At 62.9% G+C, this 114,296-nt stretch carries 103 protein-coding genes, 4 tRNA genes and 4 pseudogenes (1 of these 111 cut by a window edge); 62 read left to right on the top strand and 49 right to left on the bottom strand.

Annotated elements, in window-relative coordinates; translation table 11 throughout:
* Positions 1-159 precede the first annotated feature (159 nt).
* Positions 160-1,299, bottom strand: a complete 1,140-nt coding sequence (locus tag FOC67_RS01995; protein ID WP_009316312.1) for a M10 family metallopeptidase C-terminal domain-containing protein — start codon at positions 1,297-1,299, stop codon at positions 160-162.
* 61 nt (positions 1,300-1,360) lie between these two features.
* Positions 1,361-2,839 carry a serralysin family metalloprotease gene (locus tag FOC67_RS01990; protein WP_009316311.1) on the bottom strand — a complete coding sequence of 493 codons (1,479 nt, stop codon included), beginning with the start codon at positions 2,837-2,839 and terminating at the stop codon, positions 1,361-1,363.
* Positions 2,840-3,409: 570 nt separating this feature from the next.
* Between FOC67_RS01990 and FOC67_RS01985 the strand changes: the two are divergent.
* Positions 3,410-4,517 (top strand): annotated as a pseudogene (locus FOC67_RS01985) (IS3 family transposase).
* Between the two features lie 105 nt (positions 4,518-4,622).
* Here FOC67_RS01985 and vapC read toward each other — a convergent pair.
* Both vapC and vapB read right to left on the bottom strand, forming a co-directional pair.
* Positions 4,623-5,033, bottom strand: a pseudogene (gene vapC / locus FOC67_RS01980) (tRNA(fMet)-specific endonuclease VapC).
* The gene (vapB, locus tag FOC67_RS01975) at positions 5,033-5,263 is read right to left on the bottom strand and encodes a type II toxin-antitoxin system VapB family antitoxin (protein WP_031627788.1); all 231 of its coding nucleotides are present in this window, start codon (positions 5,261-5,263) and stop codon (positions 5,033-5,035) included. Before vapB ends, vapC begins: the two are co-directional and overlap by 1 nt.
* 195 nt (positions 5,264-5,458) lie before the next feature.
* On the opposite strand from vapB, the gene FOC67_RS01970 reads away from it, so the two are divergent.
* The 20 genes from FOC67_RS01970 to FOC67_RS01875 all read left to right on the top strand — a co-directional run bounded on the left by FOC67_RS01970 (position 5,459) and on the right by FOC67_RS01875 (position 21,910).
* A complete protein-coding gene (locus FOC67_RS01970; RefSeq protein ID WP_009316306.1) occupies positions 5,459-6,151 on the top strand; it encodes a hypothetical protein in 693 nt (230 codons plus the stop codon).
* Between the two features lie 10 nt (positions 6,152-6,161).
* Positions 6,162-6,917: a TIGR03759 family integrating conjugative element protein gene (locus FOC67_RS01965; protein ID WP_009316305.1), complete on the top strand. Its 756-nt coding sequence runs from the start codon at positions 6,162-6,164 to the stop codon at positions 6,915-6,917.
* Positions 6,902-7,483 carry a hypothetical protein gene (locus tag FOC67_RS01960; RefSeq protein WP_003121011.1) on the top strand — a complete coding sequence of 194 codons (582 nt, stop codon included), beginning with the start codon at positions 6,902-6,904 and terminating at the stop codon, positions 7,481-7,483. The genes FOC67_RS01965 and FOC67_RS01960 overlap by 16 nt, the downstream gene beginning before the upstream one ends.
* Positions 7,480-7,980 (top strand): integrating conjugative element protein, encoded by a 501-nt coding sequence (locus tag FOC67_RS01955; protein WP_009316304.1) that lies wholly within the window; start codon positions 7,480-7,482, stop codon positions 7,978-7,980. The genes FOC67_RS01960 and FOC67_RS01955 overlap by 4 nt, the downstream gene beginning before the upstream one ends.
* A gap of 8 nt (positions 7,981-7,988) precedes the next feature.
* A complete protein-coding gene (locus FOC67_RS01950) occupies positions 7,989-8,258 on the top strand; it encodes a hypothetical protein (RefSeq protein WP_009316303.1) in 270 nt (89 codons plus the stop codon).
* A 3-nt stretch (positions 8,259-8,261) separates the two neighbouring features.
* Positions 8,262-10,493 (top strand): type IV conjugative transfer system coupling protein TraD, encoded by a 2,232-nt coding sequence (gene traD, locus FOC67_RS01945; protein WP_009316302.1) that lies wholly within the window; start codon positions 8,262-8,264, stop codon positions 10,491-10,493.
* On the top strand, positions 10,493-11,239 hold the full coding sequence (locus FOC67_RS01940; protein WP_009316301.1) for a TIGR03747 family integrating conjugative element membrane protein: 747 nt from the start codon (positions 10,493-10,495) through the stop codon (positions 11,237-11,239). Before traD ends, FOC67_RS01940 begins: the two co-directional genes overlap by 1 nt.
* A gap of 10 nt (positions 11,240-11,249) precedes the next feature.
* A complete protein-coding gene (locus FOC67_RS01935; protein WP_009316300.1) occupies positions 11,250-12,731 on the top strand; it encodes a UvrD-helicase domain-containing protein in 1,482 nt (493 codons plus the stop codon).
* A 108-nt stretch (positions 12,732-12,839) separates the two neighbouring features.
* Positions 12,840-13,145 (top strand): hypothetical protein, encoded by a 306-nt coding sequence (locus tag FOC67_RS01930; protein WP_009316299.1) that lies wholly within the window; start codon positions 12,840-12,842, stop codon positions 13,143-13,145.
* Positions 13,146-13,238: 93 nt separating this feature from the next.
* Positions 13,239-13,577, top strand: coding sequence for an RAQPRD family integrative conjugative element protein (locus FOC67_RS01925; RefSeq protein ID WP_020750393.1), 339 nt, complete (start codon positions 13,239-13,241; stop codon positions 13,575-13,577).
* On the top strand, positions 13,574-13,813 hold the full coding sequence (locus FOC67_RS01920) for a TIGR03758 family integrating conjugative element protein (protein WP_003099839.1): 240 nt from the start codon (positions 13,574-13,576) through the stop codon (positions 13,811-13,813). The genes FOC67_RS01925 and FOC67_RS01920 overlap by 4 nt, the downstream gene beginning before the upstream one ends.
* 17 nt (positions 13,814-13,830) lie before the next feature.
* Positions 13,831-14,187: a TIGR03745 family integrating conjugative element membrane protein gene (locus FOC67_RS01915; RefSeq protein WP_009316297.1), complete on the top strand. Its 357-nt coding sequence runs from the start codon at positions 13,831-13,833 to the stop codon at positions 14,185-14,187.
* A gap of 10 nt (positions 14,188-14,197) precedes the next feature.
* Positions 14,198-14,584, top strand: coding sequence for a TIGR03750 family conjugal transfer protein (locus FOC67_RS01910; protein WP_009316296.1), 387 nt, complete (start codon positions 14,198-14,200; stop codon positions 14,582-14,584).
* Positions 14,581-15,240 carry a PFL_4703 family integrating conjugative element protein gene (locus tag FOC67_RS01905; protein ID WP_003086164.1) on the top strand — a complete coding sequence of 220 codons (660 nt, stop codon included), beginning with the start codon at positions 14,581-14,583 and terminating at the stop codon, positions 15,238-15,240. Before FOC67_RS01910 ends, FOC67_RS01905 begins: the two co-directional genes overlap by 4 nt.
* A complete protein-coding gene (locus tag FOC67_RS01900; RefSeq protein ID WP_009316295.1) occupies positions 15,237-16,121 on the top strand; it encodes a TIGR03749 family integrating conjugative element protein in 885 nt (294 codons plus the stop codon). Before FOC67_RS01905 ends, FOC67_RS01900 begins: the two co-directional genes overlap by 4 nt.
* Positions 16,105-17,610, top strand: coding sequence for a TIGR03752 family integrating conjugative element protein (locus tag FOC67_RS01895; protein ID WP_009316294.1), 1,506 nt, complete (start codon positions 16,105-16,107; stop codon positions 17,608-17,610). The genes FOC67_RS01900 and FOC67_RS01895 overlap by 17 nt, the downstream gene beginning before the upstream one ends.
* On the top strand, positions 17,588-18,031 hold the full coding sequence (locus FOC67_RS01890) for a TIGR03751 family conjugal transfer lipoprotein (RefSeq protein WP_009316293.1): 444 nt from the start codon (positions 17,588-17,590) through the stop codon (positions 18,029-18,031). The genes FOC67_RS01895 and FOC67_RS01890 overlap by 23 nt, the downstream gene beginning before the upstream one ends.
* Positions 18,031-20,973, top strand: a complete 2,943-nt coding sequence (locus FOC67_RS01885) for a conjugative transfer ATPase (RefSeq protein ID WP_009316292.1) — start codon at positions 18,031-18,033, stop codon at positions 20,971-20,973. Before FOC67_RS01890 ends, FOC67_RS01885 begins: the two co-directional genes overlap by 1 nt.
* A complete protein-coding gene (locus FOC67_RS01880) occupies positions 20,970-21,254 on the top strand; it encodes a hypothetical protein (RefSeq protein ID WP_009316291.1) in 285 nt (94 codons plus the stop codon). The genes FOC67_RS01885 and FOC67_RS01880 overlap by 4 nt, the downstream gene beginning before the upstream one ends.
* Positions 21,251-21,910 (top strand): DsbA family protein, encoded by a 660-nt coding sequence (locus tag FOC67_RS01875; RefSeq protein WP_009316290.1) that lies wholly within the window; start codon positions 21,251-21,253, stop codon positions 21,908-21,910. The genes FOC67_RS01880 and FOC67_RS01875 overlap by 4 nt, the downstream gene beginning before the upstream one ends.
* On the opposite strand, the gene FOC67_RS01870 is transcribed toward FOC67_RS01875, so the two are convergent.
* Positions 21,907-22,125 (bottom strand): hypothetical protein, encoded by a 219-nt coding sequence (locus FOC67_RS01870; protein WP_009316289.1) that lies wholly within the window; start codon positions 22,123-22,125, stop codon positions 21,907-21,909. The genes FOC67_RS01875 and FOC67_RS01870 overlap by 4 nt on opposite strands.
* Positions 22,126-24,242: 2,117 nt before the next feature.
* Between FOC67_RS01870 and FOC67_RS01865 the strand changes: the two genes are divergently transcribed.
* Genes FOC67_RS01865 through FOC67_RS01845 form a run of 5 tightly spaced genes read left to right on the top strand, consistent with a single transcriptional unit; the run spans position 24,243 to position 28,891 of the window.
* Positions 24,243-24,674 (top strand): TIGR03757 family integrating conjugative element protein, encoded by a 432-nt coding sequence (locus FOC67_RS01865; RefSeq protein WP_083842360.1) that lies wholly within the window; start codon positions 24,243-24,245, stop codon positions 24,672-24,674.
* Complete coding sequence (locus tag FOC67_RS01860; protein WP_009316287.1) at positions 24,674-25,612, top strand: TIGR03756 family integrating conjugative element protein; 939 nt, start codon at positions 24,674-24,676, stop codon at positions 25,610-25,612. Before FOC67_RS01865 ends, FOC67_RS01860 begins: the two co-directional genes overlap by 1 nt.
* A gap of 17 nt (positions 25,613-25,629) precedes the next feature.
* Positions 25,630-27,012 carry an integrating conjugative element protein gene (locus tag FOC67_RS01855; RefSeq protein ID WP_003159687.1) on the top strand — a complete coding sequence of 461 codons (1,383 nt, stop codon included), beginning with the start codon at positions 25,630-25,632 and terminating at the stop codon, positions 27,010-27,012.
* On the top strand, positions 27,012-27,383 hold the full coding sequence (locus FOC67_RS01850) for a hypothetical protein (protein WP_009316286.1): 372 nt from the start codon (positions 27,012-27,014) through the stop codon (positions 27,381-27,383). Before FOC67_RS01855 ends, FOC67_RS01850 begins: the two co-directional genes overlap by 1 nt.
* Positions 27,380-28,891, top strand: a complete 1,512-nt coding sequence (locus FOC67_RS01845; RefSeq protein WP_009316285.1) for a conjugal transfer protein TraG N-terminal domain-containing protein — start codon at positions 27,380-27,382, stop codon at positions 28,889-28,891. Before FOC67_RS01850 ends, FOC67_RS01845 begins: the two co-directional genes overlap by 4 nt.
* A gap of 36 nt (positions 28,892-28,927) precedes the next feature.
* Here FOC67_RS01845 and FOC67_RS01840 read toward each other — a convergent pair whose 3' ends face one another.
* Positions 28,928-29,278 (bottom strand): hypothetical protein, encoded by a 351-nt coding sequence (locus FOC67_RS01840; RefSeq protein WP_124136381.1) that lies wholly within the window; start codon positions 29,276-29,278, stop codon positions 28,928-28,930.
* Positions 29,279-29,396: 118 nt separating this feature from the next.
* Here FOC67_RS01840 and FOC67_RS01835 point away from each other — a divergent pair, with 118 nt between their 5' ends.
* Together FOC67_RS01835 and FOC67_RS01830 are read left to right on the top strand one after the other, a co-directional pair.
* Positions 29,397-29,669 (top strand): type II toxin-antitoxin system ParD family antitoxin, encoded by a 273-nt coding sequence (locus FOC67_RS01835; RefSeq protein ID WP_003086148.1) that lies wholly within the window; start codon positions 29,397-29,399, stop codon positions 29,667-29,669.
* A 3-nt stretch (positions 29,670-29,672) separates the two neighbouring features.
* Positions 29,673-30,023 carry a type II toxin-antitoxin system RelE/ParE family toxin gene (locus tag FOC67_RS01830; protein ID WP_009316284.1) on the top strand — a complete coding sequence of 117 codons (351 nt, stop codon included), beginning with the start codon at positions 29,673-29,675 and terminating at the stop codon, positions 30,021-30,023.
* A gap of 418 nt (positions 30,024-30,441) precedes the next feature.
* On the opposite strand, the pseudogene FOC67_RS01825 reads toward FOC67_RS01830, so the two are convergent.
* Positions 30,442-31,587, bottom strand: a pseudogene (locus FOC67_RS01825) (serine hydrolase domain-containing protein).
* A 451-nt stretch (positions 31,588-32,038) separates the two neighbouring features.
* On the opposite strand from FOC67_RS01825, the gene FOC67_RS01820 reads away from it, so the two are divergent.
* Together FOC67_RS01820 and FOC67_RS01815 are read left to right on the top strand one after the other, a co-directional pair.
* Entirely contained in the window at positions 32,039-32,677 is a 639-nt protein-coding gene (locus FOC67_RS01820; RefSeq protein WP_256679268.1) for a DNA adenine methylase, read from the top strand.
* A complete protein-coding gene (locus tag FOC67_RS01815; RefSeq protein ID WP_009316280.1) occupies positions 32,677-33,510 on the top strand; it encodes a hypothetical protein in 834 nt (277 codons plus the stop codon). Before FOC67_RS01820 ends, FOC67_RS01815 begins: the two co-directional genes overlap by 1 nt.
* Here FOC67_RS01815 and FOC67_RS29860 read toward each other — a convergent pair.
* From FOC67_RS29860 to FOC67_RS01795, 4 genes are all read right to left on the bottom strand, one after another.
* Complete coding sequence (locus FOC67_RS29860; protein ID WP_372242498.1) at positions 33,445-33,921, bottom strand: nitroreductase family protein; 477 nt, start codon at positions 33,919-33,921, stop codon at positions 33,445-33,447. The two genes, FOC67_RS01815 and FOC67_RS29860, sit on opposite strands and share 66 nt — an antisense overlap.
* 181 nt (positions 33,922-34,102) lie before the next feature.
* Positions 34,103-34,678 carry a 7-cyano-7-deazaguanine synthase gene (locus FOC67_RS01805; protein ID WP_234306258.1) on the bottom strand — a complete coding sequence of 192 codons (576 nt, stop codon included), beginning with the start codon at positions 34,676-34,678 and terminating at the stop codon, positions 34,103-34,105.
* Between the two features lie 26 nt (positions 34,679-34,704).
* Positions 34,705-35,916 carry a PfkB family carbohydrate kinase gene (locus tag FOC67_RS01800; RefSeq protein ID WP_009316278.1) on the bottom strand — a complete coding sequence of 404 codons (1,212 nt, stop codon included), beginning with the start codon at positions 35,914-35,916 and terminating at the stop codon, positions 34,705-34,707.
* Positions 35,917-35,937: 21 nt separating this feature from the next.
* The gene (locus FOC67_RS01795) at positions 35,938-36,255 is read right to left on the bottom strand and encodes a hypothetical protein (protein ID WP_159068409.1); all 318 of its coding nucleotides are present in this window, start codon (positions 36,253-36,255) and stop codon (positions 35,938-35,940) included.
* 237 nt (positions 36,256-36,492) lie between these two features.
* On the opposite strand from FOC67_RS01795, the pseudogene FOC67_RS01790 reads away from it, so the two are divergent.
* Positions 36,493-37,927: pseudogene (locus tag FOC67_RS01790) on the top strand (IS1182 family transposase).
* A 295-nt stretch (positions 37,928-38,222) separates the two neighbouring features.
* Positions 38,223-40,868 (top strand): ATP-binding protein, encoded by a 2,646-nt coding sequence (locus tag FOC67_RS01785; protein WP_009316274.1) that lies wholly within the window; start codon positions 38,223-38,225, stop codon positions 40,866-40,868.
* A gap of 168 nt (positions 40,869-41,036) precedes the next feature.
* Here FOC67_RS01785 and FOC67_RS01780 read toward each other — a convergent pair whose 3' ends face one another.
* Positions 41,037-41,498 carry a GNAT family N-acetyltransferase gene (locus FOC67_RS01780; protein ID WP_083842358.1) on the bottom strand — a complete coding sequence of 154 codons (462 nt, stop codon included), beginning with the start codon at positions 41,496-41,498 and terminating at the stop codon, positions 41,037-41,039.
* A gap of 391 nt (positions 41,499-41,889) precedes the next feature.
* On the opposite strand from FOC67_RS01780, the gene mobH reads away from it, so the two are divergent.
* Both mobH and xerC read left to right on the top strand, forming a co-directional pair.
* A complete protein-coding gene (gene mobH, locus FOC67_RS01775; RefSeq protein ID WP_009316272.1) occupies positions 41,890-43,809 on the top strand; it encodes a MobH family relaxase in 1,920 nt (639 codons plus the stop codon).
* Positions 43,806-45,089, top strand: a complete 1,284-nt coding sequence (xerC, locus tag FOC67_RS01770) for a tyrosine recombinase XerC (protein WP_009316271.1) — start codon at positions 43,806-43,808, stop codon at positions 45,087-45,089. Before mobH ends, xerC begins: the two co-directional genes overlap by 4 nt.
* A 369-nt stretch (positions 45,090-45,458) precedes the next feature.
* On the opposite strand, the gene FOC67_RS01765 is transcribed toward xerC, so the two are convergent.
* The 6 genes from FOC67_RS01765 to rluD form a co-directional block, all read right to left on the bottom strand.
* Positions 45,459-45,534, bottom strand: a tRNA-Lys gene (locus tag FOC67_RS01765).
* 10 nt (positions 45,535-45,544) lie between these two features.
* A tRNA-Pro gene (locus FOC67_RS01760) sits at positions 45,545-45,621 on the bottom strand.
* A gap of 9 nt (positions 45,622-45,630) precedes the next feature.
* Positions 45,631-45,706, bottom strand: a tRNA-Asn gene (locus FOC67_RS01755).
* Positions 45,707-45,940: 234 nt separating this feature from the next.
* Positions 45,941-48,505, bottom strand: a complete 2,565-nt coding sequence (gene clpB, locus FOC67_RS01750; RefSeq protein ID WP_003094682.1) for an ATP-dependent chaperone ClpB — start codon at positions 48,503-48,505, stop codon at positions 45,941-45,943.
* 155 nt (positions 48,506-48,660) lie between these two features.
* Complete coding sequence (gene pgeF / locus FOC67_RS01745; protein ID WP_009316270.1) at positions 48,661-49,389, bottom strand: peptidoglycan editing factor PgeF; 729 nt, start codon at positions 49,387-49,389, stop codon at positions 48,661-48,663.
* A complete protein-coding gene (gene rluD / locus FOC67_RS01740; protein WP_003094686.1) occupies positions 49,386-50,348 on the bottom strand; it encodes a 23S rRNA pseudouridine(1911/1915/1917) synthase RluD in 963 nt (320 codons plus the stop codon). The genes pgeF and rluD overlap by 4 nt, the downstream gene beginning before the upstream one ends.
* A 145-nt stretch (positions 50,349-50,493) precedes the next feature.
* Between rluD and FOC67_RS01735 the strand changes: the two genes are divergently transcribed.
* The 4 genes from FOC67_RS01735 (at position 50,494) to pilR (ending at position 54,855) form a co-directional block, all read left to right on the top strand.
* A complete protein-coding gene (locus tag FOC67_RS01735) occupies positions 50,494-51,519 on the top strand; it encodes an outer membrane protein assembly factor BamD (protein ID WP_003102590.1) in 1,026 nt (341 codons plus the stop codon).
* A 156-nt stretch (positions 51,520-51,675) separates the two neighbouring features.
* Positions 51,676-51,921 (top strand): PP0621 family protein, encoded by a 246-nt coding sequence (locus tag FOC67_RS01730; RefSeq protein WP_009316269.1) that lies wholly within the window; start codon positions 51,676-51,678, stop codon positions 51,919-51,921.
* The gene (gene pilS, locus FOC67_RS01725) at positions 51,911-53,503 is read left to right on the top strand and encodes a two-component system sensor histidine kinase PilS (protein WP_009316268.1); all 1,593 of its coding nucleotides are present in this window, start codon (positions 51,911-51,913) and stop codon (positions 53,501-53,503) included. The genes FOC67_RS01730 and pilS overlap by 11 nt, the downstream gene beginning before the upstream one ends.
* Positions 53,504-53,517: 14 nt before the next feature.
* On the top strand, positions 53,518-54,855 hold the full coding sequence (gene pilR, locus FOC67_RS01720) for a two-component system response regulator PilR (protein ID WP_003094694.1): 1,338 nt from the start codon (positions 53,518-53,520) through the stop codon (positions 54,853-54,855).
* 45 nt (positions 54,856-54,900) lie between these two features.
* Here pilR and thiO read toward each other — a convergent pair whose 3' ends face one another.
* A complete protein-coding gene (thiO, locus tag FOC67_RS01715; RefSeq protein ID WP_009316267.1) occupies positions 54,901-55,995 on the bottom strand; it encodes a glycine oxidase ThiO in 1,095 nt (364 codons plus the stop codon).
* A gap of 134 nt (positions 55,996-56,129) precedes the next feature.
* Between thiO and FOC67_RS01710 the strand changes: the two genes are divergently transcribed.
* The 8 genes from FOC67_RS01710 to pilE all read left to right on the top strand — a co-directional run bounded on the left by FOC67_RS01710 (position 56,130) and on the right by pilE (position 63,472).
* Positions 56,130-56,639 carry a Tfp pilus assembly protein FimT/FimU gene (locus FOC67_RS01710; protein WP_009316266.1) on the top strand — a complete coding sequence of 170 codons (510 nt, stop codon included), beginning with the start codon at positions 56,130-56,132 and terminating at the stop codon, positions 56,637-56,639.
* A 105-nt stretch (positions 56,640-56,744) separates the two neighbouring features.
* Positions 56,745-57,251 (top strand): Tfp pilus assembly protein FimT/FimU, encoded by a 507-nt coding sequence (locus FOC67_RS01705; protein WP_003094696.1) that lies wholly within the window; start codon positions 56,745-56,747, stop codon positions 57,249-57,251.
* A complete protein-coding gene (gene pilV, locus FOC67_RS01700; RefSeq protein ID WP_003094697.1) occupies positions 57,242-57,799 on the top strand; it encodes a type 4a pilus minor pilin PilV in 558 nt (185 codons plus the stop codon). Before FOC67_RS01705 ends, pilV begins: the two co-directional genes overlap by 10 nt.
* Entirely contained in the window at positions 57,796-58,620 is an 825-nt protein-coding gene (gene pilW / locus FOC67_RS01695) for a type 4a pilus minor pilin PilW (protein ID WP_003119422.1), read from the top strand. The genes pilV and pilW overlap by 4 nt, the downstream gene beginning before the upstream one ends.
* A complete protein-coding gene (gene pilX / locus FOC67_RS01690; RefSeq protein WP_009316265.1) occupies positions 58,617-59,204 on the top strand; it encodes a type 4a pilus minor pilin PilX in 588 nt (195 codons plus the stop codon). The genes pilW and pilX overlap by 4 nt, the downstream gene beginning before the upstream one ends.
* A gap of 11 nt (positions 59,205-59,215) precedes the next feature.
* The gene (gene pilY1 / locus FOC67_RS01685; RefSeq protein WP_009316264.1) at positions 59,216-62,701 is read left to right on the top strand and encodes a type 4a pilus biogenesis protein PilY1; all 3,486 of its coding nucleotides are present in this window, start codon (positions 59,216-59,218) and stop codon (positions 62,699-62,701) included.
* A gap of 1 nt (position 62,702) precedes the next feature.
* Complete coding sequence (gene pilY2, locus FOC67_RS01680) at positions 62,703-63,050, top strand: type 4a fimbrial biogenesis protein PilY2 (protein ID WP_003102609.1); 348 nt, start codon at positions 62,703-62,705, stop codon at positions 63,048-63,050.
* Positions 63,047-63,472, top strand: coding sequence for a type 4a pilus minor pilin PilE (gene pilE, locus FOC67_RS01675; protein ID WP_003094721.1), 426 nt, complete (start codon positions 63,047-63,049; stop codon positions 63,470-63,472). Before pilY2 ends, pilE begins: the two co-directional genes overlap by 4 nt.
* Positions 63,473-63,518: 46 nt before the next feature.
* Here the strand turns inward: pilE and ispH are convergent, their stop codons facing one another.
* The 6 genes from ispH to murJ all read right to left on the bottom strand — a co-directional run bounded on the left by ispH (position 63,519) and on the right by murJ (position 70,912).
* On the bottom strand, positions 63,519-64,463 hold the full coding sequence (gene ispH / locus FOC67_RS01670; protein WP_003134939.1) for a 4-hydroxy-3-methylbut-2-enyl diphosphate reductase: 945 nt from the start codon (positions 64,461-64,463) through the stop codon (positions 63,519-63,521).
* A gap of 85 nt (positions 64,464-64,548) precedes the next feature.
* A complete protein-coding gene (fkpB, locus tag FOC67_RS01665; protein WP_003102613.1) occupies positions 64,549-64,989 on the bottom strand; it encodes an FKBP-type peptidyl-prolyl cis-trans isomerase in 441 nt (146 codons plus the stop codon).
* A complete protein-coding gene (gene lspA / locus FOC67_RS01660; protein WP_003094728.1) occupies positions 64,982-65,491 on the bottom strand; it encodes a signal peptidase II in 510 nt (169 codons plus the stop codon). The genes fkpB and lspA overlap by 8 nt, the downstream gene beginning before the upstream one ends.
* Entirely contained in the window at positions 65,484-68,315 is a 2,832-nt protein-coding gene (gene ileS / locus FOC67_RS01655) for an isoleucine--tRNA ligase (protein ID WP_003094730.1), read from the bottom strand. Before ileS ends, lspA begins: the two co-directional genes overlap by 8 nt.
* Before the next feature lie 23 nt (positions 68,316-68,338).
* Complete coding sequence (gene ribF / locus FOC67_RS01650; protein ID WP_003110419.1) at positions 68,339-69,277, bottom strand: bifunctional riboflavin kinase/FAD synthetase; 939 nt, start codon at positions 69,275-69,277, stop codon at positions 68,339-68,341.
* A 96-nt stretch (positions 69,278-69,373) separates the two neighbouring features.
* Positions 69,374-70,912, bottom strand: coding sequence for a murein biosynthesis integral membrane protein MurJ (gene murJ, locus FOC67_RS01645; protein WP_023435611.1), 1,539 nt, complete (start codon positions 70,910-70,912; stop codon positions 69,374-69,376).
* 283 nt (positions 70,913-71,195) lie between these two features.
* Here murJ and rpsT point away from each other — a divergent pair, with 283 nt between their 5' ends.
* Complete coding sequence (rpsT, locus tag FOC67_RS01640) at positions 71,196-71,471, top strand: 30S ribosomal protein S20 (RefSeq protein WP_003094744.1); 276 nt, start codon at positions 71,196-71,198, stop codon at positions 71,469-71,471.
* Between the two features lie 66 nt (positions 71,472-71,537).
* Here rpsT and FOC67_RS01635 read toward each other — a convergent pair whose 3' ends face one another.
* The 5 genes from FOC67_RS01635 to rplU all read right to left on the bottom strand — a co-directional run bounded on the left by FOC67_RS01635 (position 71,538) and on the right by rplU (position 75,157).
* A complete protein-coding gene (locus tag FOC67_RS01635) occupies positions 71,538-72,002 on the bottom strand; it encodes a CreA family protein (RefSeq protein WP_003094746.1) in 465 nt (154 codons plus the stop codon).
* Positions 72,003-72,013: 11 nt separating this feature from the next.
* Positions 72,014-73,132: a glutamate 5-kinase gene (gene proB, locus FOC67_RS01630; RefSeq protein WP_003094756.1), complete on the bottom strand. Its 1,119-nt coding sequence runs from the start codon at positions 73,130-73,132 to the stop codon at positions 72,014-72,016.
* A gap of 70 nt (positions 73,133-73,202) precedes the next feature.
* Positions 73,203-74,423, bottom strand: coding sequence for an Obg family GTPase CgtA (cgtA, locus tag FOC67_RS01625; RefSeq protein WP_009316261.1), 1,221 nt, complete (start codon positions 74,421-74,423; stop codon positions 73,203-73,205).
* Positions 74,424-74,564: 141 nt separating this feature from the next.
* The gene (gene rpmA, locus FOC67_RS01620; RefSeq protein WP_003094760.1) at positions 74,565-74,822 is read right to left on the bottom strand and encodes a 50S ribosomal protein L27; all 258 of its coding nucleotides are present in this window, start codon (positions 74,820-74,822) and stop codon (positions 74,565-74,567) included.
* 23 nt (positions 74,823-74,845) lie between these two features.
* The gene (gene rplU, locus FOC67_RS01615) at positions 74,846-75,157 is read right to left on the bottom strand and encodes a 50S ribosomal protein L21 (protein ID WP_003094761.1); all 312 of its coding nucleotides are present in this window, start codon (positions 75,155-75,157) and stop codon (positions 74,846-74,848) included.
* A 240-nt stretch (positions 75,158-75,397) separates the two neighbouring features.
* Between rplU and FOC67_RS01610 the strand changes: the two genes are divergently transcribed.
* The 3 genes from FOC67_RS01610 (at position 75,398) to FOC67_RS01600 (ending at position 79,098) form a co-directional block, all read left to right on the top strand.
* Positions 75,398-76,366: a polyprenyl synthetase family protein gene (locus FOC67_RS01610; protein ID WP_003094763.1), complete on the top strand. Its 969-nt coding sequence runs from the start codon at positions 75,398-75,400 to the stop codon at positions 76,364-76,366.
* Between the two features lie 137 nt (positions 76,367-76,503).
* Positions 76,504-76,728: a hypothetical protein gene (locus FOC67_RS01605; RefSeq protein ID WP_003094765.1), complete on the top strand. Its 225-nt coding sequence runs from the start codon at positions 76,504-76,506 to the stop codon at positions 76,726-76,728.
* Positions 76,729-77,070: 342 nt separating this feature from the next.
* The gene (locus tag FOC67_RS01600) at positions 77,071-79,098 is read left to right on the top strand and encodes a c-type cytochrome (RefSeq protein WP_009316260.1); all 2,028 of its coding nucleotides are present in this window, start codon (positions 77,071-77,073) and stop codon (positions 79,096-79,098) included.
* Positions 79,099-79,167: 69 nt separating this feature from the next.
* On the opposite strand, the gene FOC67_RS01595 is transcribed toward FOC67_RS01600, so the two are convergent.
* From FOC67_RS01595 to FOC67_RS01570, 6 genes are all read right to left on the bottom strand, one after another.
* Positions 79,168-79,785 carry an FKBP-type peptidyl-prolyl cis-trans isomerase gene (locus tag FOC67_RS01595; RefSeq protein WP_003094769.1) on the bottom strand — a complete coding sequence of 206 codons (618 nt, stop codon included), beginning with the start codon at positions 79,783-79,785 and terminating at the stop codon, positions 79,168-79,170.
* An 84-nt stretch (positions 79,786-79,869) separates the two neighbouring features.
* Positions 79,870-80,175, bottom strand: a complete 306-nt coding sequence (locus FOC67_RS01590; protein WP_003094771.1) for a DUF6482 family protein — start codon at positions 80,173-80,175, stop codon at positions 79,870-79,872.
* A gap of 256 nt (positions 80,176-80,431) precedes the next feature.
* Positions 80,432-80,920 carry a TIGR00645 family protein gene (locus FOC67_RS01585; RefSeq protein ID WP_003111135.1) on the bottom strand — a complete coding sequence of 163 codons (489 nt, stop codon included), beginning with the start codon at positions 80,918-80,920 and terminating at the stop codon, positions 80,432-80,434.
* Positions 80,921-81,093: 173 nt separating this feature from the next.
* Positions 81,094-81,435, bottom strand: a complete 342-nt coding sequence (locus FOC67_RS01580) for a hypothetical protein (RefSeq protein ID WP_003094775.1) — start codon at positions 81,433-81,435, stop codon at positions 81,094-81,096.
* Between the two features lie 150 nt (positions 81,436-81,585).
* Positions 81,586-84,039, bottom strand: coding sequence for a Lon protease family protein (locus FOC67_RS01575; RefSeq protein ID WP_003094777.1), 2,454 nt, complete (start codon positions 84,037-84,039; stop codon positions 81,586-81,588).
* Positions 84,040-84,137: 98 nt separating this feature from the next.
* Positions 84,138-84,464, bottom strand: coding sequence for a TraR/DksA family transcriptional regulator (locus FOC67_RS01570; protein ID WP_003116271.1), 327 nt, complete (start codon positions 84,462-84,464; stop codon positions 84,138-84,140).
* Positions 84,465-84,698: 234 nt separating this feature from the next.
* On the opposite strand from FOC67_RS01570, the gene FOC67_RS01565 reads away from it, so the two are divergent.
* Entirely contained in the window at positions 84,699-85,187 is a 489-nt protein-coding gene (locus FOC67_RS01565) for a DUF3015 domain-containing protein (RefSeq protein WP_003094783.1), read from the top strand.
* A 58-nt stretch (positions 85,188-85,245) separates the two neighbouring features.
* Entirely contained in the window at positions 85,246-87,102 is a 1,857-nt protein-coding gene (locus tag FOC67_RS01560) for a DUF4105 domain-containing protein (RefSeq protein ID WP_003094784.1), read from the top strand.
* Here the strand turns inward: FOC67_RS01560 and FOC67_RS01555 are convergent.
* Positions 87,096-87,650: an NADAR domain-containing protein gene (locus FOC67_RS01555; protein WP_003134970.1), complete on the bottom strand. Its 555-nt coding sequence runs from the start codon at positions 87,648-87,650 to the stop codon at positions 87,096-87,098. The genes FOC67_RS01560 and FOC67_RS01555 overlap by 7 nt on opposite strands.
* A gap of 55 nt (positions 87,651-87,705) precedes the next feature.
* Positions 87,706-89,301: an RNA repair transcriptional activator RtcR gene (gene rtcR, locus FOC67_RS01550; RefSeq protein WP_003094789.1), complete on the bottom strand. Its 1,596-nt coding sequence runs from the start codon at positions 89,299-89,301 to the stop codon at positions 87,706-87,708.
* A gap of 314 nt (positions 89,302-89,615) precedes the next feature.
* Between rtcR and FOC67_RS01545 the strand changes: the two genes are divergently transcribed.
* From FOC67_RS01545 to ccpA, 7 genes are all read left to right on the top strand, one after another.
* Positions 89,616-89,689 (top strand) — tRNA-Arg (locus tag FOC67_RS01545).
* Positions 89,690-89,960: 271 nt separating this feature from the next.
* Positions 89,961-91,106 carry a slipin family protein gene (locus tag FOC67_RS01540; RefSeq protein WP_003094795.1) on the top strand — a complete coding sequence of 382 codons (1,146 nt, stop codon included), beginning with the start codon at positions 89,961-89,963 and terminating at the stop codon, positions 91,104-91,106.
* Positions 91,107-91,161: 55 nt separating this feature from the next.
* Positions 91,162-92,376 carry an RtcB family protein gene (locus FOC67_RS01535; RefSeq protein ID WP_003111139.1) on the top strand — a complete coding sequence of 405 codons (1,215 nt, stop codon included), beginning with the start codon at positions 91,162-91,164 and terminating at the stop codon, positions 92,374-92,376.
* Positions 92,377-92,412: 36 nt separating this feature from the next.
* On the top strand, positions 92,413-93,225 hold the full coding sequence (locus tag FOC67_RS01530; protein WP_003111140.1) for a DNA polymerase beta superfamily protein: 813 nt from the start codon (positions 92,413-92,415) through the stop codon (positions 93,223-93,225).
* On the top strand, positions 93,222-94,247 hold the full coding sequence (rtcA, locus tag FOC67_RS01525; RefSeq protein WP_003111141.1) for an RNA 3'-terminal phosphate cyclase: 1,026 nt from the start codon (positions 93,222-93,224) through the stop codon (positions 94,245-94,247). Before FOC67_RS01530 ends, rtcA begins: the two co-directional genes overlap by 4 nt.
* Before the next feature lie 101 nt (positions 94,248-94,348).
* On the top strand, positions 94,349-94,726 hold the full coding sequence (locus FOC67_RS01520; protein ID WP_003094811.1) for a hypothetical protein: 378 nt from the start codon (positions 94,349-94,351) through the stop codon (positions 94,724-94,726).
* 123 nt (positions 94,727-94,849) lie between these two features.
* The gene (gene ccpA, locus FOC67_RS01515) at positions 94,850-95,890 is read left to right on the top strand and encodes a cytochrome-c peroxidase CcpA (RefSeq protein ID WP_004364346.1); all 1,041 of its coding nucleotides are present in this window, start codon (positions 94,850-94,852) and stop codon (positions 95,888-95,890) included.
* Between the two features lie 60 nt (positions 95,891-95,950).
* On the opposite strand, the gene gdhA is transcribed toward ccpA, so the two are convergent.
* From gdhA to ettA, 8 genes are all read right to left on the bottom strand, one after another.
* Positions 95,951-97,288 carry an NADP-specific glutamate dehydrogenase gene (gdhA, locus tag FOC67_RS01510; RefSeq protein ID WP_003094817.1) on the bottom strand — a complete coding sequence of 446 codons (1,338 nt, stop codon included), beginning with the start codon at positions 97,286-97,288 and terminating at the stop codon, positions 95,951-95,953.
* Positions 97,289-97,583: 295 nt separating this feature from the next.
* Positions 97,584-98,975 carry an outer membrane protein transport protein gene (locus FOC67_RS01505; protein WP_023435601.1) on the bottom strand — a complete coding sequence of 464 codons (1,392 nt, stop codon included), beginning with the start codon at positions 98,973-98,975 and terminating at the stop codon, positions 97,584-97,586.
* A 259-nt stretch (positions 98,976-99,234) separates the two neighbouring features.
* Positions 99,235-99,723 carry an alkane oxidation protein activator PraA gene (praA, locus tag FOC67_RS01500; RefSeq protein ID WP_003119407.1) on the bottom strand — a complete coding sequence of 163 codons (489 nt, stop codon included), beginning with the start codon at positions 99,721-99,723 and terminating at the stop codon, positions 99,235-99,237.
* Between the two features lie 597 nt (positions 99,724-100,320).
* Positions 100,321-101,598: an efflux RND transporter periplasmic adaptor subunit gene (locus FOC67_RS01495; protein WP_009316258.1), complete on the bottom strand. Its 1,278-nt coding sequence runs from the start codon at positions 101,596-101,598 to the stop codon at positions 100,321-100,323.
* A complete protein-coding gene (locus FOC67_RS01490; protein WP_009316257.1) occupies positions 101,588-103,069 on the bottom strand; it encodes a TolC family protein in 1,482 nt (493 codons plus the stop codon). Before FOC67_RS01490 ends, FOC67_RS01495 begins: the two co-directional genes overlap by 11 nt.
* Complete coding sequence (locus FOC67_RS01485; RefSeq protein ID WP_003116279.1) at positions 103,062-104,255, bottom strand: ABC transporter permease; 1,194 nt, start codon at positions 104,253-104,255, stop codon at positions 103,062-103,064. The genes FOC67_RS01490 and FOC67_RS01485 overlap by 8 nt, the downstream gene beginning before the upstream one ends.
* On the bottom strand, positions 104,252-104,938 hold the full coding sequence (locus FOC67_RS01480; RefSeq protein ID WP_003141570.1) for an ABC transporter ATP-binding protein: 687 nt from the start codon (positions 104,936-104,938) through the stop codon (positions 104,252-104,254). The genes FOC67_RS01485 and FOC67_RS01480 overlap by 4 nt, the downstream gene beginning before the upstream one ends.
* A 506-nt stretch (positions 104,939-105,444) precedes the next feature.
* A complete protein-coding gene (gene ettA / locus FOC67_RS01475) occupies positions 105,445-107,109 on the bottom strand; it encodes an energy-dependent translational throttle protein EttA (protein WP_003094829.1) in 1,665 nt (554 codons plus the stop codon).
* Positions 107,110-107,219: 110 nt separating this feature from the next.
* Between ettA and FOC67_RS01470 the strand changes: the two genes are divergently transcribed.
* Complete coding sequence (locus tag FOC67_RS01470; protein ID WP_003161789.1) at positions 107,220-107,405, top strand: hypothetical protein; 186 nt, start codon at positions 107,220-107,222, stop codon at positions 107,403-107,405.
* 196 nt (positions 107,406-107,601) lie between these two features.
* The gene (gene escR / locus FOC67_RS01465; RefSeq protein ID WP_003094834.1) at positions 107,602-108,120 is read left to right on the top strand and encodes a TetR/AcrR family transcriptional regulator EscR; all 519 of its coding nucleotides are present in this window, start codon (positions 107,602-107,604) and stop codon (positions 108,118-108,120) included.
* Between the two features lie 50 nt (positions 108,121-108,170).
* Here escR and oprJ read toward each other — a convergent pair whose 3' ends face one another.
* From oprJ to mexC, 3 genes are read right to left on the bottom strand one after another with little or no spacing between them, the layout of a single operon-like run.
* Entirely contained in the window at positions 108,171-109,610 is a 1,440-nt protein-coding gene (gene oprJ, locus FOC67_RS01460; protein WP_004352729.1) for a multidrug efflux transporter outer membrane subunit OprJ, read from the bottom strand.
* Between the two features lie 5 nt (positions 109,611-109,615).
* Positions 109,616-112,747 carry a multidrug efflux RND transporter permease subunit MexD gene (mexD, locus tag FOC67_RS01455; RefSeq protein ID WP_009316253.1) on the bottom strand — a complete coding sequence of 1,044 codons (3,132 nt, stop codon included), beginning with the start codon at positions 112,745-112,747 and terminating at the stop codon, positions 109,616-109,618.
* A 27-nt stretch (positions 112,748-112,774) separates the two neighbouring features.
* Entirely contained in the window at positions 112,775-113,938 is a 1,164-nt protein-coding gene (gene mexC / locus FOC67_RS01450) for a multidrug efflux RND transporter periplasmic adaptor subunit MexC (protein WP_031627782.1), read from the bottom strand.
* A gap of 160 nt (positions 113,939-114,098) precedes the next feature.
* Between mexC and nfxB the strand changes: the two genes are divergently transcribed.
* Positions 114,099-114,296: the 5' portion of an efflux pump transcriptional repressor NfxB gene (gene nfxB / locus FOC67_RS01445; RefSeq protein ID WP_009316251.1), read on the top strand. 366 nt of this gene lie beyond the right edge of the window; only the first 198 of its 564 coding nucleotides appear in the window; it begins with the start codon at positions 114,099-114,101; its stop codon lies off the right edge, out of view.

Below are 114,296 nucleotides of genomic sequence, written 5' to 3'. Positions count from 1 at the left end.
AAGGGAAACGGTAACATTCGGCATCAGAACAGCGGTTTCGGTTTAAGAGCTTGGTCACACAAACATCTTTAACCAAATCGCCGTTCTTTTTTAGAGCCCCGAAATCTATGAAGAACCAAAAACAAGCATGAAGAGGTTTACCTCTCCATGCTTTAGAGATCATGCTATAATATCTGTGACTTCGACCTGCCCGATCAACTGAACTATGAAATCAGATGAACTATCTCCAGTGAAATCAATAGACAGACTTCCAGAATTGCTGGTTTGATCGTAGCTCAATATTGCCTGCCCCGATACATTACTGAAAGCATCGACATATAAAATTCCAAAGCCCCCACCAAAGAGAGTTGAAATATCAATCTTATCCTGCCCGCTTGCAAAGTCCCGGATGATATCAATACTGTTCACTGATGAGTCAGACAACTGGGTGTAGGTAAATACATCAGCACCCTCTCCTCCCCATAGATTGTCTGCTCCCGCTGCTCCGACCAACACATCGTCTCCCTGGTTGCCATAAATACTGTTTCTCGCAGAATTTCCTTGAAGAATAGTTCCTGCTGAGCCACCTCGGATCTCTAATGCAAGATTATCATATGCTTCAATAGAATTTGGATTAGCAATATCTAGAAAAATCTGAGTATGTGAGTTATTACCACCCGCATCATCCCATTTCGGCAGTACATATTGATCTGTAAAACTCTCGCCTGAAAGGTTAGTATCTAAGAAAGAACGCAGAGGAAAAGCCCCAGACTCGCTGAAAAAATAATCATTCTCTGCTACAAAATTACTGGTATAACCTGCTAAAGAAGCACTATTTCCAAAATCAGCATCTATTGCCGCCTTAGCATTCTGAGCTGCAAATGTATAGGTTTCTGGAATGACTCCCCCCTCTGCAATGACCTTAGCCAAAGTATAATTTGCCAATGCCCCCCCCATAGAATGCCCTGAGAGTTTTAATGCAAAATCCGTATAGATACTAGCGGCCTCGTGATAGTAATTCGCAGCCAGTTCAGGCTGGCTCCCAGCGCCACTATTGATACTGAGCACTTCAAATATATCCACTCCACTGGCCCCCTGGTTCAGGAAAACCGCGTCAGTTACATTACCATTAATGTCAAGCTTCTCCACCACAGCGGCATCATAGTTGCTCTGAGAAATAACCCTAGCCAATCTGAATAATCCAGATCCCTCAATGGAAAAAAGTTCTCCTTCGGAAAAGCTTCCCCACGCCAGGTTTAAGAAGCTCAATTCCTGAATGGCAAATTTGGAACTACTTACATCAAAATTTGGCTTATTCATAAACAACCTCGCATGCTATTAAAATTAAAAGATCCGCCAACCACTGATTTCTTGAAATCATTCAAACCACCAAGTCGGACGCAAATGCTTGACCGATTATCTGCAAAGCAAAATCTGCCTGACTATCGCCGGTGAAATCGACTGTCAGATCGCTCGTATTAATCATTTCATCAAAGCTCAGGATAATCTGACCTACTGCATTGGTGAATGAGTCGACAAATGCTAAATTTACTCCACCTTCACCAAACCCAAGCATACCTGACAGATCAATTTTGTCCTGTCCGCTGGTAAAATCTAGAACTTTATCAAGCTGAGAGGCCGTCGACTCAATAATACTAGTAAAAATAAATGTGTCGTCGCCTTCGCCACCTACAAGTAGATCAGCCCCCAAGCCTCCCCAAAGTACATCATTACCAGCGCCACCCACCAAGTTATTAGCTACATCATTGCCAACCAAGATATCATCACCTCTACCGCCGATTGCATTCTCCAGCGTCACTCCCTGTGCTATAGACACATTTCCTAGCAGCCCTCCAACATTGGAAAAGGAAGCCTCGTTCAGGTTGATTTTCTGATCTTCGCTAAACCCTGAAAAATCAAAAGTATCAACTCCACCAGCATCCCATACCGAAAAAATCGGACTACTATCATCAGAAGAAACACTATAAAAGTCCCGAGTCGTATTGGAGTTGAATCCATAGACCGTGTCTCCAATTCGAGTCGTCATATTGGCTCCATATAGCAATTGAATAGCTGCAATATCATCCATCTGAGGGGCAGACCCATAATTTTGAACCTGTATACCCACAGTCCAGAAAAGAATCTGAATTTCTTGTAAACTAGTATAGTTCTGCCCTGTTTCTGATTCGCTCCAGTAACTCATGACTGAGTTGGCCCTCGTGTCTTGAGCATATGAAGCATCTGCATAGGTAGGATTACCTGCGCCTGCATTATAATCCCCTGGATGACTCAGCCCTAACTGGTGACCGATCTCATGGGTCAATGTAGTACGCCCATAATTATTCAACCCAGGATCGAGATTTATATCACTATTTAAGAACCAGGCTTGCCCTTCATAAATCCCTCCTGTTACTGGCAGAAAAGCAAACGCAGTCCCCATACCAGAGTTAGTGAACCCACCCAATGTTAGGTCACCTGTCACGCCTTCAGCGGCCTCGCTAAGCTCAACATTAGCAATGTCAGCCCATGACTGCATAGACAGTCGAGCCTGAGCCTTTTGCTGCTCCGTAAATCCGACAAAGTCCCCCATATTGACCTGAGGATCTTCAAACAAGCTTGAAGCTTCCGTGCGGAAAGAATAGGTAAGCCGAACAACACCATCATCACCTGCCACTCCAGCAGCATTTCCAGCCCGCGCAACCTGCTCAGCCGCCTGAGCAACGGTATAAGAAGGCTTACCATTCAGTAGACTATCTCCAGTGCGAGAGAACTGATTGAGAAATGTACTAATCAGGTTGTAATCATTACTTTTACCACCAGACACCAAACCCTGGCCAACAGAATCATATACCTTTGCCATGCTTTTTCTCCTAGTGAACTTTTAAAACATCCGAGGTAGCGAGAAACCTCATTCGAAAAAATCTCAGCACCCAAGCAACCATAGCGGTATCGCAATGAGAATTCTAGATCACAGAGAGAAACTATTCGTTCTATATTTTAGAACTAACAGAACATAAACAGTGAACAGAACATCAATATAAATATCAACAAGAAACCCCACAATTTAAATTAATGCACTTGCAACGGCCAGTAATCTACGCTCATAGACGTATAATTTAAAAGTCCTCACCCAAACATCTTGAAACCCCTATCAGATACATGAATATAATATAACCAGAAGTCAGATGAATTCCTCAGAAACGTCACAAAGAGCGTGAGCCCATGGCGGTGAATTGCAAGCCCGCCACATGAATTACAAGCTCGTTCGCAATTAATGTGAGCCTGCCCCTACCGTCAGTCGCAGATGATCTGAGACCCAAATCGCGCTGATTGTGACCTGCCCCCCCCCGATTTCAGTACCACGTCAAACTTAGTAGAGTCCGTTTTCCGAGCAGAAGACGGCAGTGAAAAAGCGTTTGCCGAAGAGCAGATTCTCGACTTCCTCAAGCAGGCGGAGGCCGGTGTGCCGGTGAAGGAACTGTGTCGCCGACACGGCTTCAGTGATGCCTCGTTCTACACCTGGCGGGCCAAGTTTGGCGGTATGACCGTGGCGGCCGCCAAACGGTTGAAGGATCTTGAACTGGAAAACAGCCGATTGAAGAAGTTGCTCGCCGAGGCCCACCTCGACATCGAGTCGCTGAAAGTGGTCGCCCGGGGAAAAGGGTAAGCCCGACAGCACGGCGGGAGGCGGTGCAGGAGATGCAGGCGCGAACCTGCATCTCCGAGCGTCGTGCCTGTCAGTTGATCGGGCTGTCCCGCTCGGTGTTGCGCTACCAGCCGCGAGCCAGTGTGCAAAACACCGAGCTGCAAGCCCAACTGGTGGAACTGGCCCAAGAGCGCCGGCGCTTTGGCTATCGCCGCCTGCACATCCTGCTGCGGCGTGCGGGCGTGCAGGTCAACCACAAGCGGATCTATCGCCTGTACCGCGCTGCCGGCTTGATGGTGAAACGGCGCCGCCGCCATGGCGTCGCGGTGGAGCGCGAACGTCTGAGTTTGCCGAGCGCATCAAACCAGGTCTGGTCGATGGACTTCGTCTTCGATGCACTGAGCACCGGGCGGCGGATCAAATGCCTGACGGTGGTCGATTACTTCACCAAGGAGTCGGTCGGCATCCTGGTGGAGCACGGTATCAGCGGCTTTCGCGTCACACGGCTCTGGACGAGATGGCGCGGTTTCGCGGCTACCCGAAAGCGATCCGCACCGACCAGGGGCCCGAGTTCACCGGCAAGGCACTCGATCAATGGGCCTATCAGCGCGACATCAAGCTGAAGCTGATTCAACCTGGTAAGCCCACGCAGAATGCCTTCATCGAGTCGTTCAACGGTAAGTTCCGGGACGAATGCCTCAATGAGCACTGGTTCTGTTCGCTGGCCGAAGCGAGAATCCGCATCGCGGCCTGGCGGCGGGATTACAACGAACACCGACCGCACAGCGCGATTGGCAATCTCACCCCGGCAGAATTTGCTGCAAGTTGGCGAACTCGCCAGCAGCAGCTGAAGCAGGAAAAATTAATATCAACTCCAGGGCCTACTAACTAGGCAGCGGTACTAAAACTGGGGGCAGGTCAGTAGGCCGGCACACACCGGCTATTGGGTGAGCGTCCCCTGAAGTTGGAGGGACGAGTTCCTTCGTGATCTCCTCAGTTACACGACTGGGGCGACCCAGTCTTCAACTCTCAAGCCAGGCACACGGTCGAACTCGCGACGATTGTTAGTAACGACAATCAGCCCCTGAGAGCGGGCATGCCCAACGATCATCTGATCATAGGGACCAATTTGCTTACCAAGGCGGGCCAACTCGGCCCGAAGCTGCCCAGTGTGAACTGCGGCATCCTTGTCATATTTGATCACCTCCAGACGGGCTGCAAACCCTTCCACATCCAACAAGTTACGCTCGGGGTTAGAGGACTTCTCCGCATCGTAGATCAGTTCCATCAATGTCACGGTGCTGATGCACATCTGGCCGTGGTGCCGCTTGAAGACCTCCCGTACCTCCTACGGTCGTTTTTTGATGGTGAAGATGCAGATATTGGTGTCAAGCAGGTATTTGAGCATCAGAAAGCCCCACGCTCCTGATCGGCTGGCTGCTCCCGCTCCGCCATGAAGTCGGCTGTTACTCCCTCACCATCGAACCAGCTCTCCCAAGATTCGCCGGCAGGGGTAATGATCCGAGCTCGACCGACCGCGACCACATCGATGCGCTTCACGTCATCAGGAAGCGCCACAGCCTTGGGTAACCTTACCGCCTGGCTGCGATTGCTCTGAAAAACAGCGCCTTGTTCCACAGCACACCTCCAAGGATATATCGAACGTATATCCCACTGTAGCCCGGCACAGGGATATGTCAACGGGATATATAAAGCCTGGCTCCCCCCATAGACTCTGCCCCCGAAAATACCCGCCACTCCAACCGAGTATTTCCTACTGCATCAGATACGGTCTGTTTGAGAGGTTGTCCCCAGCTTCGCACGAGGACACCCATGAAACGCCCATCCCCTGCATCCATGATTCTTGGCCTCTGCTTGACGGCAACGACCGGCCTGCTGGGCTACCAGCAGTACCAACTCGTCCAGCTCAGGTCTGGCGTCAACAGCGCCGCCGAGAAGTCTTCCATCGAGGCGATCCTGGCCCGGCTGAATCGCGTCGACGAACGCCTGGACGCCGTGGATGGACAGCGCCTGGTCAGCAACGAGGACTTCCGCTCAGGCCAGCAGGCGCTGTCCAACCGCATTGACGCCGCGCAGGCCTTCGCCAAGCAGGCCTCCGACGCCGTCGAGAACCTGGCTCAAACCATCGCCTCGGCCGGCGATCTCCTGGTGCTCAAGGCAACAGTGGAGACGCTGGACGGTTCTGTCCGCACGCTGCAAGAGAAGCAAGCCAAGGCTCTGCCGCTGATCGTGCCTCCACCGAAGCGCGGCGCCTTCCCTGTCAAGCCCAAGCCGAAACCCAAACCGATAGAGCCCCCGCCCTTCTCGATCCTCGGCGTGGAGTATCGCGGGGGCGAACGGTTTCTGTCGGTTGCACCTCCGGGATCCACCCAGCTCAGCCAGATCTACCTCATTCGCCAGGGCGATGCCGTCGCCGGCACCATCTGGCGACTGACCGACCTTGACGATCGTACCGCGCACTTCGACGTCGCCGGCGCCTCGCGCAGCGTTCGCATCCAACCATAGGACCCCACACATGAATAGAACCGTATCGCTCCTGTCCGGCCTGGTGCTGCTGCTGAGCTATCCAGCAGTCGGCCAGGAGGCTGCTGCAAGCCGAGAGGCCAGCAGCCAGCTGTCCGGTAGCCAACTCGGCACGCTGAAACAGCAGACATCTCAGAGCGACCTGGCCCAGGAGTGGGGACTGAATCAACAGGAATGGACCCGCTACCAGACGCTCATGCAAGGCCCCCGGGGCGTGTACTCGCCTGGCATTGACCCGCTGACCGCGCTGGGCATCGAGGCGCGATCAGCAGAGGAACGGCGGCGGTATGCCGATCTACAGGTCCAGGCCGAACGGCGCCGGGTCGAGAAGGAACTCGCCTACCAGCGCGCATACGACGAAGCCTTCGCCCGCGCCTATCCAGGCGAGGGGGTGATCCGCCTCACCGAAAGCAGCACGGCCAACCCGTCGGGCGCCCCGAATATGAGCCCAGCGTTGCAGAGCAGCGGGCGCCTGGCCCTGTTCGTCCAGGACGACTGCACCGCCTGCATCCAGTGGGTCCGCGACCTGCAACAGCAGAACAAGGAGTTCGATCTCTACTTCGTCGGTAGCCAGAACGACGCAGAGCGAGTGCGGCACTGGGCAATCCTCGCCGGCGTCGACCCGAAGAAGGTTCGCAGCAAGCAGATCACGCTCAATCATGACGAGGGCCGCTGGATGGCCCTGGGACTGGGCGGGGTCCTTCCCGCCCTGGTACAGGAGGTGAACGGCCGATGGCAACGTCTGTAATTCGCGCCCTCCAGCTGGCCGCTCTGCTGGTCCTGGCCAACATCGCTCAGGCCGCCGTGGATCCACCGCCGGCGTACAAGCAGATCGCCCTGCCCAAAGGGGTTCCGGCCGAGGTGCTCTACTCGGTCGCGCTGACCGAGAGCAAGGTCCTGCTGCGCGGCGAATACGTTCCCTGGCCCTGGACATTGAACGTCGCCGGGAAATCCTACTACTACGCGACCCGCACCGCCGCCTGCACAGCGCTACTCGCGGCAATCAACCTCTACGGGGCCAAGAGCGTCGATTCCGGCCTCGGCCAGGTCAATATCGGCTGGAACGGACATCGTTTCTCCAGCCCCTGCGAGTCCCTGGATCCGTACAAGAACCTGGACGCCACCTCCGACATCCTGATCGAGCAGCGGGACGCCCTGTATGCATCCGCCCCGGGAAGACCGGTGGACTGGATCCAAGTTGCCGGCCGCTACCACCGCCCCGCCGGCGGCGCGCCTGCCGCCAAATACCGTAGGACGGTATCCCGCCACCTTAGCCAAGTCCTCGGCGTCAACCTACTGGTGACCAATCCATGAAGAAGATCCTTGCCACGCTGGCATTTTGCACGGCGTTCGCGACTCAAGCCTGGGCCGCCGGGCTGATCGTTGTCGAAGACCTCGGCGGCGCCTCGGCGCTCCCCTACTACCAGGGCCTGGATCCGCAGCCATCCGCTGCCACACCAGGACCTGGCGACCTGGGTGTCCGTGGCTCAGGTGCGTTTCCAGTTCGCTCGGTACGCCTTTCGCCAGGCCAGGTTCAGGGGCGCGCCATCAACGCCCCAGGCCTGCAACCGCTGTTCCTGGTCGGCGACGACACGCTGTCTCGAACCTGGCTGAAAGAGCGAGGCGACGAGCTCCGAGGCCTCCACGCTGTGGGCCTGGCAGTGAACGTGGCCAGCGAAGCGCGTCTGACGGAAATCCGTGCTTGGGGGAAAGGACTTCAGATATTGCCGGCGCCGGCGGACGACCTGGTCGACCGGCTCGGACTGCGGCACTACCCCGCCCTCATCACACCCACCGCCATCCAGCAGTAGGAGTCCTCATGACTACTCACCTGATCACCCTAGTCATCAAGCAGCCGAGCGACGCTCAGGCACGCCAACTCATGTACCAGGGGTTGCTCGACCTGATCTCACGCTACGGCGGTGAGGTGGCGTCCAAGGCCTTAGAGGACGAGTCGACCCTCTGCGAGCTGCTGGAGCAGATGCTGCCTGATCATGAGGTAGAGCAAGCCAGGAAACAGGTGCTCGAACTTCATGCCAAGGGCCGCCGACCGGGCCGCCTGCAGCCGGCGGCAAGCCTGAAGGTGTAACCCATGGCTGGCCAGTACCCGCTGGAAGCGCTCTTGCGGCCTGCCGTGGAGCTCTACACCACCACCGTGTGCTTCACCGCGGCCGCGCTCTGCATCGTCGCGCCATGGACGTTCGCCCTCACTCCGCTGTTCGGCATCGTGGCCGCACTGGGCTTCGCCTGGCTGGGTATCGTGCGGCTGAAGCAGGCCGGCGTGGTGCTCCGCTACCGGCGGAACATTCGCCGACTGCCGAAGTACACGATGACCAGCGCCGAAATGCCGGTGAGCAACGAACACCTGTTCATCGGTAGAGGCTTTCCGTGGACGCAGAAGCATACGCAGCGCCTGGCAGATACCTACCTGCCCCAGTTCGCCTCCTACGTCGAGCCCTCGCCGCTCTACGAGCGCGCGCGCCGGTTGGAGAAGCAGCTTGAGTTCGCCCCCTTCCCTCTGAAGCTGGTCGCCAAAGCCACTGCCTGGGACGTGGCCTGGAACCCCGCACGGCCGCTGCCGCCCGTGGGCGGTTTGCCTCGGCTCCATGGCATCGAGCCGCGCGAACAGGATGTAGGCCTGCAACTGGGCGAGCGCGTCGGCCACACACTGGTACTCGGCACTACGAGGGTGGGTAAGACGCGACTCGCGGAGCTGTTCATCACCCAGGATATTCGCCGCACCCACTGCCGGGGCCGACGCCGGCGGGCGAAGATGGGCCGGCGAACCCAGACGGTTCACCACGGCCACCGGCGCCGGCGCGCAGAGGAGCAGCCGGACTACGAAGTAGTGATCGTCTTCGACCCGAAAGGCGATGCAGACCTGCTCAAGCGTATGTACGTGGAGTGCGAGCGTGCCGGCCGCCTGGATGAGTTCTACGTGTTCCACCTCGGCCACCCTGACCTATCGGCACGCTACAACGCCGTCGGCCGGTTCGGCCGGATCTCCGAGGTCGCCACCCGCGTCGCCGGCCAGCTCTCCGGCGAAGGCAACAGCGCGGCGTTCCGCGAGTTTGCCTGGCGGTTCGTCAACATCATCGCCCGCGCACTGCACGCGCTGGGCATCCGCCCGGACTACCAGCAGATCCTACGGCACGTCGTGAACATCGATGCGTTGTTCGTCGAGTACGCCCAGAAGTACATCAGCGAGCACGACCCGAGGGCCTGGGACACGATCATCCATATCGAGGGCAAGCTCAACGACAAGAACGTGCCATTCAACATGAAAGGGCGGCCCTTCCGTGTCGTGGCCATCTACCAGTACCTGACACAGAAACGCATCGCCGACCCGGTCATGGAAGGCCTGAAGAGCGCCGTGCGCTACGACAAGACCTACTTCGACAAGATCGTGGCCTCGCTGCTGCCGCTGCTGGAGAAACTCACCACCGGGCGGATCTCGGAGCTGCTTTCGCCCAACTACGCGGACCTCAACGATCCGCGGCCGATCTTCGACTGGATGCAGGTCATCCGCAAACGCGCCGTGGTCTACGTCGGCCTCGACGCACTATCGGATACCGAGGTCGCCGCCGCGGTGGGCAACTCCATGTTCAGCGACCTGGTCTCGGTCGCGGGTCACATCTACAAGCATGGAGTCGATGACGGCCTGCCCGGCTCACTCGCCGGCGGCAAGGTCCGCATCAACCTGCATGCCGACGAGTTCAACGAGCTGATTGGCGACGAGTTCATCCCCATGGTCAACAAAGCGGGCGGCGCCGGTGTGCAGGTGACGGCCTACACCCAGACCATGAGCGACATCGAGGCCAAGATCGGCTCCCGTGCGAAGGCTGGTCAGATCATCGGCAACTTCAACAACCTGTTCATGCTGCGGGTGCGCGAGACCGCCACGGCCGAACTCTTGACCAACCAGCTCCCCAAGGTCCAGATCTACACCAGCACGCCGGCGAGCGGCGCCAACGACGCAATCAACAACAAGAAGGCAGCCTTCACCTCCAGCTCGCACGACCAGGTGCAGATGACCAGCGTGCCGATGCTCGAGCCGGCCCACATCGTTGGTCTGCCCAAAGGACAGGCGTTCGCGCTCCTCGAGGGCGGCAATCTTTGGAAGATCCGAATGCCGCTGCCGGCGGTCGATCCCGACGAGGTGATGCCGAAAAGCCTGCAGGAGCTGGCTGCCGGTATGCGCAAGGGCCAGGCCGCTAACAGCGAGTGGTGGGAGGCGCCGGGATACTCCGCCCTGCAGGATGGTCTGCCCCAGGACCTGGTCGACGATTTCCGTCACCTCGGCGCCGGTGAGGATGCCGCCTGATGGCTGAAGTCACTCAACGTGCAGAGCAGCAACAAGAGAGCCAGAAGACCCTTGTCGGCACCATCATCAGTACGCCCTTCCAATTTCTCGGCGTGATGTTCGGTTCGCTGGTCGGCGCAATCATCGTGGAGTGGGTTTGCCTGTATTTCTTCTGGCCTGACGCGGGCTGGAAGCATGCCCAGGCCATGTTCGAGTACGAACTCAGTTGGCTGTCGCAAGGGCTGCTACACAGCGTCGTCGTGCAGGAGCCAGGTCGAACCGCCACCTGGCTGGCCCAGTTGGCCTATGACTGGTTGTTCGTGAAGACCGGGATAGTCGACTGGATGACCAACATGACCACCATCGCGCAGGCAGGGCCACGGAGCCCTCTGGACGTTCGCTATCTCACCGCCCAGGGTGTCTCCACGCTGCAGAACTACGGCCTGGCCGCGCTGTACACGGTGCTGACATTCGTCGTGCGCCTGGTGATTCTGGTCATGACGATCCCGTTGTTCCTGATGGCCGCGTTCACCGGCCTGGTGGACGGCCTGGTGCGCCGGGACCTGCGCAAGTTCGGCGCCGGCCGGGAGTCCAGCTACCTCTACCACAAGGCGCGCGGCAGCATCATTCCGCTAGCGGTCGTCCCTTGGACGCTCTACCTGGCAATCCCCATCAGCATCAACCCCTTGCTCATCCTGCTGCCCTGCGCCGCGCTGCTCGGCGTAGCGGTATGCATCACAGCATCCACCTTCAAAAAGTACCTGTAGGAGACCCGCCGTGCAGTGGACTCACGAACAGTCACCGATCATCCAGTCGAAGGCATCGAAGATCCTGGTGCGAGCCTTCGCCGGCACTGGCAAGACCACCACCCTGGTGGGCTTTGCCAAGGCGAACCCTACCCTGAGAATCCTCTACCTCTGCTACAACAGCTCGGTGGAAAAGGCCGCGAAGGGCAAGTTCCCCCGCAACGTAGTGTGCAAGACCGCCCACAGCCTGGCTCATGCGGTGTACGGCATCCAGTACGCCCACAAGAAGACGAAGAACCTGCGTCTGACTGATATCGCCCGCGGACTCGATACCCAAGACTGGGAGTTGGTACGTGACGTGCTGGCCACGCTGAACAACTACATGGCCAGCGCCGACGCGGAACTCGGCCGACCGCACTTCCCGCGCTTCCGCGACAAGGCGTTCCTCACCAGTGCCCAGGAACGCTTCCTCAAGCAGGGCCTGGACATGGCGCGAGTAGTCTGGAGGCGCATGGTAGATCTCCAGGACACCGGCATGCTGATGCCCCATGACGGCTACCTGAAGCTGTATCAACTGAGCAAGCCCGATTTGAGCCAGCGCTTCGACTGCATGCTCCTGGACGAGGGACAGGACATCAACCCAGTGATCGCGGACATTGCCCACTGGCAGCGCATCAAAATGGCTATCGTCGGCGATCCCCACCAGCAGCTCTACCGGTTCAGAGGCGCGGAAGATGCCCTGAACAGCGACTGGATGGTCGGCGCCGAGGAGCACTACCTGACCCAGAGCTGGCGGTTCGGCCCCGCGATTGCGCACGTGGCCAACATCATCCTCTCCTACAAGGGCGAGACACGGAAACTTCAAGGACTGGGCCCGCAGACGCTGGTGAAAAAGTCCCTCCCGGCGGACCTTCCTCACCGCACTTTCATTCACCGCACCGTTATCGGCGTCATCGAAAATGCCCTGCAGCGTGTGCGCAATAATCCGGCGCCCAAGTTCTACTGGGTAGGCGGTATCGACAGTTACTCGCTGCGCGACCTGGAGGATCTGTACGCATTCAGCCGAGGCCTGCGCCAAAACGTCCAGAACAAAAAGCTGCTCCGGGACTACCGCGACTACACCCAGTACGTGGAGATCGCCGAGATCAGCCAGGACAGTGAAATGCTGCGCTCGATCAAGATCATCTCGACCTACCCTGATCTACCGGCGCGGATCCTCGAGCTTCGCTCACTGACCCTTGACGATGAGCTGGACGCAACGATCACCCTGACCACCGCACACAAGGCCAAGGGGCTGGAATGGGATTTCGTTTGCCTGTACGACGACTTCAACGCGGACCCGCTGGCCCCCGACACCGACCCAGGCAAGCGCGACGATGAGTTGAACCTGATCTACGTCGCAGTGACCCGCGCGATGAAGGTCCTCGCCATCAACAGCCTGGTGCTGTCGATCATGCAGCGGTACGTGGACGAGAGAAAGCTGAAGGAGCTGGTGGTCAGTAATAGGGAGTAAAGCGAAACTGCAGAAATCCACGGTACCCAGTAAGGGTATTTTCGATTGAAGCCCTCCCCCTGCCCCTGAAACGGTGCGGTTTTCCCCGAACCGATCCAGGAGCACACCATGAGCATAAAACAGTCCTTCGAATACCATGTCGAGAACATCGACATTCCCTACAAAACCCTCACCAAGGGGGTCGCGATGTTCAAACACAAAGAAGACACCTTGGAACCCGACGACCACGCCTTGCTCAACCCTCTGCGCTGGGCCGAGGTCGTGCGTCTGGGCCAGGAAGGCTGGGAGCTGGTGAGCGTTCAGCCACTCATGCGGGGCGTAACCGAGATCGGCAATCAAAACGCCCAAGGCTGGGCTTGGGGCGTCGCTCTGCCCGTCAGCTACCTGCTGTTTTTCAAGCGCGCAACCTCATAAAAAAATACCCCGAACCCGCGCCGAGTATTTCTTGCGGAATGGAATCAGGGCGATCGGCAAGCTGATCGCACCCTGATCTGCAAGAGATTCGCCGTGAACACTCCACATCCATCCCTTCGCCGAAGCTGCCTGGCCGTCTTGGCCTGCAGTGCGCTGGTCGCACAGGGAGCTTTCGCAGCGAGCGCCTCCGAGCAGGCGAACCTGGAGGTGATGATCCGGCAGCTCAACGCCCTCGAGGACACCGCCCGCCGCAGTGCCCAGAGCGCCGATGAGCCCGGACAGCGCTTCTACTTCGACTACTCACGCCTGGCCGCTGACCTGCAGCGCATCCGCCAAGGCCTGCAGGACTACATGACCCCCAGCCGCGCGCAGCCGCGTGACCCTTCCGACTTATCCGGGAATTACACCCTGCGCGGAGGGCCGATGCCGTGAGCATGAGCGGAGCCCAGACATCAGCGTTCCAGGCCGCCGCTGGCTTTCCCCCATCGGCCGGCGAGGGGCTGTTCATTGGAGCAGCGATGACCTTTCTCCTGCTGTGGTCCGCCTGGGCGATGTACAGCACCTGGCGCGGCTGGGCCACCAACAACCTCGACAGCGCCACTGCCGGCGTTTCCGCGATACGGATCGTGGTCCTCCTCGGCATCACCTCTTTCTTCCTCCTCAGCTGACCCATACGGAGACACTCATGCTGAAATTCACCCTCCAGAAACTGTCCACCCTCTGCCGGCGCCTGGCAGCCATCTCTTTGGCACTCCCAGGTGTCGCCTTGGCTGCACTCCCCAAACCCGAGGCCCCTAGCCGTGGGGAAGGGTCGGGAATCATGCAAACCATCCAGAACTTCGGCTATGACGGAGCGATGCTCCTCGCGCTGCTCATCTGCGCGGCTGTCTTTCTGGGGGTCGCTTGGCATACCTACGGCACCTATCACGCCATCCATGACGGGAAGAAGAAGTGGTCGGATCTCGGAGCGGGCGTAGCCGTAGGTGTCGGCCTGCTGATCTTGATCATTTATCTCGTCACCAAAGCCACCACCATCATGTAAGGGCCTTCCCATGCCCGAAGAACATCTGTTTCAGGATGGAACCCTCAGCTTCCTGCCGACCCGTTTGAACCGGCAACCGGTGGTCATCGGCGGCCTGACCGCAGACGAAATGTGGATCACGGTCTTCACCTGCGGAGCAGTCGGGTTCGTTCTTGGCATCCCGGCTGCCTTGGTCGCAGGTAACGCTGCCTGCATTCCACTGGGCGCGCTGCTGGTAGGCGCCCTCGGCCTGGGTATCGGCAGCCGCGTCCTGCGGCGGATGAAGCGGGGGCGGCCTGACACCTGGTTCTACCGCCAGGTGGAGCTGGCCCTCTCGCTGCGCTTTCCCGTCTTCGGCAACCGTCGCCTGGTGACGCGCTCCGGCGCCTGGACCAGTCGACGCACGGAGTCCCCATGAGTTTCAGAAAACACACCGCGCAACAGCAGGCTCACATCAACACGTTCCGGTTCATCACCGGCTTCTTGTGCATGGTCATCGTGGTGCTGGCCTACTGCGTCTGGGAAGCCCGCAAGGACCTCTGGATCCACATTCCGCCCGACTTGCGTTCAGGGAGCACCCGGTTGTGGTGGGACATTCCGCCAGAGAGTGTCTATGCATTCGGCCTCTACATCTTCCAGCAGGTGCAACGTTGGCCCAAGGACGGCGAGGTGGACTACAAGGGAAACCTGTTCCGCTACGCCGCCTACCTCACTCCCTCCTGCAAAGTCTTCCTGGAGAAAGACTTCGAGTTTCGTCGTAACGCCGGCGAGCTCAGGGGACGCGAGCGCACCACCTCGGAAATCCCCGGTCGAGGCATTGGCGAGAGCAATGGCCGCGTGATCCAGCACTCGATCAATGACTGGACCGTCAACCTGGACATGGACAGCACGGAGTATTACGCCGGCGAGAAAATCAAGCGCGCGCTGGCCCGCTACCCGTTGCACGTCATCCGCGCCGACGTCGACCCAGAGACCAATCCCTTCGGCCTGCAGTGGGACTGCTACTCCGATACGCCTCAACGTATCGAGCTTGAGGAGCCGGCCGCCCCCACCAAGCGGGAGGGAGGTCTATGATCCGGAAGTCGACAGGCTCGCTCTTGCTAATGCTTGCCCTACCCACACTGGCCCACGCGGTGGAGATTCTGCGCTGGGAGCGCATTCCGTTGGCCATTCCATTGACGGTCGGCCAGGAACGCATTGTCTTTGTCGACAGAAACGTGCGAGTTGGCGTTCCTCGGGATCTGCAGGGCAAGCTGCGCGTCCAGAGTACCGGCGGCGCACTCTACCTGCTCGCCAACGAACCGATTCCTCCAGCGCGCCTGCGCCTGCAGGACGCGACCAATGGCGAGCAGATGCTCATCGATATCGCCGCCACCGAAGCCGCGGCCGATCAACAACCGCGCGAGCCGGTCAGGATCGTCGCCGGCGAGCCCGTGGCTCCGCACTATGGCCAGCCCCGGGAAGCCCAGCCATCGGCAGCAGCGAAACAGACCGAGCAGGCAGAAGCACCGAAGGCCGTGCCGCGCGAAACGCCCGTCCCCGTGGTTCTGACGCGCTATGCGGCGCAGATGCTCTATGCCCCGCTTCGCACGGTGGAACCGGTGGATGGCGTCGGTCAGGTGCGCGTCAAGCGAAAGCTCGACCTGAATACCCTGCTCCCCAGTCTGCCCATCACGGCTACCGCCTTGGGCGCCTGGCGGCTGGACGACTACTACGTCACGGCGGTGAAGCTGCAGAACGCCAGCGCCCAGCACCTGGTCCTGGATCCCAGGGACCTGATGGGCAATTTCGTCGCCGCGACCTTCCAGCACCCGTACTTGGGGGCCCGGGGCGACGCTTCCGACACCACCACCGTGTATCTGGTGACGCGCGGCCGCGGCCTTGCCGACGCGCTCCTGCCCTCCTCCATCAGCCAGATCGATCCCAAAGGAGGCCGTCGTGGCGCTGACCGGTAATCCCCTCCTGAAATTGCTGGTCATCCCCGTCGTCATCGGCGCCATCCTGATCGGCGTGAGCATGATGGGCAAGAAGGAAAGCGCGCAATCACAAGGCGCCGCAACCCCGACGGTAACGTCGGAAGAAGCGGCAACCCTGGGCATCGACGGCGACACGCCCGCCGACACACTACGCACCATCGTGGCGGAAAGCCGACAGCTCAAGGACCAGATCAGCAAGGTCATCCAGGAGAATGACTCGCTCAAAGCCGCCAATGAGAACCTGCAGGGCCGCCTGCGCAACATCGATCAGAACATAGAGCAGAAGCTCAACAATACCGCCCAGGAACTGCAGCAACAGCAGGAAAACCGTAGCCAGACGATCCTGGACCAGGTACAGAAACGGCTCGAGAACTTAACCCACATTCCCGAGGCCGGCGACACCGACCTGCCCGTAGGATTCGGCGTGCGACCAGAGGATGGCCAGCACTTGCAGGGAACGGGCTCGTCGTCATCGGATATCGTCTGGATCGAGCCCCAGGACGCCCGCGCGGTCGATGCCAATGGCCAGCCGCTGGCCGCCGGCTCCACCACCCAACCGAGCGGATTCAGCTTCCCGACCTCCTTCGGCAATGCGGTCGATCGCGGACAGAACGCGCTGGAGCGGATCGATGACGGGCTGCACCCAGTCGGCCAACAGCGATCCGACCTGGAAAACCGCAAGCTCGTCCGCAAGACCTACACGCTGCCGCAGAACTCGACACTCATGGGCTCGGTGGCCATGTCCGCGCTGATCGGTCGTGTGCCGGTCGACGGGACGGTCAATGATCCTTACCCGTTCAAAATCCTCATCGGCCCGGACAACCTCACCGCCAACGGCATCGAGCTGCCGGACGTCGCCGGCGCGGTAGCCAGCGGGACCGCCTCGGGCGACTGGACACTCTCCTGCGTGCGTGGGCAGATCCGCAGCCTCACGTTCGTGTTCAACGACGGGACCGTGCGCACCTTCCCGGCGCCGGCCGAGGAGGTGAATGACAACCAGAGCAACAACAACCAGACCGCCAGCGCCGACCAGAAAACCATCCAGGGCGGCCTCGGCTGGATCAGCGACCCCTACGGCATCCCATGCATCGCCGGTGATCGCCGATCCAATGCCAAGGAGTACCTGGGCAATCAGAGCCTACTCACGGCTGCCGGGGCCGGCATCGCCAAGCTCCTGGACGCCGACGAGAACAACACCAGTACCGTCTTCAGCGGCAACGGCACCAGCTTCGGGACGACCGGAACCAACAGCAACTCGGCCCTCAACAGCATCCTCTCCGGCGGCGTCAGCGACATCCGGCAGTGGATGAACAAGCTGTACGGCGAGGCCTTCGCCGCCGTCTACGTGCAACCTGGCGCACGGGTCGCCGTGCATCTCGATCAGCAACTGGCGATCGACTACGAACTCAAGGGCCGCAAGGTCGACTACAGCTCTGGAGCCGCTCATGCAACAGCAGACCTGGACTAACCCCCTTCTTCGTCTCTGCGCCGGCCTGGCCTTCGCGCTGACTCTGGCAGCGTGCTCCACCAGCAAGGAGGAGATGCTGCCCCACGGCGAGGCCAACATGCTCGACGTCTGGCAGCAAGGTACAACCAGCTCGATAGGTAACAGCCGTGGCCGGCTGCTCCTCGATGCCAGGCAAACGCTGCGGCGCCCGATCGATCCGCAGCAGGCTGCCGCCGCGAATGACCAGGCCGACTACACCCGCACGGCCAGCAACGAGATCCACAGCCAGTTCAAACGACTGCCCAATCCCGACCTGGTCATGTATGTGTTCCCGCACCTGGCCGGCAGCGATCCCGCCCCGGTACCGGGCTACACCACCGTGTTCCCCTTCTACCAGCGAGTCCAGTACGCCATGCCGGGCGAGCGCACGGAGGACTACTGATGGGCCTTTTTCAAACCCTTCTGCGCGGTCGCACACAGCCTAAGTCGGTACCGGCAGACACTCCCGAAGATTCAGGAGCGCTGGACGTAGCGGCCGCGGAGGAAGCGACTGAGCGCTATCTGGCGCGACTGGCCGCCATGGGTATTCCTCTGCCTAACACCGGGAGCAAGAATGGCGCCACGCAGGCTCAAGCGTCACGCCTCTACGATCACGCCCCATCGTTCGTAGACCTGCTGCCCTGGGCCGAGTACCTGCCCGACGAACAGGTGATGCTCTTGGAAGATGGGCGTTCGCGCGCCGCATTCTTCGAACTGGTGCCCTTGGGCACCGAGGGCCGCGATCCCAATTGGATGCAGAACGCCCGGGACGCATTGAAAGAAGCCCTGCAGAACTCCTTCGACGAGCACGAAACCTCACCCTGGATTGTCCAGTTCTACGCCCAGGACGAGATCAGCTGGGACGATTTCCAGGAGCAGTTGAGGCAGTACGTCCATCCTCGAGCGCGAGGATCGGCCTTCAGCGAGATGTACCTGGCGCTCATGAAGCATCACCTGGAGGGCATTTCGAAGCCGGGCGGACTGTTCGTCGACACCGCCGTCAGCAAACTGCCCTGGCGAGGACAACAGCGGCGCGTGCGGATGGTGGTCTACCGCCGGATCCGAAAGGCGGATGCGCAGATTCGCGGACAGGACCCGGCGGCATATCTGAAATCCATCTGCGAGCGTATCCAAGGCGGCCTGGCGAACGCCGGCATCGTCGCTTCGCGCATGGGCGGACAGGAGATCAGGAACTGGTTGATCCGCTGGTTCAACCCGCATCCGGATCACCTCGGCAAGACCGATGCGGATCTACGTCGCTTCTACGAACTGGTCTGCCGGCCGGACGAACCGATCCTGCAGGACGAGTTGCCGCTGGCCGACGGCACTGACTTCTCCCAGAACCTGTTCTATCGGCAGCCTGTTTCCGATGCCGCCCAGGGCGTGTGGCTCTTCGATGCCATGCCGCACCGAGTGATTGTGGTCGACCAGTTGAACAAAGCGCCGCTGACAGGCCACGTCACCGGCGAGACGCTCAAAGGCGATGGCCTCAACGCCCTGTTCGATCGAATGCCCGAGGACACGCTGCTGTGCATCACCATGGTCGTGACGCCGCAGGACATGCTGGAAGGGCATCTGCAACAGCTCTCGAAAAAGGCCGTTGGTGACACCCAGGCCTCGATCCACACCCGCGAGGACGTGGCCACCGTTCGACGCCTGATCGGCCGGGAGCACAAACTCTATCGCGGAGCGATCGCTCTGTTCGTGCGCGGCCGCGACCACACCCAGTTGGAGGAACGCTGCATCACCCTGAGCAACGTACTGCTCGGCGCCGGCTTGGTGCCGGTCGAACCGCAGAACGAAGTCGGACCGCTGAACAGCTACCTGCGCTGGTTGCCCTCGAACTTCGATCCGAACGAAAAGCGGGCCCTGGAGTGGTACACCCAGATGATGTTCGCGCAGCACATCGCCAACCTATCACCCATCTGGGGGCGTACCACCGGTACCGGACACCCTGGCTTAACGCTGTTCAACCGTGGCGGCGCACCGTTGACCTTCGACCCGTTCAACAAGCTGGACCGGCAGATGAATGCCCACGGCTTCATCTTCGGGCCAACTGGCTCCGGCAAGTCGGCGTCCCTGACCAACCTCATCTGCCAGATGCTCGCCATGTACCTGCCGCGGATGTTCGTCGCGGAAGCGGGCAACAGCTTCGGCCTGCTGGCCGACTTCGCCAAGCGGTTTGGCCTCTCGGTCCACCGGGTCCGCCTCGCCCCGGGCTCCGGCGTCAGCCTGGCACCGTTCGCGGACGCCATCAAGCTGGTCGAGAGCCCCGACCAAGTGAAGGTCCTGGACGCCGAAGACGTCGAGGCCTCGGACTCGGTCCAGGGCAGCAAGGCCGACCTCGAGGACGACCAGCGAGACATCCTGGGCGAGATGGAGATCGTCGCCCGCCTGATGATTACCGGCGGCGAAGAGAAGGAAGACGCGCGCCTGACCCGTGCCGATCGCAGCGCCGTCCGCCAGGCGATCCTGGCGGCGGCCAGGACCTGCGCCGCCGCGAACCGCACGGTACTGACCCAGGACGTGCGCGATGCGCTCTACGAGGCCTCCAGGAGCGATGGCACCGCGCCAGAACGGCGCGCGCGCCTGGCCGAAATGGCGGAAGCCATGCAGATGTTCTGCATGGGTGCCGACGGCGAGATGTTCAATCGCGAAGGCACGCCCTGGCCTGAAGCCGATCTCACCGTGGTGGATTTCGCGACTTACGCGCGCGAAGGCTACGCCGCCCAGCTCGGGATCGCCTACATCTCGCTGCTGAACACCGTAAACAACATCGCCGAACGCGACCAATTCAAGGGCCGGCCCATCGTCAAGATCACCGATGAGGGGCACATCATCACCAAGCACCCGCTGCTGCTGCCCTACGCCATGAAGATCACCAAGATGTGGCGGAAACTGGGCGCCTGGTTCTGGCTCGCCACCCAGAACATCGACGACATCCCAGCCTCCGGGGCGCCGATGCTGAACATGATCGAGTGGTGGTTGTGCCTGAACATGCCCCCCGACGAGGTAGAGAAGATCTCCAGGTTCCGCGAGCTGTCGCCGGCGCAGAAGTCGATGATGCTCTCGGCCCGCAAGGAAAGCGGCAAGTTCACCGAGGGCGTGCTCCTGGCCAAGGGCAAGGAGTACCTCTTCCGCGTGGTTCCCCCGAGTCTCTACCTGGCTCTGGCCATGACCGAAAACGAAGAAAAGAACCAGCGCTACAACATCATGCAAGCCACCGGCTGCGACGAGCTCGAGGCGGCCTTGCAGGTCGCAGCGGATCTCGACCAGGCGCGCGGCCTGCCACCCTTCCCCATTGTTTTCCCAGACCAACCGGCAGTGGAGTGCCAGGACGAATGAGAGCTCTGAATTCGCTGACCCAGAACCTGATCGACAACCTGACCCAGATCCTGCAGAACCCCGAAGAAGATGCCCTGCAGACGCTCAGGATATGCGCTCCTGTACTGATCGAGGAGTTGCAGCAGATTCAACTGAGGGCGGTCGATCGCCGGGATATCGTCCCGCAGATAAAGAAGCTCCTGGATGAATGGCTGCAACAACATCCACAGCCTGATACGGCCCAACAGGCGCTCATCGAGGCCGTGGACCGTGCGGAAATCCTACAGCGGAGGCAAGCGTGAGACTGTTGAAGGGCGGCTGGGCAGCGAAACGATTTCAAGGTCCCGCCCTGCCCTGGGCGGGGCTGCTGCTGGTCTTGCTGGCTGCATCCGCCATAGGGGTCGAGCTTCTGGTGAAGGGGCTGCCAGCCAACCACAGCCTCTACGGCGATGCGAAAGCGCGCTGGACGATCAATGAATACGCCGACCTGGAGTGCCCCTTCTGCAAGGTCTACACCCCGCGGCTTAAGCGCTGGGTAGACAGCCATCCGGACGTGAACCTGGTTTGGCGGCATCTTCCCCTGCAGATGCATGGCGAGGCGGCCCGCCACCAGGCTCGCTTGGTGGAGTGCGCGGGGATCCAAGGCGGCGCCAAAGCCTTCTGGAGCGCTATCGATGCGATCTTCGCTCAGTCGGCCGGCAACGGGGGCGGGCTGGCTGGCGGCACATTGGACTTTCCTGAACTGGACCAGTCTCGACTGGAGAAATGTGCGAAAGACAAAGATCTGGTGGACCAGTTGATCAAGACGGACATCGACACTGCACAGTCGAAGGGCATTACAGCGACCCCGACCCTGGTCATCCGGGACAACCAGACGGGACGAAGCGTGAAGCTGGAGGGCATGGCCGATGAGGCCACGTTGCTGTCGGCTATAGACTGGCTAGCCAAGGATCACTAGTGTCGCGCCAAGAGACTCTTGGCTAAGAAATCGGCGAGGATTCCAACATCCCTCTTTTGGGCCTCCAGGATGCCCTGCACTTCACCTGGCAGAACCTCGACCTCCTCCCCATCCACAATCTTTACCATTCTCTTGCGGCCGGAGCTGGTGAGGCTAAGCCTCAACTCCATCGCCGGCCGGGCATTGATGTAAATGCTCTCGAGCAAGCGTTCCATGACTTCGACCACTCCTTAATATCAGTTAGCCATCTCCATACAGGGATTATGCCCTCTAGGGCATGAGGGAGTCACCCCTAACGCTGCAAGCAGCAGTTCTGGATACGGACGGGCTGATGGTTTCCTGCTGCCCCATCGCAAGCGATCCTGTCTGCTGTCTATTCCTTCCTCGAACCGGTACAAGCCCGCACCTCTTCATCACTTCCCCAAATGGGCCACCACGCCCCCTGGCTATCGGCTTACTCTTAGTACTACTCACTAGCGTGTGCCTGACCTAACCAAGACTACAAAACGATAGGCGGTTCATCTTTCCTCATAACTTGAGGTTACTATTGAGTCTCATCCAACCCTCAGGGTTAAGGAGATTGGAATGCTTATTAAAATTCTTCGAATTATATTCTTGTTGCCTATAGTTGGTTTGGCACAGCAGGCTGCTGCCTCCCCGCCCGCAGAGTCACACTCGGAACAATCTGAATCTTCGTGTATCGATGTCCAAGTCAATGGAGCACGTAGCCTGTCTTATAACTGCATGGCTCAGCAAATGACTCCACCCAAAGAGGATCCTCGGCGTCGGAACCCTACCTTGAACTCCACATTAGCGTCTGAACGCGCCACTCGCCTGCCACCCACACAGACAGGACTTTTTACCAGCCTTCATCAACGTGCCATATCGAACTCGAAAGACTAGCCCTCAGCCAAACGACTTCCAGCCTATGCAGGGCACTCTATAGAGTGCCCTGCAGCACATTCACAAGCTGAACACCTTGAAATAAAATCCTACTAAGGCGCATCCTTAGTTCAAAACCACATTTATTATTCCTGACACATTCTGGACCTCGCCATACACTGCCCGCCCATCACGATAACTGTAGCTCATTATCACTGGAATCGTTGTTTTGAATGCAGTGCAACTGTAGTTTACAACAACAGATCCGCCATATGGCTCAACACCCAATTGAATGTCGGTCGGGCCGACCCATGACACATTACACCCTTGAGATGAATTCCCGGGTGTATTGTAACCAACACATCGTAGATCTGATGTTCCCCTGCTAACACCGTCTGGATAGAAATTGGCATAACGTGGAGCATAAAGATTTGCCCGGCAAGATGTTGTAAATTTCCTATCTCCGCTGGCAGAAACAGTGACCGTTCCTGGTGAAGGCATTGCCGAAATGATCATCCTTTGCAGAGGAGGGAGTGTAGGCGCTATTTGACTCGACTTCATATTACTTGGAAGAATCGAACAAACTACAACATCTTCAACATCCACACCCTTTGAGACTTCCCCCATACTTGTTATTTCTACTCCACCCTGCGCCCGACATATCTCACTTCCATCATTTGAGCCCTCATCAGCACACGCGAAATTGCTAGCCACCAAAAGCACAGCCGACATAACAAGTGATTTTTTCATTTTCAAAAATACCTCTCCAGGCTAAAAATTATTAACTCAGTGAATACCCAGCTCATTGGGCGGCTTTCTTATCAGCTTCTCTGATTCAAGAACACGACCTTCAATTGGATCGCAGTTCAGCCGATTCAACCTCACACTCCCCTCTTCATTATCATTAACTCCGGAAAGCTTTTGCTCTCTCTCAAAGCAGTGCTGCCCAATCTCATCCGATCCACCTCCACCACCGACACACCCATAGATGAGAGCAATTAAAGAAAATAGAGAGAAGTACCTATATCCGACCCAACCACCCATCTTCATACTGCAAGAAAAATACAACATTTGCGTCACACCCTTGTAATTCTCAAGAGTTACCCTTCACCTAGAAAAACCCTACCCCCAATTTCGCTTCAGTTCTGTTTCAGAAGACAACAACTATCTAATTCACTAGTAGGAATCTCAGCGCAGCCTTCCTGCCTCTTAGCAACAAAAATAACTGTTTCGGCAGCGACTGCTCAGTCCGCGCAAACACCTGAATACGAGATGGCTTGGAAGCTCACTTCTACCTTATGAGTTACTAGGCCCCTCCTCTGCACCATGCGCCAACAACTCGCCCTTACAGCGGTAAAAAATACTCCGGCGACGTAGTGATGATTTCCTGCTGCTCTATCCCAAGCGATCCTGTCTCCTGTCTGTACCTTCCTCGAACCGGTACAGACCCATGCCTCTTCATCACTCTTCCCCTGGCCGGCGGCCACAAACGCTGGCCGTTGGCTTACTACTGGTACTGCTGAGCGGCGCGAGCCAGGCCGAAACCTGGGTCATCACCGACAAGGCTCATCCGGTCTCTGCCACCGGATCGTCGCGCGTTCTGTTTCTGGACGCCCAGGAACACCTCGAAGAGCAACTGACTGCCGCCTTGCCCCAGGATCCACAGCATGCTCAAGCGGCGTTTAAGCGATTGCTACAAAGCCCCGAAGGGCGCCGCCTGCAGGCAGAGCTGGTCAAGGCACAACAAGACGTCGCCGATGCGTGGAGTCTCGGTGTCGAGAAGATCCCTGCCGTAGTAGTCGATAGGCAGTACGTGGTCTACGGCGAACCGGATGTTTCGCGCGCGCTTGAGCTGATCGCCAAGGCCAGGAGGTCGCGCTGATGACCAGCCTCAACCTCCGCCGCCTGGCAGCGGCGGCCGCTACCTTCAGCCTCTCGTTCACGGCCTCGGCCGCGATCAACAGCGCTGCCATCGTCTCCTCCACCCTTTCCCCTCAGTGCCTCGAATACAAGGTCGTCGGGATCTGCTACTGGCTGCTCTGCGGCCCACATGGCTGCAAGGTGAAGACGTCGGTCAAGGTCCGCCACTACGTGCCTGACGCAGTCGTCTCCAGCTACGCGAATACCGGGAGCAACCCCTGGACCGAGGTGTCGGCGCTAGGCACTCCGAGTCCACTCGCTCAGGCCGGCAATGACGCGACCACCAACTACAAGGCCGAGAACAGCATCGGCCGCTTCAAGGAAGCGGATGTGATCGGCCATCCTGGCGGGGCCACGTTCAGCCGGTTCGCCAGCGCCTCTGGGTACGTTTGCCCTGGCGCCACCTTCCCGCTGGTGCCGTACTTCCTCAGCACACTGGACGCCATTGGCTGGCGGCATGGAATTCCCGAGCAGGTGTACCCCGAAGCGTTGGTCCCAGGGCTGCGCGAGGTGGGTGGAATCTTCTCCGGCGACATGTGGGGGAACCTCTATCCGCGCAGCGGATTCCTGCACCAGACCGACGACTACAAGACGGCAGCCGTCATCGCCCAGCGCGCCGGCGACATCACCACGCGAGTCGGCCAACTCCACGTCTACCTTCCCATGCGCGCAGCCCCCAAGGACGGCTACTGGCCGGCGGGCGAGCTGAAAGAAGGCGATGCCTCGACCGGGAAATGGCAGGAGCTGACCCCATCCCTGAGCCTCAACTGCGCGGTGTTTCCCAACTCAGGGCCGAAGACGCAAGCCGTCGACGGCGATTACGCCTGGGCGCTCTGGCGACCCTACTCCTGCTGCCAGCGCAAGGGGCAGGTCTTCCTCGGCAGTACCGACTTCCAATAAGGACACGGAGACGAATCATGCGAATGAACATCACCTCGGTCGCGCTGACGTGGCTGCTCGCAGCGCAACTTGCCCAGGCCGACGACCCGATCAACGTATCCAAGACCGGCACGGTGCTCAGCGACGAGGTCCTCTACAGCATTGGCGGCGGCAGTGCGGTGAGCATGGGCAGCGCCGGCCAGATGGACTCGATCGGCGTCGGCTTCGGCTGGAACAACGACATGATGTGCGGAAACATGAACCTGAGCACCACCCTGGAGAACCAGCTCAACGGTGCCACACAGGGTTTCCAGAACATCATGGGCTCAGTCATCCAGAACGCGACCGGCGCGGTCATGTCGCTGCCGGCGTTGATCATCCAGCGCGCGAACCCTCAGCTCTACAACCTGATCACCAATGGCATCCTGCAGGCGCGGATCGACTACGACCGCTCGAAAGGGACTTGCAGAGCGATCGCCGAGAAGATGGCTGACATCGCTGGCGAGCAGACCGGCTGGGGGAAAATCGCCGAAGGCCAGGCCCTGGGCGCCACGCTGGCCTCTGGCGGGAAAGACGCCGTATCCGCCCTCGAAGCAGTGGAGAAGAAGGGCGGTAACGATGGCGTAACCTGGGTCGGTGGAGACAAGGCCGGCGGCTCCGGCCAGAAGCCCATTCGCATCGTCAACGACGTGACCCGGGCGGGCTACAACCTGTTGACCAGCCGCTCGGTGAATGACTCGTCGAGCGTGCCTTCCGCCACTTGCAACAACGGCCTGGTCTGCAACACCTGGTCCTCCCCCCAGGAAGCCGCCGCATTCGCCACCCGGGTACTGGGGGAGCAACAGCAACAGACCTGCGAAGGCTGCCAGAAGACGGTGACGGCGGCAGGTGTCGGCCTTACCCCGTTGATCCAGGAGACCTACGACAAGAAGCTCCAGTCGCTGCAGGAGCTGCTGTCGAAGAGCAAACCACTGACTGCAGAGAACCTGGCTGCGGCCGGCACCGATGCTCTGCCAATTACCCGCGGCGTCATCGAGGCGCTGCGCGACGAGCGTGACCAGGACGTCCTGGCGCGCCGCCTGGCGTCCGATGTCTCCCTGATGGACGTGCTCAGCAAGGCACTGCTACTACAGCGCCTGATGTTCGCCGGCGCCAAGGAGCCCAACGTCGCCGCCAACGGCCTGGCCACCCAAGCCGTCGATCAGCAGACCAGCCTCCTGCAGCAGGAGATCTCGAACCTCAAGACCGAACTGGAACTCCGTCGCGAGTTGGCCAGCAATTCGCCCATGCGGGTCATCGAGCGCGGGCAACAGCGCGCCTCAGGGTCCAGCGGCGTGTTCGAGTCGGCGCCCGATGCTGATCGCCTCGATCGCCTGCAGGCCCCCTCTGCCGCCGGCGGCAAGTCGGGAGGGAGACCGTGATGGCAGATACGCTCACCAGCCGAAAGCTCCTCGGCCAGCTACTGGTCGGAGTGCTGATCGTCGTCGGTCTGGCAGTGGTCGGTACGCTGCTCAGCCTCTTCGCCCTGAACCACTTCGGTGGCATCCAGGGCCTAGAGGCCTGGCGGCAAAGCAACTACTGGAGTTTGTTCGCCTGGCGGGCGCTGCTGTACTGCGCCCTGGCCATCGCCTGGTTCCGGCTCAAGCAGCGCAAGTGGTTCCGGCTCAAGCAGCGCAAGGAACTGAGCGCGCATGAGCGGCAGCGCATTCGGCGGATCGAGGTCCTGGTGCTGTTGCTGGTCCTGCTCATCGAATTCAGCAAAGCGTACTTCCGTACTGGAGGCGCATCATGACCTTCATGACCAATGACTACCTGGAGTATTACCTCACCCTCCTCGGTTGGATCATCAACAACGGGATCTGGAACATGATCTCGGATACAGGGCTGTTCGCGGTGCCCTTCGTGGCCATTGTGATGCGTGAGTGGCTGAAAGTTCGCGGGGAAGGCGCCGACGAGGGCAACAAAGGCGTGCTGTCTCTGGCCCGCATCGAGACGCATATCTACGTCGGCTACATCGTGGTCGCGCTGGCGGGGATCCCAGTCGTCAACGTGAGCTTCGACACCATCGAGTTCGACCAGGCCCGCGCCCAGCAGTGCCAATACAATCTGCCGGCACCGGCGGACACCGGCTGGTCGAGCTCCTTCAGCAGCCTGGCCGGCAAGAGTGCGCAGATGCCGCTCTGGTGGGCGATGATGCACGCTCTGTCCAAGGGCTTCACCGCCGGCGCGGTCGCGGCCATTCCGTGCGGCACGGATCTCCGGCAGATGCGAATGGAGGTGGACAACACGCGCGTGAACAACCCGCTGCTGGCACAGGAAATCGCCGACTTCTCCAAGGACTGCTATGGCCCTTCCCGCGCACGGCTGTTCATGCGGCAACCCGATCTGGGCTCCGTCGCCGAGGACAACAAGGCGCTGCAGGACCTGAACTGGATCGGCTCCCGATTCCTGTTGAACACCCCGGGGTACTACGACACCGACTACTCCAAGACTCCACGGCAATCGTGGCCCTACAACACCACCCGCGACGCCGGCCTGCCTCAGGTGGGCGGTGGTGGCGGCTACCCCACCTGCAAACAATGGTGGGCTGACTCAGGGATCGGTTTGCGTGATCGGATCAAGAACCAGGTGGATCCGGACCTGATGACCAGCTTCCTCAAATGGGCGAAATGGATGAACCAGGACGAGGTGACCGAGGCAGTCATTCGCCAAGTGATTTCACCGTCCAGCCAGGTCAAAGGCAACGTCTATACCGACTATGGTGGGCAGGTGGGCGGTACGGTCTGGAACGGCATCGCGAGAACCGCTGGAACCTTCGGTGTGGCCCTGGGCAGTCTGGCCTACTTCCCGGCGATGGACATGGTCCGCCAGGCACTGCCGATGGTGATGTCGTTCCTGAAGATGGCCATGGTCATCTGCATTCCGATGGTCCTGGTCATCGGCACCTATCAACTGAAGGTTGCCATGACGATGACGGTCGTCTTCTTCGCGATGATGTTCGTCGACTTCTGGTTCCAGTTAGCCAGATATATCGATAGCACGATACTTGATGCTTTCTATGGTTCGGGGTCACCGCATCTTTCGTTCGATCCAGTCATGGGGCTCAATACGGCTACGCAAGATGCGATCTTGAACTTTGTGATGGGAGCAATGTTTATTATATTACCGCTACTATGGATTACTGCAGTAGGATGGTCCGGCATACAAACTGGAGCAATTCTTAATGGGCTAGCAGACGGAACCAGAGGGGTTCAAGAGGCAGGTGGGAAAGCTGGAGAAAGAATCGATCGTAGCGTGTAAAAAGGAGGGCGCGCAGCCCTCTTTTTACTAAACAACTCAGTCCCTGTGCTCTATATCCCTATATTCAACTCTGTGCCCCAGCCAATCTAGCTTGTAGCCAAATACATCTCGGCTATGCGGAGCCGTTGGCGTATCAGAGGACTTACTCAGCCGGGCAGTGTCCACCTTTGAAATTGCAAGCAAGACCAAAACAATGCAAATCAAGTTCAGAATAATTCCGGCCACCCAACTAAATGAAAAATATAGGGCAAGGGAAACTAATGCGAGCAAAACGAGCCGCTTGCCCCAACGACGAGCAGGCTGATCATCGAAAGCGATAAAGCGCACGGCAGCACCCAGTGCATACCCAGTCCGGGAGGCAAAACCCTTGTTAGTGCGCGCGTTCATTATCTATCTCCTAGCTCCCAGAGGGAGGCATCTTGCTATCATCTATACGCCGAAAAAGATGATTTGGCAAGCCTTATGGCATATTATGCCACTAGCTATCTGCCGACTGGAGTACCTCATGGCAACGCGAAACGTCGTCCTTCCCGATCCGCTGGAGCAGGATATCAACGAGCTGGTAGAGACCGGCCGCTATCAGAATCGCAGCGAAGTCATCCGGGCAGGGTTACGCCTGCTGCTGCAACAGGAAGCCCAGAATAGCGCCAAGCTCGAAGCCCTCCGCAACGCAACATCCAGTGGGCTGATGCAACTGGAGCGCGGCGAGTACGACGAGATCACCAGCGACGACCTGGCCCAATACCTCGACGAGCTCGGCAACCAGGCGAGCCACTGAAGCATGGCCAAGTACCGCATCTCCCATGATGCCCAAGCGGACATCGTCGATATCCTGCGCTTCACCCACAACCGCTTCGGCGATGCCGCGCGCCGACGTTACCAGGCACTCATTGGCGCAGCGCTGGAAGCAGTTGCGACAGACCCATTGCGGCTCGGCAGCATCAGCCGTGAAGAATTGGGAGCTGGCCTGCGCAGCATCCACCTCGTTTACTGCCGCTCGATGCCCAACGTCGGTAAGGTTGTTCGGCCCAGGCACTTCGTCTTCTTCCGGGTTGCGACTGACCAGGTGCTCGAGGTGGTTCGCGTGCTTCACGACTCCATGGACCTGGATCAACACCTGTCCCAACGATGAGCAGCACCAGCAAGAGCAAATGGCCCAAAAGGGAAATGAGCTTGAAAGGTGAAGGGAATGGTTCACAAGGGTAAAAGCCCTACCCGAAAGGGCCTGCCGGAAGGCAGAAATGGCTACGTTCGCACCGGCGAAAGGCAAGAAAGGGCTACCGGTTCATGCCCAGCAACAGGTTCTCTCATGACGATCCGCTAGCTTGATAGAGCGGTAGAAATCGGCCGTTTACTGCCATTTGCAAACTTCAACAATTCCGATCTGAAGGTGCGATGTCGATTGGAACAGAGAGCCAAGCCTCCCCCCTCTGAGCTACTCAGGAGAAGGAGGTGTTTTTGCGGGCCAATCCTCCCCATAACTGAGCCCTTCTACAACGCCAACCACACCCGGCGCTGACGACCACCACTCTTCCATACATTTATCTATTTCACAGCGCAGCATAGCAGCGCTCCGCCAATGCCCTGGGACGTGGATCCATCAGTACATGGCCGCCCATGGTGGTGGTAACGAAGGCGAAGCTCAGGTTCCGTTCCGGGTCGGCAAAGGCAACCGGTCCGCCGAGACCGACATGGCCGAACGCCTTTTGACCCATACGGTACGAGGCCGCCGGATCGGCAGCGTTTTCCAACATGCAGCCCAAACCGTAGCGCATCGGCCGGCACAGCGTCCGGTCGACGCCACAGCTTTGCTCCTGGTGAAAGTCGCGCAGCAGTTCGGCGCCGATGAGGCGTCCACCCAGCAGAGCGCTGTAGAAGCCCGCAAGGCCATGGGCAGTAGCATGGCTGCAGGCACCAGGTTGGTGGTAGGACCACCAGCGTGGGTCGCTGGTATTCTTCGAAGACATGCTCGGATTGGTGAACGCTAGGGTAGCGACATCCCCAGGTCGATTGACAATGATTTCGCGCAACTCCCGGGCGTAGCGTTCACCCTGGCGACCCGCGGCGTACTCGAAGTGAGCGATCCGCTGGAAATCCTCCGCAGCCACGCCCACATGCACTTCCAGCCCCTGCGGCCGGGTGATCCGCTCTTGGATGAAGGTCTGCGAATTCCTGCCGTCGACCCGCCTGATCAGTTCACCGAGGATCCACCCGTAAGTCGTCGCGCCGTACCCCAACTCCATCCCCGGAGCCCACCAGGCGGGCTCGGCGGCCACCGCCTCTACCATCGCCTCCCAGTCGTACATGATGGGGGTTCGATCTGGAGGACGCAGCGCGGGCAGGCCGCTGGTATGGCAGAGAACCTGACGCAGAGTAATTCGCTCCTTGCCGTTCTGCGCGAACGCCGGCCAGTAGGCGCACACTGGCACGTCCAGCCCCAGCCGGCCCTACTCTACCAGCATGAGCGCGGCCACGGCGGTAACTGGCTTGATCACGCAATAGGCGTTAACCAAGGTATCGCGCTGCCAGGGAACCTGCCCCCGCAGGTCGGCGACACCCGCCCATAAATCGACGACCGTCTCCCCTTCGACCTGTACGCACAGACCGGCGCCGCGCTCGGCTGGATTGTCGAAGATCGCTTCGAACGCTTGGCGGACCTCCTCGAAGCCACTTGCGCAGTGTCCTTTCGCTTCCATTGATGACCGCTCCCATCAAGCCGCAATGCCTTGAAACTCTATCGGCGAAGCGCTGGGGTGGGCTGACCCAGGTCAACCGGGGCTCGGCGTAAGCGCGCTCGACTCCCTGCCTGAACTCACAGTTGCCTACAGTCTGTGGGCGTGACCTCAGCGGGCAGCCTAGGATCTTCCGTCAGTGAGCCAGGGGTGGCTGGTGGTGGAAACCCGTGCAGTTCAGGCTGTTGTTCGTGGCGGGGCTTGGAGTCTGCATTACCACTGCAGCCATTGCGGCACGATCTGCCACCCTGTCATAAGAGCGAAGACGTATTGCCGTCGATTGGCCCAGTGAGTATTTCAGGCCGATAGCTACCCTTAGCTGTCCGTTCAGCCGTTATGCGTTGACAGCATCGTCATATCTGACGATGCTGGACGTATGAGATACCCAGGCGGAAAAGGCAAGTGCTACCAGCGCTTGATCAACCTGATGCCACCGCATCAGACATACATTGAGTCCCACCTTGGTGGCGGCGCCGTCATGCGCAACAAGAAAGCTGCGCAGCGAAACATCGGCTTAGATCTCGATGCTAAGGTCATCGAGCTTTGGCAGGCGAAGTTGCCCGGAACCTGCGAGCTCCATCAGGTCGACGCGGTGTCGTTCCTCGAAGGCTATGCATTCAAAGGTGAGGAGTTGGTGTATGTGGATCCGCCCTACGTTCCCGCAACGCGCCGGCGCGAGAAAGTCTACCGCTGCGACTACACCGAAGCTGACCACATTCGTCTACTGCGCTGCTTGGTCGCACTACCTTGCAATGTGATGCTGTCGGGCTATGACTGTGATCTCTACAACCGAGAGTTGCTCGGGTGGCGGAAAGTGAGTTTTCCAGCAAAAACCCACGTAGAAATGCGCGAGGAAGTGGTCTGGATGAACTTCTCCCCCCCTAGTCGACTGCACGACACCCGCTACCTGGGCGAGACCTTCCGGGATCGCCAGACCATTCAGCGCCGCCAAATCAGACTCCGCAATCGTATCGAGAGCTTGGATCCCATCGAGCGGCACGAACTACTGCGGTGGATGCAAGAGCTCTACAGCAACGACGAGGAGGCCGCCTAATGCAACTTGGCGCTATTTTCATGGACCAGGTGGTCTTCAATGTCGAGCTCCCCCACGCAGAGGCAGAGGTTCTTCCAGGCGTTCCGTGGGGTGCTATGGAAGCGTTCCCGACGCCAGCCTATTGGGCGTACCAGGTTTATGCCCGTCGGCTCACCGGCAACCGAATCAAATACAAGCTCGGCACCACGCTGAAAGAGGAAGTCGGTGCCTGCCTGCTGGGTGGCCATGGCATTCCTGCCAACGTCGGCATCGCTGCCTTCCATCACCTAAGAGAGCGTGGTGCTTTCGGCGAGAAGCCCCCAGCAGAAGAAGTCCTGATTGAGTGGCTGCTGGAGCCTATCGCGATCGACGGACGCCAAGTCCGGTACCGGTTCGCCAAGCAGAAGGCGCGCTATCTAAGCGCCGCGCTTCAGAAGCTTACTGCTGAACAACCGCCCCTTTCCTCGGGAAAGGAGCTTCGTGACTGGCTGCTGGATATCCCCGGCATCGGTTACAAAACCGCGTCATGGGTTGCCCGTAACTGGCTGGACGCCGACGATGTGGCCATCCTGGATATCCACATCCTGCGGGCAGGCCTCTTGGGTAAGTTCTTTGGGGACAACCTGACGGTCGAGCGCAACTACCTGGAGCTCGAGGAACAGTTCATCCGATTCAGCAAAGGGCTCGGGGTCAGAGCCTCCGAACTTGATGCGCTGATGTGGCTAGAAATGATGTCGTCCCCCTCTACGGTGCATAGCATCATGGGGATGGGTCACCGTAGTTCCGACTCAGCTGTTCGCGGCCGAACCAAGAAGCGCAAGACCAACTCCGACCAGCTTGCCCTGATCGGCTAAACCACTGGCCCATGGCTCTCCCGTGATGCCTAGCGGGCAGAAGTTGAGCCCCTGAGCTGTAGCCGCCAGAGCCATCACTCCAAGCAGAGCACCTGCATCGCGCCAGATCAGACTGCACCCATTCTGGTACTTGCTCAGGGTCTTACCAGGCTCGGCCAAGAATAGGAAACGGATTGCCTGACCACCTGCCAGAACCTGCAGGCTGAGATCGAACAGGCCTGCGAGCTTAGCAGATGCATGCTTGATTTCTGCGAGCCGGTGAACCCTAGGCACGTACAACCACCACCGGTCATCGCCAGGTCGTTTAACGACAACATGTATCGGGTGAATCGCACCTGCTGACGGTGCAGCTCGATGCTCCAGATCGAAACCAAGTTCCGAAGCACCCACTCCTCGCGTTCTGCAAGCCAACCAGAAAAATGCACCTAGCTGCTGATCATCGACAAAGCCGAACTCGCGATGCGACGCGCGCGTGTCTACGACCTCGCTGAACGACCGATCAGGAACACCCGCGGTAGATGGGAGTGAACAGGTCTCGCCCAGCTCCCACTCGATCGGAGTGTAAGGCTCAGGAGCACTCCTGAGCAGGGGATCAGCCAGGTCGATCCAGGTTGTAGCCGACCTCAAGGAAGACCTCCATGTACTTGTTGCAGCCGCGGCAGTTTCCGCATGCCAAGTGGGATTTATGGCAGCTGTGGGCCCAGGCCAAGAGCCTGGCTGGAATGCTCGATAGGCGCACGAGCTCAGCGGTTGAAAGCTCAATCGCAGGAGCCTCCACCACCATACCGCCCTCCTGTAGAGAGAGAAGATGGCTGATCGCAGACATGAACTCCGGCGAACCATCTTTGTGGAAGCCATCCGACTTCACAGTCCCTAGCCATAGGTGTGTCACGCCAAATGAAATCGCCTTCATTGCCCCCAGCGTGACTAGCATCTGGTTTCGATATGGCCACCAGTCCGAGGCTGGAGCCAGGGTGTCGGCCTGCGTGCCGGCCATATCCCCCGATCCCAGCTGTCGGCAGTCGATCTCGATTACATGGTGAGGAATATTCAGCTCCAAGCAGATCGTGCGCGAAGCCTCAATCTCTGCCTGAGCCGCCAGTTGACCGTAGTTAAGGGTGAAAGCGATGTCTGGCCGCTTCCACCAGGCGAGTGTCAAGGAGTCCATACCACCAGACAACAGTAACCCTGTCTTCATAGCTCTACCGCTTTCCAGACCATCTGATAGATTGCACTGACGTAGTCATCAGCCATAGTGCAGTCGGAGCCCTCCATCATCTTCTGATCCTGCTCGGACTCATTCTCCGCATAGAAAACGACGGGCTTGTTCAAAGCTCGAGCGTAACCAATCTCGAAAATCGTGCCCGAGTCCAGACCATCGCCTATCGCGAACAGTACATCGCAGTTGCGGACACCTTCGAGGTCTTTTTCTACAACGTCTTCTGCGGTGCCTAGGCCAACATCGTGGTAGGGAGAGAAAACCTCGAGACCCATGGCTTTCAGATCCCGGCGAGCCTGCCCGACCATCCAGAGTTCAGCGAGCGTGAAGAACGGACCAGCGAGGTAGACCTTCGGTATATAGCCATCGCGGTACCGCTGAGAGGGCTGCAGCGCCTTCGGCTTGAATGCGGCCAACAAGGCTTGATCGGGAAACCCCCGGCACTCGCAGTAGAAGGCTGTCGCGATGGACGCAATCGAAGCGGCATCGTGAGCAGAAAGGCCGTTGTCCAACCACGCCAACGCAAAGTGAGCAGCGAAGGTATCACCGGAACCGATCTTCCATACGCGCTCAGTGCGATAGGCCGGTACCGTGGAGATCTTGCCGTTGTCGTACACAAGGGCGCCCAGCGGCCCCATTTTGATGACAATAACGTCGGCGTTTTCTTGCTTAGCCAAAGCAGTCGCAATCTCCTCAGGGCGCAATCCGCAGGAGCCAGGCAACAACAAGTTGGCTTCGTGGCGATTCAGGACCAAGGCCAGATGTTTGGCTGTGGAGCCATTGGCGCTGAAGGATTCAGGCTCATCAGCGTTCTGGGGGTCATACACCGCAAAGTCCGCATTCACCACTGCGGTTCCATCGATCATGCCGAAGCGGAGGACCTTCTCTCCGCTTACCATCAACGTCGACCTGACATGAGTCCCATGTCGAATGTCGGGGTTAGCCAGACCATGGATGTATTCAAAAGTCACCCCTGCCTGAGCAGGTGCGCCATTGAATTTGAAGTCCTCAGCAGTTGCGCGCGCCTCTATAACTTCTTGGGTTCCGCTATCTACGCATGCGTGCAGTTCAGCTTTACCGCCAAAGCGGGCAATAGCCGTTGCCGCGCGTCCTGCCGATCCGTAGATATCGTCCCAGCCCGGGCGCATACACCGCTCCCGGTAAACGCCTCCTACGATGGTGATCATGAGAGCTCTCCTTGCTCGCGATTAGACGTGATACACCCGAACCCGCACTTGCCCGCCGCTGATGTTCAGTACACGAGCCTGGAACTGTTCGTTCTGGTTCATGCAGTTTCGCAGTTGGTTCAGGTGCGGGTCGACAATCCCACCTGCCTCAGCGCCATTCCACAGCGCAACAACGACCTGGTTACCACCTTGCCCAAAGGCAATGTCGAGAATATCGCCGACCTGCAGCCCTGCAATCACCTGAGCTTTCGGTGATGCAAGCTGGGTGTCGAACCGAAGGGTTGCACAAGAATCGCTGGGGCTATCTGGCCCCAGATAGCTACCGCCTGAACCGGACATATTGCATTTCCTTCTGCTAGTCGATTGAAGGACTTTAGGGATATCACAATGCACAGGCAAAGTGCCATTGACCACCCTCAATGGTGAATGGACTAATCGTGAGAGGCATGAATGCCGTCCCCGTAGTCACTGACCACCGCGACTTTGAGTGGCTGGCGGTGTCAGCAATCGGCCCGGCTGTGTAAAAACGTGGCTCGCACCCTTGCTGCTGCCGACGGTTTCATAGCGGGGCAGTCCGTGAAGCGTTTCATCCAGGACGAATGTCGAGGCCAAAGCACGCTGCTGCCCGAGAGCCTGGATGATTACGTGGCGGACACCAGTCCGGGACGGGTGGTCTATGTGTTCGTCGATGAGCTCGACCTTGGCCGACTAGGTTTCGACGGCGTGATCCCGGCGGAAACCGGTCGGCCCGCTTACCCTCCTGCTGTTCTGCTGAAGATTTACATCTACGGCTACCTCAATCGCATCCAGTCCAGTCGCCCCCTCGAGCGTGAGGCGCAACGCAACGTCGATCTGATGTGGCTGACCGGACGCCTGATGCCGGACTTCAAAACCATCGCCAACTTTCGCAAGGACAACGGCACGGCGATTCGTCGGGTCTGCCGGCAGTTCGTGGTGCTGTGCCAGCAGCTCGGTTTGTTCGCCGAAGCGCGGGTGGCTATCGACGGCAGCAAGTTCAAGGCAGTCAATAATCACGACCGCAACTTCACCAGTGCCAAGCTGCAACGGCGGATGGAGGAGATCGAGTCCAGCATCAGCCGCTACCTGACTGCGCTCGACACTGCCGACCGCCAGGAGCCGGCGGTGGCAAAGGCCCAGGCCAAGGCCGAACGCCTGCACCGCAAGAGCCGCCCTTAAAATCAAGATGCAGGAACTTCGGGATGTGCCGGCTTGAGGCCGCACCGGACAAACAGATCTCCCTGACCGATCCCGCCGCCCGCTCGATGATGACGCGCAGCACCGGCCTGGTTGATTACAACGTCCAGGCCTCGGTCGACACCAAACATCATCTGATCGTGACGCACGAAGTCACCAACGACGACGTCGACCGCAATCAATTGAGTGCCCTGGCCAAGCAAGCGCGGGACGCAATGGGCGTGGAGTCACTGTCGGCGATCGCCGATCGGGGCTACTTCAAGAGCGAGGAAATCCTCGCCTGCCACGAGACTGGCATCACCGCCTTCGTTACCCAAGGCCAAGACCTCGGCCGCCGCCGCAGCGGGTCGCTTTGGTCGCGATGTTTTCATCTACGACGCGGCCCACAACGAGTACCGATGCCCACCCAGCCGGAGAACGCCTGATCTGGCGTTTTGCGACGGTTGAGAAAGGCCTGAAGCTGCATCGTTAGTGGAGCTCGAACTGCCAGGGCTGTGCGTTGAAAGGTCAGTGCACAGCGAGCGCGCAGCGGCGAGTGAGTCGCTGAGAACACGAGTCGGTGCTTGACGCGATGCAGTCCCGCCTGAATCAGGCACCGGAGATGATGCGCATCCGCCGCCAGACAGTGGAGCATCCTTTCGGCACATTGAAGGCCTGGATGGGCGCCACCCACTTCCTCACCAAGACGCTCAACCGCGTGAGCACGGAAATAAGCCTGCATGTGCTCGCCTACAACTTCAAATGGGTGCTGAACCTGCTGGGCAATAGTGCGCTGATAACGGCAATGAAGGCCTGAAACCCCATCGGCAGCCCTTCGAACGCGTCGCACAGAATCGTGGAAGCAGCACTTGCCGAATCAACTGAATGCCCCGGATGGACACACCACGCGTCCAGGAGGCCGCTGGATATCGTTAAAACCAGTCCATATCCGGCTACCCAGCGCTCGCTGTGTTTTTTACACAGCCTGGGCTGATTGCAGCCGGTCACAGCTGACAGAAAACGGCCAAGGGCAGGCCATGGACCATGGACACCCTGCAAGGGCGCCGGTAACGTAACAGCTAATTGCCATGCTTCTTACAGTGGAGGTAGGGATGGCGTCCGCAGAACACGACTATCAGCATTTCATGCAATGGCTTCATCGACCTGAAGTCGAAGCGCCAGAGGATGTACGCCGATTTGCACGGCTGGTACTGGACGATTTTGAACGAGTTAGTGCCACTTCTCGTAATCGAAGTCAGCGGTCGGTGCATTTGGTCGACCTCGCGCGTCAGCGGCTCACTACAACCGATCCGGGGCGACCGCAGCTGGCCGCCATAGCTGGGCGAGCGGGGTGGAGTTGGCAGAGCCTGTGCCACCTCTCACTGGGGCCATTCCGGGGATTTCGCAATGCGGAGGCGTTTGATCTAACACGCCGTGTGGTGTTGTTTTATGGCCCCAATGGTAGCGGCAAGACTAGTCTTTGCGAGGCTCTTGAGTTTGCTCTGCTCGGGGCTGTAGACGAGGGGGCGCAAAAGCGAATTGATGCTGCTCAGTACCTCCGCAACATCTACGAGGGACGGTTTGCACCTCCTCAGTTGGAGGCATTAGATGCACATGGCCAGCGAGTTGCCGTTCAGGCAGATGCCGATGCATATCGGTTCTGCTTCATTGAGAAGAACCGTATCGACTCCTTTTCTCGGATCGCTGCAAAGCCTGCAGGCCAGAAGACAGAGTTGATCGCCGCACTGTTCGGCATGGACGACTTCAATGAGTTTGTGGGTCAATTTAACGAGTCGATTGATGCTCAGCTAACGCTTCACTCTGTGCAAGGTTTTGAACTTGCACGCAGACGGCAAGCAATCGTTCATGACAGCGAACTACTTGCAGACGAGCCGGCCAGTATTGCTGCATTCGATCAGGCTGAGCGGCAGTACGCCGAGGATTTCCAAGTCGGAATGACATATACCCAGTTGCAACAGGCGGTAGGCACTGCTGATGCCCCTGGTCGTTTACAGGCTTTGGTAGAAATACTGAACCAACCTGCGCCACCCTTGTACGGTATCCGGCAGCAGGACCTCCTTGGGGCATATCGCGCGGCAGATGAGACTCAAAATCTCGTCGAGGAGCTCTCTGGCCAGTTGGCGTTACAGCAGGACGATGCCGCATATCAAGACCTTTACACTGCGGTTCTAGAGCTGCAGGCACTGTCTCCAGACCAATGCCCTGCATGTGAGACGGCAATTGTTGGAGCAGTGCATGTACATGCAAATCCTTTTGTAAAGGCTGCACAGGGGCTGGAGCATCTTCGGGATCTGACTCAGCTCAAGCAGCGACACCAAGCGGCTATTGATCAGCGGCGGGTTGCTTCGGATGCATTGCGAGCGTTCTTCGCCAATTTTGCCCAGCGTGTCGGGGCTAGGGCTGATAGCGAACATGAAGTTCTACGCTATCTTGCAGATCCAGGTGTTCAACCCGGCACCACATGGTGGAGGGTCGGGTACACCCCAGTTGCCGGAGGTATCTCGCTGTCACAGCAGGTAGTCAATTACGCGCGCCAGCTCGAGGAGGCGGATGCCGTTACTCAGCAAAATCTTGAGCAACGTGCTCAACTGATTGCTGAGCGAGATCGTCTTACCAACGCTCGCATCGCACTGGCTGAGCATGCATTGCGACGCCTACAAGCTAGTGAAGCCATTGCAGCGGCTCGCCAGCGTGTCGAAGCCTTTGAAGCGCAGAACGCCGAGTTGATCGCTGCAGCTGCTGAGGAGGAAGCCCTCATTGCAGCAGAGCTGAGAATTCAAGCTGCCTACAACGGCTTTCTAGGCCGGCTGCGGCAATATCGCTCGGAGTTGCCGAGAACGTTGATGGCAGGTTTAAACAACTTGGCCATGGAGCTGTACAACGAATTTAATGTTCGTGACGCCGAAGAAGACAAGCTGGCTGCGCTACACCTGCCTGTTACCGGGGACGGTCGTATCGAACTGAGCTTCCGAGGCTCTACAGGCGCGCGCGTTGATGCGCTTCAGGTACTAAGTGAAGGTCATGTCCGGTGTTTGGGATTGGCCATCCTGTTGGCAAAAGTAGTCAATATCCAGGCACCTACAGTGATCTTCGATGACGCCATCAATGCAATTGACCACGAGCATCGTCAAGGAATTCGGGAAGCACTTTTTCAGAGCCAGCGCTTCGCCAATACTCAGATTATCGTGACCTGCCACAGCAATGAGTTCATCAAGGACATCCAGAACCATGTTGATCGTGATCAGTGGGTGTCTTACACCTTCCGTCACCACACTGGGGATCACCATCCGCGTGTCTTACGAGATGTGCCACCGCAAGCCTATCTCATAAACGCTAGGGCTGCTGTTGACCGAGGCGACCACAGAGGGGCGTTACAGCCGTGCCGACAGGCGTTAGAACTGCTTGCTAATAAAGTTTGGCGATGGCTTGGCCAATGTGAACTTGGTCAAATTAGCGTCAAGCTCACAGGTGTCGGAGATCAACCCACACTTCGAAATTTGTGTGAGGGTCTGCGTGCAAGGCTGCATGGTGCACGCACATTCGAGCATGCTGATAAGCAGCCAGTGCTGGATGTGCTGGAGGAGATTCTTGGAATACCTGAGCAGACCTTGTTATGGCAATACCTAAACAAGGGCACGCACGAGGAGCAGAACCGGGATGACTTTGATGAAGGTGTGGTCGAGCGGCTTGTTGTCCTTATGGAAGGGATGAACGCTTTGGCTCTGCGCGGCCGTTAAACTCAACCCAAGCGACCATAGAAACCCGGTGACAGGTTGCTAATGGCCGCTTGTGGCCGATTGCTGCTGCTGGCGAAAGGCAGTTACAAGCCCCATAGCAGACGCTCAGACGCAATTCACTCGCCCTACCGCCCACGACTGTTAGAGCTGAAGTCTGTTTGGCAAATCTCAATAATGTTTTAACTTTATTTCAAGGACTTCATCACCGTACTCATCCTTTTCTCCTGTCGGGCTCCATCCTAGGCGTCGGTAGAAGCCATAAGAACGAACGTTGGGATCACTGGAGCAAGACAAAAATAGGCGATGAAACTCATGTTTTTTTAGTTCCTCGATCACCATCGCGAGCAGCCTTTTGCCGACTCCTTGACCTTCGTATTCAGGTAATAGGGCCAAAACGACAATTTCACCAGTGTCTCGATCTCCAAAACAATAGCCAATCATCTGCCCTTCCGCAGAGGCAATGAAACCAGGGCAACTGCCATCTTGGATACCCTTGCTCCAAGATTCGACAGTAATACCGAGTTCACGCAACTCTTCTTCTGAAAATGCATTTTCTCGCGTTAAGCCTCGGATATTTATACACAAGGCAGCGTCATCGGGCTTGGCAGGGCGATAGATCAGGAGTGTCATAGGATAGCACCGTAGTGAGAGTGTATTTATTATTCAGAGGGTAGGAAATATGCGATGGAAGTATCCGATCCGATGTTCATTTTCTTCAAATTTTTCGCAATGTCCATCAATTCAATATATTTGAATGTGGTTTTGCTCCCCTTCTAATCGATACGGCCATTAGCGGGTGACCGCTTTTGGCCGCTTGCTGCCAGTCAGCATCGGGCTCGGATTTACATGCACTCGAAATCGCCATGCACCTCAATGATGTATGCTGAAAAGATAGCGAGACCCTGCATGAGGATGGCACATTGCCAACAAAATACCCTTCTCCGCTACCGTTGTTTTATCGTTGTTGCCAGCCCCTGATCTAGCGGAAAAGCCCGCTCCATGAATCGTCATGGAGCCTCCCATGTTTCAACTCCTTTCCTGGATATCCAGGAAGCCGTCCCCCACCCCAACAACCAAAGCTGCCCCAGGGGGATTCCTCCCTCCTCTGAGCAGCATGGAACTGCTCGGCACGCCTCGGCGCCGGCAGCTACTGGAGAATATCTGGCAGCGTGCCTCGCTGTCCAAGCAGCAATTCGAGGAGATCTACCGGCGGCCATTGGCCAACTATGCCGAGCTGGTCCAGCAACTCCCTGCTTCGGAAAACCATCACCATGCCCATCCAGGCGGGATGATCGATCACGGCCTGGAGATCGTGGCCTACGCACTCAAGGTACGGCAGACCTACCTGCTCCCGATCGGCGCAGCGCCGGAGTCACAGTCAGCCCAGGCTGAAGCCTGGTCGGCCGCCGCGGCGTATGGCGCCCTGGCTCACGACATAGGCAAGATCGTCGTCGACCTGCAGGTTGAGCTACAGGACGGCAGCACCTGGCACCCTTGGAACGGACCGATCAACCAGCCATACCGTTTCAAGTACGTGAAGTCCCGCGAATACCAGCTCCACGGCGCTGCCTCAGCACTCCTCATCCACCAACTGCTACCGCGCACTGCACTCGATTGGCTCAGCCGCTTTCCAGAGCTGTGGGCTCAATTGATCTACCTGTTCGCTGGGCAGTACGAGCACGCCGGGATCCTCGGCGAGATCATCGTGAAGGCAGACCAGGCCTCAGTTGCACAGGAGCTAGGAGGCAATCCGGATCGAGCTCTGGCTGCACCGAAGCAGTCGCTGCAGCGGCAGTTGGCAGACGGCCTTCGCTTCTTGGTGAAGGACAAGTTCAAGTTGAATCAACCTAGCGGCCCGTCCGATGGATGGCTGACCCAGGACGCACTCTGGCTGGTGAGCAAGCCTGCAGCCGATCAACTGAGAGCCTACCTGCTGGCCCAGGGTATCGAGAGGGTGCCCTCCTCCAACGCGCCGTTCTTCAACATGCTCCAGGACCAAGCCGTCATTCAGACAAATGCCGAGGACAAGGCCATCTGGACGGCCACGGTAGACAACGGTGCTGGATGGAGAAACAAGTTCACGCTACTCAAGATTGCTCCAGCCTTGATCTGGACAGATGCTGCCGAGCGCCCCTCACCCTACAGCGGATCACTGGTCGTTGAAGATGGAACCGCCTCAACGGAAAAGTCAGAAACGACCTGTGAAATTCCCAACGAACCGGTTGAACAGCAGCAAGCACCAGAAGCCAAGATGACGCTCCGCCAACCTGCGCCGAGTGTTGCGAAACCGTCAAACGAAATGCGGGCGATTGCGAAGCCCTCAACTGATGACCAGGAAGAAACAGGCGATTTGTACGCGCTTCTTGGTAATATCACTTCGCCACCAGAAGAGCTAGACACTAGCCACGACTCATCGGCTGCTTCTCCTACGAATACTCGCGGGGAGGAGAACCTACGGCAGCCACTAGGGATCAAGGAGCCAACAGATTGCGCTCCTGAAGCAATTGAAGATGTATTTATGCCTAGCAGAAGCACTGATCTGGGACAGGGATTCGTTGGCTGGATGAAATCTGGCATCGCGGCCCGTCGCCTGTTCATCAACGACACCAAGGCTTTGGTGCATACCGTCGACGGGACCGCCATGCTCGTCACGCCAGGAATCTTCAAGCGTTATGTCCAGGAGCATCCGGAGGTTGAAAAGCTGGCCCAGGCCAAAGAGACCGCCGGCTGGAAGCTGGTGCAGCGCGCGTTCGAGAAACAAGGTCTTCACCGAAAGACCAGTAAAAACCTGAACATCTGGACCATCAAGGTTTCTGGTCCTCGCAAGACGAAAGAGCTCAAGGCCTACCTGCTCCAGGATCCCAAATTGCTGTTCCCTGAGCAGCCTCTGGACAACCCAAGCCTCACGGTCATCACCGATGCCGAAGGAGGTGTGGAATGACGCCGCAGCAGCTCACCGAGGAGTACATCTTCGCGCACGATCTCCGGGAAGCCAGCGCGAAGATCTACCGCGCCGCGACCAAGGCGCTGCTCAAGCACTTCGGTCCTACGGCAACCGTACAGAACGTGGACCACAGGGCTGTCCTGGGATGGCGGCGCAAGGTACTGGAACAAGGCCTGTCGAAGCGGAGCTGGAACACGTATTCGAATCATCTGCGAACGATCTGGGGCTATGCCATCGAGCACGAGCTGGTGACACATTCCCAAGTCAACCCGTTCAGAAAGACCACCGTCATTCCCCCCAGGCGAGCAAGCAAAACCGTCGCCGCCGAAGCCATCCTGCGCGCCCGCAATTGGCTCAACATGCAGGACGGCGCCGAGCGCTGCACCGGCGAACGCGCACGGATCACACCCGCCTGGTTCTGGCTTTGCACGTTCGAGGTCTTCTACTACACCGGCATCCGGTTGAATGCGCTGCTGTGCATCCGCAAGCGCGATATCGACTGGGATAATCAACTGATCCTCATCCGCGGCGAGACTGAGAAGACTCACAAAGAGTTCGTAGTGCCAATAACGGAGGGGCTTGTGCCTCACCTATCGAGGCTCCTGCAAGAGGCCGATAGAGCCGGATTCGCCGATGACGACCAGTTGTTCAACGTCAACCGGTTCTCACCGCACTACAAGAGCAAGGTGATGAACTCCGACCAGGTCGAAGCCATGTACCGGAAGTTGACCGAGAAGGTTGGGGTGCGGATGACCCCGCACCGTTTCCGGCACACCCTGGCCACCGACTTGATGAAGGCACCCGAGCGGAACATCCACCTCACGAAGTGCCTGCTCAACCACTCGAATATCCAGACCACGATGAGCTACATCGAGGCCGACTACGATCACATGCGTGCCGTGCTGCATGCTAGAAGCCTGGCCCAAGGCGCGCTGGAGAATGTCAGGAAGGTGGATTACAGCGGCTCCCCGCAAGCCTCTGCCAAACCGAAGCCATGCGGGCAACCTCTCGCTCGAGTGAGTGAAGCGCCGCCACCGGAGGTCAGGACAGAGCCTGCAGAACCAGTGGAGCACACGCCAGGGACAGGCATTCAGGGAGGTCCAACCGCGTGGGAAGCAGAAGCGCTACCACAGCCACCTGACACCTTCGAGCAAAGCGTGCTGTTCACTCTGATGGCTCAACACTTATCGAACCGTGCCGCCTCGGCATCCGCGGCTCCCGCTGCAACAAGCGGATCTGGTGGATGGGGATCTGCCGCCCGAAGCAGTCTCGCCTAGCGATACCGGTACTGAGGGGCCGGCTACCGGACGAAAGGTAGCCGCGCCTCCCAGCAGATCGCTAGGCCTGTAGGAAGAATCTGGAATTACCGAGAGCGCCTGGATTCCAGCGCCTGCATGTTGGCAGAGCCGCGCAATTTCAAGGCCAATACCACAGTACCCTCTGTAATCGCTGATTACGTCGGGGGTGCATTGCTACGCCTGCAGAGTGGTTTCAGGGCTTTAGAAACAGAAAAGCCCACCTTGAAAGGCGGGCTATTCCATATTGACATCACGTCAATGCGGGCCTAATGTTCGGCCCAGACGGCTGCAAGGCTAGAACGGTGCAACACCCCCTTCCTAGACCTACGCAACTCGCCCCTTGGAAAATGGTGGGTCGTGTAGGATTCGAACCTACGACCAATTGGTTAAAAGCCAACTGCTCTACCGACTGAGCTAACGACCCAAGTATGAGGTGGTCGGGGTAGAGAGATTCGAACTCCCGACATCCTGCTCCCAAAGCAGGCGCGCTACCGGACTGCGCTATACCCCGATTGGAAGTTGGCTCCGCGACCTGGACTCGAACCAGGGACCCAATGATTAACAGTCATTTGCTCTACCGACTGAGCTATCGCGGAACGTCTTTCTTCCAACCCTGGACGCTTCCGGTGTTGCTGGATTCGCGTCTCAGAGGCGCGCCATTTTACGGATGCGCGCGGGCATGTCAACCCTCTGATCCAAAAAGTTTTTCTTCTTTTTCCACGAGCGACAAAACGGCCCTTCCACTGCATGCGGCAGCGCTCTCGCGCCTACCGGACGCCCATGAAAAAGCCCCGCCGAAGCGGGGCTTTCCCTGTCCGCCCCCGAAGAGGTCAGGCGAAGACGATCTCGTCGCCTTCCACCTTCGCCGAGATACTGGCACCCGGCGCGAATTTGCCGGCCAGGATCAGTTGCGCCAGCGGGTTCTCGATCCAGCGCTGGATGGCCCGCTTCAGCGGGCGTGCGCCATAGACCGGGTCGAAGCCGACGGCAATCAGCTTGTCCAGCGCCTCCTGGCTCAGTTCCAGGCTCAGCTCGCGCTCGGCCAGGCGCTTGCGCAGGCGACCGAGCTGGATCTCGGCGATGCCGGCGATCTGCTCGCGAGCCAGCGGCTCGAACACCACCACTTCGTCGATCCGGTTGATGAATTCCGGACGGAAGTGCGCATTGACCGCGTCCATCACTGCGGCACGTTGCGCCTCGCGGTCGCCGGCCAGCTCCTGGATCTGCGCCGAACCGAGGTTGGAGGTCATCACCACCACGGTGTTGCGGAAGTCCACCGTACGCCCGTGACTGTCGGTCAGGCGTCCGTCCTCGAGCACCTGGAGGAGAATGTTGAATACATCCGGATGGGCCTTCTCCACCTCGTCCAGCAGCACCACCGAGTAGGGCTTGCGGCGGATCGCCTCGGTCAGGTAGCCGCCTTCCTCGAAGCCGACGTAGCCCGGAGGCGCGCCGATCAGGCGGGCCACCGAGTGTTTCTCCATGAACTCGGACATATCTATCCGCACCAGCGCCTCCTCGGTATCGAAGAGGAACTCGGCCAGCGCCTTGCACAACTCGGTCTTGCCCACCCCGGTCGGGCCGAGGAAGAGGAACGAGCCGCTCGGCCGGTTCGGATCGGCGAGGCCGGCGCGCGAACGGCGCACGGCGTTGGACACGGCGACTACCGCCTCGTCCTGGCCGATCACTCGCCGATGCAGCTCCTGCTCCATGCGCAGCAGCTTCTCGCGCTCGCCCTCGAGCATCTTCGACACCGGGATACCGGTCCACTTGGAAACCACTTCGGCGATTTCCTCGTCGGTCACCTTGTTGCGCAGCAACTGGTTCTCGGTCTTGCCGTGCTGGTCGACCATCTGCAGGCTGCGTTCCAGGTCCGGGATGGTCTGGTACTGGATGCGCGCCATGCTCTCGAGGTCGCCCTTGCGCCGCGCTGCCTCCATCTCCTGCTTGGCCTGCTCGATCTTCTGCTGGATCTGCGCCGAGCCCTGCACCTCGGCCTTCTCGGACTTCCAGATCTCCTCGAGGTCGGCGTATTCGCGCTCGAGCTTGACGATATCCTCCTCCAGCTTGGCCAGGCGCTTCCTGGTGGCTTCGTCGTCTTCCTTCTTCAGCGCCTCGCGCTCGATCTTCAGCTGGATCAGCCGACGGTCGAGACGATCCAGTTCCTCCGGCTTGGAGTCGATCTCCATGCGGATGCGGCTGGCGGCCTCGTCGATCAGGTCGATGGCCTTGTCCGGCAGTTGCCGATCGGTGATGTAGCGGTGCGACAGCTTGGCCGCGGCGATGATCGCGCCGTCGGTGATGCTCACCCCGTGGTGCACTTCATAGCGTTCCTTGAGGCCACGGAGGATGGCGATGGTGTCTTCCTCGCTCGGCTCGTCCACCAGCACCTTCTGGAAGCGGCGCTCCAGCGCAGCATCCTTCTCGATGTACTGGCGATACTCGTCGAGGGTAGTAGCACCGACGCAGTGCAGCTCGCCGCGCGCCAGAGCCGGCTTGAGCATGTTGCCGGCGTCCATGGCGCCTTCCGCCTTGCCGGCGCCGACCATGGTGTGCAGTTCGTCGATGAACAGGATGACCCGGCCTTCCTGCTTGCCCAGTTCGTTCAGGACCGCCTTCAGGCGTTCCTCGAACTCGCCGCGGAACTTGGCACCGGCGATCAGCGCCCCCATGTCCAGGGCCAGCAGGCGCTTGTCCTTGAGGCCGTCCGGCACTTCGCCGTTGATGATGCGCTGGGCCAGGCCCTCGACGATGGCGGTCTTGCCGACGCCGGGTTCGCCGATCAACACCGGGTTGTTCTTGGTCCGCCGCTGCAGGACCTGGATGGTCCGGCGGATCTCGTCGTCGCGACCGATCACCGGGTCGAGCTTGCCTTCCTCGGCGCGCTTGGTCATGTCGACGGTGTACTTGTCCAGCGCCTGGCGCGACTCCTCGACGTTCGGGTCGTTCACCGCTTCGCCGCCGCGCAGGTTGGCCACGGCATTCTCCAGCGCCTTGCGCGACACGCCCTGGCCGAGCAGCAGCTTGCCGAGCCTGGTGTTCTCGTCCATCGCGGCCAGCAATACCAGCTCGCTGGAGATGAACTGGTCGCCCTTCTGCTGGGCCAGGCGGTCAGCCTGGTTGAGCAGGCGTGCGAGATCCTGGGACAGGTTCACGTCGCCGGTCGGGCTCTGGATCTTCGGCAGCGCGTCGAGTTCTTTGTTGAGGCCGCTGCGCAGGGCGGCGATATCGAAGCCGACCTGCATCAGCAGGGGCTTGATCGAGCCGCCTTGCTGCTCGAGCAGGGCGGAAAGCAGGTGCACCGGCTCGATGGCCGGATGGTCATGGCCAACGGCCAGGGACTGGGCGTCGGAGAGCGCCAGTTGCAGCTTGCTGGTCAAACGGTCTATTCGCATGGGTCGTCCTTCCTTCTATAGAGCGGGCCGGAACGATGGGTGTCCCTGATGAAGAAAAGCCCGCCGAGATGACTCAGTAGATAAGGGCGATTTTCCGCGGTTCAAGCGACCGGACCGTGACATCGGTCAGTTGCCGCCGGATAACCTGCGCGGGCCTAGTCCTGGAGCCAGACCAGGCTGGCAAAACGGCCGGTACGCGACGAGCGGCGGTAGGAATAGAAGCGCGCGGTATCGCTGAAGGTGCAGAAGCCGCCGCCATGCACGGCGGTGACGCCATGGGCGCCCAGGCGGATCCGCGCGAGTCGGTAGATGTCGGCCATGAAGCGGCCCGGATTGGCGCTAGGTACGAAAGCCGAGCGCGCCTCGGCGTGCGCAGCGACGAATGCATCGCGGACCTCGCCGCCGACCTCGAAGGCCTGCGGGCCGATCGCCGGCCCCAGCCAGACCAGCAGTTCGTCGCCGGGCACGCCCAGGCTGTCCACCGTCGCCTCCAGCACGCCCGCCGCCAGCCCGCGCCAGCCGGCATGGGCCGCGGCCACGCGGGTGCCCGAGCGGTCGCAGAACAACGCCGGCAGGCAGTCGGCGGTCATGATCGTACAGGCGACGCCCGGCGTCGCGCTCCAGCTGGCGTCGGCCCTGAGCACCCGGTTCGGGTCGGCCTCCACCACCGTCACTCCGTGCACCTGTTCCAACCAGCTCGGCCGGCATTCCAGACGCTCGGTCAGGCGTCGGCGGTTTTCTTCCACGGCGCGCGGATCGTCGTCGACGTGGGCGCCAAGGTTCAGACTGTCGAAGGGTGCCTGGCTGACCCCGCCACTGCGCGTGGTCACGCAGGCCCGCACACGGGCCGGCGCCGGCCAGTCGGGGGTCAGCCAGGCGTTCATCCGACGAACGCCTCGCGATCCTGGCGCAACAGGCTGAGCAGCCAGAGGAAGTCTTCCGGCAGCGGCGACTCCCACTTCATGCGCACGCCGGTGGCCGGGTGATCCAGTTCGAGGAAGCGCGCGTGCAGCGCCTGCCGGGGGAATTCGCGAAGAGTCTGGACCAGGGTCTGGCTGGCCACCGGGGGAATCCTGAAGCGCCCACCGTAGACCGGATCGCCGACCAGGGGATAGCCAATATGGCTCATGTGCACGCGGATCTGGTGGGTACGCCCGGTCTCCAGCTTGACCCGGGTATGGGTGTGCGCACGGAAGCGTTCCAGCACGCGGTAATGGCTGACCGCCACCTTGCCGGCGTCGACCACCGCCATCTTCTGCCGCTGCACGCCATGCCGTCCGATCGGCGCATCGATGGTGCCGCCGGAGGTGATCACGCCGATCACGATCGCCTCGTAGATGCGGCTGACCGACCGTGCCTGCAGTTGCGCCACCAGCTTGGTGTGGGCCTCCAGCGTCTTGGCCACTACCATCAGGCCGGTCGTGTCCTTGTCCAGGCGGTGGACGATCCCGGCGCGCGGCACATTGGCGATGTCCGGGACATGGTAGAGCAAGGCATTCAGCAGGGTGCCGTCCTGATGGCCGGCAGCCGGATGGACCACCAGGCCGGCGGGCTTGTCGATCACCAGGATGTGCTCGTCCTCGTAGACGATTTCCAGCTCGATGTCCTGTGCGAGCCACTCGCCCTGGGCTTCCTGCTCGGCCTCCAGGACCAGTTGCGCGCCGCTGTGGACGATGTCGCGCGGGCGCAGCACGGCGCCGTCGACGGTCAGGCGACCGTCCTTGATCCAGCCGGCCAGACGGGAGCGGGAGTGTTCGGGAAAAAGCTGGGCGGCGATCTGGTCGAGACGCTGGCCACCCAGCTCGAACGGCACCTCGGCCGCGCGTTGAATCATATCGGACATGAGTAGGAGACGATGCTCAGCGCGGCTTTTGGAATCGGCTACGCGCTGTGGTTAAATACGGGGTCTTTGTCCCAGGGGGTGCCTGGGGCGCCAATCATAACAGACGGTTGAGGCCAAGCCGACCGTCCCAGGGACGCAAGCCGCCATGCAAGTGAAACACCTGCTGCTGATCGCCATCCTCGCCCTCACCGCAGCCTGCTCCTCGAACAAGGAGACTGTCGACGAGAACCTGAGCGAGAGCCAGCTGTACCAGCAGGCGCAGGACGACCTCAACAACAAGAGCTACAACAGCGCCGTCACCAAGCTGAAAGCCCTCGAATCGCGCTATCCCTTCGGCCGCTACGCCGAGCAGGCCCAGCTCGAGCTGATCTACGCCAACTACAAGAACATGGAGCCCGAAGCCGCCCGCGCCGCCGCCGAACGCTTCATCCGCCTGCATCCGCAGCACCCCAACGTCGACTACGCCTACTACCTCAAGGGCCTGTCCTCCTTCGACCAGGACCGCGGCCTGCTGGCGCGCTTCCTGCCGCTGGACATGACCAAGCGCGACCCGGGCGCCGCCCGCGACTCCTTCAACGAGTTCGCCCAGCTCACCAGCCGCTTCCCCAACAGCCGCTACGCCCCGGACGCCAAGGCGCGCATGGTGTACCTGCGCAACCTGCTGGCGGCCTACGAAGTGCACGTCGGCCACTACTACCTGAAGCGCCAGGCCTATGTCGCCGCCGCCAACCGCGGTCGCTACGTGGTGGAGAACTTCCAGGAAACCCCGGCCGTCGGCGATGGCCTGGCGATCATGGTCGAAGCCTACCGTCGCCTGGGTCTCGACGACCTGGCCAGCACCAGCCTGGAAACCCTCAAGCTCAACTATCCGGATAACGCCAGCCTCAAGGATGGCGAGTTCGTCGCCCGCGAAAGCGAGGCCGACACCCGCTCCTGGCTGGCCAAGGCCACCCTGGGCCTGATCGAGGGCGGCGAGCCGCCGCCGCACATGGAAACCCAGGCCGCCAAGGACGTGATCAAGCAGTACGAGGATGCCGAGCGGGAGATCCCCGCCGAACTGAAGCCGGAAAACCAGGATCACAGCGCCGACGACGAGAAGCCGGAGAGCGATGACGACGAAGACTCCGGCCGCTCCTGGTGGAGCTACATGACCTTCGGTCTCTTCGACTGATCGCACGAAACACCGAAGGGAGGCGCAGGCCTCCCTTCTTTTTGCCCGCCGCCATGCCTCTCCCAGCGCCAAACGCCGCACAGCCTGGACCTTCCCGGCTGGGATCGAGCCGGCGGCTTGGCTAAACTGCAGCTTTCTCCAGCCTCCGAGATCACCATGGGCCTTTTCCGCCTCCTGTTCTGGATCGCCCTGATCGCCATCGCGTTCTGGCTCTGGCGTCGCTTTACCCGTCCCACTCCGCGCCAGCAGCAACGTCCGCAGGACGAGCCGAGCGCATCGCCGATGGTCCGCTGCGCCCATTGCGGCGTCCACGTGCCGCAGACCAACGCCCTCGCCCACGAACAACGCTGGTATTGCAGCCAGGCGCACCTGCGCCAGGACCAGGGCGACCGTGCGCGCTGAACGGCTACGGCTGAGCGAGGAGCAGGGGCAACGCATCCTCCGTCTGTACCACCTGTACCGCCTGACCATCGGCCTGGTACTGGTCCTGCTGATCTCCAGCGAACTGGAAGATCAGGTCCTCAAGCTCGTCCACCCTGAACTGTTCCATGTCGGCAGTTGGTGCTACCTGGTCTTCAACATCCTGGTCGCGCTGTTCCTGCCACCGTCGCGGCAATTGCTGCCGATCTTCATCCTCGCGCTCACCGACGTGCTGATGCTTTGCGGCCTGTTCTACGCAGGTGGCGGCGTACCCAGCGGCATCGGCAGCCTGCTGGTGGTGGCGGTGGCCATTGCCAACATCCTGCTGCGCGGGCGCATCGGCCTGGTCATCGCGGCGGCGGCCAGCCTCGGCCTGCTCTACCTGACCTTCTTCCTCAGCCTGAGTAGTCCGGACGCCACCAACCACTACGTCCAGGCCGGCGGCCTCGGCACCCTGTGCTTCGCCGCCGCGCTGGTGATCCAGGCCCTGGTGCGGCGCCAGGAGCAAACCGAAACGCTGGCCGAAGAACGCGCCGAGACGGTCGCCAACCTGGAGGAACTCAACGCATTGATCCTGCAGCGCATGCGCACCGGCATCCTCGTGGTCGATAGCCGTCAGGCCATCCTCCTCGCCAACCAGGCCGCCCTCGGCCTGCTCAGGCAGGACGACGTGCAGGGCGCCAGCCTCGGCCGCCACAGCCCGATGCTGATGCACTGCATGAAGCAATGGCGCCTGAATCCCAGCCTCCGTCCGCCGACGCTCAAGGTGGTGCCGGACGGCCCGACGGTGCAACCCAGCTTTATCAGCCTCAACCGCGAAGACGACCAGCACGTGCTGATCTTCCTCGAAGACATTTCGCAGATCGCCCAGCAGGCGCAGCAGATGAAGCTGGCCGGTCTCGGCCGCCTGACCGCCGGCATCGCCCATGAGATCCGCAACCCGCTGGGCGCGATCAGCCACGCCGCCCAACTGCTGCAGGAGTCAGAGGAACTGGATGCCCCGGACCGACGGCTGACGCAGATCATCCAGGACCAGTCGAAGCGGATGAACCTGGTCATCGAGAACGTCCTGCAGCTCTCCCGTCGCCGCCAGGCCGAACCGCAGCAGCTCGACCTGAAGGAGTGGCTTCAGCGGTTCGTCGACGAATATCCCGGCAGGCTGCGCAACGACAGTCAACTGCACCTGCAGCTCGGTGCCGGCGACATCCAGACCCGCATGGACCCACACCAGTTGAACCAGGTGCTGAGCAACCTGGTGCAGAACGGTCTTCGCTACAGCGCCCAGGCGCACGGGCGCGGCCAGGTCTGGCTGAGCCTCGCGCGCGACCCGGAGAGCGACCTGCCGGTGCTGGAAGTCATCGACGACGGTCCCGGCGTACCGACGGACAAACTGAACAACCTGTTCGAACCCTTCTTTACTACAGAAAGCAAAGGCACCGGCCTGGGCCTCTATCTCTCCCGCGAACTCTGCGAGAGCAACCAGGCACGGATCGACTACCGCAATCGCGAGGAAGGCGGCGGCTGCTTCCGCATCACCTTCGCCCACCCGCGCAAACTCAGCTGACGGAAGCCGCACGCATGAGCCGACAAAAAGCCCTGATCGTCGACGATGAACCGGATATCCGCGAACTGCTGGAAATCACTCTCGGCCGCATGAAGCTGGACACCCGCAGCGCCCGCAACGTCAAGGAAGCCCGCGAGTTGCTGGCCCGCGAGCCGTTCGACCTGTGCCTCACCGACATGCGCCTGCCGGACGGCAGCGGCCTCGATCTGGTCCAGTACATCCAGCAGCGCCATCCACAGACCCCGGTGGCCATGATCACCGCGTACGGCAGCCTGGATACCGCGATCCAGGCGCTCAAGGCCGGTGCCTTCGACTTCCTCACCAAACCGGTCGACCTCGGTCGCTTGCGGGAGCTGGTGGCAACCGCCCTGCGCTTGCGCAACCCGGAAGCCGAGGAAGCGCCGGTGGACAACCGCCTGCTCGGCGAGTCGCCGCCGATGCGCGCCCTGCGCAACCAGATTGGCAAGCTGGCGCGCAGCCAGGCGCCGGTCTACATCAGTGGCGAGTCCGGCAGCGGCAAGGAACTGGTGGCGCGCCTGATCCACGAGCAGGGCCCACGTATCGAGCGGCCGTTCGTGCCGGTGAACTGCGGCGCGATTCCCTCCGAGCTGATGGAAAGCGAGTTCTTCGGCCACAAGAAAGGCAGCTTCACTGGCGCTATCGAAGACAAGCAGGGCCTGTTCCAGGCCGCCAGCGGCGGCACCCTGTTCCTCGACGAAGTCGCCGACCTGCCGATGGCCATGCAGGTCAAACTGCTCCGGGCGATCCAGGAAAAGGCCGTGCGCGCGGTCGGCGGCCAGCAGGAGGTCGCCGTCGACGTGCGCATCCTCTGCGCCACCCACAAGGACCTCGCCGCCGAAGTCGGCGCCGGGCGCTTCCGCCAGGACCTCTACTACCGCCTCAACGTCATCGAGCTGCGCGTACCGCCGCTGCGCGAACGCCGCGAGGACATCCCGCTGCTCGCCGAACGCATCCTCAAGCGCCTGGCCGGCGACACCGGCCTGCCGGCCGCCAGGCTGACCGGCGACGCACAGGAAAAGCTGAAGAACTACCGCTTCCCGGGCAACGTCCGCGAGCTGGAAAACATGCTGGAGCGCGCCTATACCCTGTGCGAAGACGACCAGATCCAGCCTCACGACCTGCGCCTGGCCGATGCGCCGGGTGCCAGCCAGGAAGGCGCGGCGAGCCTGAGCGAAATCGACAACCTCGAGGACTACCTGGAAGATATCGAGCGCAAGCTGATCATGCAGGCGCTCGAGGAGACCCGCTGGAACCGCACCGCCGCGGCCCAGCGCCTGGGCCTGACGTTCCGCTCGATGCGCTATCGTCTGAAAAAGCTGGGCATCGACTGAAAGTGAAAAGGCCTGTCCGAAGACAGGCCTTTTGGTTTTCGCTCCTCAGAGGCGACCAGCCGGGGCGTAGGGGGCCGGGTCGATGATCGATTCCCGCCCGCTCATGAGATCCGCCAGCAGACGGCACGACGCCGGCGCCAGCACCAGCCCGTTGCGGTAGTGCCCGGTATTCAGCCAGAGCCCGTCGAAGCCAGGCACCGGACCGATATAGGGGATACCTTCGGGAGAGCCCGGGCGCAACCCTGCCCAGTGGGCCACCGGCTGCATGTCCGCCAGTTCCGGCAACAGTTCTGCCGCAGACGCCCTGAGGCTTTCCAGCGCCTCGTCGGTCGGCGTCTTGTCGAAGCCCGAATGTTCCAAGGTGCTGCCGATCAGGATGTGGCCGTCGCGCCGCGGAATCGCGTAGCGCCCCTTGGCCAGCACCATGCGCGGCAGGAAATCCGCCGCGCACTTGTAGAGGATCATCTGCCCTTTCACCGGTACCACGGGCAGTTCCAGGCCAAGCGGCTTCAACAACTCGCCGCTCCAGGCGCCCGCCGCCAGCAGCACCTTGTCGCCACGGATCTCGCCACGCGAGGTCGCCACGCCGACCACTCGATCGCCGTCGCGCAACCAGCCGCGCACCTCCGTCTGTTCATGCAACTCGAGATTGGCGAATTGTTGCAGGGATGCCCGCAATGAGCGCGCCAGGCGAGGATTGCGCACATTGGCCACGCCCGACATGTAGACCGCCCGCTGGAAGCCCGCGCCCAGCCCGGGCACCGCCGCGTAGGCCTCCTCGATCGGCACTTCCTTCAACGGCCGGGTGTGGTTGCGTGCCCACTGCAGTGCCTCGGTCTGGTCGTCCAGGTCCAGCCAGTACAGGCCAACGGTATGGACCTCGGGATCGAGCCCGGTCTCGTCGAGCAAACGCTGCCCCAGGGCCGGGTAGAAGTCCTGCGACCAGTGCGCCAGGGCGGTCACCGCCGGGCTGTAGCGCCACGGATAGAGCGGCGAGACGATCCCGCCCCCCGCCCAGGATGCCTCACGCCCACTCTCGCCCCGCTCCACCAGGGTCACCCGCAGTCCGGCAAGCGCCAGCTCCCGGGCGGTCAACAGGCCGATGACGCCAGCGCCCACTACCACAACTCTTTCCGACACCAGGGCCTCCACGATCACACAGGGGTTGCAGAAAAGTCGGTCATACGCCTCATCCCGCAGCTGATTGAGGCAACGGGGAAAGTCCGGCGAGATACGACCATCGCGGAATGATACGAGCAAAAGGACCGCCTGCCATGGTCGAAAGGTCGCAGAGAGCGTTCACGCTCACTGAGCTGCTGTTTGCGCTGGCTCTGCTGGGGATACTGGGAAGCCTCGCGCTGCCCGGGATGGCAGCCTGGCTGGACGGCAATCGCCAGCGAAGCGTGTTGCACGAACTGAGTGCGAGCATCCAGCTGGGCAGAGCGCATGCCGTCGCCTACCAGCGCGCGGTGACGCTCTGTCCGTCGACCGATGGCCGTCACTGCGGCAGCGACTGGGGAGAGGGCTGGCTGCTTGCGGAAGACGGTGGGGAACGGCTTCTCGTGGGACGCGCGCTTGCAAAGAAGGAAAGGCTCCGCTGGAACCGTTCGAACCGCCTCAGGTTCCTCCCCAGCGGCCAGCTCAACATTCACAACGGGCGGTTTCTGCTCTGCGGAAGGCATACCGTTGCCTGGCAACTGATCCTCAACCGGCAGGGCCGGCTCCGTACCGCGAGCGCCAGGGAGAACCGGGAGAAACGTGAGCTATGCAGCACTTCCGGATGATCATGGACCAGTTGTCCTGCCCCACGGGCCGACCGTCAACGACCGCAAGACGCTCCCAGGCCCGTTTGGCATGCTTTCCAGGCGTAGACCCCCTGGAGCAACCGCATGTCATATCGTTCCAACTCGACCGGCTTCACCCTGATCGAGTTGCTGATCATCGTCGTCCTGCTGGCCATCATGGCGAGCTTCGCCATTCCGAGCTTCAAGCAGCTGACAGAACGCAACGAACTGCAGAGCGCCGCCGAGGAACTCAATGCGATGCTGCAGTACGCTCGCAGCGAAGCCGTGTCCCAGAGGCGCGCGATCACCATCCAGGCGCTGAAGGACAAGGACTGGGGCAAGGGCCTGAGCATAGGTGTCCTGGCCTCCGGCTCGATCGCCGCGCCCCTGCGCAAACACGACGGCTTCCGTGCCGCCACGCTGACAGCGAAGGAAAAGAGCGCCGTGGAACATCTGACCTTCACGGCCAACGGTACCCTCGTACCGCCAACGGAACGAACCTTCGCCATCTGCCAGAACGGCAAGACCGACGGCGGCCGCGTGCTGAGCATCAGCCAGGCCGGCCGGATCCAACTCGAACCTTCCTCCAAGGCGCCTCAGTCATGCTATTGAAATCGCGGCACAAGCCGCTGTACCAATCCGGCTTCAGCATGATCGAAGTGCTGGTCGCCCTGCTGCTGATCAGCATCGGCGTGCTGGGCATGATCGCCATGCAGGGCAAGACCATCCAGTACACCGCCGACTCGGTCGAGCGCAACAAGGCAGCCATGCTCGGCAGCAACCTGCTGGAAAGCATGCGGGCGAGCCCGAAGGCGCTGTACGACGTCAAGGACCAGATGGCCACGCAATCCGACTTCTTCAAGGCCAAGGGGTCGGCGTTCCCCACCGCGCCGTCCTCCTGCACGCCATTGCCCGACGCGATCAAGGACCGCCTGGGATGCTGGGCGGAACAGGTGAAGAACGAACTGCCAGGCGCTGGCGACCTGCTGAAGAGCGACTACTACATCTGCCGCAGCTCGAAGCCGGGCGACTGCGACGGCAAGGGCTCCATGCTGGAAATCCGCCTGGCCTGGCGCGGCAAGCAAGGCGCCTGCGTCAACGCCGCCGACAGCAGCGCCGACACCTCCCTCTGCTACTACACCCTCAGGGTCGAGCCATGAGCATGAACAACCGCTCCCGACGGCAATCGGGCCTGTCCATGATCGAACTACTGGTGGCCCTCGCCATCAGCAGCTTCCTGATTCTCGGGATTACCCAGATCTACCTGGACAACAAGCGCAACTACCTGTTCCAGCAAGGCCAGGCAGGCAACCAGGAAAACGGACGCTTCGCCATGATGTTCCTGGACCAGCAACTGGCCAAGGTGGGTTTCCGTCGACGTGCGGACGACCCCAACGAGTTTGCCTTCCCGGCGCAGCAGAAAACCGCCTATTGCGAGGCATTCAAAGCCGGCTCGACCCTGGTGCCCGCTGTGGTCAAGGCCGGCCAGAGCGGATTCTGCTACCGCTATCAACCGGCGCCAGGCGAAGCCTACGACTGCGAAGGCAACTCGATCACCACCCCTAGCGATCCCTTCGCTACCGCCCAGGCCATCACCGCACGCGTTCTGTTCGTTCCCGCGACCGCCGATGTCCCCGGCAGCCTCGCCTGCTCCGCGCAGACAATCAAGGAAAAAGGCCAGGAGATCGTCAGCGGCCTGGTCGACTTCAAGCTCGAGTACGGCGTCGGCCCGACCATGGCCGGCAAACGCGAGGTGGAAAGCTTCGTCGAACAGGCCAACATCGCCGACCGTCCGGTGCGTGCCCTGCGCTACTCCGCGCTGATGGCCAGCGACAAGAACCTGCGCCAGGGCGACAGCAAGACCCTGGACGATTGGATCACGCTCTACCCCTCGTCCAAGACCAGCCTGCAAGGCAACGACAAGGACCGCCTCTACCAGATCGCCAAGGGCAGCCAGACACTCAGGAATCTCGTGCCATGAACAACTTCCCTGCACAACAGCGCGGCGCCACGCTGGTCATCGCCCTGGCGATCCTGGTGATCGTCACCCTGCTGGCGGTCTCGAGCATGCGCGAAGTGGTACTGGAAAGCCGCATCACCGGCAACGTCATCGAACAGACTCGCTTGCAGAATGCCGCCGAGTCCGGACTCCGCGAAGGCGAGCGGCGCTTCGTCAACACCCTGCGTCCGCCGGAGCCCGGCACCGGTTGTACGGCCGACAACGTGGCCCGCCCCTGCCTGCTGGACCTCGCCGCGCTGAAGCTGAAGCTGGCGGACACCCACCAGAATCCGGTCGGCGTGCTGAAGGGCATCGCCAATACCTGGATGAGTTACCGCGGCAGCGACATCACCAGCGCGACCACCGCGGGCACGCTCTACAGCGTGCAGTGGAACAACCTGCCCATTCCCTCGGGCGGCCAGGTCAACGAAGCGGAAAGCCCCGAATACGGCAACCTGATGCGCGGCATCGGCACCTTCTACTACGAGACCAATAGCGTCGCGCGCAACCAGACCAACAGCGAAACCGTCCTGCAGACCGTTCTCGCCCGTCTCTATACCAACTGATCGAGCCTCGCATGAAATCGGCACTCCACCAGATCGGCAAGACCTCGCTGGCAGCCGCGCTCAGCGGCGCCGTCCTGCTCTCCGCCCAGACCACCCACGCCGCCGCCCTGTCGGTCAGCCAGCAGCCGCTGATGCTGATTCAGGGCGTCGCCCCGAACATGCTGGTGACTCTCGACGACTCGGGCAGTATGGCGTTCGCCTATGCGCCAGACAGCATTTCCAGATATGGGAACGATACGTTCTTCGCGTCGAACAGCTTCAACCCGATGTACTACGACCCGAATACGCGGTACAAACTGCCGAAGAAAGTAACCCTCTCCAACGGCCAGATTCAGGTCCAAGACTATCCGAAGCCGAGTTTCACCGCAGCGTGGCGCAATGGATTCACCCAACAGGGCCAAGTGGATCTGTCCCGCTACTACCGGCCAACTATTTCCTACAGTGGTGGCTCGAGTGCGGGCAGCGAGTCCAGCATGCACAGCTCTCGACTCGCGTTCTACTACCAATACTCGGGCTCCGGTTGCTCCTCGACCAACGAATCCTGTTACAAGCGTGTAGATATTGTCGGAGCAGACCAGCAACAGAACTTTGCCAACTGGTATTCCTTCTACCGTACCCGCGCCCTGGCTACCCAGACCGCCGCCAACCTAGCCTTTTATAGTCTGCCGGAAAATGCGCGGATCAGTTGGCAGTTGCTGAACAACTCCTACTGCCAGATCGGCAGCGGTTCCAGCAACTGCTACAACAACTACCTGAGAGACTTCACTGGTCAACATCGGGTGAACTTCTTCAACTGGCTGGAAAATCTTTCGGTCAATGGTGGTACGCCACTGCGCCAGGCGATGACCCGGGCAGGCGAGTTTCTCAAGAAGACCGGTGTCAACGGTCCCTATGCCTATCGCCCAGGGACCCAGACCGCGCCCGAGTACAGCTGCCGGGGCAGCTATCATATCCTGATGACCGACGGTCTTTGGAACAACGACTCGGCCAGCGTAGGCAATGCCGACAGCACGAGTCGTAGCCTCCCCGATGGCAAGAGCTACAGCAGCCAGACACCCTACAGGGACGGTACGTCCAATACCCTGGCCGACCAGGCGTTCCATTACTGGGCCACCGACGCCCGGCCGGATATCGACGACAACATCAAGCCGTACATTCCCTACCCGGACCAGGCCAATCCCTCGGCGGAGTACTGGAATCCGCGCAACGATCCGGCGACCTGGCAACACATGGTGACCTACACCCTGGGCCTGGGCCTGACCACCAGCCTCACCAGTCCGAGATGGGAAGGCTCCACCTTTTCCGGCGGCTACAACGATATCGTGGCTGGCAACCTGAGTTGGCCCAGTGCTTCGAACAACAGCGCCAACAACGTCTACGATCTGTGGCACGCCGCAGTGAACTCCCGGGGCGAGTTCTTCAGCGCCGACTCGCCGGACCAACTGGTCGCGGCCTTCCAGGACATCCTCAACCGAATTTCGGGCAAGGACCTGCCGGCATCCCGCCCCGCCATCAGCTCGTCCCTGCAGGAAGACGACACTGGCGACAAGCTGACCCGCTTCGCCTACCAGACCAGCTTCGCCAGCGACAAGAACTGGGCTGGCGACCTGACCCGCTACAGCCTGACCACCCAGGACAAGGCCACCGTCCAGACCAAGCTGTGGAGCGCGCAGAGCATCCTCGACGCGATGCCCAACGGTGGAGCTGGCCGCAAGATCATGATGGCCGGATCCGGTACCTCGGGCCTCAAGGAGTTCACCTGGAGCAGCCTCAGCGCCGCCCAGCAGCGGCAGTTGAACCGCGATCCGGACCGCAACGATGTCGCCGACACCAAGGGCCAGGACCGCGTGGCCTTCCTGCGTGGCGATCGCAGCAAGGAGAACAGCGACAACTTCCGCACCCGCAACTCGATACTCGGCGATATCATCAACTCTTCGCCGGCGACGGTCGGCAAGGCCCAGTACCTGACCTACCTGGCCCAGCCGATCGAGCCCAGCGGTAACTACTCCACGTTCGCAGAAGCACAGAAAACCCGTGCCCCGCGGGTATACGTCGGCGCCAACGACGGCATGCTGCACGGTTTCGATACCGACGGTAACGAGACCTTCGCCTTCATCCCAAGCGCGGTCTTCGAGAAGCTCCACAAGTTGACCGCCCGCGGCTACCAGGGCGGCGCCCACCAGTTCTACGTCGACGGTTCGCCGGTGGTCGCCGACGCCTTCTTCGGCGGCGCCTGGCATACCGTGCTGATCGGCAGCCTGCGCGCCGGCGGCAAGGGTCTGTTCGCCCTCGACGTGACCGACCCCGCCAACATCAAGCTGCTCTGGGAAATCGGTGTGGACCAGGAGCCCGACCTTGGCTACAGCTTCCCCAAACCCACGGTCGCCCGGCTGCACAACGGCAAGTGGGCCGTGGTCACCGGAAACGGTTATTCCAGCCTGAACGACAAGGCCGCGCTGCTGATCATCGACCTGGAGACCGGGGCCATCACCCGCAAACTGGAAGTCACCGGCAGGACCGGCGTACCCAACGGCCTATCCAGCCCTCGCCTGGCAGACAACAACAGCGACGGCGTAGCCGACTACGCCTACGCCGGCGACCTGCAAGGCAACCTCTGGCGCTTCGACCTGATCGCCGGCAAGGTCAACCAGGACGATCCGTTCAGCCGAGCCAACGACGGCCCGGCGGTGGCCTCGAGCTTCAGGGTGTCTTTCGGTGGCCAGCCGCTCTATTCGGCGGTCGACTCCGCCGGCGCGGCGCAAGCGATCACCGCCGCGCCCTCACTGGTTCGCCATCCGACACGCAAGGGCTACATCGTGATCTTCGGTACCGGCAAGTATTTCGAGAACGCCGACGCCCGGGCCGATACCAGCCGCGCCCAGACGCTCTACGGCATCTGGGACCAGCAAACCAAGGGCGAAGCCGCGGGCAGCACACCCCGACTGACGCGCGGCAACCTGCAGCAGCAGACACTGGACCTCCAGGCCGACTCGACCTTCGCCTCGACCGCTCGCACCATTCGCATCGCCAGTCAGAACCCGGTCAACTGGCTGAACAATGACGGCAGCACCAAGCAGTCCGGCTGGTATCTGGACTTCATGGTCAACGGCACCCTGAAGGGCGAGATGCTGATCGAGGACATGATCGCCATCGGCCAGGTGGTGCTGCTGCAAACCATCACCCCGAACGATGACCCCTGTGCCGACGGCGCCAGCAACTGGACCTATGGCCTCGATCCCTATACCGGCGGTCGCACCAGCTTCACCGTGTTCGACCTGGCACGCCAGGGCGTCGTGGACTCGAAATCCGACTACAGCTACAACAAGCAGAACGTCGCGGTATCCGGTACCGAGCAGAAAGGCCTGGGAGGCTTGACGCTGAGCACCAACGAACAGGGCAATCCGGAAGTCTGCTCCTCGGGCGAATGCCTGACCGTGAACCCCGGTCCGAACACCCGTGGCCGCCAGAACTGGCGCCCCATCGAAGGAAAGAACTGATATGAAAGTGCTGCCTATGCTGCTGGCCCTGGCCGTTCCCGGCCTCTGCTGGGCCGAAGATCCCCAGACCTTCGAAGGCGCTGGCGTGGTCTTCGAAGTCCAGGTCGAGAAGAACCTGGTGGACATCGACCACCGGCTCTACCGCCTGCCCAACAGCACCGTCAGGAACGGCATGCCCAGCCTGTTCCAGGTCAAGCCGGGCTCCGTGGTGTCCTACTCTGGCACCGTCAGCCAGCCGTGGTCCACCATCACCGATATCTACATTCACAAACAGATGAGCGAACAGGAGCTGGCCGAGATGATCGAGAAAGAACAGCCCCGCCAGGACGGGGAGGAGCAGCCCCGATGAGGACAAGACAGAAGGGCTTCACGTTGCTGGAAATGGTGGTGGTAGTGGCGGTGATCGGCATCCTCCTCGGCATCGCCATTCCCAGTTACCAGAACTACGTGATCCGCTCCAACCGCACCGAGGGCCAGGCCCTGCTCTCGGACGCAGCCGCGCGCCAGGAACGCTACTACTCGCAGAACCCCGGGGTCGGCTACACCAAGGACGTAGCCAAGCTGGGCATGAGTTCGGCCAACTCGCCGAACAACCTGTACAACCTCACCATAGCGACACCCACCAGCACCACCTATACCCTGACCGCCACGCCGATCAACTCGCAGACCCGCGACAAGACCTGCGGCAAGCTGACGCTCAATCAGCTCGGCGAACGCGGCGCAGCCGGCAAGACCGGCAACAACAGCACCGTCAACGACTGCTGGCGCTGAAACGAAAGAGCCCCTCTACGAGAGGGGCTCTTTTATTGCGCACGGCTCACAAAGCCTTGACCCGCAGTTCCTTGGGCATCGAGAAGGTAATGTTCTCCTCTCGCCCGTCCAGTTCCTGTTCCTCCGACGCCCCCCACTCGCGTAGCTGGGCGATCACGCCGCGCACCAGCACTTCCGGCGCGGAGGCGCCTGCGGTGATTCCGATGCGACGCACACCGTCGAACCAGCCGCGTTGCATGTCCTCGGCACCGTCGATCAGGTAGGCCGGCGTGCCCATGCGCTCGGCGAGTTCGCGCAGGCGGTTGGAGTTGGAACTGTTGGGGCTGCCCACCACCAGGACCATGTCGCACTGGTCGGCCAGTTCCTTCACGGCATCCTGGCGGTTCTGGGTGGCATAGCAGATGTCGTTCTTGCGCGGCCCCTGGATCTGCGGGAACTTGGCGCGCAGGGCATCGATGACCTTCGAGGTGTCGTCCATCGACAGGGTGGTCTGGGTCACGTAGTGCAGGGCTTCGGGCTTGCGCACCTCCAGCGCGGCGACGTCGGCCTCGTCCTCCACCAGGTAGATGGCACCGCCGTTGCTGGCATCGTACTGGCCCATGGTGCCTTCCACCTCGGGGTGGCCTTCATGCCCGATCAGCACGCATTCGTGGCCGTCGCGGCTGTAGCGCACCACTTCCATGTGCACCTTGGTCACCAGCGGGCAGGTCGCGTCGAAAACCTTCAGGCCGCGCCCCTCGGCTTCCTTGCGGACCGCCTGGGAAACGCCGTGGGCGCTGAAGATGACGATGACGTTGTCCGGCACCTGATCGAGTTCCTCGACGAAGATGGCGCCGCGCTGGCGCAGGTTGTCCACGACGAACTTGTTGTGCACCACCTCGTGACGCACGTAGATCGGCGGGCCGAAGACATCGAGGGCACGGTTGACGATCTCGATGGCGCGATCCACGCCGGCGCAGAAGCCGCGGGGATTGGCGAGTTTGATTTGCATGGCGATCTCGTGGGCGACGCGGTGATTGGACGAATGAACCTTGCTACCGCCCTCCCCGCTTGGGAAGGGCGCAGCGACCGACGGTTCAGGCCGGCTGGACGTCGATGATCTCGACTTCGAAGGCCAGGGTCTTGCCGGCCAGCGGATGATTGAAGTCGACGGTCACCTGCTGCTCATCGAACGCCTTGACCACGCCCGGCAGTTCGGTCTTGGCCGCGTCGTTGAAGATCACCAGCAGGCCCTCGGCCAGCTCCATGTCCTGGAACTGGTCGCGCGGCATGATCTGCACGTTCTGCGGATTCGGCTGGCCGAAGCCCTGTTCGGGAAGAATGCTCAGGGTGCGCTTGTCGCCAGCCTTCAAGCCGAACAGCGCCTGTTCGAAGCCCGGCAGCAGGTTGCCGTCGCCGACCTTGAACGAGGCCGGCTGCTTGTCGAAGGTGCTGTCGACGACGTTGCCGTCCTCCAGCTTGAGGGCGAAATGCAGGGTGACGCGGCTCTCCTGGCCAATGCGGGTCGACTCAGCCATGGGCGGCTTCTCCGGATTTCTTCGATCTGAACATGTCGAGCGCCAGCATGACGGCGCCGACGGTGATGGCGCTATCGGCCAGGTTGAACGCCGGGAAGTACCAGCGGTTCTGCCAGTGCACCAGGATGAAGTCCACCACGTGGCCAAGAACCATGCGGTCGTAGAGGTTGCCCAGGGCGCCACCGAGCACCAGCGCCAGGGCGATGGCCAACCAGGTCTCGCCTTTCTTCAGGCGTTTCAGCCAGACCACCAGGATCGCGCTGACGACGATGGCGATCAGGGCGAACAGCCAGCGCTGCCAGCCCGAGCTGTCGGCCAGGAAGCTGAAGGCGGCACCGGTGTTGTAGGCCAGGGTCCAACTGAACAGATCGGGGATCACCACGATCTGCTGGTACATGCTCAGTTCGGCCTGGAAGAACGCCTTGCTGAGCTGGTCGAGGACGAACACCAGCACGGTGATCCACAGCCAGGGCAAGCGCCCGAAACGATCGACCTCAGGCATAGTGGCGAACCTCGCCGCTGCCTTCGATGTTCTCGATGCAGCGACCACACAGGTCAGGATGCGCAGCGTGCTGACCGACGTCCTCGCGATGGTGCCAGCAACGACCGCACTTGGCGTGGGTCGACTTGACCACTTTCAGCTTGAGGCCGGCGACTTCGCTGTCCACCGCGTCGGCCGGAGCCGCCGACAGCGGCGCCAGGGTCGCGGTCGAGGTGATCAGGACGAAGCGTAGCTCGTTGCCCAGCTTGGCCAATTGGGCCTGCAGCGCGTCTTCCGCATACAGGGTGACCTCGGCCTGCAGGTTGCCGCCCACGGCCTTGGCCGCGCGCTGGTTCTCCAGCTCCTTGTTGACCGCGGCCTTCACCGCCATGACCTGCTCCCAGTACTGGCGATTCAACGTCACGTCGGCCGGCAATTCGCTGAGGCCGTCGTACCAGGTGGCGAGCATTACCGACTCGGCGCGCTCGCCGGGCAGGAACTTCCAGACTTCCTCGGCGGTGAACGCCAGGATCGGGGCGATCCAGCGTACGAGGGCCTCGGCGATGTGGAACAGTGCGGTCTGGCAGGAGCGCCGGGCGACGCTGTTGGCGCCGGTGGTGTACTGGCGGTCCTTGATGATGTCCAGGTAGAACCCGCCCAGCTCCTGTACGCAGAAGTTGTGCACCTTGGAATAGACGTTCCAGAAGCGGTACTCGCGGTACGCCTCTTCGATCTCGCGCTGCAAGAGCAGGGCGCGATCGACCGCCCAGCGATCCAGGGCCAGCATTTCCTGGGGCGGCAGCAGATCAGTGGCCGGATCGAAACCGTTCAGGTTGGACAGCAGGAAGCGCGTGGTATTGCGGATCCGCCGGTAGGCATCGGCGCTGCGCTGGAGAATCTGCTGGGATACCGCGATCTCGCCCGAGTAATCGGTCGAGGCTACCCACAGGCGCAGGATGTCGGCGCCCAGGGTATCGATGACGGTCTGCGGCACCACGGTATTGCCCAGTGACTTGGACATCTTGCGGCCGGACTCGTCGACGGTGAAACCGTGGGTCAGCAACTGGCGGTACGGCGCATGGTTGTCGATCGCGCAGCCGGTCAGCAGCGAGGAGTGGAACCAGCCGCGGTGCTGGTCGGAACCTTCCAGGTAGAGATCGGCGACCGGGCCGCTGGCATGGCCGATCCGGTGGGAACCACGCAGCACGTGCCAGTGGGTGGTGCCGGAGTCGAACCAGACGTCCAGGGTGTCGTTGATCTTGTCGTACTGCGCGGCCTCCTCGCCGAGCAACTCGGCGGCGTCGAGCTTGAACCAGGCTTCGATGCCTTCCTTCTCGACTCGCTGCGCGACCTCTTCCATCAGCTCGACGGTGCGTGGATGCAGTTCGCCGCTGGCCTTGTGCAGGAAGAACGGGATCGGTACGCCCCAGTTGCGCTGGCGCGAGATGCACCAGTCGGGACGCCCGGCGATCATTCCGTGCAGGCGCGCCTGGCCCCAGCCCGGGACGAATTCGGTCTGGGTGATGGCTTCCAGCGCTCGCTCGCGCAGGGAAGCACCCTGCCTGGGCTGCTTGTCCATGCCGACGAACCACTGCGCGGTGGCGCGATAGATCAGCGGCGTCTTGTGCCGCCAGCAGTGCATGTAGCTGTGATTGATGGTTTCGTGGGCCAGCAGGCTGCCGACCTCTTCCAGCTTGGCCACCACGTTGGGGTTGGCCTTCCAGATGAACTGGCCGCCGAAGAACGGCAACGAGTCGACGTAGACGCCGTTGCTCTGCACCGGGCTGAGGATGTCATCGTTGCTCATCCCGTAGCGCTTGCAGGTGTAGAAGTCGTCTTCACCGTAGGCCGGCGACGAGTGGACGATACCGGTGCCGGCGTCGAGGGCCACGTAGTCGGCCAGGTACACCGGCGACAGGCGCTCGTAGAACGGATGGCGGAAGTTGATCAGTTCCAGCGCCTCGCCCTTGGCGGTGGCGACCACCTTGCCCTCGCGCTGGTAGCGCGCCAGGCAGGACTCGACCAGGGCCTCGGCCAGCACCAGGTAGCGATCGCCGGCATCGACCAGCGCGTAGTCGATCTCCGGATGCACGTTCAGCGCCTGGTTGGCCGGGATGGTCCAGGGCGTGGTGGTCCAGATGACGATCTGCGCCGGCTTGTCCAGGGCCGCCAGGCCGAAGGCCGCGGCCAGCTTGTCGGCATCCGCCACCGGGAAGCCGACGTCGATGGTCGGCGACTTCTTGTCGGCGTACTCGACCTCAGCCTCGGCCAGCGCCGAACCACAGTCGAAGCACCAGTTGACCGGCTTCAGGCCCTTGAACACGAAGTCCTGCTTGACCATTTCCGCGAGGGCGCGGATTTCGTTCGCCTCGTTGGCGAAATTCATGGTCTTGTAGGGGTTGTCCCACTCGCCGAGCACGCCCAGGCGGATGAAGTCGGCCTTCTGCCCTTCGATCTGCTCGGCTGCGTATTCGCGGCACAGTTCGCGGGTCTTGTCCGCCGGAAGATTCTTGCCGTGGGTGGTCTCGACCTTGTGCTCGATGGGCAGGCCGTGGCAATCCCAGCCCGGCACATAGGGCGCGTCGTAGCCCGCCAGGGTCTTGGAGCGGACAATGATGTCCTTGAGAATCTTGTTGACCGCGTGACCGATGTGAATGCTGCCGTTGGCGTACGGAGGGCCATCGTGCAGGACGAACTTCGGACGGTCGCCGCCAATGGCCCGCAGCTTCTGGTACAGACCGATGTCGTTCCAGAACTTCAGGGTTTCCGGCTCGCGCTGGGGCAGGCCGGCTTTCATTGGGAAGGCGGTTTCCGGAAGGTTTAGCGTCGCTTTGTAGTCGGTCATCTCAGGGCCTGTTCAGGATCTCTTCAATCAAGCGGTTGGCCCAGCCAGTAGGCCCGGGCGGCGGCGATATCCGCGAGAATCGCCGCCTTGAGTGCCTCCAGGGAGGCAAAACGCTGCTCGTCGCGCAGCTTCTGGTGGAAGGTCACCTGCAGATGCCGGCCGTATAGATCGCCGGCGAAATCGAGCAGGTGCACTTCCAGATGGGGACGGCCGTCGCCGTTCACCGAAGGGCGGGTGCCGATGTTCGCCACCCCCTGGCAACGCTGGCCATCGACCAGCGTACTGACCAGGTAGACCCCGTTCAACGGCGCCTTGCGCCGTTTCAGTTGAATGTTGGCCGTGGGCGAGCCCAGTTGCCGGCCGAGTTTCTGTCCATGCAGGACCCGTCCGCTCAGGCTGAAGGGACGCCCCAGAAGGCGCTCGGCGAGATGCAGGTCGCCCTCGGCCAGGGCCTGGCGGACCCGCGTGCTGCTCACCCGCACGCCGTCCAGTTCGACGGTGGCGGCCGCCTCGACGGTGAACCCCTGCTCGCGACTGGCGTTCACCAGGAAGGCGAAGTCACCGGAGCGGTCGCAGCCGAAACGGAAATCGTCGCCCACTTCCAGGTGCCGCACCGCCAGTCCATCGACCAGGACCTGGCGGACGAACTCGGCTGCCGACAGCTCCCGCAAGCGGCGGTTGAAGGCCAGGCAGAGCACCACGTCGACGCCCTGCCCACGCAGCAACTCGAGTTTCTCGCGCAGGCGGGTCAGACGCACCGGCGCCGAATCGGGGGAGAAGAACTCGCGCGGCTGCGGCTCGAAAATCACCACGCAGCTGGGTACGCCCAGCTCCAGCGAGCGCTCGCGCAGACGCGCCAGGATAGCCTGGTGCCCGAGGTGGACGCCGTCGAAGTTACCGATGGTGGCGACGCAGCCCCCGGCCAGGGGCTGCAGGTTGTGTAGTCCGCGAAGCAGCTGCATAGCACGCTTATTGCTCAGAAAGTGGTCGATTATACGCGTACCGGGCGCCGGACAACAGGCAAAACGGCATGATCCCGCCGCCAGCCCGGACGCGCTTCACAGCACCGCCCGACGGGAAAAGTCGCGCAGGCGGAAACCCAGCAGCGCGAGCATACCGAAATAGGCCAGGAGACCGGCAACCACCAGCAGGCCGAGGCGCAGGAATCGCTCCAGCATGGCGCCCTGCTCCCAGGCCGGCAGCCAGTGCATCGTGGCCAGCAGCACCGCCGACATCACCAGCACCGCGACCACCAGCTTGACCAGGAACTTCGCCCAGCCCGGTTGCGGCAGGTACAGACGCTGCTTGCGCAGTTGCCAGTAGAGCAGCCCGGCATTCAGGCAGGCGGCCAGGCCGATGGACAGGGCCAGGCCGGCATGCTGAAGCGGGCCGATGAAGGCCAGGTTCATCAGCTGGGTGGAAACCAGGGTGAAGAGCGCGATCTTCACTGGCGTACGGATGTTCTGCTGGGCATAGAAGCCCGGCGCAAGAACCTTGACCAGGATGATGCCGAGCAGGCCGACGGAGTAAGCGACCAGCGCGCGCTGGGTCATCGCCGCGTCCACCGTGGTGAACTTGCCGTACTGGAACAGCGAGACGGTCAGAGGTTCGGCGAGGATCGCCAGGGCCAGCGAACAGGGCAGCACCAGCAGGAAGCACAGGCGCAGGCCCCAGTCGAGCAGGCGCGAGTACTCATGGCGATCCTTGTTCGAATAGGTCTTCGCCAGCATCGGCAGGAGGATCGTCCCCAGCGCCACGCCCAATACGCCGGAAGGCAGCTCCATCAGGCGGTCGGCGTAGTACATCCAGGACACCGAACCGGCTGCCAGGAACGAGGCGAAGATGGTGTTGATGATCAGCGAGATCTGGCTCACCGAGACCCCCAGGATCGCCGGCAGCATCAGCTTCATCACCCGCCAGACGCCGCTGTCCCTGAGGTTCAGGCGCGGCAGCACGAGCATGCCGATCTTCCTCAGGTGCGGCAGTTGATAGAGGAGCTGCAACAGGCCGCCGGCCAGCACCGCCCAGCCCAGCACCATGACCGGCGGATCGAAATAAGGCGTGAGGAACAGCGCGAAGCCGATCATTGCGACGTTCAGCAGGGTCGGCACGAAGGCCGGCACAGAGAAGCGGTTCCAGGTGTTGAGGATCGCGCCGGCCAGGGACGACAGCGAGATCAGCAATATATAAGGAAAGGTCACCCGCAGCAGGTCGGTGGTCAGGGCGAACTTTTCCGGGGTATCGGCGAAGCCCGGCGCGGTGACCCAGATAACCCAAGGCGCGGCGAGGATGCCGAGCGCCGTGACCAGCGCCAGCACCAGCGTGAGCAAGCCGGAAACGTAGGCGATGAAGGTCCGCGTCGCCTCCTCGCCCTGCTGGTTCTTGTACTCTGCCAGGATCGGCACGAAAGCCTGGGAAAACGCCCCTTCGGCGAAGATCCGCCGCAACAGGTTGGGCAGCTTGAAGGCGACGAAAAAGGCGTCGGTGGCGAGGCCGGCACCGAAGATCCGCGCCAGGATGGTATCGCGGACGAAGCCGAGGACCCGCGACAGCATGGTGATGGAACTCACCGCCGCCAATGATTTGAGAAGATTCATGGATGTCGGGCTGCCGGCATGTCGAAATTGATCCTGTCCAAGACCGCGACCGGCCGGGCCGGTTCATCGCGCGAGTGCGCCCTCGCCGCCGAACGGCGGTCCGCAAGGGCGCGCCGAGTGTAGAATGCGCGCCGGAATAAATCACCCGCAAGAAAGCAGGCGACATCCGTCGCCGATCTTTCCGGCCGCATGCGCAGCCCCTTGACAACCCCTGGAGGCGACGGCATTATTCGCGGCCTTAATTTGTTCGCTATTTACCCAGTTTTTTTCGAGGAGCTCGACGGTGGCCAACACACCTTCCGCCAAAAAACGCGCCAAACAGGCTGAGAAGCGTCGCAGCCACAACGCCAGCCTGCGCTCCATGGTGCGCACCTACATCAAGAACGTCGTGAAAGCCATCGACGCCAAGGACCTGGAAAAAGCCCAGGCCGCCTTCACCGCCGCTGTACCGGTGATCGACCGCATGGCTGACAAAGGCATCATCCACAAGAACAAGGCTGCTCGTCACAAGAGCCGTCTGAGCGGCCACATCAAGGCCCTCAGCACCGCTGCCGCCTAAGGCACGCCTTGCTCGAATAAAAAACCGGCCAATGGCCGGTTTTTTATTGCCCGCGACTCGCTCGCCTCAGCGAGCGGTCGGCCAGGGCATGAGGGGAATCGCCGTCACCGCGTTCTGCGGACTACCTTCGATCACCCGGTCGCTGTAGACCAGATAGACCAAGGCATTGCGCTTGCGATCGAAGAAGCGCACCACCTGCATGCTTTTGAACACCAGCGAAGTGCGCTGCTTGAACACCTCTTCGCCATCCTTGAGTTCGCCACTGAACTGGATCGGCCCCACCTGGCGACAGGCGATCGACGCCTCGGCGCGATCCTCCGCCAGTCCCAGGCCGCCCTTGACCCCACCGGTCTTGGCGCGCGACAGATAGCAGGTCACACCCTGCACCTTGGGATCGTCGAAAGCCTCGACGACAATCTTGTCGTTCGGCCCGACCCACTTGAACACCGTGGAAACCTCGCCGATCTCCTCCGCCCCGGCAAGCGCCGGCAACAGCAGCAGACCACCCAGCAACCCCGCGAGCTTGCGCATTCGCCCTCTCCTCAGACCAGAACCAGATTGTCGCGATGCACCAGCTCCGGCCCATCCACGTAGCCGAGCAAGGCCTCGATGGCATCCGTCGGCTGACCGAGGATCTTCTGCGCCTCCAGCGCACTGTAGTTGACCAGGCCGCGCGCCACTTCGCGCCCGCCCTGGTCCACACAGACCACCATCTCGCCGCGACGGAAGCTGCCCTGGACCGCCTTGACCCCAACCGGCAACAGGCTCTTGTGATCCTGGCTCACCGCCTTCACCGCACCATCGTCCAGCACCAGGGTGCCGCGCATCTGCAAGTGGCCGGCCAGCCATTGCTTGCGCGCCGCCTTGCGACTGCGATCAGGAGTCAACAGGGTGCCGAGGCGTTCGCCGGCGCGCAGGCGGTCGAGGACACGCTCGATACGCCCACCGACGATCACCGTATGCCCGCCGGAACGCGCCGCCAGGCGCGCCGCCCGCAGCTTGGTCTGCATTCCGCCGCGCCCCAGGGCGCCGGCACTGCCGCCGGCCACCGCATCGAGCTGCGGATCGTCGGCACGCGCCTCGTAGATCAGTTGGGCATCGGGATTGTTGCGCGGATCGGCGTCGAACATACCGTCGCGATCGGTAAGGATCACCAGCAGGTCGGCCTCGACCAGGTTGGCCACCAGTGCCGCCAGGGTGTCGTTGTCGCCGAAGCGGATCTCGTCGGTGACCACCGTGTCGTTCTCGTTGATCACCGGGACCACGCCCAGCTCGACCAGGGTCCGCAGGGTGCTGCGGGCGTTCAGGTAGCGCTTGCGGTCGGAGAGGTCGTCATGGGTCAGCAACACCTGGGCGGTCTGCAGGCCATGCAGGGCGAAGCTGGACTCCCAGGCCTGCACCAACCCCATCTGTCCCACCGAGGCGGCGGCCTGGAGTTCGTGCATCGCGCTAGGTCGGGACACCCAGCCCAGGCGGCTCATACCGGCGGCGACGGCGCCGGACGACACCAGCACCAGCTCGATGCCGGCGCAATGCAGCGCCACCATCTGCTCGACCCAAACGGCCATGGCATTGCGATCCAGCCCACGGCCATCGGCCGTCAGCAGGGCGCTACCGATCTTCACCACCCAGCGCCGCGCGCCAGTCACCTTGTCCCGCATACCCTCAACCTTAGAAGCCCAGGCTTCGACTCTTCAGCCCCGCCGGCCCGCCCGGCGGGGTATCACGCCATCAGGGAACGTAGAAGATCTCCGGACCGTCGCCGTCGTCTTCCTCATCATCGAAATCATCGTCATCCACCGCACCGGCGTTCTTCAGCCCCGAACGCCGCAGCGCGCGCGCATCGTCCAGCGCCTGCAGACGGGCCCGCGCCTCGTCCTCGATACGCCGGTCGAGTTCGGCCAGCTCCTCGGCATACTGCGGATCTTCTTCCAGGCGCAGGGTACGCTCGTCGAGATAGCGCATGATGTCCTGGCTGAGCGCCTCGGTGCCATCGCGCTCCAGGGCGGAGATCACATAGACCGGGCCTTCCCAGCCCAACCGCTCGATCACCGCCTGCTTGCGCACCTCGCGCTCGGCCGGATCGAGGATCTGGTCCATCTTGTTCAGCACCAGCCAGCGCTCGCGCTCGGTCAGCGCCGGACTGAAGCGACCCAGCTCGCGAACGATGACCTCGGCGGCATCGGCCGGATCGCTTTCGTCCAGCGGCGCCATGTCCACCAGATGCAGGAGGATACGGGTCCGCGCCAGATGCTTGAGGAAGCGGATGCCCAGCCCGGCGCCTTCGGCGGCACCTTCGATCAGGCCGGGAATGTCGGCGACCACGAAGCTCTTGTAGCGACCGACGCTGACCACGCCGAGGTTCGGCACCAGGGTGGTGAACGGATAGTCGGCCACCTTCGGCTTGGCCGCGGACACTGCACGGATGAAAGTGCTCTTGCCGGCATTCGGCAGTCCCAGCAGGCCGACGTCGGCCAGCACCTTCAGTTCCAGCTTGAGGTCGCGCGCCTCGCCCGGCTTGCCCGGGGTGGTCTGGCGCGGCGCCCGATTGGTACTGGATTTGAAACGGGTGTTACCGAGGCCGTGCCAGCCGCCCTGCGCGACCATCAGCCGCTGACCGGGCTCGGTCAGGTCGCCGATGATCTCCTGGGTATTGGCGTCGATCACGGTAGTACCGACCGGCACCGGCAGGATCAGGTCGTCGCCCTTGGCCCCGGTGCAGTCCTTGCTGCCGCCGTTCTCGCCGCGCTGGGCATCGAAACGGCGGGTGTAGCGATAGTCGACCAGGGTGTTCAGGTTGACGTCGGCTTCCAGGTAGATGGAACCGCCGTCGCCACCGTCGCCGCCGTTGGGACCGCCCTTTTCGATGAACTTCTCGCGACGAAAGCTCATGAGGCCATTGCCGCCGTCACCGGCTTTCACGTGGATTGATACTTCATCGACGAATTTCATGGATATGCCTCCCACCACGAGGGCGGGTTAACAGAAAAAAACATAGGATACAGGATGCCCCGAAAGCAGGGCATGGCCGGAAGCCGGCGCAGAAACAAAAAAGCCCCGTCGCGAGACAGGGCTTTTTCAGCGAGCTATTGCTTAGGCAGCAACGATGCTCACGTATTTGCGACCAAAGGCGCCTTTGGTCTCAAACTTGACCACGCCGTCCACTTTCGCGAACAGGGTGTGGTCCTTGCCCAGGCCAACGCCGTAACCGGCGTGGAATTTGGTGCCGCGCTGACGAACCAGGATGTTGCCAGCCTTTACAGCCTGGCCGCCGAACAGTTTCACGCCAAGGCGTTTACTTTCTGAGTCGCGGCCGTTGCGGGTAGAACCGCCAGCTTTTTTGTGTGCCATGAGTCATATCCTCCAGAAAGGAATTAGGCCTGAATGCCGGTGATCTTGATTTCAGTGAACCACTGGCGGTGGCCCTGACGCTTCATGTGGTGCTTACGACGGCGGAACTTGATGATGCGGACCTTGTCGTGACGGCCGTGGGAAACCACTTCAGCGGTAACCTTCGCACCTTCGACGACCGGCAGGCCGATTTTCACGTCTTCGCCATTGGCAACCAGCAGGACGCGGTCGAAATCGATCGCTTCGCCGGTAGCGACGTCGAGTTTCTCGACCTTGAGGAATTCGCCTTCGGTGACTTTGTGCTGCTTGCCACCGGTAACAATCACTGCGTACATGTCTATCTCCGTTAAACCTGCTCACCCGACGCTTTATAGAAGTAGGAATCGGCCGGCATGGCTGCATGGGGTCGGATCGGACGCCCGTGCAATTGCGTAAGGCAGGGTATGCCAAGGAAGTTCAGGGCCCGCGATTGTACGGAAAGGTCCAGGCCGAGGCAAGTGCCACGGGCCTTTCCTTGACAGTCCCCCCCCTGCCACCTAGCATGCCGCGCAATCTTTGTGGAGCTATTGTCACTGATGCAACCCCAGGCCTTCTACCGCGTGGTGGCGGAAGATTTCACCGCCGTCGACGGGATCATCCGTCGCCAACTCACCTCCCGCGTTCCCCTGGTGGAAAAGATCGGCGACTACATCATCTCCGCCGGCGGCAAGCGCCTGCGTCCGCTGCTGGTCCTGCTCGCCGGCAAGACCCTGGGCTACAAGGGCGACGACCTCTGCCTGCTGGCCGCCACCATCGAATTCCTGCACACCTCCACTCTGCTGCACGACGACGTCGTCGACGCCTCCGGCCTGCGCCGCGGCCGCTCCACCGCCAATGCCCTGTGGGGCAACGCGCCGAGCGTGCTGGTAGGCGACTTCCTTTATGCCCGCTCCTTCGAAATGATGGTCGAGCTGGGTTCCATGCCGGTCATGCGCATCATATCCCAGGCCACCCGGGTGATCGCCGAGGGCGAAGTGCTGCAATTGTCCAAGGTACGCGACGCCAGCACTACCGAAGAGACCTACATGGAAGTGATCCGCGGCAAGACCGCGATGCTTTTCGAGGCCTCGACCCACAGCGCCGCCGCGCTGTGCCAGGCCGGCGAGGAACAGTCCGAGGCACTGCGCCGCTTCGGCGACTACCTGGGAATCGCCTTCCAACTGGTGGACGACCTGCTCGACTACCGCGGCGACGCCGCGACCCTCGGCAAGAACGTCGGCGACGACCTCGCCGAAGGCAAGCCCACCCTGCCGCTGATCGTCACCATGCGCGACGGCACCGAGGAGCAGGCCGCGCTGGTACGCAAGGCCATCCAGCAAGGTGGCAGCCAGGACCTGGAGAGCGTCTGTGCCGCCGTCGAGGCTGCCGGCGCCCTGGACTATACCGCCAACCTCGCCCGCGACTACGCCGCCCGCGCCATCGCCTGCCTGGATACGCTGCCGGACAACGAATACCGCTCCGCCCTGGTCGAACTCAGCGAATTCGCTGTCGCCCGTACCCACTGAACCGGGCTCGACTTGTGACGAACGCCGCCGTTTTCACGGCGGCGTTTTCGTTTTGCGACGAAAGGCACGATCAAGACTTGCTATTACGATAATAAGAATTATTCTCATCTCACAGTCTTGTCACGGAGATGAGCGCCATGACTTATTTGATCGATGCCTGGCTTGATCGGCCACACCCCTACCTGCGGATCCTGCACCGGGAAACCGGGGAAATCTGCGCAGTCCTGGAAGAAGACGCGCTGGACGAACTGCGTGACCAGGGCGGCCTGGACCTGCACGAGTTGAACTCGAGCGAACCGCTGATCCTCAAGGAGCTGGTACGCAACCTGTTCCTCTTCTGCTACGCCCGCGCCCTGCGCTGAGCCTTTGCGATGACGCCAGGACGCGTCATCCGTGCGCCGCTGCCCGGGAGGCGGATCGCACGAACGGAGGCAAAGGCGCCTCCGGCCGGTTCCGGGAAGGTCACGGACGACCTTCCCGGAGTCACTTTCCTCATGTCCCGGTCTTTCCGCAACGCCTCGCCCGAGCACGCCGGCAGCCCCTCGCCGCGATAGGGATTCCTGCCTGATCCACATCAAGCCGACCTCGCCTGAAAGCCGTTACAACAGCGGCGTGACCGTCGTCCTGTCGACGGCCGCATAACGAAAAAAAGAATGGACCGTGGCCGAGGGGACCGCCCCAGGCCTACGCCTAAGGATGAGGAAATGCCTGCTTCTTTCCCGCGCCTCGGCTTGCTCGGCGCGCTGTGCTCCATCGTTCCCCTGCTCCATGCCAGCGAACCGACCACGGACGCTGCGCTCATCGAAAAAGGCCGCTACGTGGCCCAGCTCGGCGACTGCATCGCCTGCCATACCGGCCCGCAGGGCGCGCCGATGGCCGGCGGCCTGGAGCTGAAGACGCCAATGGGTACCATCTACTCGACCAACATCACTCCCGACCGGGAGACCGGCATCGGCCGCTACAGCTTCGAAGAGTTCGACCGCGCCATGCGCAAGGGGGTGACCGCCGAGGGAGTGAATCTCTATCCGGCGATGCCCTACCCGTCCTACGCCAAGATCAGCGAAGAAGACATGCGTGCGCTGTACGCCTACCTGATGCACGGCGTGCAACCCGTCACCCAGGCGAATACGCCGAGCGCGATGAGCTGGCCGTTCAACCAGCGCTGGGGCCTGTCGCTGTGGAACTGGGCGTTCCTCGACGACGCGCCGTTCACCCCCTCCAGCGACGCGGACCCGGCGATCAACCGCGGCGCCTACCTGGTACAGGGACTCGGCCACTGCGGCGCCTGCCATACTCCGCGCGGCATCGCCTTCCAGGAAAAAGCCATGAGCGAAGCCGGTCGTTCCGGGCAGCTCTACCTCGCCGGCGAAACCGTCGAACAATGGCAAGCGCTGAGCCTGCGCAACCTGTGGACGGTGGAGGACACCGTGCAGTTGCTGAAGACCGGGCAGAACCGCTTCGCCACGGTGTCCGGCAGCATGACCGATGTCATCCACCACAGCACCCAGCACTTCAGCGACGACGATCTGCTGGCCATCGCCAGCTACCTGAAGTCCCTGCCGGCCGGCAAGGACGACCTGCCCATGCCCGACAGCGAACGCCCACTGGCAGCACCGGTCGACCTGTACAGCTCGCGGGGCGGTCTCGGCTACGCGCAGTTCTGCTCCGACTGCCACCGCAAGGACGGCAGCGGCGTCCCGGGTATGTTCCCGCCGCTGGCCGGCAACCCCACGGTCGCTTCGGCCAACCCGAGCACGCTACTGCATATCACCCTTACCGGCTGGAAAACCGCGGAGACCGCAACCCACTCGCGGGTCTACACCATGCCCGGCTTCGCCCAGCTGGAAGACCGCGAAATCGCCGAAATCCTCAGCTTCGTCCGCAGCAGTTGGGGCAACCAGGGTTCGTCGATCGATGCCGGCCAGGTGAAGAAACTGCGCCAGCAGATCGAGGCCGGCAACGACCCGGCCACGACCTTCGTCTCTCCACGCCTGGCGGACATGCTCGCGGCGCCGAACGCCGAACAGGTGGTACGCGGCATGCGCCTGCACCTGGAGACCCGCGAGCTGCTGCCGGCGAACGTCGGCAACCAGTTGAACTGCACCAGTTGCCACCTGAACGCCGGAACCGTAGCCGACGGCTCGCCCTTCGTCGGCGTCTCGGCGTTCTTCCCCAGCTACGCGCCCCGGGCGGGCAAGGTCATCGGCCTGGAGGAGCGCATCAACGGCTGCTTCCGGCGCTCGATGAACGGTAAGCCTCTGCCGCCGGACTCTGCCGACATGCAGGCGATGGTGGCCTACTTCGACTGGATGAAGAACAACACCCGGCCGCAGGACAAGGTCGCCGGCCGCGGCGTCGGCAAGGTCGACCCGGCGCTGAAGCCCGACCCGGAGAACGGCCGCAAGGTCTACGCCCGACAATGCGCGGTGTGTCATGGCGAGAATGGCGAGGGGCTGAGGAACAGCGCCGGCGAGATGCTCTTCCCACCGCTGTGGGGCGACGAGTCGTTCAATATCGGCGCCGGCATGGCGCGGACCTTCACCGCTGCCGCCTTCGTCAAGCACAACATGCCGATCGGCTTCCAGGAACGCTTCCCGCTCGGCCAGGGCGGCCTCAGCGACCAGGACGCAGTGGACGTCGCGGAGTACTTTTCGCACCAACCGCGCCCGGACTTCCCGGACAAGATCAAGGACTGGCCGAAGGACAAGCGTCCGCTGGATGCCCGCTACTGATGCCGCAATGAAAAACGCCCCGTCGATGCGTCGACGGGGCGTTTCGCTCCTTCCTGGGGCCGATGCGCCTCAGAGGATTTCCAGCAGTTCGACGTCGAACACCAGCACGCTGTGCGGGGGAATGCTGCCGACCGCCTGGCCGCCATAGGCCAGTTCGCTCGGTACGTGCAGGCGCCACTTGGAGCCGGCGTTCATCAGTTGCAGCGCTTCGACCCAGCCGGCGATCACGCCGCCCACCGGGAACTCGGCCGGCTGGCCGCGCTGGTAGGAGCTGTCGAATACGGTGCCGTCGATCAGGGTGCCGTGGTAGTGGGTGCGCACGGTATCCTCGCGGGAAGGCTTGGCGCCCTCGCCAGTGCTCAGCACCTCGAACTGCAGGCCCGACGGCAGCACGGTCACGCCTTCGCGCTTGGCGTTCTCGGCCAGGTAGGCGCGGCCTTCGCCAGCGGCGGCTTCGGCCTTGGCCTGGGCTTCGGCCTGCATGCGTTCGCGGATCACCTGGAAGCTGGCCGACAGCGCCTCGCCGGAAACCCGGCTGTCGATACCTGCGAACGCATCGGACAGGCCGGCCAGGACTGCGTCCAGGGTCATGCCTGGAACCGGATTCTCGCGCAGTTGGTCGCCCAGTTGACGGCCGATGCCGTAGCTGACACGGGCTTCGTCAGTGGTCAGGTTGAGTTCGCTCATGGCGGTGCTCCGCTGTGGGGTCGAAAAAGGGCGGCCAGCCTAGCACAGAAGGCCCTTCCCCCCTACCGGCGCAGCCGCTTGTGCTCAACCCTGGCGGATCGACAGCGGCAGCCCGCCGATAAACGAACCCGACTCGGCCAGGAGGCCACACATCTCGTCATCGACATCGGCGCACACCAACTCCACCGGAACCCTGTCCAGCCCGCGCAGTACCTGGCGCGCATGCTCCACGGAGCGCAGGCTGACCGGCTGGCCGAGATCGTCCTCCACCGGATAGGCGCGGCCGCCCATCTGCGCCTCCAGGACATAGATGCCACCCTCCAGCGACACCAGGTGCAAGGCGTCGATATGTCCGGCCTGGACCCGGCCGGCGAGATCCTGCATGTTCATCGCGAACCTCTCGAGGTTGCGCAGGCAGCGGAAGCCTCCAGGTTTCCGCCAACCGCCTCGGTCCCGACAGCGCCGGCCCGATTCCCGGCATCGTCCGGCCGCCAGGCCCCGACGATGCGAAGGACGCCCGCTCCCGGCGTCCGCCCGATATCACAGGAAAGTCTTGCCCAGGCGACAGGCAACGCAAGCCGGAAACGCCGCCGCCCGTCCGTTTTACAACGGCCGGGCGGCGCGAGCGAAACACTGGAGAGGGTCGTCAGTGACGGGTCTGCTTATCCAGGTAGCCCATGGCGAACGCCGAGAGCACGAAGGTCATGTGGATGATCACGTACCACATCAGCTTGTTGTCCGGCACATTCTTCGCGTCCATGAAGATGCGCAACAGGTGGATCGAAGAGATCGCAACGATGGAGGCGGCCACCTTGTTCTTCAGCGAGCCGGAATCCATCTTGCCCAGCCAGTTGAGCTTTTCCTTGCCTTCGTCGATGTCCAGTTGCGAAACGAAGTTCTCGTAGCCGGAGATCATCACCATGACCAGCAGGCCGCCGACCAGAGCCATGTCGATCAGCGAGAGCAGGACCAGGATCAGGTCGGCCTCGGCCATCGCGAAGATGTTCGGGATGACGTGGAATATTTCCTGGAAGAACTTGATGGTCAACGCCAGCAGCGCCAGCGACAGGCCCATGTAGATGGGAGCCAGCAGCCAGCGCGAGGCGTACATGGCGTTTTCGAAAAAGCGTTCCATGGTCTCTTGTGTGTATGTGCAGGGGGAAATGGGGCGGCGAGTATAACGCAGCGGCCGGCGGTTTTTATCCAGAAAATCTGTGGATAAATATGTGCACCGAGCCGGGATGGATCCCGCCAGCGATGATGGCACGGGGCCTTGGCCGGATTGCTCAGGCTTTGCCCAGGCGCCGCTCAGGATTCCGGGCGAAACAGGTAGTCGCCGACATGCGGCCGTCGTTCGCCATTGAGTCGGCGCAGTTCGCCCTGCAGGTGCAGGCGCCAGATCGGCGGGTCGACGGCTTCGATATAGCCTTGCTGGGCCAGGCAGTCGGCAATCGCCTGCAACACCCCTTCGGCCACCAGCGGTCCGTGGAAGGGGCCCTGGGCCTTGATCGCCGAAGGCTGGGAGCCGGACATGCCGGCGGCGCAAAGCAGGGTCCAGAGTCCGTTCTCTCCGGCCAGCGGCCTGACCACGCATTCGATTCGCGTGGTCAGCCCCAGACAAGGGCGGATGAGGCAGAGGTTACGCGGCATGGCGGCATCCTCACGGGGGTTCCCAGTTTTGAGCCTACACCTGCCGCCAGGTTCCGCATAGCGCCGGCGGGAACTTGTCCACATGGCTGAAACGCACGAGGGCGGGGCTTTCCAGCCCCGCCCTCGGCAGGTTCCGGCAACGCGCCGGACTCAGTCCTTCTTCGCCGCGGCCTTGTCCTTCGCCGCGACGGTCTCTTTCTCCGCCGGCTTGTCCTTTTCCTTGTCGTCCTCTTCCATGCCGAGTTCGGATATCTCCTGCAAGCGCGCCACGACCAGATCGTTCACGCTGCCTTTCGGGAAGCGTCCCTTCTCGTCCTGGGCACCGACCGGCTTGCCCACCAGCAGCGCCAGCGCCTCGTCCACCTCGCGCACCGCGTAGACGTGGAACTGCCCGGCGCGCACCGCCTGCAATACGCGCTCGTCCAGCATCAGGGTGGTGACGTTGGCGCGCGGGATGATCACGCCCTGCTCGCCGGTCAGGCCGCGCGCTTCGCAGAGGCGGAAGAAGCCCTCGATCTTCTCGTTGACGCCGCCGACCGCCTGCACCTCGCCGAACTGGTTGATCGAGCCGGTAATGGCGAAGCACTGCTTCAACGGCGTCCGCGACAGTGCCGAGATCAGCGTGCAGACCTCGCCGAGCGAGGCGCTGTCGCCGTCCACGTAGCCGTAGGATTGTTCCAGGGCGATGCTGGCGGAGATTTCCAGGGGGAACTCCTGGGCGTAGCGGCTACCCAGGTAGCCGGTGAGGATCATCACGCCCTTGGAGTGGATCGGCTGGCCGAGGTTGACCTCGCGCTCGATGTCGACGATGCCGCTGCTGCCCGGATAGACGGTCGCGGAAATCCGCGCCGGCACGCCGAACACCGAGTCGCCCACCTCCAGCACGGTCAGTCCGTTGCACTTGCCGACCGCGGCGCCAGCGGTGTCGATCAGGATGATCCCCGCCAGCATGTCGTCGAGGATCCGCGCCGACACCCGTCCGGTGCGGGTCTGCTTGGCCTTGAGGGCACGCTCGATGTGGCCGAGCTGGATCACCTCCTCGTTCGCCAGCTGACGGATGAAATCGGCTTCGCTGACCAACTGGAACAGGTCGCCGATCCGTGCCGAAAGCCGCCCCTGGTGCTCGGCCAGGCGCGCGCTGTAGGTCGCCAGTCGCGCCACCGCCGCGCCGCTGAGGGGCGCCATGCCCTCTTCCGAGGTGCGCGTCTTGAGCAACTGGGCGAACTGTTCGAGGCTGTCCTCGCCCAGCGGGATGTCCTCGTCGAAGTCCACCAGTACCCGGAACATCTCCTGGAAGTCCGGGTCGAGGTCCTGCAGGGTGTAGTAGATCTGCCGCGAGCCGATGATGATCACCTTCAGTTGCAGCGGGATCACCTGGGGGGTCAGGGAAACCGCAGCCAGGCGGCCGAGTTCGGCCAGCGGCGACTCCATCTTCAACTGGCGCGACTGCAGGGCACGCTTCAGCGCGTCCCAGACGAACGGCTCGCCCAGCATCTTTTCCGCCTCCAGGATCAGGAAGCCGCCGTTGGCCCGGTGCAGCGCCCCCGGACGCAACTGCCGGTAGCTGGTGTAGAGCGCCCCCTGGTCCGAGCTGTACTCGATGCGGCCGAACAGGTTGTCGTAGGTCGGGTGCGACTCGAACACCACCGGCGCGCCGCTGGTCGCGTGGTGGACGATGGCCTGGTTCGGCGCGTACTGCTCGATCAGCCCTTGCTTGCGCTGGGCGTCGGTGCGGCTGTCGTCGACCAGTTGGTCGACCACGGTCTTCAGCAGGTTCAGTTGCATCGCCTGCAGGTAGGCGCAGACGCCCGGGTTGTTGTTGTACTTCTCCACCAGAGGCGCCAGCAGGGGCTGCAGGGCCAGGGTGATGGTTTCCTCGTTGAGCTCGCGCAACTGGTTGCTCGACTCGCGCTTCCACTGCGGCAGGCTCGCCAGTTCCTCGTTGAGGTACTCCTCGAGGGCGGCGATATCCTTGTGGAAACGCTCGCGCTCGGCTTCGGGCAACTGGGCGAATTCGGCCTCGTCGAGGGCCTTGCCGTCCTTCATCGGGGTGAAGGCGACGTTGGCGCTGTCGCGGTACAGCGCCACGTCCTTCTCCAGGGCGCGCCGCTCCACCGAGTCCAGGGCGCGGTCGTAGCGCTGGTTGAAGGCGCGGTCGACGGCGTTCTTCTTCTGCTGGTAGGCCGGATGCTCGAAGACCGCCGGGAAGGTCGACATCAGGTTGTCGATCAGGCGGTCGATGTCGGCGCTGAACTCGGTCGCGCTGCCCGGCGGCAGCTCGATCACCCGAGGTTCGCGCGGCTCGTCGAAATTGTTCAGGTAGACCCAGTCGGAGGGCGTGGCGACGCGCTTGCCCTCGGCTTGCAGGTAGCGTTTGACGAAGGAGAAGCGTCCGGTCCCCGGCTCGCCCATGACGAATACGTTGTAACCCGGACGCGGCATCGCCACACCGAACTGCAGCGCCTCGACCGCACGCTCCTGGCCCAGCACGCCGCGGAAGGGCTCCAGGTCATCGGTGGTGTCGAAGGCGAATTGCTCGGGAGCGAACGGGCGGGTCAGTTCTTCTGGCGCCAGGCGCAGGCCGGCAGCGACGGAATCGGGCATCGGGAATCCTTGCATCGGGCGGCAGATCGCCGCGGGGTGTCGTCGCCCGCATTCTCCCCCCAGCCTCGCGCCACTGACAAGGCGCGGATGGCGCTATCTCACCGATGTACCAGGTCGGCGCAGCGCAGGCAGTATTCCGCCGCAGGCAGGGCGGCCAGGCGCGCCGGTTCGATAGCCTCGCCACAGCGCTCGCAGTAGCCGTAGCGACCTTCCGCCAGGCGCAGGCGGGCCAGGCCGACCTGGCGCATCCCCGCCTCCGCCTCGGCGAGCAGGCCTTCGAGCACTTCGTCGTTCTGGCGCTGCACCGCCTGCTCGGCAAAGTCCGGCGAATGGCTGCGCGCCAGGTCCCGGCGGATCGCCGCGGCGCGTGCCGCGTACTCGGTCGCCAGGGTTTCCAGGGCGGTAGCGGGGTCGAAAGCGCTCATATCCACCTCCTGCATGAGGAACGGCTGACCAAGGCCGGTTTCGCTCAGACCGACCAGAACTTTCCCAAGTCTGGACGGTTCCAAGCGGATTGCCGCTGACGCCGGTCAATTTTCGCCCGGCATTGCGCGCTGCCACCCATTCGGTGCCTTGACACCCCGGTGGCATTCCGAAAAGCTCACGGCGTCGCTGGCCCGCTCCAGATGGCTCCGATCCACCTCAAGAGAGAACAAACGATGAAACGGATTCTGCTCGGTACCCTGTTCGCCGCCGCCTCCTTCAACGCTTTCGCCGACGCTCCCGGCGGCGCCGGCTGCGGCTGGGGCAACATGCTCTTCAAAGGCCAGCGCGGCGTGGCCACCCACGTGGTCGCGGCGACCACCAACGGCACTTCCGGCAACAACACCTTCGGCATGACCACCGGCACCAACGGCTGCCATACCAACGGCGCGCTGTCCTATGGCGGCAAGCCCCTGCTGGTGCTCGGCAGCATGATGGACGAGCTGTCCGAAGACATGGCCAAGGGCAATGGCGAAGCGCTGACCACCTATGCCGTGGTGCTGGGCGTGCAACCGCAGGACCGCGAGCACTTCGCCGCCGTCACCCATGAGCATTTCTCCGAGATCTTCAACAAGTCCGACGCCACCGCCGCCGACGTCTATGCCAACACCCAGGCGATCCTGAAACAGGACGCCCGCCTGGCCAAGTACGCCGAGCAGGCCTGAGCCTCGCCGCCTGCCCGTTCGCGGGCAGGCCCCTTTCCCCAAGCATTAAGCCTTGCCGATGCCGAAACGCCTGTTGCCCTGGATGGCGCTGTGCGCCTGCTCCCCCCTTCTGGCTGCGCCCACGGTTCCCGAGGCCCGCCTCCAGCAACTGGCCGCCGATCCCTACTGGATCGCCCTCGGCCACTACGAACGCGGCAAGCTCGGCGGTTGGCGCAGCTACGTCGACGACGAGCGGTTCTTCCTCGCCGACAACGGCGAGAGCCACCCGGACGCCGAACTGGCGGCCACGCTAAAGGCGCTCTATGCCTCGCCCAGCCTTGGCGACAAGCATGCCCAGTGCGTCTACCCGGCGCGCACCCGCTGGCTGCGCCAGCAACTGCAACTCGACGACCTGCCGCAGCCGCAGTGCGGCGAATACGACAACTGGTACCGCGACATCAACCCGCACAGCGCGGTGCTGGTGTTCCCCGCGGCCTACCTGAACAGCCCGTCGTCGATGTTCGGCCACACCCTGCTGCGCATCGACCAGGCCGACGTCACCAGCAACAACACCGCCCTGCTCAGCTACGCGCTGAACTTCGGCGCCTACATCGAAGGCATGGACAACAGCATCCTCTATGCCTGGAAAGGCCTGATGGGCGGCTATCCCGGCCTGTTCGCGCTGGTCCCGTACCGGGAGAAGCTGGCCGAGTACAGCCGCCTGGAGAACCGCGACCTCTGGGAATACAAGCTGAACCTCACGCCCGAGGAGACCGGGCGCATGGTCGAACACGTCTGGGAACTCAAGCAGGTCCGCTTCGACTACTACTTCTTCGACGAGAACTGTTCGTTCCGCCTGCTCGAACTGATGGAGATCGCCCGCCCGGGCATCGAGCTGACCGAGCAGTTCCCGCTTACCGCGATCCCCACCGACACCGTCCGCGCGGTGAAGAACGCCGGGCTGATCGAGCGCATCGACTACCGGCCGTCGCGCGAGAAGGAACTGCTCGCCCGCGCCGAACCGCTCGACCATGCCGAGCGCGACTGGGCCAAGCGCCTGGCGGACGACGACAGCCTGCTCGACGCTCCCGACTTCAAGGCCCTGCCGATGCCGCGCCAGGCGCTGATCCAGGACGCCGCCTTCCGTCTGGTGCGCTACCGCGCCACCGGTCAGGCGCGTGACAGCGGCATCGCCTCGCGCAGCTACAACCTGTTGCGTGCGATCAACCGCAACCCGCCGCCGGACCTCCAGGTCGAGCGCCCCGGCCAGCCGGAAGACGGCCACGAGTCACGGACCTGGCAGTTCGGCGTCGGCAGCCGCGATGACCGCGCCTTCGCCGAGTACGGCCTGCGCATGGCCTACCATGACCTCGCCGATAACGCCTATGGCTTCCCCCTCGGCGCGCAGATCGAGATCGGCCAGCTCAAGCTGCGCCAGTACGAAGGCAACCGCTGGCAGTTGCAGAATCTCGACCTGGTCACCATCCGCTCGCTGACCCCGCGCAACCAGTTGCTCAAGCCGCTGTCCTGGCAGGTCGCCGGCGGCCTGGAGCGGGTGCCGGGCGAGGACGGCGACGAAAACCTGGTCAGCCACCTCAACGGCGGCGCCGGCGGCAGCTGGATGTTCGGCGACGACCTGCTGCTCTACGCCATGGGCACCGCGCGGATCGAGAACAACAGGGACTTCGCCGCCGCCATCGCCCCGGCGGTGGGCTTCGACAGCGGCTTGCTGTGGCGCAACCCGCTGGGCAACCTGACCCTAGAGGCCAAGGGCGACTACTTCCACAACGGCGAAGTGCGCCGCAGCCTGGGCTTCGTCCAGCAGGTGGAGCTGGGCCGCGACCTCGGCCTGCGCCTGAGCGCCGAACGCGAGTTCAGCCATGTCGGCAAGCCGATCAACGAGGTGAAGCTGGAGCTGCGCTGGTACTACTACTGAGCCAGCCTCCGGCGCACCTCCATCAGGGCGAAGCCGAGCAGGTTGAGGCCTTGCCAGGTCGCCGGCTCGGCTGCCAGGGGATCGCTCGCGGCCAGGCCGATGCCCCAGATCGCGTCCACCGGGCTGGCCTCGACCAGCACCCGGTCGGCGGTGCCCAGAAGGTATTTCTTCAGCGAAGCGTTCTGGCCGAACTTGCCGAGGTTGCCTTCGATCACGATTCCCACCCGCTCGGCGTTCCAGCGTGCCTCGTCGAAGCCGGCGACTTCGCGGCCGAGGGCCTTCGCCTCGCCTGGGCTGCGCGCCGCCAGGATGCGCTCGAGCAGCCTGGAGTCGTCGAACAAGCGTGCCTTGGCCGCCATCATGTAATGCTCGGCGCTGGCGTAGCGCACCCCGTCGAGCTTGAACGAAGCCTCGTACCACTGGCTGAAACAGCTCTTGCCGACCTTGTCATCCGTCGCCGGACGATGTCCCCAGAAATACAGGTACTTGAAGCTTTCGCCGGCCGCGCAGCGCTGGCGCAGCCGCTCGACGTCCATTATCTCGCTCATCGGCATTCGTCCCTGGAGCCCGTGAAAAGACGCCAAGGATATCCCGAAGTGGTGTTCAGGCGCGTATCTGCGCCCAGTCCAGGCCGAAACGCGCCAGGTACTTGCGCAGCCGGTCGGCGTCGTTGGGGTTGCGCTTGTCCTGGCGCGAAACGGCGAACAGCCGGCGTCCCGCCTCGGAAAGGGTCTTAGCCCCGCGGCACACCTCCAGCACCGACTGCAGTTGCAGGCGGTCGAACAGATCCAGGGCCTCCACCCGCTGCCCCAGCAGATCGGCCAGTGGCTCCCGGCCCGCATCGAGCCCCCAGGCCTGGCGCAGGCGAAGGATCTCCTCCTCGACCAGCGCCTCGTCGATCCGCCCGCTGTCGGCCAGGGTCGCCATCCGTGTGATGGAAGCCGACAGCTCGCGGAAGTTGCCGGCCCAGCGCGCTTCGCTGGAACCGGCGAAGGCCAGGTAGCGACGCTTGGCCTCCAGGTTGAAACGCACCTGCCGCCCTTGCTCGCGGGCGTGCCGCTCCAGTTCGAAGTCGATGTTCGGCTCGATGTCCTCGCGGCGTCCAGCCAGGCCCGGCAGCTCGAAGGTCCACAGGTTGATGCGGGCGAACAGGTCCTCGCGGAACAGGCCTTCGGCCACTCGTCCGCGCAAGTCGCGGTGGGTCCCGGCGATAAGCTGGAAGTCGCTCTCCACCTCACGGTCCGAACCCAGCGGGAAGAAGCGCTTCTCTTCGATCGCTTTGAGCAGCATCGCCTGTTCGTCGGCACCCAGCTCGCCGATCTCGTCGAGGAACAGCATGCCACCGTCGGCTGCGCGCAGCAGGCCTTCGCGCGCATTCTGCGCGCCGGTGAAGGCGCCCTTGACGTGGCCGAACAGGGCCGACATCGCGCCGTCGCCGCGCAAGGTGGCGCAGTTGACCTCGACGAAACGCCCGTCGAGCTGGTGCCGGCTGCGCTTGAGTTCATAGATGCGCCGGGCGAGGAACGATTTGCCGGCACCGGTCGGCCCCACCAGCAGCATGGGTGCCCGCGAACGCACGGCGACCCGCTCGATCTGCTCGATGGAGCGGTTGAAAGCGGCATTGCGCGTGGCGATTCCCGACTTGAGAAAAGCCAGGCTTTCCTCCTGTTCGCGGCGGAACCGCGAGGCGATGCGGTCGTAGCGGGACAGGTCGAGGTCGATCAGCGTCGCCGAGCCCTCGGGATGGCGCGCCTCGTCCTTGCGCCGCGACGGCGAGGTCTGCACCAGCCGGGCCGGCAGGTAGCGCGCCTCGGTAAGGAGGAACCAGCAGATCTGCGCGACATGGGTCCCGGTGGTGATATGCACCAGGTAGTCCTCGCGCTCGGTGTCGAAGGGGTAGGCGCTGACGAAATCGTGCAGGGCGCCATAGACCTCCTCGAAGTCCCAGGGGTTGCGCAGTTCCATCTGCTGCAGGCGGACCTCGGTATGCGGCGACACCGCGGCGATGTCGGCGCGAATCCGCTCGGCCAGGCCGAGGTCGCGGGCGTCGTTGCCGTGGATCAGTTCGAGGCGGTCGATCAGCAGGTCCGGCTGCTGGCACAGGCCGATGCTCGGCCGCCACTTTTGCCAGCGCGCCGCGCCCTTGCCGAGACGGTCGAGGGTGGCGCCGATGAAGCCGATGGCGACCGTGCGTTTCATCACTGCTTATCCTTCAAGATAAAGATCGATATGAAAATATATAGAAATAGTCGGGCATCTCTCCATCGAATTCGCCGACGAATCGCAATAAAAAATTTATTCACCTTTAAAATCAAATAGTTAATCAAGAAATAGTCTCATCGATAAAAACCTGGCACGCCGCTCGCTATATCCATCTCGACCGCATCGCCCATGCAGGCCGACGGGTCGGGACTCCAGTCCCGCCGGTGCCCGAGCCCACCCCTGGTGTCGGCGTCGTGCATGCCGCCCGCAACAACGACGGTCATTCGCGAATGACGGCAATGCCGCTTCGCGGTTCGATAGCTCAGCCTGGTAGAGCAACCATCCACGAAATGGTCTGTCGCGGGTTCGACTCCCGCTCGAACGTTGCCTTAACGGCAATCACTCAATGGCAACACCCGCCGGTGTGGCCGAGGCGAACTGCGCAAGCGGCCAGGAAGGCCGGACAACGCAAGGGAGCCGAAGCCGCCGCCGGCCCGTCCGGCCCGCGGTTCGGGCACGGGGCAAGGCAGGCCGGGGATCGAGGGAATCGATCGCATGGACAGGACGTCCGCCAGGCCAACCTCCTCCGCGCTCCACCCGCGACGCTCGACGGGCCGGCAACACCGGCACCACGGAAGAATGAAAGGAATGAAGAGATGAAAATGCTGAAGCGCTTTATCGTGAAGAAGAACGAACGCGGCCTGCTGTACTCCGAAGGCGACTTCCTCGCCGTGCTCGAACCGGGCACCTACCGCCGCTTCGATCCGTACGACCGCCTGAGCCTGGAAAGCTTCAGCCTGAACACCCCGCAGTTCGAACACCGCCTGGCCGGCTACCTGCGGCAGAGCGAACCACAACTGGTGGAGCGCTATTTCACCCGGATGGACCTGGGCGACAACGAGGCCGGCCTGCGCTACGAGGACGGCGTGCTGGTGGAGCTGCTCGCACCGGGCAGCCGCCGACTGTACTGGAAAGGCCAGACCGAGCAGCGCCTGGAGCGCATCGACCTGACCCAGGACTATCGATTGTCCGCCGCGCTGGTCGCCCAGTTGCACCAGCCGAACCTGCGCGACCGTGCCCTGGCGGGCCTGGACGCAGTGTTGCTGGTCCAGGTGCCGGCGTTCCAGGTCGGCGTGCTCAAGGTCGACGGCGCCCTTGCCGGCCTGCTGCAAGCCGGACAATACGGTTTCTGGCGCTACAACCGGCAAGTCAGCGTGGAACTGGTCGACACCCGTATCCAGGCGCTGGAGGTCAGCGGCCAGGAGATCCTCACCCGCGACAAGGTCAGCCTGCGCCTGAACCTCGCCGCCAACTGGCGCTACAACGACGTACTCACCGCCTTCTCGCGGCTGAGCAAGCCGCTGGAGTACCTGTACCGCGAGCTGCAGTTCGGCCTGCGGGCGGCAGTGGGCACCCGCACCCTCGACGAACTGCTGGAGAACAAGCAGTCGATCGACGAAGCGGTCAGCGCCCACCTGGCCGCCAAGCTGGAAGACAGCGGCCTGGAAGTGAGCGGCCTGGGCGTGCGCGACATCATCCTCCCGGGCGAAATGAAGACCCTGCTGGCGCAGGTGGTGGAGGCGGAGAAGGCGGCCCAGGCCAATGTGATCCGCCGCCGCGAGGAAACCTCGGCGACCCGCTCGCTGCTGAATACCGCGAAGGTCATGGAGGAAAACCCGACCGCGCTGCGTCTGAAGGAACTGGAAACCCTGGAGCGGGTGGCCGAGCGCATCGACCGGATTTCGGTATTCGGTGGCCTGGACCAGGTATTGAACGGACTGGTCACGCTGAAGCAGGCCTGATCACGAACGATAGCCGCGCCGTCGACGGGACGACGCGGAGCACAAGGAAAGCACGATGAAAGACATGAATATCCTCGAAGTGGCCGGCGGCAAGCCGATCAAGCTCTGGACCCAGGGCGTCCCGGTGGAGGAGGAAGCGCGCCAGCAGTTGCTGAACACGGCGAAGATGCCCTTCATCTTCAAGCACCTGGCGGTGATGCCTGACGTACACCTGGGCAAGGGCTCGACCATCGGTAGCGTGATCCCTACCCTCGGCGCGATCATCCCGGCCGCGGTGGGCGTGGATATCGGCTGCGGAATGATCGCCGCGCGCACCTCGCTGGTCGCCGCCGACCTGCCGGACAACCTGCACGCCCTGCGCAGCGCCATCGAGCAGGCGGTACCCCACGGCAAGACCTTCGGCCGCCGCGACCGCGGCGCCTGGCACGAGGTACCGGAGGCCGCCGACCAGGCCTGGAAGGCGCTCGCCGGTCGCTTCAAGGCGATCACCGACAAGCACCCGAGGCTGGAGAAGACCAACAACCGCCAGCACCTGGGAACCCTCGGCACCGGCAACCACTTCATCGAGGTCTGCCTGGACGAGGCCGACCGCGTCTGGTTCATGCTGCACAGCGGTTCGCGCGGGGTCGGCAACGCCATCGGCAACCTGTTCATCGAACTGGCCAAGGCGGACATGCGCCAGCACATCGCCAACCTGCCGGACAAGGACCTGGCCTACTTCGAGGAAGGCAGCCGGCACTTCGACGACTACGTGGAAGCGGTCGGCTGGGCCCAGGATTTCGCCCGGCAGAACCGCGCGCTGATGATGCACGCGGTGATCGAGGCGGCGCGCCAGGTGATCCGCAAGCCGTTCGAAGCCAACCTGGAGGCGGTCGATTGCCACCATAACTACGTGCAGAAGGAGCGCCACTTCGGCCAGGAGGTACTGGTCACCCGCAAAGGCGCGGTGTCCGCGCAGAAGGGCCAGCTCGGCATCATTCCCGGCTCGATGGGGGCGAAGAGCTTCATCGTCCGCGGCCTCGGCAACCAGGAAGCGTTCTGCTCGTGCAGCCACGGCGCCGGGCGGACCATGAGCCGGACCAAGGCGAAGAAGGTCTTCAGCGTCGCCGACCAGGCCCGCGCCACCGCCCACGTCGAATGCCGCAAGGACGCCGACGTGATCGACGAGATCCCGATGGCCTACAAGGACATCGACCGGGTCATGGAAGCCCAGCGCGAGCTGGTGGAAGTGCTGCACACCCTGCGTCAGGTGGTGTGCGTGAAAGGATGACGGGCGCCCTGTGGCGCCCGCTGGGGAAGAATCGAAATGAACAGGGAAGCACGCCATCCGCTCCCCGCCGCCATGCGCGAGCGGGTACTGGATGAGCTGGAACGGATCGAACGCGAGCACGACGTAGTCGTGCTCTACGCCTGCGAGTCGGGCAGCCGGGCCTGGGGCTTCGCTTCGCCGGACAGCGACTATGACGTACGCTTCGTCTATGTGCATCAGCCCGAGTGGTATCAGCGCGTCGAGGAACCTCGCGACGTGATAGAACGCCCGCTGAGCGACGAGCTGGACATCAGCGGCTGGGAGCTGCGCAAGGCGTTGCGCCTGATGCGCAAATCCAACCCGGCCCTGCTGGAGTGGCTCGGCTCGCCGCTGGTGTATCGGGAAGAGCCTGGCGTGCGCGAGGAACTGCTCTGGCTGGGCAACGCCTTTCACTCCGTACCTGGCAGCCGCCATCACTACCTGTCGATGGCACGCAAGAACTACCGCGGCTACCTGAAGGGCGACAGCGTCCGGCTGAAGAAATACCTCTACGTCCTGCGCCCGTTGTTCGCGGTGCGTTGGCTGGATGCAGGCCTGGGCTTGCCGCCGGTGGCGTTCGAGAGGCTAGTGGAAGCCACGCTGGACGACCCGTCGCTGCGCGAAGAGCTGGATGCCCTGCTGAGCCTCAAGCGTCAGCGCGACGAATCGGCCTACGGCCCTCCGCGCCTGGCGCTGCAACGCTTCATCGAAGCGGAGTTGCTCCAGGCCGAACGAGGGGCCGCCCAACCAACCGGCGCGCGCCAGGACAGCCGACTGCTGGATCGCTACCTCCACGACAAGATATGGCAATACACAAGGGAAACCTCATGAGAAAGGACCTCATCGAACTCGACGGCAGCGAAGGCGGCGGGCAGATCCTGCGTAGCGCCCTGAGCCTGTCGATGACCAGCGGCCAGCCGCTGCGCATCCGCAACATCCGTGGCCGGCGCAGCCGTCCGGGGCTGCTGCGCCAGCACCTCACCGCGGTGCGCGCGGCGGCGGAAATCTGCGCGGCCGAGGTCGAGGGTGCCGAACTCGGCTCACGCGAGCTGGCGTTCCGGCCCGGTGCGATCCGCGCCGGCGACTACGCCTTCGCCATCGGCTCCGCCGGCAGTTGCTCGCTGGTACTGCAAACCCTGCTGCCGGCGCTGCTCGCGGCCAACGGCGAAAGCCGGGTGAGGATCAGCGGCGGCACCCACAATCCACTGGCGCCGCCGGCGGACTTTCTCCGCGACAGCTGGCTGCCGCTGCTGCGGCGGATGGGCGCGGAAGTCGACCTGGAACTGCTGCGCCACGGCTTCGTACCCGCCGGCGGTGGCGAGCTGCTAGCGCGGGTACGCCCGGCGCGCTGGCGGCCGCTGCAACTGGAGCATCCCGGCGCGGCGCTGCGGCGCCAGGCGCGGGCGCTGCTCGCCGGGATTCCCGGGCACGTCGGCGAGCGCGAGCTGGAGAGGGTCCGCCAGCGCCTCGGTTGGAGCGACGAAGAACGCCAGCTGGAGTTCCTCGCGGAGGACCAGGGGCCGGGCAACGCCCTGCTGCTGCGGATCGACTGCGAGCACATCTGCGCGACCTTCTGCGCCTTCGGCCAGGCCGGCGTCAGCGCCGAACGGGTGGCGGAACAGGTCGCGACGCAAGCCATCGGCTGGATGGAAAGCGGCTGCGCGGCGGACGAGCACCTCGCCGACCAATTGCTGCTGCCCATGGCCCTGGCCGGCGCCGGCAGCTTCACCACGCCGCGGCTGAGCGCCCATCTGCAAAGCAACCGCCGGATTATCGAACGCTTCCTGCCGGTGAGGATCGGCGACCAGGCGCTGGACGGCGGCGGTCATCGCATCGTCATCACATCGGCTTGACGAATTCCTCACCAATGCCGACCTAGACTCGCGCCGGACCTGCCAGCGGGCCCGGCGCGAACCTCCGGGAGTCCCGTCCCGGCGGTCGAGGAGTCCCAGCCATGTCTTCTTCGCGTCTCGGCGTGCTTGTCCTCGCCCTGCTCCTGCTCACCGCCACCCTGCTCGGCGGCTGCGAAAACACCCACCAGCACCTGCTCGCCCAGGGCTACCCGCCCGCCTATGCCGACGGTTTCGACGACGGCTGCGGCAGCGGCCGCCAGGCGGCCGGCTCGATCAGCGGCGAATTCCGCAAGGACGTCCCCCGCTACCTGCGCGAGGCGATCTACGCCAGCGGCTGGGGCGACGGCTTCGAGCAATGCCGGTCGATGGCGCGGAGCGAGGAGCGGCGGCGTTTCGAGGAACGCCAGTGGGACGACCGCGACGACGATTGGCAGCGCGACCGCGACCGCGCGCTGGCCCGGGCCTTGCGCGAGCGCTGAAGCACGCTGCGACAACCATCCGCAGCACCGATCCCGGTGCGCTTGATCCACGTCAAGCCGGGCAGCGCGCCGCTGGCCTCTCCTCACAGGACCGGTTGTAACGCCTGATAAGGAGAAAAAAAGATGCAGTCCTCGCAACTGCTCCCGCTTGGCAGCCTGTTGCTGTCGTTCGCCACGCCCCTCGCCCTGGCCGATGCCCTGCACGACCAGGCCAGCGCGCTGTTCAAACCCATCCCCGAGCAGGTCACCGAGCTGCGCGGCCAGCCCATCAGCGAGCAACAGCGCGAACTCGGCAAGAAACTGTTCTTCGACCCGCGCCTGTCGCGCAGCCATGTGCTCAGCTGCAACACCTGCCACAACGTCGGCACCGGCGGCGCCGACAACGTACCGACGTCGGTCGGTCACGGCTGGCAGAAGGGGCCACGCAATTCGCCGACGGTCTTCAACGCCGTGTTCAATGCCGCGCAGTTCTGGGATGGCCGCGCCAAGGACCTGGGGGAGCAGGCCAAGGGCCCCATCCAGAACAGCGTCGAGATGCACAGTACCCCGCAGTTGGTCGAACAGACCCTGGGCAGCATCCCGGAATACGTGGACGCCTTCCGCAAGGCCTTCCCCAAGGCCGGCAAGCCGGTCAGCTTCGACAACATGGCGCTGGCCATCGAGGCCTACGAGGCGACCCTGGTGACTCCGGACTCGCCCTTCGACCTGTATCTCAAGGGCGACGACAAGGCCCTCGACGCGCAGCAGAAGAAAGGCCTCAAGGCGTTCATGGACAGTGGCTGCAGCGCCTGCCACAACGGCATCAACCTGGGCGGCCAGGCCTACTTCCCGTTCGGCCTGGTGAAGAAGCCCGACGCTAGCGTCCTGCCCAGCGGCGACAAGGGCCGCTTCGCCGTGACCAAGACCCAGAGCGACGAGTACGTATTCCGCGCCGCGCCCCTGCGCAACGTCGCCCTCACCGCGCCGTACTTCCACAGCGGCCAGGTCTGGGAACTCAAGGACGCGGTGGCGATCATGGGCAACGCCCAGCTCGGCAAGCAGTTGGCGCCGGACGACGTGGAGAACATCGTCGCCTTCCTGCACAGCCTGAGCGGCAAGCAGCCGCGCGTCGAATATCCGCTGCTGCCGGCCAGCACGGAGACCACGCCGCGTCCCGCGGAATAACCGGCACAAGGAAAAACGGGGCTCCCCTGGAGCCCCGTTTTTTTCCTCGATGGGACGACCTCAGACCACGCCCTGCGCCAGCATCGCATCGGCGACCTTGACGAAGCCGGCGATGTTCGCCCCCTTCACGTAGTTGACCCGCCCCTGTTCCTCGCCGTACAGCAGGCAGGCATGGTGGATCGACTGCATGATGCCGTGCAGCTTGGTATCCACCTCGCCCTCGCTCCAGCGCAGGCGCATGGCGTTCTGCGACATTTCCAGGCCGCTCACCGCCACCCCGCCGGCGTTCGACGCCTTGCCCGGCGCGTAGAGGATGCCGGCCTCGAGGAACAGGTCGACGGCTTCCAGGGTCGAGGGCATGTTGGCGCCTTCGGCGACACAGACGCAGCCGTTGGCCAGCAGGCGCCGCGCATCCTCGGCATCCAGTTCGTTCTGGGTCGCGCAGGGCAGCGCGATATCGCAGGCCAGGCCCCAGGGCCGGCGCCCTTCGAGGAACTGCAGGGAAAACTGCTCCGCCATCTCGCGGATGCGCCCGCGGCGCACGTTCTTCAGCTCCATCAGGTATTCCCACTGCTCGTCGGAGAGCCCCGCCTCGGCATACAGGGTGCCTTCGGAATCGGACAGCGAGATCACCTTGCCGCCCATTTCCATGACCTTGCGCGCCGCGTACTGGGCGACGTTGCCCGAGCCGGAGATCGCCACCCGCTGGCCGTCGAAGCCGCGGCCACGGTCCTTGAGCATTTCCTGGGCGAAGTAGACGCAGCCGAAGCCGGTCGCCTCCGGGCGGATCAGGCTGCCGCCGTAGCTCAGGCCCTTGCCGGTCAGCACCGAGGTGAACTGGTTGGACAGGCGCTTGTACTGGCCGAACAGGTAGCCGATCTCACGCGCGCCGACGCCGATGTCGCCGGCCGGCACGTCCAGGTCGGCGCCGACGTGACGGTACAGCTCGCTCATGAACGACTGGCAGAAACGCATCACCTCGGCGTCGCTCTTGCCCTTCGGATCGAAGTCGGAACCGCCCTTGCCGCCGCCCATGGGCAGAGTGGTCAGGGAGTTCTTGAAGACCTGCTCGAAGGCGAGGAACTTCAGCACCCCGAGGTTGACCGAGGGGTGGAAGCGCAGGCCGCCCTTGTAGGGGCCGATGGCGCTGCTCATCTGCACCCGGTAGCCACGGTTGACCCGTACCCGGCCCTGATCGTCGACCCAGGGCACGCGGAACAGGATCGCCCGCTCGGGTTCGACGATGCGTTCGATGATACCGGCTTCCAGGTAGTGCGGGTTGGCCTCGAGGAACGGCCAGAGGGAACGCAGCACCTCTTCCACCGCCTGGTGGAATTCGGGCTGATCGGGATCGCGCCGCTTCAGGCGCTCGAGGAAAGCGTCGACGGATTGCGTCATTTTTCTCACCGGTTTCTAGTTTTGTGAACAATTTTTTGCGCGTGACTCTAACAAGCCAGGCGGCACCTAGAAAGTGCGAAATGACGCATTGATGAATCTTTATGGTGCAAAACTGAAACTTTCCGCGTCCGCCAGAACGGCTCGGGCCAGAGCGCGCGCCTGGAACCAGGCTGCCTCCCGGGCAGGCCACGCACTGTTGAAGGGCGACGAGGGCACCGTTCGCGTGCATCCCGGCGCCAGATGCGAAAGGGCCTCCCCCTGACGGGGGAGGCCCTTTCTCTGCCTACGGCCGGGTCTAGAAGTCGTAGGTCGCGGACAGGCTGAACACCTGTCCCTTGCTGGTTGCCTTGCCATCCAGGCGTCCGCCGCCCAGGCGATCCTGGTTGACCGTCTTCAACGGCACCTCCTTGACGAACTGCCGCGAGTAGGCCGCGTCGATCGACAACTCCGGCATCGACTGGAAGCGATAGCCGGCGCCCAGGGAGGCGAAGTAGCGATCGCCGTCGGGAATCCGCGGGTCGCGGGTGGCATTGTGGGTCGGCGTCTGGTCGTAGGCGACCCCGGCGCGCATGGTCCACTGGTCGGTCACCTTGTAGTCGCCGCCCACCGCCAGGGTCCAGGTGTTCCGGTAGGTGTAGGGGATGGAGACGATCGTGTTGCCGTGGGACTTGAGGGTCAGGTCCTGGAACGACGACCACTCGGTCCAGGTGGCGCTGGCGCCCAGGCTCAGACGGTCGTTGAACTGGTGTACCCAGTCCAGCGAGGCGTAGGCGGGGATATCCAGGCGCGCCGAGGCGGAAGCGCCCATCCGCAGGTCCAGGCCGGGATAGGCAAGGCCTGGCGTGCCGCCCTCGATGGCGCCCTCGGTCAGCCCACCGTCGTGGTCGTAGAGGTTGTAGTGCCCCTTCAGCTTGTTGCGGATCTTCGCGTGGTAGGCGAAGCCCAGGGTATCGCGGTCGGTCGGCTTCCACACCGCGCCGGCGAAGAAGCCGGGCGAGGTGTTGTCCACCTTGACCCGCATCAGCGCGGACGAGTTCGAGGCCGGGAACGGAATCCCGCCCATGCCCGGGGAGTTGGCGGCCGAGGCATAGAGATCGAGGTTCTGGCTGACGAAGCCGGAGGTGCGCTGGATGATCACCCCGGCGCCCAGGGAAAAGTTGTCGTTGACCTTGAACGACAGGGAGCCGGTCAGGCCGATCGTCTCGATCTTGGTGTCCACCGCGAAATCGCGGCCTTTCCAGTTCGGGTCCCAGGTACTGCGCATTCCCATCGGAACGACCTGGCTCAGACCGAAGGCGAAGCGGTCGTTGATCGGTACGACCAGGAAGCCGGTCGGCAGCCACGCGCCGAATCCGGCCTGGCCGCCATCGTTGGTAGCCAGCTCGGGGGTACCCGGCCCGTCCTGGTAGCCGCCGGTCATGGGATTGCCCTGGTAGTCGTAGGCATCGCCGTTGTACTTGATGTCGATATCGGCGTAGTTGACCGTCAACTGGGCGATCCGCTTGTCGATGAACGCCATGGCCGCCGGGTTGTTGAACGCGGCGCTCGGATCGTTGGGAAACAGCGAGCCGCCTGCCATCGCACGGCCCCAGCCCGCCGTGTTGGTGGTCGGCACCATGAAGCCGCCGGCTTGCGCCTGGGACGTGCCGAACAGTCCGCCGACGATCAGGGCGCAGAGCAATGGCAATGGTTTTCTGGCAAACAGGCAGGAAATATCGTTTTTGTTGTTCAAGGTTTCACCCCTGGTGGACTGCTAATGCACGGGGCACGATGGTCGGCCTGCTTGAGCGTCCTGGCGGACACCCTCCCCCAGACCGTTTTCCATGTGCGAACGAGGTTCTGCGCCGCTTCCGGCGGAAACTCCCTCGGACCTGCCGGCCCGCGAAGGACGCCTGGCAGCGGGAGCGCGAAACCGCTGGCGCCGAGGGCGCCAGCGGCAGCCCGGATTACGGGTTGACTACGAAGGCCGGGGTCGGCTTCACGCTCAGGCTGTTGATCTTGCAGTTGCCTGCCAGCGACTGATTGCTGGCGCTGAGGGTGTTGGTGGCGTTGCTCCAGGAACCGTTGACGGTGCTCGGGCCACAGGTAGAGGAGAGAATCTTGAAGCCGACGCCATCGACCTTGCCGGCGGTGGTGCTGGAAACGGTCAGCTTCCACGGCAGGCCGGTCATCTGCGGCACGCTGCACAGGGTGTTGCTGCCGCTGACGGTGACGCTGTCGATCGAGGCATAGGAGCCATCGGCGGCGGTCTTGCCCTTGAAGGTGATGTTGCAGGTCACTGGCAGATTGAGCGACGCCGGCGAGCTCACGCTGATGGTGCCAGGTGCGGTGAAGGCCGAGTTGACCGGGGTGATGGTGGCCGCGCTGGCCATGGACGAAACGCTCAGGCAGAGAGCAAGAGCAGCAAAGGACGGCAGGGACTTGATGGATTTCATTGTTTTGTATCCTTCCAGTGAGTTGGCAACGCTCGCGGTTGCCGAGCCTTGATCATGCGGCAGGATCGTCGCCGACCCGCCCCCACGACCACCTTGTGCCTTCCCGTCCGATCCACCTGCCAGGCGAACCACACCACCCGCCTTGGCCGTGCGTACCGGGATTCGGGAGAGGCTTTACCTCATGAGTCCTATCCGGTGCCGACGCTGACGGTCCCCACGACGAGCCGGGACAGACCGGATATCGGAAAGATCCGATAGGGTTTGCCAACCCGCCGCGCCTCGGAATGCCCACCTGGCCGACCTCCGCGAACGCAGGCCTGACAGGGCTGGCAATCACCACGAAGGGGCAGTGGACCAGTCAACGACGGGGGCCAGAGTACGGTCAGCACGGCTCTGGAAAAGCCTAGCGAAAGAAGGGGGTTGACCCTCCGAAGGAAGGTCGGTGAATGCCGTGGAGGGCGGACGAAGCGTTGTCGCGAAGGAATCCTGATACCTCTGTCAACATCCGCGTCGGGAAGAAACGCACCATGACGGGGCGTACCTACCAGAATTGGCAGCTCGCGAAGCGACCCAGCCAACCCAAAGTTAGGTTGCCAACTATCGGTCGGACGAGGACGACACGCGAACGAGACCCGGCTGCAACTCGAACACCTCCACGCCCTCCGGCGTGGAGCGTCCGATCTTGACCTGTTGCGCCATCACGCTGGCGCCGGGAGCCTGGCGAAAGTCCACGAACAGCCGGTCACCCTCGTGGCGTATCGCCTCCGGCGGCACGACGATGGCCTGTTCGTTGCGATAGGTGGTGACCGTCAGCTTGGCGCTCATTCCCAGACGAATCTTCTGCAACTGGCGGGGATCGAGCGGCGCTACCGACACCGTCACCTCGAACTGCGGGCTACCTCCCTGGGCCATGCCGGGCAGAGCCTGACCACCGAGGGCGGCGATGACGCCCGCCAGCGTGGTGCCCTCGAAGCCGTCGCCACTGATTTCCACCGCCTGCCCTTCGCGTAACTGGTTGATATCCAGTTCGGAAACCTTCGCAGATACCTTCAGCCGCTCGACGCTGGCCAGGCCGAACAACGCCTGGCCCTGCCCCAGCTTGCTACCGGCCTGCACCGGTTCGCGGCTGCCCTGCTCGCCAGCCAGGCCGGGCGCCGCGACGACGATACCGGCAAAGGGCGCGCGCACCGTACGGCCATCCAGCTGGGCCTGCAGCGTCTCGTATTTCACGCTGGCGTTGGCCAGGTCCATTTCGGCGATCTGGCGATTCTCGCCCTGCCCCTTGGCGCGGGTCGACTCCACTTCCCGCCGGGCCGCCTCCAGGTCCATGCGCTGCTGGCTGGCCTGTTGTTCGAGATCGTCGAGTTCGTTGCGCGGGACGATCCCGCGCTGGAACAGCTCGCGGGTCTCGCGCAACTTGCGCTCGGTGCTGCTCTGCGCCAGCTGCGCGCTGCGCAGGGCACGACGGACCCGCGCCATGTCCTCGCCACGCTCCCAGTCGCGCAGGTCCTGCAGGGTGCGACGGGCCTTGAGCAACGCCGACTGTGCCTCGCGCACCTGCACGGCGATCTCGCGGGTGTCCATGCGCAGCAGCTCCTGTCCTTCCGCGACCCGCTGTCCCGGCTCCACCAGCAGCGCCTCGACATTGCCGGCGAAGGGCGCCGCCAGGGTCACCACGCGCCCCGGCTCCAGGCGTCCGATCAGGCCGATCTGATGCACCAGCGGGGCCGCCCGCACGGCGACCCAGCGCTCCCCTTCCGTGCGTTTCGCGGTGCCGCCGGCGAGGACCAGCCAGGCCAGCGCCGCGACAACCGCCAGGCCGACGGCGAGCGGCAATGCGGGCCGGCGCAGGAAGGAAAACCGGTCAGTGGTCATTGAGCGAAATCTCCCAGCTATCCAGGGTCATGCCGACGATCAGGTCGAGCTGCGTCTGCGCATTGAGAAACGAGATCAGGGCATTCAATTGGGTGTTCTCGACGTTGCGCAGGTCGGTCTCGAAGCTCAGCACCTGGAAGTTGCTCGAACGCCCGACGCGCAGCTTTTCCCGCTCGATCTCCAGCTTGCGCCGCGACAAGGCGGTGGCGCGCTGGGCGATCTGGTACTGGCGCCAGCGCGTGCCGAGGTCGCGCACCGCATCGATGACGTTCTGCTCCAGGGTCTGCCGGGCATCCTCGATCAGGATCTTCTGGTTCTCCACGTCGACCTGGGCGCGCACCTCGGCCTGCCGGCGGCTGAGGTCGCCGATGGGAATTTCCACCTGTACCCCGGCGTAGCTGTCCCAGCTGCGTGAATTGTCGCCACCGCCCTCGCTGTAGCGGTCGCGGATCTGGCTGGCGCCGCCCACCAGCGAGACATCCCACAGGCGCTGGTTCTTCGCCAGCACCAGGTTGAGGTCGGCCTGGCGACTGCCGATCAGGCGTTGCAGGTATTCCGGTTGCTGCTGCAGGGCGGTCCTGATCGCCTGCTGGCGGTCGACCTCGATCGGCGTGGCGGCCAGCGCATCGCTGGCGCGGATCTGCGTCGACAGGTCCAGCGCCAGCAGTTGCAGCAGGGCCAGGCGTGCGCTGTCGACCTGGTTGGCGGACTCCTCGACGTTGAGCTCCTGGCTGGCGACGTCGGCCTCGGTCTGCACGATCTCGAATTCGGCCATTCGCCCGGTGCGGATCATCGCCCGGTTGACCTCGAGCAGCTCCTGGGTCCGCGCCAGGGCTTCGCGAGCGATGCGCGCCTGCTCCTGGGCGCGCAGCAGCTCCCGGTAGGCACCGATGACCTGGCTGATGGTCTGCGACACGCTGGCCTTGAGTTGCAGGCGATTGGCGTCTTCGGAGAGACGTGCCAGGCGCAGCGGCGCGGTGGTGACGTCCCAGCCCGCATCGCGCAGCAACGGCTGGACGACGGTCAGGTCGAGGCCATCGCTGCGGTAGCGCCCGGCCTCGTCGGCGGTGCGGAACTGCTTCACCCAGGCCAGGCTGAAACGAGTGCCATATTCGCCAAGCAGGGTCGCGGTGGGCGAGACATTGCTGGTCCTCGTGCGGTCTTCGGTGGCGCGGTTGGCGCGATAGTCGCCGCGCACCACCAGCTTCGGGTTGAAGGCGTCGGCGGCGACCCGCAGGTCGAACTTCTGCGCGATCCGTTGCAGGTAGGCGCTACGGATTCCACGGTTGTTGCGCAGGCCAAGATAGACCGCGTCGCTCAGGCTGAGGTCGATCACCTGCTCGCTGAGCAGTACCGACCTGCCCTGCTCGCGGGCCATGCTCGGTACGTCCGGACTCAGCGCCGGGTTGACGCTGGCCGCCACCGGAAGAGCGGCGACCAGCCACAGCACGCCCAGGCCCCACCTATTCATCGCGCAGCGCCTCGACCGGTTGCAGGCGAGCCGCCGAGACCGCCGGATAGAGCCCGAAGAACAGCCCCACCAGCAGGGTACTGCCCATCCCCAGCGGCAGGGCCGCGTAGGCCAGGGAGAAGGTCCAGCCGGAGAACCTGGCGTAGAGATACGCAGCCGCCACGCCGAGCACCGCGCCCGACAGCGCGCCCGCGGCGGTCAGGGTCACCGCCTCGATCAGGAACAGGTTGCGGATGTCCCGCTGGCGCGCGCCCAGCGCCATGCGCACGCCGATTTCCCGGCGGCGTTCGGCGACACTCATCAGCATCACGTTCATCACTCCGACGCCGCCGCCGAGCAGGGAGATGATCCCCAGTCCGGCCAGCAGGTAGGTGAAGGTCCGGGTCTGCCGCTTGAGTCCATCGAGCACCTGCTGCGAGACCTGGACCTGCGCCTCGTGGCCGGGCAACCGCGCCGTCAGGGCCGCGCCCAGGGCCGCGCCGACGCTATAGACGTCCGCTCCCGGCGAGACCCGCGCCACCACATGGCTGACCTCGGCGGCCGGCTGCAGGCGCGGCATGCCCGGCGCCGGCACGAACAGCGAGTCGTTGGCGGCGAACGGCAAGAGAGCGGCGCTGGCCTGCGGCTGGAGAATGCCGATCACGCGGAACAGATAGTCGTTGACCGTCAGTTGCTCGCCGAGGCGCAGCGGATCGCCGGGCGCCCCCAGGGCCTCGGCGATTGTCGCGCCCACCACCACGTAGGTGTCGTGATCGTCGAAGTGCGAGAGGAAACGTCCTTCGCGCAGCCGCAGCCTGGCGGCGGCTGCGAGCCCGGCGCTGGCGCCGACGATACTGGCGTTGCTGGTGCGTCCGTGAAAGGTCACCGGCGCCGAGTACAGGCCCAGCGCCGCCAGGTGCTCCAGACCGGCCACGTCGCGGAGCAGCGGTTCGGTGTCGAGCGACGCCGGCATCGGCATCGGCGCCTGCGGGGCGAACGGGAACTGCACCACCAGGGTGTCGGTGCCCATGTCCTTGAAGATGCTCATCGCTTCGTCGGTCGCGTTGCTGCCGATGTTCAGCATCGCGATCACCGATGAACAGCCCATGACGATACCCAGCAACGCCAGCAGCGAGCGGCGCCCCAGCCCGCGAAGACTGGCGAGGGCCTCGTGAAGCAATTGCCGGGGCGACGGGCTGGCGCTCACCGGCAGGCCTCCGCCAGGTCCTCGTGCACCTCGCCATGCCGCACTGTCAGTTGGCGCCCGAGACGGGCGGCCAGGCTGGGATCATGGGTGACCACCACCAGGGTCACCTGGCGCTCGCGGTTGAGGGTGAGGAGCAGCTCCAGCACTTCTTTCGCGGTGCTCGCGTCGAGGTTGCCGGTTGGTTCGTCGGCGAGGATCAGCGCCGGCTCGCCGACCAGCGCGCGAGCGATGGCGACGCGCTGCCGCTGGCCGCCGGAGAGGTCCGCCGGACGATGGCCGGCGCGCTCGGCCAGGCCGACCCGGGCGAGCATCGCCTCGGCCCGCTCCAGTGCCTCGCGGCGCGGCATCCCTCGATAGCTCAGGGGCAGGGCGACGTTGTCCAGCGCGTTCAGCCGCGGCAACAGGTTGAAGCTCTGGAAGACGAAGCCGATCAGGCGGTTGCGGATCGCCGCCAGTCGGTCCCCGTCAACGCTGAAGATGTCGTGCTCGGCGAAGCGGTAGGCGCCGCTGTCCGGGCGGTCGAGCAGGCCGAGAATATTCAGCAGGGTGCTCTTGCCCGAGCCCGACGCGCCGACGATCGCGCAGCTTTCTCCGGGAAAGATGTCCAGGCAGACGTCTTTCAGTATCTGCAGCGGCTGCCCCCCCAGGAGGTAGCCCTTGCCGATCCCCTGCAGGGAGATCAATGATTCGTGCTTGTTTGTTGTTGGCATTCGCACCCGACCGCTCGCATCCCTTCAAGGCCCGCCCGGTCGTACCGCCGCAAGGCCGGCGATACAGGCCGAACGGCCATACTGCTGATGATGGAGACAGCGCACAAGCCGCCACCACCGGCAACGCTACCCCGAGGCGCCAGCGCCGAGCGAAGGTAGCGGCTGGTCCGCCCGGCCAATGCCGGTACTCGATTCCGCCGGGCTTCGCCATATGGCGCGGCCTCTCCGGGCAGGCGGTATTGAGCGCACGGATCGGCTGCGCAGACCACTAGCAGAGCTGACACCATCGCGGCCGTCGATGCACCCCCATCTTTAGTTAGGTGAAGGCTCAGGCATGCTGCGTGGGAGCCTCCCCCGGGTACCGCCGATGGAGGTGTCCCTGCGCAGTTCCCATGTTCCCCAGCGCATGGCTCGTTGAATTCCAGGCATGAAAAAACCGCCGGCCGGCAACGCCGGCGAGCGGTTTCTCGAGGGTGCGCTTACGCCAGTTTCTTGTAGCGCACGCGGTGCGGCTGGGCCGCGGCGTCGCCCAGGCGCTTCTTGCGGTCCGCCTCGAACTCGGTGTAGTTGCCTTCGAAGAAGGTCACCTTGCCATCGTCCTCGTAGGAGAGGATGTGGGTGGCGATCCGGTCGAGGAACCAGCGGTCGTGGGAGATCACGATGGCGGAGCCGGGGAAGTCCAGCAGCGCCTCTTCCAGCGCACGCAGGGTTTCCACGTCGAGGTCGTTGGACGGTTCGTCGAGCAGCAGCACGTTGCCGCCCTGCTTCAGGGTCAGGGCCAGGTGCAGACGGCCACGCTCACCGCCGGAGAGGTCCTTGACGAACTTCTGCTGGTCGGCGCCCTTGAAGTTGAAGCGACCGACATAGCTGCGCGACGGGACTTCGTAGTTGCCGATCTTGATCTGCTCGAAACCGTCGGAAACCTGCTCCCACACGGTCTTGTTGCCTTCCAGGCTGTCACGGCTCTGGTCGACGCTGGCGATCTGCACGGTCTCGCCGATCTCGATGGTGCCGGAGTCCGGCTGCTCCTTGCCGGTAAGCATGCGGAACAGGGTCGACTTGCCCGCGCCGTTGCCGCCGATCACACCGACGATGGCGCCCTTGGGAATGCTCAGGGACAGGTTGTCGATCAGCACGCGGTCGCCGTAGCCCTTGGTCACGTTGTGCAGTTCGATGACCTTGTCGCCCAGGCGCGGACCGGCCGGGATGTAGATCTCGTTGGTCTCGCTGCGCTTCTGGAATTCCTGCGACTGCAGTTCCTCGAAGCGCTGCAGGCGCGCCTTGGACTTGGCCTGGCGGCCCTTGGCGCCCTGGCGTACCCACTCCAGCTCGGCCTTCATGGCCTTGGCGTGGGAGGCTTCCTGCTTGGCTTCCTGGGCCAGGCGGGCGGCCTTGGATTCCAGCCAGCCGGAGTAGTTGCCTTCGAACGGGATGCCATGGCCACGGTCGAGTTCGAGGATCCAGCCGGCGACGTTGTCGAGGAAGTAGCGGTCGTGGGTGATCGCCACCACGGTGCCGGGGAAGTCGTGCAGGAAATGCTCCAGCCAGGCCACCGAGTCGGCGTCCAGGTGGTTGGTCGGTTCGTCCAGCAGCAGCATGTCGGGAGCCGACAGCAGCAGACGGCACAGCGCTACGCGGCGCTTTTCGCCGCCGGACAGGTGCTCGACCTTGGCATCCCACGGCGGCAGGCGCAGGGCGTCGGCGGCGACTTCCAGCTGGCGTTCCAGGTTGTGTCCGTCGGATGCCTGCAGGATCGCCTCCAGCTTGGCCTGCTCGGCGGCCAGGGCGTCGAAGTCGGCATCCGGCTCGGCATAGGCGGCATAGACCTCGTCCAGCCGCGCCTGGGCCTGCTTGATCTGGCCGACGGCCTCTTCGACGATGTCGCGCACGGTGGCCTGCGGGTCCAGCTTGGGCTCCTGCGGCAGGTAGCCGACGTTGATCCCCGGCATCGGCCGGGCCTCGCCTTCGATCTCGGTGTCGACGCCGGCCATGATCCGCAGCAGGGTGGACTTGCCCGCGCCGTTCAGGCCGAGCACGCCGATCTTGGCGCCGGGGAAGAACGACAGGGAGATGTCCTTGAGGATTTCACGCTTGGGCGGAACGATCTTGCCGACCCGATGCATGGTGTAGACGTACTGAGCCAAAACGAGCACCTCATGAAGAAAAGGAAAAAAACTCGGCCAAGTATATGACAGACCGAGAGAAAGCTGGCCAGCCACCCCGGTTTTCGTGGGGCGGGGCGCTTCGCCGCCGGATGTTCGCCGTCCGATTCCAGGCCGCTACGGTGACGCTGAGCAGCGTACTGGCCGCCCTTACCGTCTCCGCTACCCTCGTCCTGTCAAAGGCGTTCTGCCTGAGCGAGGCGGCGACCATCGCCCCGTGCGAGGTCTGGGTGGGCCTGGCACTGCTCGCGGCCATGGTGCTGCCGCTCAAGACCTGACGCGAAGCAAGGCGTGGGGAGATCCAGCCTGCTACAATTGATCCAAATCAGTCTCAAAAGAACAAAAAAAACCTCAAAAATGACACTCGCTCCCAGATCCGCCCAGCTACCCGACTCCCCGCACAGGGACAGTCTCGACCCAGCGCCAACCCCGTCGTCTCAGGACCAGCGCCTGCTCAAGGCCCTGGCCACCGCGATGGTCAATCATCCGCGCGCCACCATGGGAGAACTGGCGGAACTGGCAGGAGTGAGCAGGGCAACCCTGAACCGTCATTGCGGTACCCGCGAAGGTCTCAAGCGGCGCCTGGAAAGCCATGCCAGGAGTACCCTCGAACGCCTCACCCACAGCGCCGCCCTGCAGCGGCTGGAGCCGCGGGAAGCGCTACGCGAGCTGATCCGGGAACACCTCGCCCAGCGCGACCTGCTGGCGCTGCTGATGTTCGAGCAGAACCCGGGACGCCAGGCCGGGCATGGGGACGCCAGTTGGCAGTCCTATGTCGAAGCCCTGGACGCCTTCTTCCTGCGCGGCCAGCAGAAGCGTGTGTTCCGTATCGATATCAGCGCGGCGACCTTCAGCGAACTCTTCATCGTCCTGATCTACGGCATGGTCGATGCCGAGCGCCGCGGTCGCGCGGCCAGCGCCGGGTTGTCCGCCACGCTGGAGGAGCTGTTCCTGCGTGGCGCGTCGAACCCCGCACAACCTGCCAGCCCTTGAGCGGGCGGCAGTTGCCACCCGCTAGCACCGTTTCCCACACGTTTACCCGCTCAACTCCTGCCGCCTCGATGTACCACCAGGCTCCGTCCCTCGTCCCAGCCTCCGCCGAGCGCGCGGAACAGGTCGACCAGGGCGATCTGCCGCTGGGTGCTGCCGTCGATGAAGGCGATCTCGTTGAGGAAGCTGCTGCGCTGCGCATCGAGGTAGCGCAGGTGGTTGTCGACGCCACTCTCGTAGCGTGCCTTGGCCAGCTTCAGGGCTTCGTTGCTGCTGTTCGCCAGGGCGCGCAGGGCCTTCTCTTCGCGACGCAGGGTATCGCTGGCCGCCAGGGCGTCGGCGACCTCGCGGAAAGCGGTCTGGATGGTCCCCTCGTAGGCGGCCACCGCCGAATCCTTGCGCGCCTCGGCCAGGCTCAGGTTGGCACGGTTGCGCCCGCCATCGAAGATCGGCAGCGTCAGCGTCGGCAGGAAGCTCCAGGAGCGCGAGCCGCCATCGAACAGGCCGGACATTTCCGCGCTGGAGGTGCCGAAGCTGCCGGTCAGGCTGATGCGCGGGAAGAACGCCGCGCGCGCCGCGCCGATATCCGCGTTGCGCGCCCGCAAACGATGTTCGGCGGCAAGGATGTCCGGGCGTCGCTCGATCAGCTCGGACGGCGTGCCGGGTGCGATGTCCTGCAGCAGCTTCGGCCGCCGCCCCGGACTCCGCGGAATCGCCTGCGCGGCATCGTCGCTACCCAGCAGCAACACCAGCGCGTTGAATGCCTGCTGTTTCTGCCGCAGGTTGCGCTCCTGCTCGGCGCGCGCCTGCTCCACCAGGCCAAGGGCTTCCTGGTAGTCCAGCGCGGTGGCGGCGCCGGCCGCGCGGCGCTGGTCGATCAGGGCGAAGGAATACTCGCGGCTGACCAGGGTCTGACGGGTCAGCGCCAGGCGCCGCAGGGCGCCGTCGTAGCTCAGGTAGGCCTGGCTGACCTCGGCGACCAGGGCGATCCGTGCCGCGCGCGCTGCCTCCTCGCTGGCCAGGTACTGTTGCAGGGCTGCGTCGGTCAGGCTCTTGACCCGACCGAAGAGGTCCAGTTCGTACTCCGGCAGGGCCAGCCCGACCTGGTAGCTGCTGGCCACTTCCGAGCGATTGCCGGCGGACAGGTCGGCCGGCTGCCGCTGGCGGTTGCCGGTGGCAGCGGCGTTCAGGCCCGGAACCCGGTCGGCGCGCTGGATTCGATACTGCGCGCGGGCCGCCTCGATATCCAGGAGGGTCTGGCGCAACGAGCGGTTGTTATCCAGGGCCACGTCCACCAGGCGGCGTAGTTCGGCATCGACGATGAAACTCTTCCAATCCAGCGTGTCGATCGCCGCGCCCTGGCGCTGGGCGGCGGCGCCGCTCCAGCTGTCGGCCACCGGCGCGGCGGGACGTTCGTAGGTCGGCGCCATGGAGCAGGCGCCGAGGGTCAGGGCGATCAGCAGCGCCGATACGCCGAATGCAGGTTTGCGCATCTCGTTCACTCCCCGGCCGAAGCGGCCTGTTCGATGGGTGCCGGCTTGCTGCGCAGCAGCGACAGCAGCCAGACGAAACAGATAGGTACGAACAGCACGCCGAGGAAGGTGGCGCTGAGCATCCCGCCGATCACTCCGGTGCCGATGGCACGCTGGCTCGCCGCGCCGGCACCGCTGGCCAGGGCCAGGGGTATCACGCCGAGGATGAACGCCATGGAAGTCATGATGATCGGCCGGAAGCGCAGGCGCGCGGCCTCGATGGCGGCGTCGCGCAGGCTATGCCCCTGCTCCCAGAGTTCCTTGGCGAACTCGACGATGAGGATCGCGTTCTTCGCCGAAAGACCGATGATGGTGATCAGGCCGACCTTGAAATACACGTCGTTGGACATACCGCTGACCATCACCGCGAGCACCGCGCCGATGGCGCCGATCGGCACGATCAGCATCACCGACAGCGGGATCGACCAGCTCTCGTAGAGCGCCACCAGCAACAGGAACACCACCAGGATGGCGAGGGCGAACAGGCTGGTGGCCTGCCCGGCGGAGACCTTCTCCTGATAGGACAGGCCGGTCCACTCGTAGCCGATGCCGGCCGGCAGCTGCGCGGCCAGGCGCTCCATTTCCGCCATGGCTTCGCCGGTGCTGAAGCCGGGCGCGGCGTCACCGACGATGCGGATCGACGGGTAGCCGTTATAGCGCACCAATTGCACCGGCCCCTCTTCCCATTTCACGCTGACGAAGGCGCTGAGCGGTACCAGGTTGCCAGCAGCGTTAGGCACGTATAGCTCGAGCACGCTTTCCGGGGTCATCCGGTTGCCCTGTTCGGCCTGGATCACCACCCGCTGTTGGCGCCCCGCATTGGTGAAGTCGTTGATCACCTCCGAGCCGAAGGCGGCGGACAGCGTGCCGCTGATGGTCTCGAAGCTCACCCCCAGGGCGCGGGCCTTCTCCCGGTCGATCAACAGGCGCAGTTGCGGCGCTTCGGCCAGGCCTTCCATCATCGCGTAGAGGAATTTCGGGTTGGTCTGGACCTCGCCGAGCAAGGTATCGCGGGCCTGCAACAAGGCCTCGCGGCCGACGCCACCGCGGTCCATCAGGCGTAGGGCGAAACCGCCGGAGTTGCCCAGGCCGTCGATCGGTGGCGGCGACACGGCCATGATGGTGCCGTCGTCGGGCAGCGCGAAATGCTCGTTCAGCGCGGCGATCTCGGCGGCGGCCGACTGCTCGGCGCCTCGCTCGGACCAGTCCTTGAAGGTCGGGAAGGCCAGCGCGGCATTGTCGCCCTGGCCGGAGAAGCTGAAGCCCGAGATCAGGAACACCGAAGCCACCGCCTCGCGGGACTTGAGGAAGCGCTCGAGTTCCTCGCCGGTGGCATCGGTGCGCACGCGCGAAGCGCCAGGCGGCAGTTGCACGTCGACCACCATGTAGCCGAGGTCTTCCGCCGGCACGAAGGCTTCCGGCAGGCGCAGGTAGAAGTAGCCAAGCATGGCCACCAGGCCGGCGTACACCAGCATGAAGCGTCCGGCGCGCGCCACCAGCTTCGAGTTGAGCAGCGAATAGCGCTCGGTGACGCGGGCGAAGCCACGGTTGAAGGCGCCGAAGAAGCCGCGCTTCTCGTGGTGCCCTTCGGGAATGGGCTTGAGCAGCGTGGCGCACAGCGCCGGGGTGAAGGTCAGGGCGAGGAAGCCGGAGAACAGGATCGAGACCGCCAGCGACACCGAGAACTGCTGGTAGATCACCCCCACCGAACCGGCCATGAAAGCCAGCGGCAGGAACACCGCCGAGAGCACCAGGGTGATGCCGACGATGGCGCCGGACACCTGCTTCATCGCCTTGGCCGTGGCCTCGGCCGGGGAAATCCCCTCCTCCGCCATGATCCGCTCGACGTTCTCCACCACCACGATGGCGTCGTCCACCAGGATGCCGATCGCCAGGACCATGCCGAACATGGTCATCATGTTCACCGAGAATCCCAGCAGGTACATCACCATCAGCGTACCCAGCAGGCACACCGGCACCACGATGGACGGGATCAGGGTGTAGCGGACGTTCTGCAGGAACAGGAACATCACCAGGAACACCAGGACCATCGCTTCGATCAGGGTGTGGATCACCTTCTCGATGGCCACGTCGACGAAGCGCGAGGTGTCGTAGGGCACGCTGTACTGCATGTCCTCGGGGAAGAACGCCGACAGTTCGGCGAGACGCTGTTTCACCAAGGTAGCGGTCTGGATCGCGTTGGCCCCGGGCGACAGCTGGATAGCCCCGCCCACGGTGGGCGTGCCATTCAGTCGCGAGGAAATGTTGTAGCTCTCCTTGCCGAGTTCCAGGCGCGCGACATCGGCGAGCCGGACCAGCGAGCCGTCCTCGTTGGCGCGCAGCACTACCTGGCCGAACTCCTGCGGATCGTCCAGGGTGCCCTTCACCGCCAGGGTCGCCGTCAGCTCCTGCGCGGAACTGCCTGGTGCGCTGCCGAAGGCGCCGGCCGGCACCTGCACGTTCTGCCCGCGGATGGCATTGCTCACGTCGTCGATGGAGAGGCCGAAGCCCACCAGCTTCTGCGGATCGATCCAGACCCGCATGGCCGCCTCGGAAGAGAAGAATTGCAGCTTGCCGACGCCCGGCAGGCGCCGCAACTCGTTGTTGATATTGCGCGCGGCATAGTCGCCGAGGGTGGTGGTGTCGCTGCGCTGAGCGCCTTCCTTGTAGCTGAGCGCATAGATCAGCAGGAAACCGGCGCTGGTCTGCTCGACCTGCAGGCCCTGGGTCAGCACCGCCTGCGGCATGCGCGCCTCGGCTTTCTTCAGGCGGTTCTGCACGTCCACCTGGGCCAGGTCCGGATCGGTGCCCGGCTCGAAGGTGACGACGATCTCGGCGCTGCCGTTGGAGTTGTTGGTCGACTCGAAGTAGAGCAGGCCCTTGGCGCCGTTCAGCGACTCCTCGAGCACGCTGGTGACGGAGTCCACCAGCACTTTCGCCGAGGCGCCGGGATAGGTGGCGGTGATGGTGATCTGTGGCGGCGCGACATTGGGGTACTGCGCTACCGGCAATTTGGAAATGACCAGCAGGCCGGCCAAGGAGATGAACAGGGCCACCACCCAGGCGAAGTTCGGCCGCTTGATGAAGAATTCGGACATCGGAAAATCCTCGGGGCGAACCCGCCCTTACTGTTGCGGCACGGACGACTGGGCTTGCGTCTGGGCACCATCCGGCTTCGGCACGATCTTCACCCCCGGCTGCACCGCAGCCAGGCCGCCGACTATGACCCGGTCACCCGGCTCCAGGCCCTCGGTGATCTGCCAGCGCGACCCCTGCATGACGCCGGTACCGACGCTGCGCGCCTCGGCGCGCTCGTCGGCGCCCACCACCATCACCTGGGCGCTGCCGTCGCTGGAGCGGCGCACGGCCCGTTGCGGCACCAGGATCGCCTGGTTGTCGATGCCCTGGGGCGTACGTACGCGCACGTACATGCCCGGCAGCAGGACCCCGTCGGGGTTGGCGAACTTGCCGCGCAGGGCGATCTGGCCGGTGCCGCGATCCACCGCCACGTCGGCGAACTGCAACGCGCCCTGGCGCTCGTAGGGCGTCCCTTCGACGCGCAGGGTCAGCGCCTGGCTGTCGCCGGCGGCCAAGGTGCCTTTCTTCAGGGCGTCGCGCAGGCGCAGGGCCTCGGCCGCGGTCTGGGTGAAATCCGCATAGATCGGATCGAGCTGCTGGATGCGCGCCATCAGCGTCGCCTCGCCCTGCCCGACCAGCGCGCCCTCGGTCACCAGCGCGCGGCCGATGCGCCCGGAGATCGGCGCAGTGACCGAGGCGTAGCCGAGGTTCAGGCGCGCGGTCTCCAGGTCGGCCTGGGCCGAGCGGGTCGCCGCCTCGGCGCTGCGCAGGTCGGCGGTGGCGGTGTCGAAGTCCTGCTGGCTGACCGCCTGGATCTTCACCAGCGGCTCGTAGCGACGCACCCGCGCCTGCGCCTCGAACAGCACCGCGCGGTTCCGCGCCAGCTCGCCCTCGGCGCGCGACACCGCAGCCTTCAGCGGTGCCGGATCGATCTGGAACAGCAGATCGCCAGCCTTGACGTCGGCGCCCTCCTCGAAGCGCTTCTGCACGACGATGCCGGCCACCCGCGCGCGCACCTCGGCGACCCGCACCGGTTCGATCCGCCCAGGCAGTTCCGAACTCAGCACCAGGGGCTCGGCCTGCACCGTCAGGACCTCCACCGGCAACACCATTTCGGCGGCCTCCTGTCGCTCTTCCGCCGGCCCACAACCTGCCAACGCGATGGCCATAGCCAACGCCCCGATCCTTCCTATTGCACGCAAATCAGCCATGACACACCCGACCGTTGATTGAAAACGGATCGAATGGTACTTTTTAGAGCTAATTGAGTCAATATTGTCTCAAATGATCTTTTGACAGCTAATTCCTTTGGACGCGAGGCCAGTTTTCTGCACAATGCGCACAATCAGAAAAACCAACCGGGACCCATCGATGACCCTGATTTCCCATGACGAGCGACTCATCAAGGCGCTGGCAGTCGCCATCGTCGACCACCCGCGAGCGACGCTGAAGGAACTGGCCGAGGCGGCCGGCGTAAGCAAGGCCACCCTGCACCGCTTCTGCGGCACGCGGGACAACCTGGTGCAGATGCTCGAGGGCCACGGAGAGACCGTACTGAACCAGATCATC

This window comes from Pseudomonas sp. FDAARGOS_761, from assembly GCF_013343155.1.
GTDB classification, from domain to species: Bacteria; Pseudomonadota; Gammaproteobacteria; order Pseudomonadales; family Pseudomonadaceae; genus Pseudomonas; species Pseudomonas aeruginosa.
Note: the sequence above shows the minus strand (reverse complement) of the source record. Positions and strands in the feature narration are given on the sequence as shown.

Coding starts and splice junctions, on each gene's coding strand:
- FOC67_RS01710 (WP_009316266.1), top strand. CDS start 56,130: ATGGTCGAAAGGTCGCAGAGAGCGTTCACGCTCACTGAGCTGCTGTTT.
- FOC67_RS01570 (WP_003116271.1), bottom strand. CDS start 84,464: ATGAGCGCTTTCGACCCCGCTACCGCCCTGGAAACCCTGGCGACCGAG.
- oprJ (WP_004352729.1), bottom strand. CDS start 109,610: ATGCGCAAACCTGCATTCGGCGTATCGGCGCTGCTGATCGCCCTGACC.
- FOC67_RS01560 (WP_003094784.1), top strand. CDS start 85,246: ATGCCGAAACGCCTGTTGCCCTGGATGGCGCTGTGCGCCTGCTCCCCC.
- pilX (WP_009316265.1), top strand. CDS start 58,617: ATGAACAACTTCCCTGCACAACAGCGCGGCGCCACGCTGGTCATCGCC.
- ispH (WP_003134939.1), bottom strand. CDS start 64,463: ATGCAAATCAAACTCGCCAATCCCCGCGGCTTCTGCGCCGGCGTGGAT.
- FOC67_RS01915 (WP_009316297.1), top strand. CDS start 13,831: ATGCTGAAATTCACCCTCCAGAAACTGTCCACCCTCTGCCGGCGCCTG.
- FOC67_RS01595 (WP_003094769.1), bottom strand. CDS start 79,785: ATGAGCGAACTCAACCTGACCACTGACGAAGCCCGTGTCAGCTACGGC.
- FOC67_RS01520 (WP_003094811.1), top strand. CDS start 94,349: ATGTCTTCTTCGCGTCTCGGCGTGCTTGTCCTCGCCCTGCTCCTGCTC.
- FOC67_RS01990 (WP_009316311.1), bottom strand. CDS start 2,839: ATGGCAAAGGTATATGATTCTGTTGGCCAGGGTTTGGTGTCTGGTGGT.
- ccpA (WP_004364346.1), top strand. CDS start 94,850: ATGCAGTCCTCGCAACTGCTCCCGCTTGGCAGCCTGTTGCTGTCGTTC.
- mexC (WP_031627782.1), bottom strand. CDS start 113,938: ATGGCTGATTTGCGTGCAATAGGAAGGATCGGGGCGTTGGCTATGGCC.
- lspA (WP_003094728.1), bottom strand. CDS start 65,491: ATGCCTGAGGTCGATCGTTTCGGGCGCTTGCCCTGGCTGTGGATCACC.
- FOC67_RS01610 (WP_003094763.1), top strand. CDS start 75,398: ATGCAACCCCAGGCCTTCTACCGCGTGGTGGCGGAAGATTTCACCGCC.
- escR (WP_003094834.1), top strand. CDS start 107,602: ATGGTCAATCATCCGCGCGCCACCATGGGAGAACTGGCGGAACTGGCA.
- ileS (WP_003094730.1), bottom strand. CDS start 68,315: ATGACCGACTACAAAGCGACGCTAAACCTTCCGGAAACCGCCTTCCCA.
- FOC67_RS01730 (WP_009316269.1), top strand. CDS start 51,676: ATGGGCCTTTTCCGCCTCCTGTTCTGGATCGCCCTGATCGCCATCGCG.
- FOC67_RS01580 (WP_003094775.1), bottom strand. CDS start 81,435: ATGCCGCGTAACCTCTGCCTCATCCGCCCTTGTCTGGGGCTGACCACG.
- FOC67_RS01785 (WP_009316274.1), top strand. CDS start 38,223: ATGGCGTCCGCAGAACACGACTATCAGCATTTCATGCAATGGCTTCAT.
- pgeF (WP_009316270.1), bottom strand. CDS start 49,389: ATGAACGCCTGGCTGACCCCCGACTGGCCGGCGCCGGCCCGTGTGCGG.
- FOC67_RS01495 (WP_009316258.1), bottom strand. CDS start 101,598: ATGACCACTGACCGGTTTTCCTTCCTGCGCCGGCCCGCATTGCCGCTC.
- FOC67_RS01530 (WP_003111140.1), top strand. CDS start 92,413: ATGAACAGGGAAGCACGCCATCCGCTCCCCGCCGCCATGCGCGAGCGG.
- FOC67_RS01865 (WP_083842360.1), top strand. CDS start 24,243: ATGCCTCTTCATCACTCTTCCCCTGGCCGGCGGCCACAAACGCTGGCC.
- praA (WP_003119407.1), bottom strand. CDS start 99,723: ATGAAATCCATCAAGTCCCTGCCGTCCTTTGCTGCTCTTGCTCTCTGC.
- FOC67_RS01930 (WP_009316299.1), top strand. CDS start 12,840: ATGAGCATAAAACAGTCCTTCGAATACCATGTCGAGAACATCGACATT.
- FOC67_RS01950 (WP_009316303.1), top strand. CDS start 7,989: ATGACTACTCACCTGATCACCCTAGTCATCAAGCAGCCGAGCGACGCT.
- FOC67_RS01900 (WP_009316295.1), top strand. CDS start 15,237: ATGATCCGGAAGTCGACAGGCTCGCTCTTGCTAATGCTTGCCCTACCC.
- FOC67_RS01905 (WP_003086164.1), top strand. CDS start 14,581: ATGAGTTTCAGAAAACACACCGCGCAACAGCAGGCTCACATCAACACG.
- pilW (WP_003119422.1), top strand. CDS start 57,796: ATGAGCATGAACAACCGCTCCCGACGGCAATCGGGCCTGTCCATGATC.
- FOC67_RS01855 (WP_003159687.1), top strand. CDS start 25,630: ATGCGAATGAACATCACCTCGGTCGCGCTGACGTGGCTGCTCGCAGCG.
- rpmA (WP_003094760.1), bottom strand. CDS start 74,822: ATGGCACACAAAAAAGCTGGCGGTTCTACCCGCAACGGCCGCGACTCA.
- mexD (WP_009316253.1), bottom strand. CDS start 112,747: ATGTCCGAATTCTTCATCAAGCGGCCGAACTTCGCCTGGGTGGTGGCC.
- pilY1 (WP_009316264.1), top strand. CDS start 59,216: ATGAAATCGGCACTCCACCAGATCGGCAAGACCTCGCTGGCAGCCGCG.
- FOC67_RS01735 (WP_003102590.1), top strand. CDS start 50,494: ATGCAAGTGAAACACCTGCTGCTGATCGCCATCCTCGCCCTCACCGCA.
- FOC67_RS01490 (WP_009316257.1), bottom strand. CDS start 103,069: ATGAATAGGTGGGGCCTGGGCGTGCTGTGGCTGGTCGCCGCTCTTCCG.
- FOC67_RS01870 (WP_009316289.1), bottom strand. CDS start 22,125: ATGGAACGCTTGCTCGAGAGCATTTACATCAATGCCCGGCCGGCGATG.
- ribF (WP_003110419.1), bottom strand. CDS start 69,277: ATGCAGCTGCTTCGCGGACTACACAACCTGCAGCCCCTGGCCGGGGGC.
- clpB (WP_003094682.1), bottom strand. CDS start 48,505: ATGCGAATAGACCGTTTGACCAGCAAGCTGCAACTGGCGCTCTCCGAC.
- cgtA (WP_009316261.1), bottom strand. CDS start 74,423: ATGAAATTCGTCGATGAAGTATCAATCCACGTGAAAGCCGGTGACGGC.
- pilE (WP_003094721.1), top strand. CDS start 63,047: ATGAGGACAAGACAGAAGGGCTTCACGTTGCTGGAAATGGTGGTGGTA.
- proB (WP_003094756.1), bottom strand. CDS start 73,132: ATGCGGGACAAGGTGACTGGCGCGCGGCGCTGGGTGGTGAAGATCGGT.
- rluD (WP_003094686.1), bottom strand. CDS start 50,348: ATGTCCGATATGATTCAACGCGCGGCCGAGGTGCCGTTCGAGCTGGGT.
- FOC67_RS01955 (WP_009316304.1), top strand. CDS start 7,480: ATGAAGAAGATCCTTGCCACGCTGGCATTTTGCACGGCGTTCGCGACT.
- pilR (WP_003094694.1), top strand. CDS start 53,518: ATGAGCCGACAAAAAGCCCTGATCGTCGACGATGAACCGGATATCCGC.
- FOC67_RS01840 (WP_124136381.1), bottom strand. CDS start 29,278: ATGAACGCGCGCACTAACAAGGGTTTTGCCTCCCGGACTGGGTATGCA.
- FOC67_RS01835 (WP_003086148.1), top strand. CDS start 29,397: ATGGCAACGCGAAACGTCGTCCTTCCCGATCCGCTGGAGCAGGATATC.
- FOC67_RS01845 (WP_009316285.1), top strand. CDS start 27,380: ATGACCTTCATGACCAATGACTACCTGGAGTATTACCTCACCCTCCTC.
- FOC67_RS01830 (WP_009316284.1), top strand. CDS start 29,673: ATGGCCAAGTACCGCATCTCCCATGATGCCCAAGCGGACATCGTCGAT.
- FOC67_RS01960 (WP_003121011.1), top strand. CDS start 6,902: ATGGCAACGTCTGTAATTCGCGCCCTCCAGCTGGCCGCTCTGCTGGTC.
- FOC67_RS01575 (WP_003094777.1), bottom strand. CDS start 84,039: ATGCCCGATTCCGTCGCTGCCGGCCTGCGCCTGGCGCCAGAAGAACTG.
- FOC67_RS01605 (WP_003094765.1), top strand. CDS start 76,504: ATGACTTATTTGATCGATGCCTGGCTTGATCGGCCACACCCCTACCTG.
- FOC67_RS01995 (WP_009316312.1), bottom strand. CDS start 1,299: ATGAATAAGCCAAATTTTGATGTAAGTAGTTCCAAATTTGCCATTCAG.
- xerC (WP_009316271.1), top strand. CDS start 43,806: ATGACGCCGCAGCAGCTCACCGAGGAGTACATCTTCGCGCACGATCTC.
- FOC67_RS01635 (WP_003094746.1), bottom strand. CDS start 72,002: ATGCGCAAGCTCGCGGGGTTGCTGGGTGGTCTGCTGCTGTTGCCGGCG.
- FOC67_RS01585 (WP_003111135.1), bottom strand. CDS start 80,920: ATGGAACGCTTTTTCGAAAACGCCATGTACGCCTCGCGCTGGCTGCTG.
- FOC67_RS01890 (WP_009316293.1), top strand. CDS start 17,588: ATGCAACAGCAGACCTGGACTAACCCCCTTCTTCGTCTCTGCGCCGGC.
- FOC67_RS01805 (WP_234306258.1), bottom strand. CDS start 34,678: ATGGACTCCTTGACACTCGCCTGGTGGAAGCGGCCAGACATCGCTTTC.
- FOC67_RS01540 (WP_003094795.1), top strand. CDS start 89,961: ATGAAAATGCTGAAGCGCTTTATCGTGAAGAAGAACGAACGCGGCCTG.
- FOC67_RS01470 (WP_003161789.1), top strand. CDS start 107,220: ATGTTCGCCGTCCGATTCCAGGCCGCTACGGTGACGCTGAGCAGCGTA.
- murJ (WP_023435611.1), bottom strand. CDS start 70,912: ATGAATCTTCTCAAATCATTGGCGGCGGTGAGTTCCATCACCATGCTG.
- rtcR (WP_003094789.1), bottom strand. CDS start 89,301: ATGAAACGCACGGTCGCCATCGGCTTCATCGGCGCCACCCTCGACCGT.
- FOC67_RS01535 (WP_003111139.1), top strand. CDS start 91,162: ATGAAAGACATGAATATCCTCGAAGTGGCCGGCGGCAAGCCGATCAAG.
- rplU (WP_003094761.1), bottom strand. CDS start 75,157: ATGTACGCAGTGATTGTTACCGGTGGCAAGCAGCACAAAGTCACCGAA.
- FOC67_RS01705 (WP_003094696.1), top strand. CDS start 56,745: ATGTCATATCGTTCCAACTCGACCGGCTTCACCCTGATCGAGTTGCTG.
- FOC67_RS01880 (WP_009316291.1), top strand. CDS start 20,970: ATGAGAGCTCTGAATTCGCTGACCCAGAACCTGATCGACAACCTGACC.
- traD (WP_009316302.1), top strand. CDS start 8,262: ATGGCTGGCCAGTACCCGCTGGAAGCGCTCTTGCGGCCTGCCGTGGAG.
- gdhA (WP_003094817.1), bottom strand. CDS start 97,288: ATGACGCAATCCGTCGACGCTTTCCTCGAGCGCCTGAAGCGGCGCGAT.
- fkpB (WP_003102613.1), bottom strand. CDS start 64,989: ATGGCTGAGTCGACCCGCATTGGCCAGGAGAGCCGCGTCACCCTGCAT.
- FOC67_RS01815 (WP_009316280.1), top strand. CDS start 32,677: ATGCAACTTGGCGCTATTTTCATGGACCAGGTGGTCTTCAATGTCGAG.
- FOC67_RS01885 (WP_009316292.1), top strand. CDS start 18,031: ATGGGCCTTTTTCAAACCCTTCTGCGCGGTCGCACACAGCCTAAGTCG.
- FOC67_RS01850 (WP_009316286.1), top strand. CDS start 27,012: ATGGCAGATACGCTCACCAGCCGAAAGCTCCTCGGCCAGCTACTGGTC.
- FOC67_RS01780 (WP_083842358.1), bottom strand. CDS start 41,498: ATGACACTCCTGATCTATCGCCCTGCCAAGCCCGATGACGCTGCCTTG.
- FOC67_RS01970 (WP_009316306.1), top strand. CDS start 5,459: ATGAAACGCCCATCCCCTGCATCCATGATTCTTGGCCTCTGCTTGACG.
- FOC67_RS01795 (WP_159068409.1), bottom strand. CDS start 36,255: ATGTCCGGTTCAGGCGGTAGCTATCTGGGGCCAGATAGCCCCAGCGAT.
- FOC67_RS01800 (WP_009316278.1), bottom strand. CDS start 35,916: ATGATCACCATCGTAGGAGGCGTTTACCGGGAGCGGTGTATGCGCCCG.
- FOC67_RS01590 (WP_003094771.1), bottom strand. CDS start 80,175: ATGAACATGCAGGATCTCGCCGGCCGGGTCCAGGCCGGACATATCGAC.
- FOC67_RS01555 (WP_003134970.1), bottom strand. CDS start 87,650: ATGAGCGAGATAATGGACGTCGAGCGGCTGCGCCAGCGCTGCGCGGCC.
- FOC67_RS01600 (WP_009316260.1), top strand. CDS start 77,071: ATGCCTGCTTCTTTCCCGCGCCTCGGCTTGCTCGGCGCGCTGTGCTCC.
- rtcA (WP_003111141.1), top strand. CDS start 93,222: ATGAGAAAGGACCTCATCGAACTCGACGGCAGCGAAGGCGGCGGGCAG.
- pilY2 (WP_003102609.1), top strand. CDS start 62,703: ATGAAAGTGCTGCCTATGCTGCTGGCCCTGGCCGTTCCCGGCCTCTGC.
- pilV (WP_003094697.1), top strand. CDS start 57,242: ATGCTATTGAAATCGCGGCACAAGCCGCTGTACCAATCCGGCTTCAGC.
- FOC67_RS01965 (WP_009316305.1), top strand. CDS start 6,162: ATGAATAGAACCGTATCGCTCCTGTCCGGCCTGGTGCTGCTGCTGAGC.
- FOC67_RS01940 (WP_009316301.1), top strand. CDS start 10,493: ATGGCTGAAGTCACTCAACGTGCAGAGCAGCAACAAGAGAGCCAGAAG.
- FOC67_RS01860 (WP_009316287.1), top strand. CDS start 24,674: ATGACCAGCCTCAACCTCCGCCGCCTGGCAGCGGCGGCCGCTACCTTC.
- mobH (WP_009316272.1), top strand. CDS start 41,890: ATGTTTCAACTCCTTTCCTGGATATCCAGGAAGCCGTCCCCCACCCCA.
- FOC67_RS01565 (WP_003094783.1), top strand. CDS start 84,699: ATGAAACGGATTCTGCTCGGTACCCTGTTCGCCGCCGCCTCCTTCAAC.
- FOC67_RS01910 (WP_009316296.1), top strand. CDS start 14,198: ATGCCCGAAGAACATCTGTTTCAGGATGGAACCCTCAGCTTCCTGCCG.